The sequence below is a fragment of the Hamadaea tsunoensis DSM 44101 genome (assembly GCF_000428945.1).
Lineage (GTDB): Bacteria > Actinomycetota > Actinomycetes > Mycobacteriales > Micromonosporaceae > Hamadaea > Hamadaea tsunoensis.
In genome coordinates, this window is sequence record NZ_AUAX01000028.1 from 1 (window position 1) to 114722 (window position 114722).

Annotated in this window: 111 protein-coding genes and 2 pseudogenes (1 of these 113 running past the window's edge); 52 read left to right on the forward strand and 61 right to left on the reverse strand. The window is 70.5% G+C overall.

Annotated elements, in window-relative coordinates:
* Nucleotides 1–21 precede the first annotated feature (21 nt).
* From G401_RS0131675 to G401_RS0131690, 4 genes are all read right to left on the reverse strand, one after another.
* The gene (locus G401_RS0131675) at nt 22–1380 is read right to left on the reverse strand and encodes an IS701 family transposase (RefSeq protein WP_245601610.1); all 1359 of its coding nucleotides are present in this window, start codon (nt 1378–1380) and stop codon (nt 22–24) included.
* Nucleotides 1381–1408: 28 nt separating this feature from the next.
* Nucleotides 1409–3166: a leucine-rich repeat domain-containing protein gene (locus tag G401_RS49775; protein ID WP_157546628.1), complete on the reverse strand. Its 1758-nt coding sequence runs from the start codon at nt 3164–3166 to the stop codon at nt 1409–1411.
* 447 nt (nt 3167–3613) lie between these two features.
* Nucleotides 3614–4366: a class I SAM-dependent methyltransferase gene (locus G401_RS0131685; RefSeq protein WP_027345648.1), complete on the reverse strand. Its 753-nt coding sequence runs from the start codon at nt 4364–4366 to the stop codon at nt 3614–3616.
* Nucleotides 4367–4473: 107 nt separating this feature from the next.
* A complete protein-coding gene (locus G401_RS0131690; RefSeq protein WP_157546630.1) occupies nt 4474–5373 on the reverse strand; it encodes a hypothetical protein in 900 nt (299 codons plus the stop codon).
* A gap of 122 nt (nt 5374–5495) precedes the next feature.
* Between G401_RS0131690 and G401_RS49780 the strand changes: the two genes are divergently transcribed.
* Nucleotides 5496–6737, forward strand: coding sequence for an acyl-CoA dehydrogenase family protein (locus G401_RS49780; RefSeq protein WP_084557841.1), 1242 nt, complete (start codon nt 5496–5498; stop codon nt 6735–6737).
* A 57-nt stretch (nt 6738–6794) separates the two neighbouring features.
* On the opposite strand, the gene G401_RS0131700 is transcribed toward G401_RS49780, so the two are convergent.
* Together G401_RS0131700 and pdxR are read right to left on the reverse strand one after the other, a co-directional pair.
* A complete protein-coding gene (locus G401_RS0131700) occupies nt 6795–7712 on the reverse strand; it encodes a hypothetical protein (RefSeq protein ID WP_245601903.1) in 918 nt (305 codons plus the stop codon).
* A 201-nt stretch (nt 7713–7913) separates the two neighbouring features.
* Nucleotides 7914–9278 (reverse strand): MocR-like pyridoxine biosynthesis transcription factor PdxR, encoded by a 1365-nt coding sequence (gene pdxR / locus G401_RS49785; RefSeq protein WP_034593764.1) that lies wholly within the window; start codon nt 9276–9278, stop codon nt 7914–7916.
* A gap of 67 nt (nt 9279–9345) precedes the next feature.
* Here pdxR and G401_RS0131710 point away from each other — a divergent pair, with 67 nt between their 5' ends.
* The 3 genes from G401_RS0131710 (at nt 9346) to G401_RS0131720 (ending at nt 11623) form a co-directional block, all read left to right on the forward strand.
* Entirely contained in the window at nt 9346–10245 is a 900-nt protein-coding gene (locus G401_RS0131710) for a DMT family transporter (RefSeq protein WP_064741904.1), read from the forward strand.
* Between the two features lie 90 nt (nt 10246–10335).
* Entirely contained in the window at nt 10336–11001 is a 666-nt protein-coding gene (locus G401_RS0131715) for an SDR family NAD(P)-dependent oxidoreductase (protein ID WP_027345652.1), read from the forward strand.
* A 100-nt stretch (nt 11002–11101) separates the two neighbouring features.
* Nucleotides 11102–11623: a 2'-5' RNA ligase family protein gene (locus G401_RS0131720; RefSeq protein WP_027345653.1), complete on the forward strand. Its 522-nt coding sequence runs from the start codon at nt 11102–11104 to the stop codon at nt 11621–11623.
* Between the two features lie 827 nt (nt 11624–12450).
* On the opposite strand, the gene G401_RS0131725 is transcribed toward G401_RS0131720, so the two are convergent.
* From G401_RS0131725 to G401_RS49790, 4 genes are read right to left on the reverse strand one after another with little or no spacing between them, the layout of a single operon-like run.
* On the reverse strand, nt 12451–13059 hold the full coding sequence (locus tag G401_RS0131725; RefSeq protein ID WP_034593766.1) for a hypothetical protein: 609 nt from the start codon (nt 13057–13059) through the stop codon (nt 12451–12453).
* 37 nt (nt 13060–13096) lie between these two features.
* Nucleotides 13097–13972 (reverse strand): ABC transporter ATP-binding protein, encoded by an 876-nt coding sequence (locus tag G401_RS0131730; RefSeq protein WP_051367429.1) that lies wholly within the window; start codon nt 13970–13972, stop codon nt 13097–13099.
* Nucleotides 13962–15014, reverse strand: a complete 1053-nt coding sequence (locus tag G401_RS0131735; RefSeq protein WP_245601904.1) for a taurine ABC transporter substrate-binding protein — start codon at nt 15012–15014, stop codon at nt 13962–13964. The genes G401_RS0131730 and G401_RS0131735 overlap by 11 nt, the downstream gene beginning before the upstream one ends.
* A 39-nt stretch (nt 15015–15053) precedes the next feature.
* On the reverse strand, nt 15054–15860 hold the full coding sequence (locus G401_RS49790; RefSeq protein ID WP_051367430.1) for an ABC transporter permease: 807 nt from the start codon (nt 15858–15860) through the stop codon (nt 15054–15056).
* Between the two features lie 63 nt (nt 15861–15923).
* Here G401_RS49790 and G401_RS0131745 point away from each other — a divergent pair, with 63 nt between their 5' ends.
* Nucleotides 15924–17003 carry an LLM class flavin-dependent oxidoreductase gene (locus tag G401_RS0131745; RefSeq protein ID WP_034593768.1) on the forward strand — a complete coding sequence of 360 codons (1080 nt, stop codon included), beginning with the start codon at nt 15924–15926 and terminating at the stop codon, nt 17001–17003.
* A gap of 44 nt (nt 17004–17047) precedes the next feature.
* On the opposite strand, the gene G401_RS0131750 is transcribed toward G401_RS0131745, so the two are convergent.
* A complete protein-coding gene (locus tag G401_RS0131750) occupies nt 17048–18301 on the reverse strand; it encodes an NAD(P)-binding domain-containing protein (protein ID WP_211240901.1) in 1254 nt (417 codons plus the stop codon).
* A gap of 73 nt (nt 18302–18374) precedes the next feature.
* Nucleotides 18375–18941 (reverse strand): OsmC family protein, encoded by a 567-nt coding sequence (locus G401_RS0131755; protein ID WP_051367432.1) that lies wholly within the window; start codon nt 18939–18941, stop codon nt 18375–18377.
* 109 nt (nt 18942–19050) lie between these two features.
* Here G401_RS0131755 and metX point away from each other — a divergent pair, with 109 nt between their 5' ends.
* From metX to G401_RS0131775, 4 genes are read left to right on the forward strand one after another with little or no spacing between them, the layout of a single operon-like run.
* Complete coding sequence (gene metX, locus G401_RS0131760; protein WP_027345660.1) at nt 19051–20280, forward strand: homoserine O-acetyltransferase MetX; 1230 nt, start codon at nt 19051–19053, stop codon at nt 20278–20280.
* Complete coding sequence (locus tag G401_RS49795) at nt 20277–21641, forward strand: O-acetylhomoserine aminocarboxypropyltransferase/cysteine synthase family protein (RefSeq protein ID WP_051367433.1); 1365 nt, start codon at nt 20277–20279, stop codon at nt 21639–21641. The genes metX and G401_RS49795 overlap by 4 nt, the downstream gene beginning before the upstream one ends.
* Nucleotides 21638–22156 (forward strand): CoA-binding protein, encoded by a 519-nt coding sequence (locus G401_RS0131770; protein ID WP_084557843.1) that lies wholly within the window; start codon nt 21638–21640, stop codon nt 22154–22156. Before G401_RS49795 ends, G401_RS0131770 begins: the two co-directional genes overlap by 4 nt.
* Entirely contained in the window at nt 22156–23196 is a 1041-nt protein-coding gene (locus tag G401_RS0131775) for a quinone oxidoreductase family protein (protein ID WP_027345662.1), read from the forward strand. The genes G401_RS0131770 and G401_RS0131775 overlap by 1 nt, the downstream gene beginning before the upstream one ends.
* A gap of 528 nt (nt 23197–23724) precedes the next feature.
* Here G401_RS0131775 and G401_RS49800 read toward each other — a convergent pair.
* Nucleotides 23725–25197, reverse strand: a complete 1473-nt coding sequence (locus tag G401_RS49800) for an amino acid permease (protein ID WP_051367434.1) — start codon at nt 25195–25197, stop codon at nt 23725–23727.
* On the opposite strand from G401_RS49800, the gene G401_RS58700 reads away from it, so the two are divergent.
* A complete protein-coding gene (locus tag G401_RS58700) occupies nt 25196–25534 on the forward strand; it encodes a pentapeptide repeat-containing protein (protein ID WP_407636960.1) in 339 nt (112 codons plus the stop codon). The genes G401_RS49800 and G401_RS58700 overlap by 2 nt on opposite strands.
* On the opposite strand, the gene G401_RS58810 is transcribed toward G401_RS58700, so the two are convergent.
* Complete coding sequence (locus tag G401_RS58810; protein ID WP_034593770.1) at nt 25500–26516, reverse strand: LysR family transcriptional regulator; 1017 nt, start codon at nt 26514–26516, stop codon at nt 25500–25502. The genes G401_RS58700 and G401_RS58810 overlap by 35 nt on opposite strands.
* A gap of 529 nt (nt 26517–27045) precedes the next feature.
* On the opposite strand from G401_RS58810, the pseudogene G401_RS57990 reads away from it, so the two are divergent.
* A pseudogene (locus G401_RS57990) lies at nt 27046–27471 on the forward strand (EamA family transporter); the annotation flags it as partial.
* 107 nt (nt 27472–27578) lie between these two features.
* Here G401_RS57990 and G401_RS0131800 read toward each other — a convergent pair.
* Nucleotides 27579–28679, reverse strand: a complete 1101-nt coding sequence (locus G401_RS0131800; protein ID WP_051367435.1) for a YeiH family protein — start codon at nt 28677–28679, stop codon at nt 27579–27581.
* A gap of 8 nt (nt 28680–28687) precedes the next feature.
* Complete coding sequence (locus G401_RS0131805) at nt 28688–28870, reverse strand: hypothetical protein (protein ID WP_034593772.1); 183 nt, start codon at nt 28868–28870, stop codon at nt 28688–28690.
* 497 nt (nt 28871–29367) lie between these two features.
* Here G401_RS0131805 and G401_RS57300 point away from each other — a divergent pair, with 497 nt between their 5' ends.
* Together G401_RS57300 and G401_RS53600 are read left to right on the forward strand one after the other, a co-directional pair.
* The gene (locus G401_RS57300) at nt 29368–29826 is read left to right on the forward strand and encodes a hypothetical protein (protein WP_027345668.1); all 459 of its coding nucleotides are present in this window, start codon (nt 29368–29370) and stop codon (nt 29824–29826) included.
* Between the two features lie 107 nt (nt 29827–29933).
* Nucleotides 29934–31439: an HNH endonuclease signature motif containing protein gene (locus G401_RS53600; protein ID WP_169734276.1), complete on the forward strand. Its 1506-nt coding sequence runs from the start codon at nt 29934–29936 to the stop codon at nt 31437–31439.
* A gap of 163 nt (nt 31440–31602) precedes the next feature.
* Here G401_RS53600 and G401_RS55185 read toward each other — a convergent pair whose 3' ends face one another.
* Nucleotides 31603–33096 carry an FAD-dependent oxidoreductase gene (locus G401_RS55185; RefSeq protein WP_084557845.1) on the reverse strand — a complete coding sequence of 498 codons (1494 nt, stop codon included), beginning with the start codon at nt 33094–33096 and terminating at the stop codon, nt 31603–31605.
* 114 nt (nt 33097–33210) lie between these two features.
* On the opposite strand from G401_RS55185, the gene G401_RS57305 reads away from it, so the two are divergent.
* A complete protein-coding gene (locus G401_RS57305) occupies nt 33211–34056 on the forward strand; it encodes a TetR/AcrR family transcriptional regulator (protein WP_051367438.1) in 846 nt (281 codons plus the stop codon).
* Between the two features lie 72 nt (nt 34057–34128).
* Here G401_RS57305 and G401_RS0131835 read toward each other — a convergent pair whose 3' ends face one another.
* From G401_RS0131835 to G401_RS0131860, 6 genes are all read right to left on the reverse strand, one after another.
* On the reverse strand, nt 34129–34863 hold the full coding sequence (locus G401_RS0131835; protein ID WP_027345669.1) for a hypothetical protein: 735 nt from the start codon (nt 34861–34863) through the stop codon (nt 34129–34131).
* Entirely contained in the window at nt 34860–35168 is a 309-nt protein-coding gene (locus G401_RS0131840; protein ID WP_027345670.1) for a PadR family transcriptional regulator, read from the reverse strand. Before G401_RS0131840 ends, G401_RS0131835 begins: the two co-directional genes overlap by 4 nt.
* A gap of 168 nt (nt 35169–35336) precedes the next feature.
* Nucleotides 35337–36635: a phenylacetate--CoA ligase PaaK gene (paaK, locus tag G401_RS0131845; protein WP_027345671.1), complete on the reverse strand. Its 1299-nt coding sequence runs from the start codon at nt 36633–36635 to the stop codon at nt 35337–35339.
* A 119-nt stretch (nt 36636–36754) separates the two neighbouring features.
* A complete protein-coding gene (locus G401_RS49825) occupies nt 36755–37837 on the reverse strand; it encodes a polysaccharide deacetylase family protein (protein ID WP_084557846.1) in 1083 nt (360 codons plus the stop codon).
* 846 nt (nt 37838–38683) lie between these two features.
* Nucleotides 38684–41224: a glycoside hydrolase family 5 protein gene (locus G401_RS57310; RefSeq protein ID WP_211240898.1), complete on the reverse strand. Its 2541-nt coding sequence runs from the start codon at nt 41222–41224 to the stop codon at nt 38684–38686.
* 102 nt (nt 41225–41326) lie between these two features.
* Nucleotides 41327–41647 (reverse strand): hypothetical protein, encoded by a 321-nt coding sequence (locus G401_RS0131860; protein ID WP_027345672.1) that lies wholly within the window; start codon nt 41645–41647, stop codon nt 41327–41329.
* A gap of 71 nt (nt 41648–41718) precedes the next feature.
* Between G401_RS0131860 and G401_RS0131865 the strand changes: the two genes are divergently transcribed.
* The gene (locus G401_RS0131865; RefSeq protein WP_157546636.1) at nt 41719–42138 is read left to right on the forward strand and encodes a hypothetical protein; all 420 of its coding nucleotides are present in this window, start codon (nt 41719–41721) and stop codon (nt 42136–42138) included.
* Between the two features lie 103 nt (nt 42139–42241).
* Complete coding sequence (locus G401_RS0131870) at nt 42242–42886, forward strand: LysE family translocator (RefSeq protein WP_027345674.1); 645 nt, start codon at nt 42242–42244, stop codon at nt 42884–42886.
* Here G401_RS0131870 and G401_RS55195 read toward each other — a convergent pair.
* On the reverse strand, nt 42883–44064 hold the full coding sequence (locus tag G401_RS55195) for a sensor histidine kinase (RefSeq protein ID WP_027345675.1): 1182 nt from the start codon (nt 44062–44064) through the stop codon (nt 42883–42885). The two genes, G401_RS0131870 and G401_RS55195, sit on opposite strands and share 4 nt — an antisense overlap.
* On the reverse strand, nt 44061–44705 hold the full coding sequence (locus G401_RS0131880; RefSeq protein ID WP_027345676.1) for a response regulator transcription factor: 645 nt from the start codon (nt 44703–44705) through the stop codon (nt 44061–44063). The genes G401_RS55195 and G401_RS0131880 overlap by 4 nt, the downstream gene beginning before the upstream one ends.
* Nucleotides 44706–44892: 187 nt before the next feature.
* Here G401_RS0131880 and G401_RS0131885 point away from each other — a divergent pair, with 187 nt between their 5' ends.
* From G401_RS0131885 to G401_RS0131900, 4 genes are all read left to right on the forward strand, one after another.
* Nucleotides 44893–45435: a hypothetical protein gene (locus tag G401_RS0131885; protein ID WP_027345677.1), complete on the forward strand. Its 543-nt coding sequence runs from the start codon at nt 44893–44895 to the stop codon at nt 45433–45435.
* Nucleotides 45435–46472 carry a peptidoglycan-binding domain-containing protein gene (locus G401_RS0131890; protein ID WP_027345678.1) on the forward strand — a complete coding sequence of 346 codons (1038 nt, stop codon included), beginning with the start codon at nt 45435–45437 and terminating at the stop codon, nt 46470–46472. The genes G401_RS0131885 and G401_RS0131890 overlap by 1 nt, the downstream gene beginning before the upstream one ends.
* A gap of 122 nt (nt 46473–46594) precedes the next feature.
* Complete coding sequence (locus G401_RS0131895) at nt 46595–47248, forward strand: ABC transporter ATP-binding protein (protein ID WP_027345679.1); 654 nt, start codon at nt 46595–46597, stop codon at nt 47246–47248.
* Nucleotides 47245–48447 (forward strand): ABC transporter permease, encoded by a 1203-nt coding sequence (locus tag G401_RS0131900; protein ID WP_027345680.1) that lies wholly within the window; start codon nt 47245–47247, stop codon nt 48445–48447. The genes G401_RS0131895 and G401_RS0131900 overlap by 4 nt, the downstream gene beginning before the upstream one ends.
* Before the next feature lie 36 nt (nt 48448–48483).
* On the opposite strand, the gene G401_RS0131905 is transcribed toward G401_RS0131900, so the two are convergent.
* From G401_RS0131905 to G401_RS53610, 3 genes are all read right to left on the reverse strand, one after another.
* Entirely contained in the window at nt 48484–49260 is a 777-nt protein-coding gene (locus tag G401_RS0131905; RefSeq protein WP_034593775.1) for a class I SAM-dependent methyltransferase, read from the reverse strand.
* Between the two features lie 350 nt (nt 49261–49610).
* Nucleotides 49611–52838, reverse strand: a complete 3228-nt coding sequence (locus G401_RS0131915) for an ATP-binding protein (protein ID WP_027345682.1) — start codon at nt 52836–52838, stop codon at nt 49611–49613.
* Entirely contained in the window at nt 52835–53506 is a 672-nt protein-coding gene (locus G401_RS53610) for a hypothetical protein (RefSeq protein WP_027345683.1), read from the reverse strand. Before G401_RS53610 ends, G401_RS0131915 begins: the two co-directional genes overlap by 4 nt.
* Nucleotides 53507–54045: 539 nt before the next feature.
* Between G401_RS53610 and G401_RS54230 the strand changes: the two genes are divergently transcribed.
* Genes G401_RS54230 through G401_RS0131935 form a run of 3 tightly spaced genes read left to right on the forward strand, consistent with a single transcriptional unit; the run spans nt 54046 to nt 56899 of the window.
* Nucleotides 54046–54711 (forward strand): Abi family protein, encoded by a 666-nt coding sequence (locus G401_RS54230; protein WP_034593776.1) that lies wholly within the window; start codon nt 54046–54048, stop codon nt 54709–54711.
* A gap of 3 nt (nt 54712–54714) precedes the next feature.
* Nucleotides 54715–55989, forward strand: coding sequence for an AAA family ATPase (locus G401_RS0131930; RefSeq protein WP_027345684.1), 1275 nt, complete (start codon nt 54715–54717; stop codon nt 55987–55989).
* Nucleotides 55979–56899 (forward strand): hypothetical protein, encoded by a 921-nt coding sequence (locus tag G401_RS0131935; RefSeq protein WP_027345685.1) that lies wholly within the window; start codon nt 55979–55981, stop codon nt 56897–56899. Before G401_RS0131930 ends, G401_RS0131935 begins: the two co-directional genes overlap by 11 nt.
* Before the next feature lie 21 nt (nt 56900–56920).
* Here the strand turns inward: G401_RS0131935 and G401_RS0131940 are convergent, their stop codons facing one another.
* From G401_RS0131940 to G401_RS0131950, 3 genes are all read right to left on the reverse strand, one after another.
* Complete coding sequence (locus G401_RS0131940; protein ID WP_027345686.1) at nt 56921–57139, reverse strand: hypothetical protein; 219 nt, start codon at nt 57137–57139, stop codon at nt 56921–56923.
* Nucleotides 57140–57143: 4 nt separating this feature from the next.
* Entirely contained in the window at nt 57144–57884 is a 741-nt protein-coding gene (locus G401_RS0131945; protein WP_027345687.1) for a dienelactone hydrolase family protein, read from the reverse strand.
* Nucleotides 57885–57993: 109 nt separating this feature from the next.
* Nucleotides 57994–58566 (reverse strand): uridine kinase family protein, encoded by a 573-nt coding sequence (locus G401_RS0131950; RefSeq protein WP_027345688.1) that lies wholly within the window; start codon nt 58564–58566, stop codon nt 57994–57996.
* Nucleotides 58567–58616: 50 nt separating this feature from the next.
* Here G401_RS0131950 and G401_RS0131955 point away from each other — a divergent pair, with 50 nt between their 5' ends.
* Nucleotides 58617–59531: a sigma-70 family RNA polymerase sigma factor gene (locus G401_RS0131955; protein WP_034593777.1), complete on the forward strand. Its 915-nt coding sequence runs from the start codon at nt 58617–58619 to the stop codon at nt 59529–59531.
* Between the two features lie 2 nt (nt 59532–59533).
* Here the strand turns inward: G401_RS0131955 and G401_RS0131960 are convergent, their stop codons facing one another.
* Nucleotides 59534–59842: a hypothetical protein gene (locus G401_RS0131960; protein WP_027345690.1), complete on the reverse strand. Its 309-nt coding sequence runs from the start codon at nt 59840–59842 to the stop codon at nt 59534–59536.
* A 193-nt stretch (nt 59843–60035) separates the two neighbouring features.
* Between G401_RS0131960 and G401_RS0131965 the strand changes: the two genes are divergently transcribed.
* Nucleotides 60036–60392 (forward strand): hypothetical protein, encoded by a 357-nt coding sequence (locus tag G401_RS0131965; RefSeq protein WP_027345691.1) that lies wholly within the window; start codon nt 60036–60038, stop codon nt 60390–60392.
* Here the strand turns inward: G401_RS0131965 and G401_RS0131970 are convergent.
* Nucleotides 60371–61168 (reverse strand): hypothetical protein, encoded by a 798-nt coding sequence (locus G401_RS0131970; protein WP_027345692.1) that lies wholly within the window; start codon nt 61166–61168, stop codon nt 60371–60373. The two genes, G401_RS0131965 and G401_RS0131970, sit on opposite strands and share 22 nt — an antisense overlap.
* A 281-nt stretch (nt 61169–61449) precedes the next feature.
* Between G401_RS0131970 and G401_RS49845 the strand changes: the two genes are divergently transcribed.
* The 3 genes from G401_RS49845 to G401_RS0131985 all read left to right on the forward strand — a co-directional run bounded on the left by G401_RS49845 (nt 61450) and on the right by G401_RS0131985 (nt 63366).
* Nucleotides 61450–62328, forward strand: coding sequence for a hypothetical protein (locus G401_RS49845; protein ID WP_245601905.1), 879 nt, complete (start codon nt 61450–61452; stop codon nt 62326–62328).
* 90 nt (nt 62329–62418) lie between these two features.
* A complete protein-coding gene (locus G401_RS49850; RefSeq protein ID WP_051367444.1) occupies nt 62419–62817 on the forward strand; it encodes a hypothetical protein in 399 nt (132 codons plus the stop codon).
* A gap of 57 nt (nt 62818–62874) precedes the next feature.
* A complete protein-coding gene (locus tag G401_RS0131985) occupies nt 62875–63366 on the forward strand; it encodes a hypothetical protein (RefSeq protein ID WP_027345694.1) in 492 nt (163 codons plus the stop codon).
* Between the two features lie 248 nt (nt 63367–63614).
* Here G401_RS0131985 and G401_RS0131990 read toward each other — a convergent pair whose 3' ends face one another.
* The 9 genes from G401_RS0131990 to G401_RS0132030 all read right to left on the reverse strand — a co-directional run bounded on the left by G401_RS0131990 (nt 63615) and on the right by G401_RS0132030 (nt 71667).
* Complete coding sequence (locus tag G401_RS0131990; protein WP_027345695.1) at nt 63615–64241, reverse strand: YdeI/OmpD-associated family protein; 627 nt, start codon at nt 64239–64241, stop codon at nt 63615–63617.
* Nucleotides 64242–64303: 62 nt separating this feature from the next.
* Complete coding sequence (locus G401_RS0131995) at nt 64304–64840, reverse strand: dihydrofolate reductase family protein (RefSeq protein ID WP_027345696.1); 537 nt, start codon at nt 64838–64840, stop codon at nt 64304–64306.
* 49 nt (nt 64841–64889) lie between these two features.
* Nucleotides 64890–65624 carry an SRPBCC family protein gene (locus tag G401_RS0132000; protein WP_027345697.1) on the reverse strand — a complete coding sequence of 245 codons (735 nt, stop codon included), beginning with the start codon at nt 65622–65624 and terminating at the stop codon, nt 64890–64892.
* Nucleotide 65625: 1 nt separating this feature from the next.
* Entirely contained in the window at nt 65626–66273 is a 648-nt protein-coding gene (locus G401_RS49855; protein WP_051367445.1) for an ArsR/SmtB family transcription factor, read from the reverse strand.
* Nucleotides 66274–66451: 178 nt separating this feature from the next.
* Complete coding sequence (locus G401_RS53620; protein WP_051367446.1) at nt 66452–68911, reverse strand: putative bifunctional diguanylate cyclase/phosphodiesterase; 2460 nt, start codon at nt 68909–68911, stop codon at nt 66452–66454.
* Entirely contained in the window at nt 68908–70080 is a 1173-nt protein-coding gene (locus G401_RS0132015) for an FIST signal transduction protein (protein ID WP_027345698.1), read from the reverse strand. Before G401_RS0132015 ends, G401_RS53620 begins: the two co-directional genes overlap by 4 nt.
* A gap of 84 nt (nt 70081–70164) precedes the next feature.
* Nucleotides 70165–70749 (reverse strand): DUF6529 family protein, encoded by a 585-nt coding sequence (locus G401_RS0132020; protein ID WP_034593778.1) that lies wholly within the window; start codon nt 70747–70749, stop codon nt 70165–70167.
* Entirely contained in the window at nt 70746–70883 is a 138-nt protein-coding gene (locus tag G401_RS56305) for a hypothetical protein (RefSeq protein ID WP_157546638.1), read from the reverse strand. The genes G401_RS0132020 and G401_RS56305 overlap by 4 nt, the downstream gene beginning before the upstream one ends.
* 175 nt (nt 70884–71058) lie before the next feature.
* Nucleotides 71059–71667: an NADPH-dependent F420 reductase gene (locus G401_RS0132030; protein WP_027345700.1), complete on the reverse strand. Its 609-nt coding sequence runs from the start codon at nt 71665–71667 to the stop codon at nt 71059–71061.
* Nucleotides 71668–71778: 111 nt separating this feature from the next.
* Here G401_RS0132030 and G401_RS0132035 point away from each other — a divergent pair, with 111 nt between their 5' ends.
* Entirely contained in the window at nt 71779–72186 is a 408-nt protein-coding gene (locus tag G401_RS0132035) for a winged helix-turn-helix transcriptional regulator (RefSeq protein ID WP_084557848.1), read from the forward strand.
* Nucleotides 72187–72189: 3 nt separating this feature from the next.
* On the opposite strand, the gene G401_RS0132040 is transcribed toward G401_RS0132035, so the two are convergent.
* Complete coding sequence (locus G401_RS0132040) at nt 72190–73035, reverse strand: hypothetical protein (protein WP_027345702.1); 846 nt, start codon at nt 73033–73035, stop codon at nt 72190–72192.
* Nucleotides 73036–73223: 188 nt separating this feature from the next.
* Between G401_RS0132040 and G401_RS49865 the strand changes: the two genes are divergently transcribed.
* The 3 genes from G401_RS49865 to G401_RS0132055 all read left to right on the forward strand — a co-directional run bounded on the left by G401_RS49865 (nt 73224) and on the right by G401_RS0132055 (nt 76399).
* Nucleotides 73224–74306 carry a lysylphosphatidylglycerol synthase domain-containing protein gene (locus tag G401_RS49865; RefSeq protein ID WP_051367447.1) on the forward strand — a complete coding sequence of 361 codons (1083 nt, stop codon included), beginning with the start codon at nt 73224–73226 and terminating at the stop codon, nt 74304–74306.
* Between the two features lie 93 nt (nt 74307–74399).
* On the forward strand, nt 74400–75425 hold the full coding sequence (locus G401_RS0132050) for a glycosyltransferase family A protein (RefSeq protein ID WP_027345703.1): 1026 nt from the start codon (nt 74400–74402) through the stop codon (nt 75423–75425).
* A 56-nt stretch (nt 75426–75481) separates the two neighbouring features.
* Complete coding sequence (locus tag G401_RS0132055) at nt 75482–76399, forward strand: oxidoreductase (protein ID WP_027345704.1); 918 nt, start codon at nt 75482–75484, stop codon at nt 76397–76399.
* 45 nt (nt 76400–76444) lie between these two features.
* Here G401_RS0132055 and G401_RS49870 read toward each other — a convergent pair whose 3' ends face one another.
* The 3 genes from G401_RS49870 to G401_RS0132070 all read right to left on the reverse strand — a co-directional run bounded on the left by G401_RS49870 (nt 76445) and on the right by G401_RS0132070 (nt 80931).
* Entirely contained in the window at nt 76445–78331 is a 1887-nt protein-coding gene (locus tag G401_RS49870) for an AfsR/SARP family transcriptional regulator (protein ID WP_051367448.1), read from the reverse strand.
* 311 nt (nt 78332–78642) lie between these two features.
* Entirely contained in the window at nt 78643–79695 is a 1053-nt protein-coding gene (locus G401_RS49875; RefSeq protein ID WP_051367449.1) for a glycosyltransferase family 2 protein, read from the reverse strand.
* Nucleotides 79696–79803: 108 nt separating this feature from the next.
* On the reverse strand, nt 79804–80931 hold the full coding sequence (locus G401_RS0132070; RefSeq protein ID WP_169734277.1) for an endonuclease/exonuclease/phosphatase family protein: 1128 nt from the start codon (nt 80929–80931) through the stop codon (nt 79804–79806).
* A gap of 187 nt (nt 80932–81118) precedes the next feature.
* Here G401_RS0132070 and G401_RS0132075 point away from each other — a divergent pair, with 187 nt between their 5' ends.
* From G401_RS0132075 to G401_RS49885, 3 genes are read left to right on the forward strand one after another with little or no spacing between them, the layout of a single operon-like run.
* Complete coding sequence (locus G401_RS0132075) at nt 81119–82162, forward strand: NAD-dependent epimerase/dehydratase family protein (protein ID WP_027345706.1); 1044 nt, start codon at nt 81119–81121, stop codon at nt 82160–82162.
* Between the two features lie 45 nt (nt 82163–82207).
* Nucleotides 82208–83182 carry a UbiA prenyltransferase family protein gene (locus tag G401_RS49880; protein WP_051367451.1) on the forward strand — a complete coding sequence of 325 codons (975 nt, stop codon included), beginning with the start codon at nt 82208–82210 and terminating at the stop codon, nt 83180–83182.
* Nucleotides 83179–84450 carry a glycosyltransferase family 4 protein gene (locus G401_RS49885; RefSeq protein ID WP_245601907.1) on the forward strand — a complete coding sequence of 424 codons (1272 nt, stop codon included), beginning with the start codon at nt 83179–83181 and terminating at the stop codon, nt 84448–84450. Before G401_RS49880 ends, G401_RS49885 begins: the two co-directional genes overlap by 4 nt.
* Here G401_RS49885 and G401_RS49890 read toward each other — a convergent pair whose 3' ends face one another.
* On the reverse strand, nt 84451–84999 hold the full coding sequence (locus G401_RS49890) for an NADAR family protein (protein ID WP_051367452.1): 549 nt from the start codon (nt 84997–84999) through the stop codon (nt 84451–84453).
* Between the two features lie 1008 nt (nt 85000–86007).
* Between G401_RS49890 and G401_RS0132095 the strand changes: the two genes are divergently transcribed.
* Entirely contained in the window at nt 86008–86295 is a 288-nt protein-coding gene (locus G401_RS0132095) for a hypothetical protein (RefSeq protein WP_027345707.1), read from the forward strand.
* A gap of 86 nt (nt 86296–86381) precedes the next feature.
* On the opposite strand, the gene G401_RS0132100 is transcribed toward G401_RS0132095, so the two are convergent.
* Nucleotides 86382–86939 (reverse strand): DUF6939 family protein, encoded by a 558-nt coding sequence (locus G401_RS0132100; RefSeq protein ID WP_027345708.1) that lies wholly within the window; start codon nt 86937–86939, stop codon nt 86382–86384.
* Between the two features lie 149 nt (nt 86940–87088).
* On the opposite strand from G401_RS0132100, the gene G401_RS0132105 reads away from it, so the two are divergent.
* Both G401_RS0132105 and G401_RS0132110 read left to right on the forward strand, forming a co-directional pair.
* Nucleotides 87089–88054, forward strand: coding sequence for an NAD(P)H-dependent flavin oxidoreductase (locus tag G401_RS0132105; RefSeq protein ID WP_027345709.1), 966 nt, complete (start codon nt 87089–87091; stop codon nt 88052–88054).
* Nucleotides 88055–88075: 21 nt separating this feature from the next.
* The gene (locus G401_RS0132110; protein ID WP_027345710.1) at nt 88076–88954 is read left to right on the forward strand and encodes a hypothetical protein; all 879 of its coding nucleotides are present in this window, start codon (nt 88076–88078) and stop codon (nt 88952–88954) included.
* Nucleotides 88955–89103: 149 nt separating this feature from the next.
* Here the strand turns inward: G401_RS0132110 and G401_RS0132115 are convergent, their stop codons facing one another.
* The gene (locus tag G401_RS0132115; RefSeq protein ID WP_027345711.1) at nt 89104–90333 is read right to left on the reverse strand and encodes an MFS transporter; all 1230 of its coding nucleotides are present in this window, start codon (nt 90331–90333) and stop codon (nt 89104–89106) included.
* 100 nt (nt 90334–90433) lie between these two features.
* Here G401_RS0132115 and G401_RS0132120 point away from each other — a divergent pair, with 100 nt between their 5' ends.
* Together G401_RS0132120 and G401_RS0132125 are read left to right on the forward strand one after the other, a co-directional pair.
* Entirely contained in the window at nt 90434–91369 is a 936-nt protein-coding gene (locus G401_RS0132120) for a hypothetical protein (protein WP_027345712.1), read from the forward strand.
* Between the two features lie 201 nt (nt 91370–91570).
* On the forward strand, nt 91571–91864 hold the full coding sequence (locus G401_RS0132125; protein WP_027345713.1) for a hypothetical protein: 294 nt from the start codon (nt 91571–91573) through the stop codon (nt 91862–91864).
* Here the strand turns inward: G401_RS0132125 and G401_RS0132130 are convergent.
* The 5 genes and pseudogenes from G401_RS0132130 to G401_RS49910 all read right to left on the reverse strand — a co-directional run bounded on the left by G401_RS0132130 (nt 91851) and on the right by G401_RS49910 (nt 96779).
* Entirely contained in the window at nt 91851–92642 is a 792-nt protein-coding gene (locus G401_RS0132130) for a hypothetical protein (RefSeq protein ID WP_027345714.1), read from the reverse strand. The two genes, G401_RS0132125 and G401_RS0132130, sit on opposite strands and share 14 nt — an antisense overlap.
* Nucleotides 92639–93184: a SigE family RNA polymerase sigma factor gene (locus tag G401_RS49895; protein WP_034593781.1), complete on the reverse strand. Its 546-nt coding sequence runs from the start codon at nt 93182–93184 to the stop codon at nt 92639–92641. The genes G401_RS0132130 and G401_RS49895 overlap by 4 nt, the downstream gene beginning before the upstream one ends.
* Before the next feature lie 71 nt (nt 93185–93255).
* Entirely contained in the window at nt 93256–94608 is a 1353-nt protein-coding gene (locus G401_RS49900; RefSeq protein ID WP_211240899.1) for an alpha/beta hydrolase, read from the reverse strand.
* 301 nt (nt 94609–94909) lie between these two features.
* Complete coding sequence (locus G401_RS49905) at nt 94910–95641, reverse strand: DUF4184 family protein (protein ID WP_051367453.1); 732 nt, start codon at nt 95639–95641, stop codon at nt 94910–94912.
* Nucleotides 95642–95706: 65 nt separating this feature from the next.
* Nucleotides 95707–96779, reverse strand: a pseudogene (locus tag G401_RS49910) (DUF2332 domain-containing protein).
* Between the two features lie 37 nt (nt 96780–96816).
* On the opposite strand from G401_RS49910, the gene G401_RS0132155 reads away from it, so the two are divergent.
* The 8 genes from G401_RS0132155 to G401_RS0132190 all read left to right on the forward strand — a co-directional run bounded on the left by G401_RS0132155 (nt 96817) and on the right by G401_RS0132190 (nt 104954).
* Nucleotides 96817–98019 carry an outer membrane protein assembly factor BamB family protein gene (locus G401_RS0132155; protein WP_027345715.1) on the forward strand — a complete coding sequence of 401 codons (1203 nt, stop codon included), beginning with the start codon at nt 96817–96819 and terminating at the stop codon, nt 98017–98019.
* Nucleotides 98020–98115: 96 nt separating this feature from the next.
* Nucleotides 98116–98715 (forward strand): PadR family transcriptional regulator, encoded by a 600-nt coding sequence (locus G401_RS49915; protein WP_034593783.1) that lies wholly within the window; start codon nt 98116–98118, stop codon nt 98713–98715.
* Nucleotides 98712–99065, forward strand: a complete 354-nt coding sequence (locus G401_RS53625; protein WP_051367454.1) for a hypothetical protein — start codon at nt 98712–98714, stop codon at nt 99063–99065. Before G401_RS49915 ends, G401_RS53625 begins: the two co-directional genes overlap by 4 nt.
* Nucleotides 99066–99135: 70 nt before the next feature.
* Nucleotides 99136–99726 (forward strand): HAD family hydrolase, encoded by a 591-nt coding sequence (locus G401_RS0132170; RefSeq protein WP_281174218.1) that lies wholly within the window; start codon nt 99136–99138, stop codon nt 99724–99726.
* Between the two features lie 476 nt (nt 99727–100202).
* Nucleotides 100203–101174 carry an SCO2525 family SAM-dependent methyltransferase gene (locus tag G401_RS49925; protein ID WP_157546644.1) on the forward strand — a complete coding sequence of 324 codons (972 nt, stop codon included), beginning with the start codon at nt 100203–100205 and terminating at the stop codon, nt 101172–101174.
* A 56-nt stretch (nt 101175–101230) separates the two neighbouring features.
* Nucleotides 101231–103069 (forward strand): SCO2524 family protein, encoded by a 1839-nt coding sequence (locus tag G401_RS0132180; RefSeq protein ID WP_027345717.1) that lies wholly within the window; start codon nt 101231–101233, stop codon nt 103067–103069.
* Complete coding sequence (locus tag G401_RS0132185) at nt 103069–103986, forward strand: SCO2523 family variant P-loop protein (RefSeq protein WP_027345718.1); 918 nt, start codon at nt 103069–103071, stop codon at nt 103984–103986. Before G401_RS0132180 ends, G401_RS0132185 begins: the two co-directional genes overlap by 1 nt.
* The gene (locus G401_RS0132190) at nt 103971–104954 is read left to right on the forward strand and encodes an SCO2522 family protein (protein WP_245601908.1); all 984 of its coding nucleotides are present in this window, start codon (nt 103971–103973) and stop codon (nt 104952–104954) included. Before G401_RS0132185 ends, G401_RS0132190 begins: the two co-directional genes overlap by 16 nt.
* A 30-nt stretch (nt 104955–104984) precedes the next feature.
* On the opposite strand, the gene G401_RS0132195 is transcribed toward G401_RS0132190, so the two are convergent.
* On the reverse strand, nt 104985–105950 hold the full coding sequence (locus G401_RS0132195) for a hypothetical protein (RefSeq protein WP_027345720.1): 966 nt from the start codon (nt 105948–105950) through the stop codon (nt 104985–104987).
* Between the two features lie 83 nt (nt 105951–106033).
* A complete protein-coding gene (locus G401_RS49930) occupies nt 106034–106942 on the reverse strand; it encodes an SCO2521 family protein (RefSeq protein ID WP_034593785.1) in 909 nt (302 codons plus the stop codon).
* 143 nt (nt 106943–107085) lie between these two features.
* Here G401_RS49930 and G401_RS0132205 point away from each other — a divergent pair, with 143 nt between their 5' ends.
* Nucleotides 107086–108072, forward strand: a complete 987-nt coding sequence (locus G401_RS0132205; protein ID WP_027345721.1) for an FAD-dependent oxidoreductase — start codon at nt 107086–107088, stop codon at nt 108070–108072.
* 12 nt (nt 108073–108084) lie between these two features.
* Here the strand turns inward: G401_RS0132205 and G401_RS0132210 are convergent, their stop codons facing one another.
* Together G401_RS0132210 and G401_RS0132215 are read right to left on the reverse strand one after the other, a co-directional pair.
* Nucleotides 108085–109485 (reverse strand): MFS transporter, encoded by a 1401-nt coding sequence (locus G401_RS0132210; protein ID WP_027345722.1) that lies wholly within the window; start codon nt 109483–109485, stop codon nt 108085–108087.
* A gap of 134 nt (nt 109486–109619) precedes the next feature.
* Nucleotides 109620–110297 (reverse strand): TetR/AcrR family transcriptional regulator, encoded by a 678-nt coding sequence (locus G401_RS0132215; RefSeq protein WP_027345723.1) that lies wholly within the window; start codon nt 110295–110297, stop codon nt 109620–109622.
* A 66-nt stretch (nt 110298–110363) separates the two neighbouring features.
* On the opposite strand from G401_RS0132215, the gene G401_RS49935 reads away from it, so the two are divergent.
* Both G401_RS49935 and G401_RS49940 read left to right on the forward strand, forming a co-directional pair.
* A complete protein-coding gene (locus G401_RS49935; RefSeq protein ID WP_084557858.1) occupies nt 110364–111197 on the forward strand; it encodes an ABC transporter ATP-binding protein in 834 nt (277 codons plus the stop codon).
* A complete protein-coding gene (locus G401_RS49940; RefSeq protein WP_051367456.1) occupies nt 111194–111982 on the forward strand; it encodes an ABC transporter permease in 789 nt (262 codons plus the stop codon). The genes G401_RS49935 and G401_RS49940 overlap by 4 nt, the downstream gene beginning before the upstream one ends.
* A 103-nt stretch (nt 111983–112085) precedes the next feature.
* Here the strand turns inward: G401_RS49940 and G401_RS0132230 are convergent, their stop codons facing one another.
* Entirely contained in the window at nt 112086–112841 is a 756-nt protein-coding gene (locus tag G401_RS0132230; RefSeq protein WP_027345724.1) for a transglycosylase SLT domain-containing protein, read from the reverse strand.
* Nucleotides 112842–112978: 137 nt separating this feature from the next.
* Here G401_RS0132230 and G401_RS0132235 point away from each other — a divergent pair, with 137 nt between their 5' ends.
* The gene (locus tag G401_RS0132235; protein WP_027345725.1) at nt 112979–113803 is read left to right on the forward strand and encodes a nucleotidyltransferase domain-containing protein; all 825 of its coding nucleotides are present in this window, start codon (nt 112979–112981) and stop codon (nt 113801–113803) included.
* Here G401_RS0132235 and G401_RS56310 read toward each other — a convergent pair.
* Nucleotides 113790–114425, reverse strand: coding sequence for a hypothetical protein (locus tag G401_RS56310; RefSeq protein ID WP_027345726.1), 636 nt, complete (start codon nt 114423–114425; stop codon nt 113790–113792). The two genes, G401_RS0132235 and G401_RS56310, sit on opposite strands and share 14 nt — an antisense overlap.
* Nucleotides 114426–114507: 82 nt before the next feature.
* A protein-coding gene (locus tag G401_RS49945; RefSeq protein WP_157546646.1) for a hypothetical protein crosses the window boundary here: on the reverse strand, nt 114508–114722 show its 3' end. The gene runs 217 nt beyond the window's last position; only the last 215 of its 432 coding nucleotides appear in the window; its start codon lies off the right edge, out of view; the stop codon is at nt 114508–114510.

Below are 114722 nucleotides of genomic sequence, written 5' to 3' on the forward strand. Positions count from 1 at the left end.
TACGGCAGCCGAAGATTCTGATCATCGACTGATGTCGACGAGGGTTCGGCGTTTGTGGTGGTAGTGGCGGGCTCTGGCTTGGTGGACGAGGCGCCAGGCGAGCCAGGACAGCGCATGCCGCATCGTCATATCGGGCTTGGCGAATACGAAGGTGAGGAGGCGGCGGATCTCGGCCGCGCTCAGTGGTCCGATCTCGTCGGCGGGCGGGACGGCGGAGGGCTGGGGTCGGGGCTGTTGGGCGGCGAGCACGGCCAGGAACGCCGCGGCGAGTAGGACCAGGGTGGTGTAGCGATGCCAGGAGAGCCAGGTGCGGACCTGATGTTGGTCCAGGCCGGTCTGGCCTTTGGTGTCCTGGAAGCAGGACTCGATCGGCCAGCGCAGCCCGGCGGTCCAGGTCAGGGTGGGCAGGCTGACGGGGGTCGGTGACCAGCACCGGTAGTAGGCGGTTTCGCCGGTGGTTTCGTTGCGGCGCAGCAGTAGCCAGTGGTGGCCGTGGTGGGTTGCGTCGCTTTCGGTCTCGATGATGTTCACCCACGTCCACTGGTAGTAGCGGGGTCCTTTCGAGCCCCAGCCGGCCAGGTAGCGGCCCCACACTTCGGCGGGTAGTGAGGCGGCCAGCTGGGCGGCGGTGATGGTCAGGCTCGGATGGTCCCAGCGGGTCAGGGCGGTGTCGCAGCGGATCGCCAGGACGTAGCCGACCTGCCGGGCCCGTAGGTGGGCGCGCAGCTTCGTGTCGTTGCCGTAGACCTCGTCGCCGGTCACCCATCCGGCTTCGACACCGGCGTCGAGGGCGTCTTCGATCATCTGCCAAGCCAGCTGTGGCTTGGTCGAAAAGCCGATGTCGTCGGGCACGTTCGCGGCGGTGCACCGTTGCGGATCGTCGGTCCAGCCGGCGGGCAGGTAGAGCCGGAAGTCGACCAAGGCCCGGCCGCCGGCGCGGGTGGCGTAGGCCAGATGCACACTGACCTGCGCGTTGTCGACCTTCCCGAGGGTGCCGGTGTATTGCTGCTGCACGCCGACGGTCTTGATCCCCTTCTTGGCGTCGCCGGTCTCGTCCACGATCAGCACCCCGCCGGGGCCGAGCCCGGCCACCACGTAGTCACGGATCTGCGCCCGCACGAACGCGTCATCCCACGACGCCGACGCCAGGAGCCGTTGCATCCCACCGGGATCACTCTCACCGGCGTACTCCGCGATCTGCCAGCAGGTACGCACCTCGATCGGGCCGAGCAGGGCCTGGACGAACAGCCGGGCTCGACGGCGGGGCTCGACCCGGGCGAACGCCGGCGCCACGCGCGCGAACAGCGAGTCGAACTCCTCCCGCCACCCGGCAGGGTCTATCCTGGCGGCAACGGTCGCCGCGACCTCATGTATGTCCACAACAGACATGATCTAGCGGCGACCGTGCCTACTTCCCCTGCCACACACCGACTTTGCCAACCCGTGACCATCGACCGGGCGAACAAAAAACGATCTTCGGCTGCCGTACTAGTTCAGGATCGTCGGACCAATGAAGGATCTCGCCGAGATCGTGCAGCGCGCCCAGCAGAGCGTTCTGGGTTTCGGGCTCGGGGTTGCCGTGATCTGCGAGCAGGTCGCGAACCTGGGCCTGGGGCATATGAGTGTGAGAGTCTGCGCGGATGGCATCCTGGGCGGCTTTCCAAGTCGCGGGCCAAGGCCTGCCCATCAGGGGTAGGGCAGCGGCGTGCCGGGCGATCAACGTACGCAGCTCGTCGATGCCGTCGCGGGTGGCGTTGTCGACCTCGATGAAATCGCAGATCTTCGGATACGCCGCCCGTAGCTGTGGGCGAGGCAGATCAGGTCCCCGTTCTGCGGCGTGAGTGGCAACGACCAGGATAGGGGCCTTCGGCGCGCGGGCCGTGATCAGGTCCAGCCAGTAACGCAACCTGCCGTACTCGTAGCCAGCGCGAGCGTTCCACACAAGCACGAACAACGATTGGTCGGTAAGGAAAAACTGATGGGTGGCATGATAGATTTCCTGCCCACCGAAATCCCAGACCGCCAGCTGCATCATCACATTCGTACGGTCCGGATGCAGCTCATCGATGCCACGGCCCAGCTCCTGAGAATGGTCAGTGTGTGGTACAGAGAGCTCGGTGATCTGTAGCCCGTGTGTCGTGACCTCGCCGGCGTCATAAGGGAGGCCAAGGAGTGCCTTCACCAGCGAGGTCTTACCACCGCCGCCTTGGCCCACGAGAAGCAGCTTCGAACGCCATTGCAGCTGGCTTCGCGTGAGCAAGCCTCGCATGAACTCGATGACTGCCTGCGTGCCTTGGGCCGTGACCGCGGGAGGCGGCGTAACCAACGGATTGTCGCCGAGGCTCAGCTCGGTGAGCCGAGTCAGATCGCCACACTCTGGCGGCAGCCCGGTCAGCTGGTTGCCGTTTAGATGGAGGGTGGCGAGTCTGGAGAGTTCGCCGATCTCTGGTGGCAGCTTGGTCAGCTGGTTGCCGTTCAGATCGAGGGTGGCGAGTCTGGAGAGTTCGCCGATCTCTGGCGGCAGTCCGGTCAGCTGGTTTCCGCCGAGGTTCAGGTAGGTAAGTTGGGTGAGATTGCCGATCTCTGGCGGCAATCTGGTCAGCTGGTTCTCGCCGAGGTTCAGGTAGGTGAGTTGGGTGAGATTGCCGATCTCTGATCGCAATTGGATTAGTTGGTTGCCGTTAAGGCCCAAGTTGGTGAGCTGGGTAAGAATTCCGATCTCTGACGGCAGCTCGCTCAGCTGATTGCCGTGGAGGCCCAGGGCAATCAGCTGAGCGAGCGTGGCGATATCTGGCGGAAGCTCTGTTAGCTGGTTTACACCTAGCGTCAGGTAGGTCAGCCGGGTGAGGTTGCCGATCTCAGCCGGCAGCGTGGTCAGGCGGTTGGCGCCGAGATTTAGGTTGGTGATCCTGGTGAGATAGCCGATCTCTTGTGGCAGCACGGTCAGCTTGTTGACACGTAGGTTCAGGTGCGTGAGCTTGGTAAGGTTGCCGATCTCAGCCGGCAGCGTAGTCAACTGGTTGGCACCGAGGTCCAGGTAGGTCAGCTGTGTGAGATCAGCGATCTCTGGCGGGACAAACTCTAGGCTCAGATTAGACAAGTCAAGGGTGCTGTCCTGCACCTCTGCTGCCCGCCGGATTCGTTTGCGCGCCTTGTCGATGCTCACCAAAACTCTCCACGTCTGCGGCGTGCCAGATGGCCTGGTACAAGATCCTTCTTGGAGGAATACACAGCGATTATGAATGATGGTCGGCGGGTGTCGATTGGCGCAGCGTGGCAGGCGGTCGCCGAGATGGTCGAGGCCGGTCTACTGGATCGGTTGTGGCTCAGCACGCCGGCAGGAAGCCGATCTCGCCGGTCGGCGCCAGCCCATCAGCATCGAAGCGCCAGGGCCGTATCGGGGTCGACGAGTTGCCCCGCTGTTGTGGTCGTAGGCGTCGTCGGCAAGGCAGCTCAGTACCATATGCAGGGGCAGGCGTGCCAAATGGTCGGCGCTGGCGCCAGTTCGGTGGTGACTCAGCACCGCGAGGGGCCCCGGAACATCGAAGCCTGGCCCACGCCACAGAGTCCACACCGGACAGACCGCGGTACGCATGCCGAGACCGCCCACCGCCTACCGTTGGAATACCAGGATGTCGCTGGTCTCGTACTGGGGTTCGTCGGCGAGCGACGGCAGCTCCGCCTCGATCGTCGCGAAGCCGGCTTCGATCTGCTCCACCGTCAGCCGCTCGAACATCGACACCGAGCGCAGCCGCAGCCGCTCGTAGTCCTCGGTCAGGCTCGCGGACCGGCACCACGTGACCGCGTCGCGGGCCGCGAGCGTCCACCCCGCGCCGGTGAAGTCGCCGGTCACCTCCGACTCGGTGCGGAACTGCGACGTGTCGGCGTGCGCCCAGGCCGGTACGACGCGGAACCACCAGACGTCCGGCATGCGGTCGGCGAGGTTGGCCTGAACGAAGAGCTTGCCGCCCGGCTTGACGACGCGGAGCAGTTCGCGGGCTGCCGCCGCGCGGTCGACGACGTGGTGCCAGACGAAGAACAGCAGGGCCGCGTCGACCGAGGCGTCCGGCAGCGGAATGTGCTCGGCGGAGCCGGCTGCGTACGTGACGGTGGGGTGGGTCGCCTGCGCGATGGCCTGCGCCCGCATCTTGTCCGACGGCTCCACGCCGTGGGCGGCACCGAAGGCCGCCGCGAGCGCCGGCGTCATGCGGCCCGTGCCCGAGCCCAGGTCCAGCCACGTCAGCGGTCGCGTCGGCGGCAGGTGGCGGGCGAACGCGGCCATCCACGTCGCGCTCGAGTCGGCGGCCATCCGGCGCCCGGCCGCGTACACGGCGTGCAGCCGGTCGTCGTAGTCGATCTTCTCCATGATCGGTCTCCCCCGTGGTCGGATCAGACCACGGTACGTTTCCGCCCGCGGTGCCCCCGGCCCGCGATCGTAAGAAACCGCTCAGACCGAGGACACCGCGTACGCGTTCAGTTGGTCAGGGTCGCCGCCGCGGAGCCGCCGAAGTTGCTGCGAACGACGACCTGGACCGGGTTGGTGACCCAGCCGCGCTGGTCGGAGTACCGGCCGCCGCCGTTGTTGGTGAGGTTGAACATGAAGCCGCCGGAGGTGGTGTAGACACCGAGGATCGCGTTCGGGTTCGTGCTGGTCGCCTCGATCGTGAGGAGCCCGCTCTTCCAGCGCGCCTTGGTGATGCGGACGACGTCGGCGGCGGGCGGCGTCCCCGGCGTGACCGTGACCGTCGTCGTACGCGTGACCCCGAACCACCGGGCGGTGATGGTGACCGTGCCCGCGGCGGTGGTGCTGAGGTTGAACGTGCCCGAGGACCGGCCCGCCGAGACGACTGTCTCCGAGGGCACCTGGGCCACCGAGCTGTCGCTGCTGGACAGCTGGACGACGGCGCCCTGCGCCATCGTGCCGGTGAAGGTCACCGTACCGGTGGCGTTCTGTCCGGCCACGACGGTCGACGGGACGAACGAGACCGAGCTGAGCGAGGGACCGGGCGGCGTCGCCGCGTTGACCGACAGGTTCGCCGACCGCGGTGTGTTGCCGACCCAGGCGGTGATCTGCACGATCGTCGGCGGCGCGGCGGCGTTGGTCGCGATCGGGAAGGTCCCGGCGCTCGACCCGGCCGGAATGACGAAGGACGCCGGAACGGTGGCGACCCCGGTGTCGCCGCTGAACACCAGTACCGTCGTGTCGGCGGCGTCGGGGAAGGCGAGCGTTACCGTGCCCTGCGCGGTTTCACCGTCGCGGACGGTGGACGGGGCGATGGACAGCGAACCGATGATCCCCTCGGCCGCGGCGGCGCCCGGCACGAGCAGCATCGCACCCAACACGGCCACCACGAGCATCGTCAAGCGGCGCATTCATGATCTCCCATCGAAGACACGACCGCCGCGTCGGCGGCCCGTCTTAAGTACGGCGCGCGTACGCCCCGGGGATTCATGGCAACGGTGTCCGCCAACGGCGGCCTTCTATCCTGTCGACCATGTCCCTTCCGACCGAGCACCCAGAGACCGAGCACCCAGAGACCGAGCACCCAAAGACCGAGCCGTCCACTGTGCTCGATGGCCTTGACGCCCTGCTGCCACTCGTGCGGGCCGCCGCCGACGACATCGAACGCGACCGAATCCTTCCCGAACCCCTCGTCGTACGCCTCGCCGAGCTGAACGTCTTCCGGTTGGCCGCGCCCCGGGCCGCGGGCGGGCTGGGAGCGGACGCGGTGACCGCGTTCGACGTCTTCGAGCGGCTCGGCTTCGCGGACGGCTCCACCGGCTGGTGCGCGATGATCGGGGGCGCGACCAGCGTCGTCCTCGGCTATCTGCCCGGGTCCGTCGCGGCCGAGTTGCTCGCCGATCCGCGCTGCGTCGTCGCTGGAGTGGCGGCTCCGGCGGGCCGGGCGCGGGTGGTCGAGGGCGGCTACCGGGTCACCGGGCGGTGGCCGTTCGCGAGCGCGTCACCCCTGGCGACCTGGCTGGTCGTCGGCTGCGTCGTGGTACCCGGCGACGGTGCCCCCACCGGTGGGGGAGCTGTGAACGGCGGGGGCACTGCGACTGTGGCCCAGGGGGCGCCGCAGGTGGTGATGGCCGTGCTGCCCCGGACGGAGATGTCCATTCACGACACTTGGGACGCCGTGGGGCTCTGCGGATCGAGCAGCCACGACATCAGCGCCGAGGAGGTGTTCGTGCCGGCGGCGCGTACGTTCTCCCTGACGCAGCCGCCGGCCACGACGCATGGCCGGTTTCCGCTGCTGGGCTTCCTGTCGCTGGACATCGGCGCGGTCTCGCTCGGCATCGCCCGCGCCGCCCTCGACGAGTTCGCCCGCCTGGCCGCCGCGAAGGTCAACCCGCTGACCGGGCAACAGCTCGCAGCGAAAGGCTCGGCCCGGATCGCGTACGCCGAATCCACCGCGCAGTACGCGGCCGCCCGTACCTTCCTGCGCGGCGAACTGGCCCGGGTCTGGGATCTGGCGGCGGCGCAACGGCCGGTCGAGACGGCGGACCGGGCCCGGCTGCGGTTGGCGGTCACGACCGCGACCACCGCGGCGGCCGAAGCGGTCGGGCGGCTGTACCGGGCAGCCGGGGGAACGGCGGTCTACCGGTCCAGCCCGATGCAGCGGCACTTCCGTGACGTCAACACCGCCGCGCAGCACGCGCTCGTGCACGCCGACTCGCTGGAACTGGCCGGCGGGGCGCTGCTCGGCCAGGACGTCAACGTCGCGCGGCTGTGACGGCGACCGGCAACGGGAAGGCCCCGCCGCCGAGGGGCGGCGGGACCGTGGCTCGGGTCAGGCCGTCGGCGGGATGGCGCCGTTCTTGGCCACCGGGACCGCCAGCTGCTCGCTGGTCTGGATGACCGCGGTCTCGACCGGCAGGCCGGTCAGGGCCGGGTTGATGTGCGTCAGGGTGAGCGTCACCGGCGAGGTCAGCGCCGGGGTGACGATGTCGAACTTCTCCAGGTCCACCCAGCGCACGACGTTGAGGACGTCGTCCGGGATCACCTGGTTGTTCTTCTGCACCGGTACGCACAGCTGCCGGTTGAAGGTGACCGAGGCGGTGTGCACGGCGAGGCCGGCCAGCACGGGATTGAGGTGGCTGAGGCGCAGGCTGATGCCGAGGCTGGTCTGCGGCTGCTCCAGGTAGCACTTCAGATCGATGTACTGCACGAGCCGCAGCACGTCGGCCGGCGGGAAGGCGTTGTTCTTGACCACCGGTACGCACAGCTGCTGCGGCGTGACCATCGTGATCGTACGCACCGGCAGCGCCTTGAGCACGGGGTTGAGATGGGTGAGCGTCAGCGTCTTGTTGACGGTGATGCCGCTGATCGCGTAGCAGGACAGGTCGACGAACCGGATGAACCCGAGCACGTCGGCCGGCGGCGTCACCCCGTTCTTCGCCACCGGTACGCACAGCTGCTGCCGCGCGCCGAGGGTGACGTTCTCCGCCGGCAGCCCGGCCAGCACGGGGTTGAGGTGGCGGGTGAGCACGGTGGTGACCGGCGGCGTGTACGGGCTCGTCTTGAAGCATTCGAGATCGAGGTACGACACGAAGTTGAACGGGCTCACACCGGCCGCGGCGACACCCGCGCCGGTACGCCCGGCCGAGGCCGAGGTGTCGACCAGGCCCAGGGTGGCGACGACCGCCAGCGCCAGCGGGACGGCCGTCGTCCACACCCGAGCCCACGTCCGCCGGCCAGTACTCGTCATCGGTTTCATGCTCGTCCGCCTCTCGTCACGTGGCACTGATGCCTGTCTATGCGGAGGTTAGCGAGCAAGGCACCGCCGGTTGAGCGGCAAAATGTGCCTGCGCAGTGGCACGGCACTCCACGAGCAATTACCGTCGGTAACAGACCCGCTTCGTGCCGTACCTACTGAATCAACGCGCCTGATCAGTTGTCATTCATCGCCCTATGGCAGCTCTCTGTTGATCCGGGCCAGAACCGCGACCGCCTCCGCCAGCTCGTCGGCCGTGTGCGCGGCGTACCCGAGGACGAGGCCGGGCGGGCCTTCGGTCAGGCGGCAGGCCGACAGGGCCACCGGGCCGAGTCCCCGGGCGGCGGCCGCGGCGGCCAGCGCGGCGTCGTCCGCCCCCGGCGGCAGGGCGAGCACGAGGTGCAGCCCGGCGGCCACCCCGTGGACCGGGCGGCCGGGGAAGTGCCTGTCCAATGCAGACACCAGAGCGTCCCGCCGGGTCCGGTACGCGCGCCGGGCCCGCCGCAGGTGCCGGTCGTAGCCGCCGGTCGCGAGCAGGTCGGCGAAGGCGTACTGCTCCAGGATCGGGCCGCCGAGGTCGATCGACCGCTTGTGGACGCGTACCCGGGAAAGATGCCGGGGTGGCGCGGACAGCCAGCCGAGGCGCAGAGCGGGAGCCAGCGCCTTGCTCGCTGATCCTATGTAGACGGTGACGTCGGGCGCGACGCCCTGGACGCAGCCGACGGGCTCGCGGTCGTAGCGGAACTCGGCGTCGTAGTCGTCCTCGATGATCAGGCCGCCGGTGCGGCGCGCCCAGGCGATGAGCGCGGCCCGGCGCGCCGGCGCGAGGACTACGCCGGTGGGGAACTGGTGCGCGGGCGTGACGACGACGGCGCGGGCGCGGGTACGTTCGAGCGCGCCGACGTCGAGGCCGTCGTCGTCGACCGGCACAGGGAGCACGTCGAGCGCGTGCGCGAGCTGCTCGCGCACGCCCCGGCTGCCCGGTTCCTCCATCGCCACCGTGCGGTGGCCGTCCGCGCTCAGCACCCGGCCGAGCAGGGCGAACGCCTGGGCGGCGCCCGCGGTCACGGTCAAGTCCGCGGCCGTCAGCCGGGCCGCGCGCACCCGGCCGAGGTAGGCCGCGAGCTGCTCGCGCACCGCCATCGGCCCGGCGGGATCGCCGTAGTCCAGGTCCGCGTCGCGCACGGTCGTCACCATCCGGTCGTACGCGCGGCGCCACGCCGCCCGCGGAAACAGCCCGAGGTCGGGGATGCCAGGCCGCAGCGGGCGCAGTCCCGCCGCCACGAACGGGTCCGCCGCGGCCGCCTGTCGTGTGTGGACGGACGCGGCGACGATCGTGCCGGACCCGCGCCGGGCGACCAGCCGGCCCTCGGCGATGAGCTGCTCGTACGCCTCGACGACGACACCCCGCGACAGCCCGAGGTCGGCGGCCAGCTCGCGGCTGGACGGCAGCCGCGCCCCGGCCGCCAGCCGCTCCTGCTCGATCGCCGTACGCAGCGCGGCCGTCAGCCGCCCGGCGACTCCGCGGCCGGTCCGGTCGAACGGGACGAGCGCCTCCAAGTGGTCCTCCAATCGTCGCGCCGAGTGGCCCTTATTGGCAGTCCAATCACAGCCTACCGTGAAGATCATGACGCTCTCCACCCGCGCGGCGTACGCGCTGTGCACGCTCGGCATGCTCATCGTGGGCAGTTCCGTGGCGGTCAGCCGCCTCGTGACCGGCTATCCCCTGCTGACCGGCCAGGCCCTCCGGTACGCGGCCGCCGCCGTGCTCCTGCTCGGGCTGGCCCGGTTCTTCCCGGCCCCGACGCGTACGCGGCCGACACGGCGGGAACTCGCCCTGCTCGCGGCGCTCGGCGCGACCGGCCTGGCCCTGTTCAACGCCTGCATCCTCATCGGGCTCCGGCACGCCGAGCCGGCCGTCATCGGCACGGCGATCGGGGCGGCCCCGCTGACCCTGGCCCTGCTCGGCCCGCTGCTGTCCGGCCGCCGGCCCGCGACCCTGCTCGTCGCCGCGGCCGGTGTGGTGCTGGCCGGCACCGCGCTCGTCGAGGGCCTCGGCCGGACCGACGCGATCGGCCTGGCCGCCGCGGCCGGAGCGCTCGCCTGCGAGACCGCGTTCTCCCTCCTCGCCGCTCCCCTGCTGCCCGCCCTCGGCGCGGTACGCGTCTCGGCGTACGCCTGCCTGCTCGCGGTCCCGCTGCTCGGGCTCGCCGCGGTCGTCACCGGTGAACCCGCCGCCTGGCGCCTGCCGACGGTAGTCGAAACGGCCGGACTGGCGTACCTGGCGGTGCTCATGACGGTGGTGGCGTTCGTCGCGTGGTTCCTCGGGCTGCAACGGCTGGGCGTCGAGCAGGCCGGCATCATCGTCGGTGTGCTGCCGCTGGCGACACTGGCCGCGACGTCCATCATGGACGGACACCTGCCGGGGCTCGGCACGACGGCCGGCGTGCTGGTGGTCGCGGCCGGACTGGCCCTGCCGCACCTTCCTCTCCGGCCGCGTACCGCCGAGGCCCGCGCGGCGGCCTGAGACCGGTAGGGCATGCTGACATTCCGTGCCGCGCAACGGCATCAGACACACCGACAGCGCGCTGACACACCCGAAGGGCGGTTTGAGGACATGGCGACGATCCTTGTCACCGGCGGGAACCGGGGCCTCGGCCGCGAGGTCTGCCGGCAGCTGGCCGAGCAGGGCCACGACGTCATCCTCACCGCCCGCGACGCCGAGGCCGCCGCACAGGCCGGGCGCGACCTCGGCGTCCGGCACCTCCGGCTCGACGTGGCCGACCCCGCGAGCATCGGCGCGGCGGCCGCCCAGGTCGACGCGCTCGACGTCCTCGTCAACAGCGCGGCGATCCTCTACGACACGTGGCAGCACGCCGTCGACGCCGACCTCGACGTCGTACGCCAGGCGGCCGAGACGAACCTCTACGGCCCCTGGCGGCTGGCGCAGGCGCTCCTGCCGGCCCTGCGGCGCAGCGCGCATCCCCGGATCGTCAACGTGTCCAGCGAAGGCGGCTCACTGACGTCGATGGGCGGCGGCACACCGGCGTACTCGGCTTCGAAAGCGGGCCTGAACGCGTTGACGAGAATGCTGGCGGCCGAACTGCGCCCGGCCGGCTTCCTCGTCAACGCGGTCTGCCCCGGCTGGGTCGCGACCGACATGGGCGGCCCCGGCGGCCGGCCCGTACGCGACGGCGCGGCCGGCATCGTCTGGGCCGCGACCCTGCCCGACAACGGCCCGACGGGCGGCTTCTTCCGCGACGGCCGGCCGCTGCCCTGGTGAACGGCTGCCGCGGCATTCTGCCGTCCCGGGATGCGGGACGCGGGCGGGCACGGCAGAATGACGCCCGGACCAGAAAATCGGCCAGGAATCGGGGCGCCGCATGCCGTACGCGATCGAGCTCTTCCTCGACGACGCGGCCGACCGCCAGATCCGGCAGATGTGGGCCGCGCTCGACGACCACGGCATCCTCTCGCCGGGCGGTGTACCGGACGCCGACTACCATCCGCACATCAGCCTGACGGTGTTCGACCAGGGCGACCCCGATCAGATAGTGCACGCGCTGCGACCGGTGCTCGCCCAGTCCGTCGGCCTGCCGCTCCCGCTCGCGCCGCTCGGCTTCTTCCTCACGGCGGAGGCGCCGGTCTTCCTCGGCGTGATCCCGTCCGCCCGGTTCCTGGCGCTGCACCACGTCGTGCACGCGGTGGTCGAGACGATGGCGGAGGGGATCTGGCCCTACTACCGGCCGGACGCGCTCCTGCCGCACTGCACGCTGGCGACCGGGGTCACGGAACCGGCCAGGGTGGCCGAGATCGTCCGCGGCTTCACGATCCCGGTCGCGGCGCGTACGGCCAGCGCCCATCTGGTCACCGTCCCCGGTGGACAGTCGATCCCGCTCACCTGAAAATCCTCATCATAAGATCAAGATCATTTCAAGATCCGGTTTGGATCAGGGAAATCACCCGAATCATGGGCCAAGATTACGTGCGAAAACCTGATCCAAACCGGATTTTGAGTGGAGCGAAGCATCGTTCACCGCGGTTCGGTCGCGGTTCGCCCCAACCCCGCCCGGCTTGTGTCCGCCCGACCTTGTCCCGACCGTCCGACTTGTCCATCCGGCCGGCAGCCGACGGAGTGATCGTTTACGGCTGAGGCGCGAAAAGAGCCACCCGACGCATGATCGTTTACGGTTCCGGAGCGCATTGACCGGCTTCCGCTACACCTGACGCGTAAACGATCATGCAGATCGGGCCGGATTTACACCTGAACCGTAAACGATCATGAAAACAGGACTCGGCGTCCGCATAGCGGAAGATCGTTCCCGCATCCTGGAGCACAACGGATGACGGCCCGCATGGACGTGATCCACAGCGATTGAGATGTAAACGCACCCCTCACCCAAGATCCACAGCGGTGGAGATGCGGAAACCGGCCCATAGCAACATCTCAGCCGCAATGGATCGAGGGAACAGACTCCGAAACTACATCGGAACCGCGAACGATCACCGCCGGACCCGACCGCCCGAACCTCACATCGGACAGTCGGGACAAAGTTCGGACGAGGGGGTAGACCGTGACCGGACCGCGGTGGAGGAGGCTTCGCCCCACTCACCTGGCAGCGGAGGCGCCCCGCGCCGGAGCGGTCTCCCGCGTGAGGAGCGGACGTGAGATCGACGAACCCGGGACATGAAACTGATCTTGACCCTAGAGGATCGTGACTTGTGCTCGCCGCTATGAGGTGGGGCGGTGGCCGCCGTGGGAGGCGATGAGCGCGTCCACCACCGTTTCCGCGTCCGCGTCGGCCAGGTCCGCCGGGTACTCGGGGAGCAGGTCGTCCCAGATCACCAGCCAGGAGCCGAAGAGCTGGCCCTGTCCCTCGGGCCGGGCGAAGAACCAGACGTGCAGGTGCGCGCCGCCGTCGCTGATCCGGTACACGTGGGAGCGGGTGATGCCCGGCAGCGCCTTGACGTGCCGGGCGATCCGCGCGCTCAGGAGGCCGAATTCCGCCGCCAGCTCGTCGGGCAGATCCTCGAAGTCGTAGTGGTCGCGCGAGTGCAGCATGAGCACCAGCGGTACGCCGACCCCGCCGACCCGGGTCAGCCGCCAGTTCTCGTTGAGCCAGAGGCCGGCGTCACGGTTCCGGCAGGAGCTGCAGTCGGCCGGGTCCTCGCCGTGCCGCGCCGGTTCGGGCAGGACCGGCGGGCGCAGCGGATTCGTGCGCAGCCCGTCCTGCTCGAACGGGCTGATGTCCCAGCCGGTCATCCGGGCGAGCGGCAACCGGCCGTCGGGGTCGGCGGCGGCGAGGGCGTACGCGTGGAATTCCTCGGGAGTCATGGCCATCCGCGGAGTTTACCTAGATGATCTCAGTCCGCCGGGGTCAGTGGACGGCCGCCTGCACCGCTTCGAGGATCCGCGTACGCGTCGCCGTGAACTCCGCCTCGGCGCGGGGCTGGTCGGCGTACGGGAGGGTCGAGTCCTCCTGGTGGATGATGCGGCCGGGCCGGGCGCTGAGCACGACGATGCGCGTACCCAGGAAGGCAGCCTCGTCGACCGAGTGCGTGACCAGCAGGATCGTCGTCCCGGTACGCCGCCACAGCGCGCGCAGTTCGTCCTGCAGCCGTTCCCTGGTGAGCGCGTCGAGCGCGGCGAACGGCTCGTCGAGGAGCAGCAGCCGCGGGCCGGGGGCGAGCGCGCGGGCGATCGCGGCGCGCTGCTGCATCCCGCCCGACAGCTCGTAGGGCTTGAGCCGCGCGACGTCCGCGAGCCCGACCAGGTCGAGCAGCTCGGCGACGCGGGCCTCCCGTTCGGCGCGCGGGCGACCGCCCAGCCCGAAGGCCCCGCGCAGCCCGGAAGCCCCGCGCAGCCCGGAAGCTCGGGCACCGCCGGAAGTATTGCGCAGCCCGAAGGCCCCGCTCAGGCCGAAGGCGATGTTCCCGCGGACGGACAGCCAGGGGAACAGGCGCGGTTGCTGGAAGACGACCCCGCGGTCCGGGCCGGGCGCGGTGACCTCGGCGCCGTGGACGAGCACCCGCCCGGCCGACGGGCGCAGGAAGCCGGCGACCATGCGCAGCAGCGTGCTCTTGCCGCAGCCGGACGGGCCGACGATGGCCAGCGCGCCGCCGGCCGGCACGCTCAGGTCGATGCCGTCGAGCGCGATGATGTCGCGCCCGGCGGCCCGGTAGGTGTGACCGACGCCCGTGAGGGCGACCGCGTCGGCGGCCGCCCTCACGGGAGTGTCGAGCTCAGGCGGCATCGGCCAGGGCCTGCACGGCGAGGGCGCTCTGGTAGACCGCGAGGTCCGGCGCGCCGGTGAGCTTCTTCTGCGCGGTGAGGAACTCGGCCGCGCTGTGCAGGTTCTCGGCGAGCTTGCCCGGCGCGCCCGGCTTGCCGAGGTAGTCGGCCCCGGCCTGCTCGGACAGGTCCAGCAGGACCAGCTCGGCCAGCTGCGCGGCCGCCTCGTCCGGGGACAGGTTGAGCTGCTTGCCGATGCTCGCCGCGGCGGCGGCCTTGTCCGACCTGGTCAGCTTCACCGCGCGGTCCTGCTGCCGCAGCCACGTCTTCACGGCCGCCGGGTACTGCGCGAGGAAGTCCTTGCGTACCACGGCGAGGTCGGCGGTCAGCTTGCCCTGCCCGGCCAGGTCGCGGCTCGTGACGAGGACCTTGCCCTGCTTGCGCAGCTCGGCCAGCACCGGCGTCCAGACGTAGGCGCCGTCGATGTCGCCGCGCTGCCACGCCGCCTGGATCTCCGGCGGCTCCAGGTCGATGATCTTCAAACCGCTTTCGGGTACGCCGGCCGCGGCCAGCGCCGCCAGCAGGCTGTAGTGCGAGGTGGACGCGAACGGCGTGGCGACCTTCTTGCCGGCCAGTGCCGCCACGGAGTCGATGCCGGGCTTGACGACGAGCGCCTCGTTGTCGCCGATGACGTCGAAGATCCACGGGACCGCGTACGGGATGTTCAGCGGAGCGGCCAGCCCGCGCGCGACCGGGCTGCTGCCGGCGAGGCCGATGTCGATGGCCCCGGCGATGATCGCGGTGTTGACGTCGCCGCCCGAGTCGAACTTGCTCCACACGACCTTCGTGCCCGGCAGGGCCGCCTCCAGCCAGCCCTGGTCCTTGACGATCAGGTCGCCGTTCGGGATGAGCTGGTAGCCGATGCGCAGCTGCTTCGGCCCGGCGGCACCCGAGGCACCGGGCGCGGCCGCGGGCTCGTCGTCGGCGCAGGCCGCGAGCAGGGGTGCGGCGGCGAGACCGAGCGCGCCGAGCAGCAGTCCGCGTCGGTGGATGGCAGGACTCACAGGGATGCCTTTCTCTATCTTCATGGGGGTGATGCGGCTTCAGGCGCGTCCGCGCCAGGGGGTGAGGCGCCGCTGGGCGTACCGCAGGAGGGCGTCGAAGAACAGGCCGGACAGTCCGATGAGGATGATCCCTAGGACGACGACGTCCGTCTGGTTGTAGCGCTGGGCGTCCCGGATCATGCCGCCGATCCCCGGTACGCCGTTCACCGTCTCGGCCGCCACGACCGTCGTGTACGCGACCCCGACCGCGACCCGGATCCCGGTGAGGATCTCCGGTGCGGCGGCGGGAAGCACGATGCGCCAAGGGATCTGGGCCCGGCCGGCACCGAGGGAGCGGGCGGCGTACACGTAGTCGGCGGGGACCGCCCGGACCGCGTCGGCCGTGGCGACCGCGACCGGCGGCAGCGCGGCCAGCAGCAGCAGCCACACCTTCGGCGACTCGTCGATGCCGAACCAGATCACCAGCAGGCTGAGGTACGCCAGCGGCGGCAGGGTCCGCACGAACGTCACGACCGGCCCGAGCACGGTGTCCAGCACCGGAACCAGCCCGATCAGCAATCCGAGGACGATCCCGCCCCCGACCCCGTACGCGCACCCGATCGCCATCCGCCGCAGGCTCGCCAGCAGGTGCTCGCCGAGCGTGTAGCCGGCCCAGCCGTCCCCGTCGCCGGTGAGGCCGGACGTAGCGAGGAACTGGTGCCAGACCGAGCCCGGCGACGGGACGAAGACCGGCGGCCAGATCTGCGCGCGGGCCACGGCCCACCACACGGCGACCGCCCCGGCGACCGCGGCGAACCGCAGTCCGGCGGCCCGCAGGCGGTCCCGGAACGGGAGGGGATCATGCACAGGGAGAGTGTTAGTCTACAAACCCGATCAGTCAAGTAGGATATTGGTCAGGAGATTGATGCCGTGAGCGCGTTCCACTGGTTCCTCCCGACCGGGGGCGACGACCGCACCCTGCACCCCGGCGGCCACGGTGGCGGCATCGGCGCGGACGGGAGCGCGGCTCCGGCCGGGCGGCCGGCGACGCTCGCGTACCTGACGCGGATCGCGCAGGCCGCCGACGACCTCGGCTTCGACGGCGTCCTGACCCCGACCGGCGCGCACTGCCAGGACGCCTGGCTCACCACCGCCGCCCTCATCGCCGCGACCCGGCGGCTGCGCTTCCTGGTCGCGCTGCGGCCCGGCCTCGTCGCCCCGGTCCTCGCCGCCCAGATGGCCGGCACCTTCCAGCGCCTGTCCGGCGGCCGCCTCATGCTCAACGTCGTCGCCGGGTCCAGCGCCGCGGAACAGCGCGGCTACGGCGATTTCCTGGACCACGACCAGCGGTACGCGCGCGCGGCCGAATTCCTCGACGTCGTGCGGGCCGCCGCCCGGGGCGTGCCGTTCGACCACGCCGGCGAGCACTATACAGTGGACGGTGGCGCCCTGCGCGAGCCGGTCGACCCGTTCCCGCCCGTCTATCTCGGCGGCTCCTCGGAGGCCGCGATCGAGGTGGCGGCCCGGCACGCGGACGCGTACCTGACGTGGGGCGAACCGGTCGAGGCCGTGGCCACCAAGATCGAACGGGTCCGGCAGGCGACCGACGCCGGTCGCAAGCTCCGCTTCGGCCTGCGGGTCCACGTGATCACCCGGGACGACTCCGGGCGGGCCTGGGCCGACGCCGAGCGGCTGATCGCCGGCCTCGACCCGGCGACCGTCCGCCTGCGCCAGCAGCAGCTGTCCACTCTGGACTCCGAAGGTCAGCGGCGGATGCTGGCCCTGCACGGCGGCGACCCCGCCCGGCTGATCGTCGGGCCCAACCTGTGGGCGGGCATCGGCCTGATCCGGGGCGGCGCGGGCACGGCCCTCGTCGGCGGCCACGACGAGGTCGCCGCCCGGCTGCGCGAATACCAGCAGGCCGGTATCGACGAGTTCATCCTGTCCGGCTACCCGCATCTCGAAGAGGCGTACGCCTTCGCCGAGGGCGTGCTGCCGCTCCTCCGGTGAATCACAGTCTTCGTTGAATCACAGTCTTCAGTGAACCGCCGTCTTCACCAGCCGGCCACGTGGCCCGCGAGGTGGCCCGCGAGGTGGCCCACGATCTCGCGGGCGTCGTCCTCGATGCCGTAGAGGAACGTCGACTTGCGGCGGCGCAGCACGGGCAGGCCGAGCGCGTACAGGCCGGGGCTGGCCGCGCTGTCGACGACACCGCCCTCGTGGCGCAGCCGGCCCCGGCCGTCGAGCACGGGCACGTCGAGCCACGCGTAGTCGGGCCGGTAGCCGGTCGCCCAGACGATCGTGCGGATCTCGCCGGAGCCGAGGTCGAGCTGCAGCCGCGCCGATTCCGGTACGCCGGTCGGCGCGTACGGGTCGGGCGCGTCCGCCGCGGCGCCGGTCCGCTCCGCCCATTCGTCGAATGTGGACAGCAGTCGCCGCATCTTGAGATCCGCCAGGGAGAACACGTTGCGCAGCCCGCCGGAGAACAGCGCCCGGCCGTCGCGCAGGGCGGCCCAGCGGCCGACGAGCTCGACCCCGTCCGCGACCAGCGCGTTGAGGTCGAGCGTACGCCGTTCGGGCGTACCGGCCAGCTGCGGCGAGGGCAGCCGGCGGGCCCGGTCGAGGTCGTCGAGCTCGTCGAAGCGCTGGTCCCACACGCCCGACGCCGCCATCCACCACAGGACGTCCCGGCCGCGGTAGAGGCGCGGCAGGCGTACGTGCTCCCCCACCGACAGCACGACCGGCCGCCCCGACCGCCGGATCTCGTCCGCCAGCTGTACGCCGGTCGCCGAGGCGCCGACGACCAGCACCCCGCCGTCGGCCAGCTGATCGGGCGCGCGGTAGTCGAACGGCGTCAGCTGGTCGACCTTCGCGGGCACCGCCGCCTGCCAGTCCGGCACCGACGGCAGGTTGCAGGCGCCGGACGCGAGGACGACCGTGCGGCAGCGGAACTCGCCGGCGGTCGTCACGACCGCGTAGCCGTCCTCCGTCCGGCGCAGCGAGGTGACGGCGGTACCGGTGCGGACCGGCGCGGCCGAGGCGGCGGCGTACCCCGCGATGAGGTCGGCCACCTCGACCGCGGTCAGATAGCCGTCCGGGTCCGGCCCCGCGTACGCGTACCCCGGCAGGTCGGTCTGCCAGTTGGGGGTGAGCAGGCGCAGGGAGTCCCAGCGCTCGTGCCGCCAGGAGTTGGCCACCTCGCCGCGTTCGAGGACGACATGGTCGATGCCGCGGGCGGTGAGGAAGTGGCTGGCCGCCAGGCCGGCGTGGCCGGCCCCGACGACGACGGTGGTGACGTGCTCGATGATCGGGCCTCTCTCAGGCGGCTTCGATTGTCAGGCGGTTTCGATCTCAGGCGATGCCGATTCAGGCGATGCCGATTCAGGCGACTTCGACCGTGACGTTGGTCGGGTTGGTGAGCGCGTCGAAGACCGCCGAGCGCTTCTGCGACTGGGCGACGAGCGCCTCGATCTCCTCCGGCGTGGCGTCGGCGTCGATCGTGAAGGTGACCTTGATGTCGTTGTAGCCGTTGCGGACGTCCGGGTCGCCGAGGATGCCGCGGATGTCGTGCTGGCCCTCGACGGTGGACTCCACCGAGCGCAGCTGGATGCCGCGGTTCTGGGCGACCGACGCGACGCCCGCGGTCAGGCAGGAGGCCAGGCCGACCAGGAGGTACTCGATCGGCGTGATGCCGTTGTCCTCGGCGGCGAACACGGCCGGGTGGTCGGCGTCGAAGACCGTCTCGGTCTTGTGGCTCTGCTCCTGGCCGAGGCCGTAGAAGTTCTGCACGCGGGTCGTGCTGTGCACGCCGTTCTGCCACTTCGACGACGCGCGCCAGGTGAACTGGGCGGCCTCGGGCGCGCTCTTGAGCGCCTCGCGCGCGTCGAGCAGCGCCTGGACGTTCACACCGTTCTCGGCTGTGCCACTGCTGGTGCTGACCTCGGTCATGCGATGCCCCTCTCGCCTGCCGTGCCCGGCAGGCTATCCTAGATTTCCTATCGGATTGCAGGACTTTACACCGGCACCCACTCCGAGGACCAGGTCTATGATCGCGCCCATGCCTTCCGCAACATCGCCTGCCGGCTCGGTCGGTGTGGTCGAGACGCGGTACCTGGACCTGCCACGACCTGTGCCCCTCGACTGCGGCCGGGAGCTGTCCGGCGTCCGGGTCGCGTACGAGACCTATGGCGAGCTGTCCCCCGAACGGGACAACGTCATCCTGGTCTGCCACGCCCTCAGCGGCGACGCGCACGCCGCCGGGACCGCCGCGCACGCCCCCGCCGCGAGTACGCGCGACGGCTTCGCGGCCGAGCACCGCGACGGGTCGGCCGGCAAGGCGCTCGGCTGGTGGGACGGGATGATCGGGCCGGGCAAGGCGTTCGACACCGACCGGTTCTTCGTCGTGTCGACCAACGTGCTCGGCGGCTGCCGGGGCACGACCGGCCCGTCGTCGGTCGACCCGGCGACCGGTACGCCGTACGGGCCGGACTTCCCGGTCGTCACCGTCGCCGACATGGTCCGCGCCCAGCGCGCGTTCCTCGACGAGCTCGGCATCGAGCGGCTCGCCGCGGTCGCCGGCGGCTCGCTGGGCGGCATGCAGGCGCTGGAATGGGCGGTCCGCCATCCCGATCAGGTCGACGCGATCGTGGTCATCGCCAGTACGCACGCCCTGCACACCCAGGGTGTCGCCTGGAACGCGATCGCCCGCGAGGCGATCATGCGCGACCCGGACTGGCAGGGCGGCCGCTACTACGGCACCGGCCGCAAACCGGACGCCGGCATGGGCGTGGCCCGGATGGTCGGCCACGTCACCTACCTGTCCGCGCCCGCGCTGGCCGACAAGTTCGGTCGGCGGCTGCAGTCCGCCGACGACGTCCGCTACACCTTCACCGAGCCCGAGTACGAGGTGGAGAGCTACCTGCGCCATCAGGCGGAGGTCTTCGTCCAGCGGTTCGACGCCAACACCTACCTGCACACCTCACGGGCGCTGACGTACTTCGACCTGGCCCGCGACCACGGGGACGGCTCGCTGCTGAAGGCACTGTCCGGCATCGGGGCGCGTACGCTGCTGATCGCGTTCAGCTCCGACTGGCTGTATCCGCCGTCGGCCTCCGAGGAGATCGAGACGGCGCTGCGGGCGGCCGGCAAGCCGGTCGAGTACCACCTGATCGAGGCCCCCTACGGCCACGACTGCTTCCTGCTGGAGGAAGCTCGACAGACGCCGCTCGTCCGCCGGTTCCTGGCGGGCGGGACGACCGACCGACCATCCGGGGAGGATGCCGAGTGACCGAGTCACCGACCGCAGGGCCACCGCTTGGCAGTGGGCCGCGTACGGAGGAGGCCCGCGAGTTCGGGTTCGAGACCCGGCAGCTGCACGCCGGGCAGCGGCCCGACCCGAACACCGGCGCCCGGGCGGTGCCGATCTTCCAGACCACGAGCTACGTGTTCGAGGACCCGGAATCCGCGGCGGCCTACTTCAACCTGCAGGAGTACGGCAACACGTACTCGCGCATCATGAACCCGACCGTCGCGGTGTTCGAGGAGCGCGTGGCGAGCCTCGAAGGCGGCTGCGGCGCGGTCGCCTTCGCCAGCGGCATCGCCGCCCAGGCCGCCGCGCTGTTCACCCTGCTGCAGCCGGGCGACCACGTGGTCTCGTCGTCGGCCCTGTACGGCGGAACCGTGAACCAGCTCAAGCACCTGCTGCGCAAGATGAGCGTGGAACTGTCCTGGGTGGACCCCGACGACCCGGACGCCTGGCGCGCCGCGGTACGCCCGAACACCAAGGCCTTCTTCGCCGAGACGATCGGCAACCCGGCCGGCAACGTGCTCGACATCGAGACGGTCGCGGCCATCGCGCACGAGCACGGGCTGCCGCTGATCGTCGACAACACGTTCGCCACGCCGTACCTGTGCCGGCCGATCGAGTGGGGCGCCGACATCGTCGTGCACTCGGCGACCAAGTTCATCGGCGGACACGGCACCAGCATCGGCGGCGTGGTCGTCGAGGCGGGCACCTTCGACTGGTCCAACGGGCGCTTCCCGGTCATCGCCGAGCCGTCCCCGGCGTACCACGGGTTGCAGTTCCACGAGACCTTCGGCGCGTACGGCTATCTCATGAAACTGCGCGCGGAGACGCTGCGCGACCTGGGCGCGGCGCTGTCGCCGTTCAACGCCTTCCTGTTCCTGCAAGGGTTGGAGACGCTGTCGCTGCGGATGCAGCGGCACGTCGAGAACGCGCGGGCGGTGGCGGAGTTCCTCGCGGGCCACGACCTCGTCTCGAACGTCAGCTACGCGGGCCTGCCCGACAGCCGGTACGCGGACCTCGTGGCGAAGTACCTGCCGCTCGGGGCGGGCGCGGTGTTCTCGTTCGACTGCGCCGGCGGGCGGGACGGCGGCCAGGATCTGATCCGCGGCGTGACCCTGTGGTCGCATCTGGCCAACGTCGGCGACGCGAAGAGCCTGATCATCCACCCGGCCAGCACCACACACCGGCAGCTGGGCGACGACGAGCTGCGCGCGGCGGGCGTCTCCCCCGGCACCGTACGCCTGTCGGTCGGCACCGAGTCGGTCGCCGACCTGATCTGGGACCTGGAGCGGGCTTTCGCGAAGGTGGCGGCGAACATCGGCGGACGGGAGGCGGCGGCGTGAGCGGCGGAGAGCACAGCGGAGAGCACGGCGGAGAGCACAAGATCGGCGACTACCAGGACCCGGCCACGATCCAGCGGGTGATCCACACGGCACGGACGATCGCGATCGTCGGCCTGTCCGGCAACGAGCTGCGGGCCAGCAACTTCGTCGGCTACTACCTGCAGCGGCACGGCTACCAGGTCATCCCGGTGAACCCGCGGGAGTCGGAGATCCTCGGCCAGCGCAGCTATCCCGCCCTGACCGACATCCCCGTACCCGTCGACGTGGTGAACGTGTTCCGCGCGCCGGACGCGGTCCCCGGCATCGCCGCCGACGCCGTACGCATCGGCGCCCGCGCGCTGTGGTGCCAGTTCGGGGTCGTCAACGAGGAAGGTTCGCGGATCGCGGCCGACGCCGGGCTGGACGTGGTCGTGGACCGGTGCCTGAAGATCGAGCACGCGCGCTACGCCGGCCGGATGCACTGGCTCGGCTTCAACACGCACCGCATCACCTCGGTCCGCACCGGCCTGCAGTGATGCGCGCGGTACGCGTCGACCGGTTCGGCGGGCCGGAGGTCCTGACCGTCGTCGACGTCCCCGAACCGGCGGTGACCGACGGCGGGCTGCTCGTCGCGGTGCGGGCCGCCGGGGTCAACTTCGCCGACACCAGCCGGATCGCGGGCACCTACCGCCCCACGCCGGAGCTGCCGTTCATCCCCGGCACCGAGGTCGTCGGCCGGACCGCGGACGGGCGGCGCGTCCTGGCGACCCTCTTCGGAGGCGGCGCGTCTGACGGCGGCGGGCCTGAGGGCAGCGGGTCCGAAGCCAGCGGTTCTGAGGACAGCAGGTCTGGGGGCAGCCGCTCCGAGGGCGGCGGGTTCGCCGAGTGGGCCGTGGTCGATCCGCGCTCCACGGTGGAGGTTCCGGCGGCGGTGCCGGACGCCGAGGCGCTCGCGCTTCTCGTGCAGGGCCTCACCGCCTGGCACATCCTGCGCAGCTGCGCCCGGATCGGTCCCGGCGAGACGGTCGTGGTCAACGCGGCGGCCGGCGGCGTCGGATCGCTGGCCGTGCAGCTGGCCCGCCATTTCGGCGCGCGACGGGTCATCGCCGTCGCGTCGACGCCCGCCAAGCGCGCCCTGGCCGCATCGCTCGGCGCGCATGCCGCCGTCGCCGCCGAACCCGACGGGTACGCCGAACGCGTCCTGGCCGCCAACGACGGCCGACCGGTGGACATCGTGCTCGACTCGGTCGGTGGGCCGACGTTCACCGCCGCCCTGGACACGCTGGCGGATTTCGGCCGGCTGGTGACCTTCGGCAACGCCTCCCGGGCCGGGCGGCCGCCGGTCGACGCGGGCCGGCTCGCCGACCGCAACCATGCGGTCGCCGGATTCTGGCTGCGGCCCGCCCTCGCCGTCCCGGGCGCCTTCCGCGAACCCCTGTCGGCCATGTTCGACCTCGTCGCCGCCGGTACGCTGCGACCGCAGACCGGCGCGGCGTACCCGCTCGCGCAGGTGCGCCCGGCGTTCGAGGATCTGCTGGCCCGGCGGACGACGGGGAAGATCACGCTACGGCTGTGATCCTGGCTCTCCGGTCCGATGTGTGGGTTGCGCACGTCGGGGACAGGGCAAGATCCTTCATCATCAGGATTCTTTGTCCCGGGTTCGTCGATCTCGCCTCCGCTCCTCACGCGGGAGACCGCTCCGGCCTCTCCGCTTCGCTCCGAGGCCTCCACTGCCAGGTGAGTGGGGCGACGCATCGTCCGCCGTCGCCCGGTCGCCGTTTCACCTCAACCTGCGTGGTCCCGTCCCTGCCGGGCTTTGTCGCGACTGTCCGCTGTGCGCGATGGGCATATCTGCGACATGATCAAGGCCGGGGTGGCGCGAGACCGGCGGGGGTGGGGGTGAAACGGCGACCGGACCGCGGTGGATGATGCTTCGCCCCAGAAACCTGGCAGTGGAGTCCCCGGAGCGCAGCGATAGGGGCGCAACGGTCTCCCGCGCGAGGAGCGGAAGTGAGATCGACGAACCCGGGACAAAATGACCTTGATCTTGGTCCAGCCACACACACATGCAGGTGAAGAGCCATGATTCGGGTTGTGATCCTGCCTATGACCGGTCGGTGCTGTAGTTGGGGTCGGTGACGAGCCGGCTCTTGCGCACGCCGTAGGCGAAGTAGACGACGAGTCCGATGAGCATCCAGATCCCGAACCGCAACCAGGTCAGCGCCGGCAGGTTGAGCATCAGGTAGAACGATGCGAGGACGGCCAGGACCGGCACGACCGGTACGCCCGGCGTACGGAACGCCCGTCGCAGGTCCGGCCGCTTGCGGCGCAGCACCAGCACGCCGATCGCCACCAGGATGAAGGCGAACAGCGTACCGATGTTGACCAGTTCGGCGAGTTCGCTCAACGGGATGAAGACCGACAGCAGCGCCACGACGGCTCCGGTGATGAGAGTCGTGCGGATCGGCGTACCGAAGCGCGGGTTGACCTTCGAGAACTGGCGCGGCAGCAGACGGTCGCGGCTCATGGCGAAGAAGACGCGGCTCTGGCCCAGCATGAGGATCATCATGACCGTGGTGAGGCCGAGGATGGCGCCGATGGAGATGATGGTCGCGAACCCGGGGCGGCCGACCGAGCGGAACGCCTCGGCCAGCGGGGCGTCGACGCTGAGCTCGTTGTACTTCACCATGCCGGTGACCACCAGGGAGACCGCCACGTAGAGCGCCGTGCAGACGGCGAGCGAGCCCAGGATGCCGATCGGCACGTCGCGCTGCGGGCGCTTGGTCTCCTCCGCGGCGGTGGCCACGATGTCGAACCCGATGAAGGCGAAGAAGACCAGCGCGGCGGCGGTGAAGATGCCGCTCACCCCGAACGAGCCGGGCGCGAAACCGAGATCCTGCAGCAGGCTGGGCGTGCTCGTGGCGCCGCCGGCGCCCGTCGAGCCCGCGGGCGGGATGAACGGCGAGTAGTTCGACGCCTTGACGTAGAACAGGCCGGCGATGATGACGAACAGGACGATGCCCACCTTGATCACGACCATCGTGATGTTGACCCGCGAGGAGAGCTTGATGCCGAGGCACAGCACGAGGGTCAGGATCGCGATGATCACCGCCGCGACGAGATTGTGCCCGCCCCCGTACGCCCACGCCGGAATCGTCACGCCGGCGGACTTCATCAGGTCCGCGAAGTAGGTCGACCACCCGACCGCGACCGTGCTGGCGCCGAGCGCGAGCTCCAGGATCAGGTCCCAGCCGATGATCCACGCGATGATCTCACCCAGGCTCGCGTAGGAGAACGTGTACGCCGACCCCGCGACCGGGACGGTGCTGGCGAACTCGGCGTAGCACAGGGCCGCCAGGGCACACGCGATGCCGGCGAAGACGAACGACAGCGCGACCGCCGGACCGGCCTGGACACCGGCGGCCTTGCCGGTGAGGACGAAGATGCCGGTGCCGATGATCACCCCGACGCCGAACACGGTCAGGTCGACCGGGCCGAGCCGCTTGCGCAGCCGGTGTTCCGGCTCCTCGGTGTCCGCGATCGACTGCTCGATGCTCTTGGTACGCCAGACGTTCATGGCGCCCTCCTCACGTCAATCCCCACATCGGTTCCCGTGCCGCATCAGCTCCGGTGCCGCGGCCGTACCCGGGTGCCGATACCCCGCGCTTCTACCCCGCACCTCGGTCGGAAAACTCCATTCTGGAGGTGATCATCGCGAACGTCCCGATATCGGGCGTATTCATCATGGGCGTGTTCCTCTCGGGCGTGTTCACCTCAGGCGTGTTCACCTCAGGCATGTTCGGCTCAGGCATGCTCACCTCAGGACTGCTCGGCTCAGGCGTGTTCGGCTCAGGCATGCTCACCTCAGGCATGTTCGGCTCAGGCATGTTCGCCTCGGGCGTGCTCGCCGATGAGCCGCTGGACGAGCGCGGTGGCCGGCCAGGTCTCCTCCCCCGCCCGCGTGGCGGCGATCATCCGGCGGGCCAGCGGCACGAGCGTGATCGGCACCAGCCGCGTACCCGGATGCGGCCGCACGACCGCGGGCACGAGCGCGATGCCGAGGCCGGCCGCCACCAGCCGCTGGACCACGTCGAGGCTGTCCACCCCGTGGGTCACGTCGGGCGCGAACCCGGCGAGCGCGGTGAACCGGCGTACGAGTTCCTCGTCGTCGTCCGCGCGGCTGTTGACGATCCACGACGCGCCGGCCAGGACTCGCAGGTCCTCGGCCCGCGCTATACCCGTCGGCAGGCCCGTCGGCACAGGATGGGCCGAGGCGTCATCGTGACCGGAGGAGCTGTGACCTGAGGCGCTGTGACCTGAGGACCTGTGACCTGAGGCGCTGTGACCTGAGGACCTGTGACCTGAAGCGCTGCCGGCCGGCAGCGCGAGGAGCATCGGCACCTCGCAGAGCATCTCGGTGACGATCATCGGCGGCGGCGTACGCGGAACCAGCGAGTACTCGTAGACGAGACCCAGTTCGGCGCGGCCGGCCCGCAGCAGCCGTATCGTCTCCGGCGGTTCCCGCTCGTAGAGCTCGATCCGCAGACCGGGATGCGTCTCACGCAGCCGCACGGCGACCTCGACCACGTCGGCTTCGAGCGCGCTGCTGTACGCCGCGACGCGTACCGTCCCCTGTGGATGGTCGGCGGCCAGGGCCGTCCGGGCGGCGCCCATCTCGGTCAGGATGCGCCGCGCATGCGGCAGGAACGCCCGGCCGGCCGCGGTCAGCCGCAGCCGCCGGCCGTCGGGTTCGGCCAGCGCCGAGCCGACCGTCTTCTCCAGCCCGGCCAACTGCTGGGAGACGGCCGACGTGCCGTAGCCGGTGGCCGCCGCCACCGCCCGCAGGGTGCCCCGGTCGGCCAGTTCGACCAGCACGCGCAGCTGACGAAGATCCATCCCTTCATTGTGCGCCCGTCGGCCGGGCGATCATCCGCGATTCGCGGATGGTCCGTCCACGTACCCGCGCTGGACGCGGCCGTCCGGGCGCGGTTGAGTGGAGATCATGACCACCCCTGCCCACCCGGCCACCGGCACCGCAGTACCTGGCACAGCCGTGCCCGGCACCGTCCTCGTGCTGGGCTCGATGCTGTCGGTGCAACTGGGCACGGCCCTGGCCACGCCGATCTTCCCGGAACTCGGCGCGGCCGGCACCGCCTGGATGCGGCTGGCCTGGGCGGCGGTCTTCCTGCTGATCGTGGTCCGCCCGCGCCTGCGGGGCCGTTCCGTGCGGGATTTCGCGGCCGCGGCCGCCCTCGGCGCCACCTCGGCCGCGCTGACCGTCCTCTTCTTCGCCGCCGTCGCCCGGATCCCGATCGGCGTCGCGGCCACCATCGAGTTCCTCGGCCCGCTCGCCGTCGCCCTCGCCGCCTCCCGGCGCCGCGCCGACCTGCTCTGGTCGCTCCTGGCCGCCGCCGGCGTCGCCCTGATGAGCAGCGGCGCGTTCACCGGATCACCCGGCGACTGGCCGGCCGGGCTCGGCTTCGCCCTCGCGGCCGCGGGCTGCTGGGCGGCGTACATCCTGCTCACCCGGAAGGTCGGCGCGCGCTGGTCCGGCTTCGAAGGCCTGTCGATGTCCATCGCCGTCGCCGCGATCGTCGCCGCGCCGCTCGGGGCCACCCAGGCCGCGCCAGGCATCAGCGTACGCACGGTCGCGATCACGGCCGGCCTCGCGCTGCTCCTGCCCGTTCTCCCGTACGCGCTGGAGATGCTGGCCCTGCGCCGCATGCCGGTACGCGATTTCAGCATCATGATGAGCGTCGAGCCCGCGATCGGGGCGATGATCGGGCTGGCCCTGCTGCACCAGGTGCTGACGGCCGCCCAGTATCTCGGCATCGCCCTGGTCATCGTCACGAACATCGTCGTGACCCGGCGGTCCGCCGGCGGGCGTCCACCGGAGAGCCGTGAGCGAGGCGCACGGCGTACGCCTCGCTCAGAAGATCAACCGAGGTCCGAGACGGGTCAGCCGAGGTCGAAGACGGCGGTGGCCCCGAGGACCAGCAGCAGCGAGGTGACCGCCACGACGGCGAGCGAGAGCGCGCCGACGAGGAAGGGCCGCCAGCCGCTCTTCGCGAAGGCCCGCAGGTCGGTGTTGAGCCCGACGCCCGCGAAGGTCAGCAGGAACGCCCACTTGGAGACGTTGCCCAGGCTCGCGATGTCACCCTTGGTGAACACTCCCCAGGTGGCGAGCGCCGAGACCGCGATGAACCCGAGCACGAACTTGGGAAACTTCTCCCACACGAACCTCGCCCGGTTGCCGAAGCCGGAGGCGACCCCGGCCGCCTGCCCGCGCGAGGCCCAGTAGAGCGCGAAACCGAGCACCACGAACCCGATGAGCGCGTTGCGGGTGCTCTTGACGAGAACGGCGATGTTCTGCGCCTCCGGCCCGTAGATCGCGCCGGTGGCCGTGGTTTCGGCGGTGTTGTCGACCGCCAGGCCCGCCCACAGCCCGAACGCGTGCTGGCTCAGGTGCAGCGCGTGCCCGATCGCCGGGAACGAGAACAGCGCAACAGCGCCCAGCGCGAGAATCGCCGCGATGGAGTAGCCCGACTCCTCGTCGTCCGCCTCGATGGCGCCCTTCCCCGCGATGATCGCCGAGACGCCGCAGATGGCCGTGCCGATCGCCAGCAGAGAGCCCAGCTTCCCCTTGAGCCCGAACGCCTTGCTCAGCAGCAGCACGGTCGTGACCGCGATCGTGCCGTCGATCAGGATCAGGCCGAGGCTCACCCCGCCGACCTTCGCGAGGTCACCCAGAATGAACCGGGCCCCCAGCAGCACGATGCCGATCTTCAACCAGAACTCGTACGTGCCGACGCCCGGCCGGAAGATCGGATGTACGCCGATCGTGTTCGCGATGATCAGCCCGAGCACGATCGCCCACAGGACATACTCGATGTCGGGCAGATGCGTACCGGTCTTCGCGGCGACGACCTTCAACTCGGCCTGGGCCCACTTGCCCGCGAGACCGATGACGATCAGCAGCAGAATCCCCGGAACATAGCGGAGAACCGGTACGCCGGTGAACCGGTCGGCCCAGGGGCGAGGTGCGGTCGCGGTGGACATGCGCTCCCCTACTTGATCAGCGGAATGGTGACGGTGTCCCACGGAATCGCGGGCAGGACCCTAACGGCCGCGAGCACGGCGAACACCGCGCCGACCGCGACGGCGATCCAGTCGACCGGAACGCCGCGCCGCGGCCCGGCCGGGTCGGTCGCCGGGGTTTCGGCGGCGGCCGGCTGAACGTCTTGGGACATGAGGACTCCCGACAGGGCGTACGCCACCGGCACCCGGACTGCCCGGATGCCGTTGGGGCACAAGGGTTGTGTACGGCGGTTGGCGCAAACGGTAGACAGCGGGCGAGGCGCGGGTCAATACCCTACCAACCAGATAGATTTTAAATGTTTTGAAACCATCTATGGCACTCAGGAGCAGACGACCTGGATACTGAAGCCGCACCGATGGCATCTACCGGAATACATGCGGTACGGTCCAATCGCACGGCGGCGGGCCGAATGGAGCACTCCGGCGGCGTACACGTCCAGGATGAGCCGGTCGACTTGATCGCTGGCCAGCCCAGCCATAGTCTCGATCCGCGACTGCCGGTCGACGAAGATCACTTGAGTTGCCACAGACCAGTTGATCTACCCGCGATTGGTCATCGCGTCCACGTGCGACACGTCACAAGCCGATCAACCTCTGGACGGTACAGGTGCCGCAGTCACGACCCCTCCCGGACGCACAGGACTGGACGGTGCGGGGCCTGTCCCTGCCTGCTGCGCTGATCTCACTGCTCGAAACCAGAGGCTGGCTGCCCCCAGGGCCACGAGTACTGCATGACGTCATACCGTGGTTCGCCGACCCGCTCATGTTCATGGCAGACCTGCATGACATGCGGCTACAGAACAAGGCGCTGGACTCCATCGCCGACAACTCCTCGCTCAGCTCCCTGTTCCGCATCACTCGCGCCAGTCAGACCGGACGAGACCTCGACCTCCCCTGGCTCGACGCCGACCAGGCCGTACTGATCGCCGTCAACGAGCATGCCGGCGACGATGTCGCGCTCGCTCTGGACTACCGCACCGACGCGGCCAATCCACGAGTCGTCGCATCAGACATCTGGTCAGACGCCACCCAGCACTCCTGGCGGATCGTCACGCCCACCTTCACCGATCTTCTCGCGGCATTCAATCGATCAGCATCAACTGAATAACCCTACGCCTCGGAGTGTTGATCGTGTCCGTCCGTTATAGACACTGAACTGCTCGTAACTGGGGCTTGGCCTGCGGTTTGTCATACGTGGCGCCTAGTCTTCGTCGTGTGGGTGAGGCGTTGGCCGGGCAGTTGTCGGAGGCGGTGCGGGGGCTGCTGGACGCGCCGTTGTCCTCGCTGCCCGACGACGCCCTCCTTGCCGAGCTCTCCCTGCTGTTCACCGCGACCCAGCAGCTGACCGCCCGGGTCGTGGCGGAGGTCGGCGAGGCCGCATCCCGTGGCATTCCTGCCGCGCACGGCGCCTCCGGTACGCGCGCCTGGCTGGCTGAGCTGCTCAGCATCTCGGTACGCTCCGCCGCCGGGCTGACGAAGCTGGCCGAGCGGCTGCCGCGCCAGCCTGTCGTGGCGCAGGCATGGGCCCGCGGGGCGCTGAACACCGAGCAGGCGCAAGCAATCTCGGCACTGGTCGCAGACCTGCCCCCGGAGGTCGGATCGGCCGGGAAGGCCCGGGCCGAACAGGCGCTCACCGACCTGGCCGTGGGCCAGAAGTTGCGGCCGGAGACCCTGGCAGCGCACCGACGCTCCATCCTGGAGACAGTTTCGCCGGAGATCGCCGAGGACCGCCTACGGCGCGAACTCGAACGAGCCAACCGGTCGGCGTACCTACGACGGGCGTTCACCCTCACACCCAACGGCGAAGGCGAATACCGGATCACGGGCGTACTCGACAGCGCGGCCGCCGCCTATGTGCGGGCAGCACTGGATCCGATCAGCGCCCCCGGCGCACTGGGTTCGCTGCTCGGGCAGCCACCATCCGCAGACGGTGCCGGACCTTCGGGCAGAGGTGCGCCCGGGTCTGGTTCCGCTGGCGCCATAGATGCGGACGGCGATGCAGCGACATCCGGTGGCGGCGGGCCGGACTTGGATGGCGACGCGCCGGGTTTGGCTGATGGCGGGCCGGGCTTGCCTGATGGCGTGTCGGGCTTCGCCGGCGGCTTGTCGGCGCGGTTCGCCGACGCGCTGGACGACGCCGGCCGTGATACCCGGAGTGCCGCCGCCCGGCGCGCGGACGCTCTGACCTTCCTGTGCGCCCAGGCCCTCGCCGACGGTGAACTCCCGAGGTCCGGCGGCGAGCGACCGCAGCTCGTCGTCACTCTGTCCTGGGAGCAGCTGCGTGAGCAGCTCGGCCACGGCCTGCTCGACACCGGCGACCTGCTCACCCCGGAAACCGTGCGGCGCCTCGCCTGCGACGCGCAGATCATCCCCGCCGTCCTCGGCGGCGACGGCCGGGTCCTCGACGTCGGCCGCGCCCGGCGGCTGATCGACGGTTCACTGCGGCGGGCCCTCGTGCTGCGCGACCGAGGCTGCGCCTGGCCGGGTTGCGACCGCCCGCCGCGCTGGTGCGAGGGACACCATGTCGTGTCATGGTCCGACGGCGGCCCGACCAGCCTCGACAACTCGGTCCTGCTCTGCGGCCACCACCACCGTGAGATCCATCGTGGCGCCTGGCAGGTCCGCATCAACCTCAGCGACGGGCGGCCGGACTTCCTGCCGCCGAGGCACCTCGACCCGCTGCAACGCCCGCGCCGCAACATGATCCACCGGCGGACATGAGCCGGCAGCGACTGAGCTACTTCCGGAGGTGGGCTACCGACGCACATGGGCTGCCTGCGGGAAAGGGCTGCCTGCGGGAAGGGGCTGCCTGCGGACCTGAGTTACCTGCGGGCGTGAGCTACCGCGGACGTGAGCTGCGTTGCCTGGCTCTCGCTTCAGCCGATCATGAGCCGAAGGACGCCGCCATCCGCCGCCGCAACGCGGGCACACGGTTCACCATACGCAGCACTGTCTTGAACATCGCCGTACGCGCCCGGTTGGGCGTACCGGCCTGGCGGGTGTTGCGCAGGGACAGCTTGACCGCGCGGAAACCGTAATCGAGCATCTCCCGCTCGTAGCGACCGAGCGAGTCGAGCACGCCGAGCTCCCCGCGGGCCGCCGCGATCAGGTTGCGGCGCAACAGATCCGCGTCCCGCAGGGCGGTGTTGGCACCGATACCGCCCATCGGCGTCATGTTGTGAATCGCATCGCCGAGCAACGTCACCGGACCTGTACGCCACGGCGACACGGGTGCGGCGCTCTTGAGCGGGACGGCGTTGACCGTCTGCGGGTCGCTTCCGGCGAACAGGTCACGCAGCGCGGGCGACCACGTCCGGGTGCGGTCCAGCACGAACCGGATCAACTCGTCCCCCGGCATCTCCGCGGCGCCGGGCGGGAACTGGTCGGCCGCATCCGCGTACGCCCAGAAGGTGTAGTCGGCGGTGTTGTCGAGTAGGAAGTTGTCGAGAAGGAAGTTGTCGACAAGCAGGCCGGCGGGCAGGTCGGGGCGAGTCGCGACGGTCTTGCGGTCGTGTTTCCAGACTGCGGTGAACAGGAACCCGCGATCAGCGGGGATCACCATGTTGGCGTCCTCGGCCAGCGCGCGCGGCAATGCGGCCGAACCGTCGTGGCGGTACTTGCCGGCGACGGCGAGGACGCCGGTGTCGTCACGACGCGCGTGCGGCAGCAACTGGTGTCGTACGCGCGAGTTGGCGCCGTCGGCCCCGACGAGGATGTCGGCGTTGGCTGTGGTTCCGTCCTCGAAGTACGCGGTGACCCCACCGGGACCGACCTCGTAGCGCACGAATCTCTTCCCCAGCCGCAGAACCCCCTCCGAGCCAGGGCTGTCCGAACCAGCACCACCCGAACCAGCACCACCCGAAACGGCACCACCCGAAACGGCACCACTCGAAGCAGCACCAACCGAAGCGGCGCCACTCGAAGCAGTGCCAACCGAAGCAGCGCCAACCGGAACAGCGCCAACCGGAACAGCGCCATTCGTGGCAGCGCCCATCGGAGCAGCGCCAACCGGAGCAGCACCGTCCAACCCAGACAGTAGGACCTCGCGCAGGCTGATCCGGCTGACGCCGTAGTGGCGGGCGGTCGGGTCCTGGTGGCCGGCGATCTCGGCGCCGGTGAAGCGCAGCAGGTCGGACAGCTGGTCGGTGGTGAAGCCGAAGCCGCCGTCGGTGGACGAGACGGTGGCGAGGAACTCTTCCCAATTGGACCGGGGCAAGCATGCATGCAGGGCGCTGCTGCCGTGCGGATTGATGTGGATGCGGTAGCCCTGCAACCAGTCGGTACGCGCCTGCGCCCGCTCGTAGACGGCCACACCGATGCCGGCCTGCCGGAGCCCGTGCGCGAGCGCCAGCCCGCCGATACCGCCACCGATGATCATCACTCGCAAGTCCTTCACGTCTTCAGTCTTCACGCGTACATCTGTTTTTGTCAACCATACGTTTGATTAGCTCACGTGCATAGATGACTCTGCTTGATCCGCTATCGTGTGCCCATGAGCCAGCCACGCCGGTCACCCCGCGCCGAAGAGCGCAAACGGGACCCCGAGCGGACCCGGGAGAAGATCCTCGACGCGGCCGTCGTCGAGTTCGGCGAGCACGGGTACGCCGGTGCGCGCATCAGCGCCATCGCGAGCCGGGCCGGAGTGAACCAGCAGCTGATCTCGTACTACTTCGACGGCAAGGAAGGCCTCTACCGGGCGCTCATGGAGCAGTGGCGGTCGGTCAGCGGCGAGATCAACCGTCCTGACGTCCCGCTGCACGCGGTCGTCGGCGGCTTCGTCCGCGCGTCGGTCGAGCAGCGGTCGTGGTCACGCTTGCTCGCCTGGCAGGGTCTGACCGAAACGGAATCCGGCTCAGGAAGCGAGTCCGGGCCAGCAAGCAACTCCGGAGCCAAGCGCGAGTCCGGGGCCGAGCACGAGTCCGAGGCTGAGCACGAGTCCGAGGCTGAGCACGAGTCCGAGGCTGAGCACGGGTCCGGGCCAAAGAGCGAGTCCGAGGCCGGGAACAGATCCACGGCGCAGGCAGGGACCGGTACGCCCGACCCCTACTTCGACGCGATGGTCGCCGACGTACGCCGGCGCCAGGCCCACGGCGAGATCGCCGCCGATCTCGATCCGGCGTACGTGCTGCTGGTGATGTTCACGGCGGCCCTGGCTCCGACGGTGATCCCGCACATCGTCCGGCGCATCACGGGCCGGGCGGCGGACTCACCGGAATTCCTCGACGAGTACGCCGACCAACTCCGCCGGATCACGGCACACCTGGCAGCGGACAGCCCTGCCGCGGAAAGCCCTGCCACAAAGAGCCCTGCCGCAGAGAACTCAGCCACGGAAGGCTGAGCCGCAGACAGCCCCGCCACGGAAGACCTCAGTCACAGAAGGCTCAGCCCCGGAAGACCCAGCCGCCGAGGGTTAGACCGACGGGGACCGGCCGCGCAGGCCGATCGCGCCGCCGATCACCGAGAAGACCGTGCCGAAGGCGCCCAGCAGGATCGGCATGCCCACGAGCGCGCCGAGCAGGCCGCGGTTGATGGACGCGCGCATCGATCCGCCGCCGCTGTCGGCGAGTGCCTGGATCTTCTGCGGCTGGCGGCTGACGATGTCGAGCCAGATGTTGTCGACGGCCAGGAACGTGCCGATGGTGAGCAGGCCGATCACCGCACCGGCGATCGCTCCGCACAGCGCGGCGGTCTTCAGCGCGCCGCCTCGGCGTACGGCGAGGTAGCCGATCCCGGCCAGGACCGCGAACACGGCGATGTACGCGCCTAGCACGCTGACGGTGTCGTCGTCCGTGGTGCTGGGGAACACCACGTTGGTGAGCACGATGTCGAGCGACAGTGCGGCCCACACGACGAGGGCCGGGATCAGCACGAGACCGACCGTGCGCTTCGCCGGAACAGCCGTGCTCTTCGCGGGGACAGCCGAGCCATTCGATGGGACGGTCATACCAGTCTCCACTTCGGACGCTTCAGGCTCGGGGGCGAGGGCGATCCGGGCGTCGAGCGCGCCGCGGATCAGATCGGCGGCCAGGCGTACGCGGCGGCGGGCCGATCGTCCTTCGAGCGGCAGCTCTTCGAGCAGTGCGCTCATCTCGGCCGCGTAGCGCTCGCGCCACCAGGCCGGGTAGAGGCCGAGGATCCACTTCATGCGTACGCCGCCAGCCGCCGCAGCCCCGCGCCGGTGACCTGCCGGGCATGTTCGAGGTACGCCCGAAGCGCGGTGGCGCCGGCCGGCGTGATCTCGTACGGGCGGCGGCGCGCCTCTTCGGGCAAGGCGCGGATGAGTTTGCGGTTCTCCAGCCGGGCCAGGGCGCCGTAGAGCGTTCCCGGTCCGATGGTCGTGCCGGCGAGGGACTCGATGTCCTGGATGAGCGCGTAGCCGTGCTTCGGGCCGCCGGCCAGGCTGGTCAGGATGAGAACGCTGGGGTCGGCGAACCGGCCGAGATCATCCATCGAAGCCTCCACGTACCGACAACCGAACCGTCAAGGATCTACCTAGGGCCACCGAGCTCAGAACACCGAGCTCAGAACACCGAGCTCAGAACACCGAGCTCAGAACACCGAACTATATCGTCGCACGATATAACGTACCACGTACGAAGGATCGCACGGGAGACCGGATTATCGGTGGTCGACGACCCGGCGCATCTTGCCCGCCGAACGCTCCACCGAGCCCGCCGGGACGATCTCGACCGCGACGGTGACACCGATCGTGTTCTTGATCCGGTCGGCGAGTTCGCGGCCGGCGTCCGCCGCGGTCTCGGGCGACACTCCGGCCGCCGGTTCTGTGGTCACCGTGAGCGTGTCGAGCGGGCCGTCCTTTCCGCGTACGCATTGGAAATGAGGGGCGAGCGCGGGCTGGCGCAGCAGGAGTTCCTCGATCTGGGTGGGGAAGATGTTGACGCCGCGCAGGATGATCATGTCGTCGGTGCGGCCGGTGATCTTCTCCATGCGGCGCATCGGGCGGGCGGTGCCGGGCAGCAGGCGGGTCAGGTCGCCGGTGCGGTAGCGCAGGACCGGCATGGCCTGCTTGGTGAGGCTGGTGAAGACGAGCTCACCGAACTGTCCATCCGGGACGGTCGCGCCGGACGCGGGGTCGACGATCTCCGGGTAGAAGTGGTCCTCCCAGATGTGCAGGCCGTCCTTGGTCTCCAGGCACTCCTGCGCCACGCCCGGCCCGATGACCTCCGACAGGCCGTAGATGTCGACGGCGTGCAGGGCGAGCCGCTCCTCGAGCGTCCGGCGCAGCTCGTCGGTCCACGGCTCGGCGCCGAACACCCCGACCTTCAGCGACGTGCCCGCCGGGTCGATGCCCTGCCGCTCCATCTCGTCGGCGATGGCCAGCATGTAGGTCGGCGTCGCCGTGATGATGTCGGGCCGGAAGTCGGCGATCAGGCGTACCTGGCGCTCGGTCATGCCGCCGGACACCGGCACCACCGTGCACCCGAGCTCCTCCGCCCCCGCGTGCACGCCCAGGCCGCCCGTGAACAACCCATAGCCGTACGCGTTGTGCAGCAACTGGCCCGGCCGCGCTCCGGCTGCCCGCAGGCTTCGAGCCATCAACTTCGCCCAGGTACGCAGATCGCCCGCGGTGTAGCCGACGACGGTGGACTGTCCCGTGGTACCCGAGGAGGCGTGGATGCGGGCGACCTGCTCCCGGGGAACGGCGAACATGCCGAACGGGTACCCGCGCCGCAGGTCTTCCTTCGTGGTGAACGGCAGCGACCCGAGATCGTCCAGCCCGCCGATGTCCGCCGGGCGTACGCCGATCTCGTCGAACGCCGCCCGGTAGTGGGGGCTGTTCGCGTACGCGTGCCGCACCGTGTCGCGCAGGCGCTCCTCCTGCAGCGCGCGCAGCTCCCCGGCGGACGCGGTCTCGATCGGGTCGAGCGTGATCGGTACAGGCTGGTAATCGGGCATGATCGGCTCCCCCGGATGCGGTCGGACCTCTCGATCATCGCCACATCCGGGACCGTCCGCCAGCGCTACCGTGAAGTCCGGGCCGGCACGAGTCCGCGCCGGCCCGGCGTACACGGAAATCAGCTGCAGGCGACGCCGTTGAGCGCGAAGCCGGTGGGGGCCGCGGTGTTGCCGGTGTGCGTGGCCTGATAGCCGATGCCCACCGAACCGCCGGCGGCGATGGTCGAGTTGTAGCCCGCGTTGGTCGCGGTGACCGCGCCGCTGGACGGGCTGTAGGTGGCGTTCCACCCGGAGGTGATCGTCTGTCCACTGGGGAGAGTGAACGTCAGGCGCCAGTTGGTGACCGCCGAGGTGCTGTTGTTGGTGATGGTGAGGTTGTTCGTCAGGCCGTTGTTCCAGGCGTTGACCGCCGAGGTGACGCGGCAGGCGCCGCCGCCGGTGGGCGGCGGGCTGGACTGGCGGGGCGACGGGGACGCGGCCGGCGAGGACGGCGGCGGCTGGGTACCGTCAGGCGCGACGGCGCGGCCGGTGGCCGGCGAGATCATGCCCGCGCAGAGGTTGCGGCTGGCCAGACCGGCGGCGATCTGCGGGATGGCCGCGACGGTGTTGGCCGGCCAGTCGTGCATGAGGATGATCTGGCCGTTGGTGAGCCGGGCGTTGGCCGCCACGATCGAGGCGACGCTGGCACTGTTCCAGTCCTGCGAGTCGACGTCCCAGATGATCTCGGTGAGGCCGTACTGCGCCTCGACCGACTTCAGCGCGCTGCTGGTCTCACCATAGGGCGGGCGGAACAGCTTCGGCGCGCTGCCGGTGATCTGCTGCAGCGCGGACTGGGTGTTGCCGATCTCGGTGTTCATCTGGGCCGTCGTGAGCCCGGTCATGTGCGGGTGGTCCCAGCTGTGGTTGCCGATCCACATGCCGGCGTTCTTCGTCGCCTGGACCAGCGAGGGATTGGGCTGCGCGTTCTGGCCCTCGTCGAAGAACGTCGCCCGCAGGCCGTTCGAGGTGAGCGCGTTCAGCAGATTCTGGGTGTTGCCCGGGGTGGGGCCGTCGTCGAACGTCAGGCCGACGTACCCGTTGCAGGTGGCAGCCTGCGACGGGGTGGCGGCGAGCGTCAGGGCGGCGACGGTGCCGACGGCGGCCGCGGCCATCGTGGCGGCGATGGCGAGGATCCTGCGGGCCGGGCGAGGTGTGGAAACCATGGCCTCTCCTTGCGTACGGCGGCCGGGTGGAGACCGGCGGCCGCGTGGGAACGGAACGGGAGCGGTCATTGAAACATCGCTATCTTTGTTTCGGCAAGTTCCGGACATCGGAGTCGATGACGTGCGGTGATGTTTAGGCTGTATGCGCACGTTGGAGGAGATACTGACGCTCCGAAACTTCCGGAGCTGCCGGGGCACTCCGGCAGGAGGGGGCGCGCACCGTCGGCCTCCTCCTTCCCATCCAGTAATACGCGTTGCGGCGCCGACCGCATCCGAGGACGCCTCCGGGATCGATCGGCCGACGGCAGCCTCGTCGTTGACCCATCTCGACGCGCCCGGCCCGACTCATCGAGGGCGCGCTCCTTCTCATGATCAGAGCGCTGATCAGCGTCGCTGCCTGCGTGTCTCCCACGCCCGTCCGGAGACCGTGAACAGCCGGTTGATCATGAAGGCGAGCAGCAGTCGAAGTTTCGACAAAGCGGGCAAGGCGCATCCACCCGCATGATCGAGGTGGATTTCTGGTCGTGCCGCGAAGATCGAGGTGGATGCCTGGCTGTCCCGACGACCAGAAAAATGCCTTGATCTTCGGAGCGCGACCGGAAATCCACCTCGATCATGCAATCGGTTGTGTCTTTCCCGGTTTGTCGGCCCCTGGAGGGCGTCGACGGAAGAGCGAGATCTTGACGGATGTGGCGAAACCAACGCTTCCCGGCCGACCGTAGGGGCAGTTTCGCCACATCGATCAAGGTCATGCTGCCAGCGGCCGGCACCTTTCCGTATTCGTCCAGATTGGGTGCGGGCCACGGCTGGCGAAGTCGACGACCAGATCGGCGTGGGCTCGGCGGCCTATCCGGTCGTCACGGAGTACGCCCCCCGCGCGCACCCCGTCACCCACCATCCCCCGTCGACCTGCCGATAGGTGAGCCCCGAGACCCCGGTCGTCGACAGCCGAGGCTGTTGCCCACCACCGGAAGCACCGCCGGAGCCATCGCTGGAGCCGCTGGGGAACCACAGCTCGATCGTGCAGTCCGCTGGAGCATCCTCAGCCGTGGCGGACAGCGTAAACCGTCCGTCCGGTGTGGACGACAGCGACGAGAGCAACCCCGGCAGTGCCCGCGGATACGCTCGCGACAGCGGCTTCGCGAAGCCGGCGGGCGGCGCCGTCGACTCTCCGGTACGGCAGTCGACGCGTACCAGGTTGCCGGAGCCGGTCGCGTCGGCGCCGGTCTCGGGCGAGCCGCAACCCTGCCGCCACACCCAGAAGGCGCCGCCGATGCCGAGGCGATCCTGGGCGGCCGCGAACCTGGTGACCTTGACTCCGTCGACGTCCGGATCGCCGAACCATCCCCACTCCCCTGCCCACAGCCCGGCCCCGTACGCGGCCGCGGCCCGGGCCGACATGGCCAGGTTCCGTTCGATCGAGGCGATGGTCAGGCCGAGGCTCTGGTCCATCGTGATCGACTCGCTGTACGGGTGCGGCGCGAACACGATCTGCCGGTCGGCGGTGAACCCCGGCGGCGGGGTCACGTCGAAGCCGAGACCGGACCACAGCACGCTCGGTTCGAAGAACGCCAGGTGCGCCGGGCCGCCCGCCGTGCGCTCGGCGGCCCGGATCGCGGTGATCGCCGCGTCGTAGTAGCGGCCGAGCAGCAGACCCGAGCTGACCGGCGGGTTCGCCCCGATGCCAGGTTCGTTGAGCAGGTCGTACCCGGCCACCGCCGGCTCCGTCGCGAACGCCGATGCCAGGCGCGCCCAGGTGCGTACGAGTTCGGTCTGGATGCCGTCGCGGTCGGTGTAGAAGTTGCCGAACGCCGTCGCCACGGCCGGGGCCAGGTCGCGGGCCATGAACTGGCAGTACGCCGTACCGTCGGTGATCGTCGCCCAGGCCGGCGCGCCGTCCCAGCCCGTCGTCGGCGACGTGCCGCCGCCGCACCGCTCGTCCGGCTTGGCCAGGGCGTTGCCCCACGCGTCCTCGTGCATGTCGAGCACGGTGTAGATGTCGTGCGCCTTGGCCATGTACACGGCCGACCGAATCTGGTCCACATAGGAATCTTCGAAGACGCCGCGCTGCGGCTCCAGGCGCGACCAGGACACTCCGAGGCGTACGACATTGAAGCCCAGGGCGGCCATCTGCGCGAAGTCGGCGTCGGTCAGCGCCTGCGTCGCGGGCACCGCGGGGTCGCGCAGGTAGTAGTCGATCAGCTGGTTCACGTCCACGCCGCGCAGCAGCACCTGCCGGCCGGTGCCGTCGGCGATCACGGCGGGGTCGTCCGGCGTACGGCCGGGAATCAGGTGCAGCGCCGAGGAGACGACCGCGGGCTTCGGCGGCGCGGGCCGCGTGCCCACCGCCACCACCAGCGGCACCACCACCAGCACCGCGAGCGGCACGGCCACCCACCGCCGGCGCACGCCCGCCGTGGCGGCCGGGCTCCCAGACATGCCCGCAGCCGGACTCACAGCCGGGCTCCCTATCAGGCTCACAGCAGGGCTCACAGCCGCCGCGAGCACCGCGCCGACCAGGCCGACCAGCGCGCCGTAGCCCGTCCCGGTCGCGAGGCAGATCAACGTCGTCGCGATCCACCAACTGTCCGCGGCGCCCGCCGGGATCCGGTCGGGCACCGCCGCGGCCAGCCCGGCGTCGACCACGCCGAGCACGACCCCCGCGCCGACCGCCGCGAGCCACACCGCCACACCCGTCCCGAGCCGCCCGGCGCCGCGCGGCGTCACCCGCCAGACCAGCGCGAAAGCGCCCAGGAACACGAGCATTCCCAGCACCATCAGGAGTACGCCGTGCGCCGCCGACGGAACCGGGACGAACTGGGGGAACGCGTACCCGACGGGCCCGCCCCGCCACCAGCGGGCCGCGGGACCGGCCGCGGCGAGCGCCACCACCACTGCCATGAGCAAGGCCGCCTTGAGCAGGACGGGCGCGGGGCGATCGGTGGGCGTACCCGGGGAACTGCGGGCGGCGAGCTTGACGGCTGCGGCGACGAGCGGCCCCACGAGCAGGTACTTGACCGCCGCGAAGCCGTTCGTGTCGACGGCGAAGCTCAGCGCGGACCCGGTCGGCAGATGTTCGCCCACCAGCGGCGCTGCGGCGGTCAGCGCGGTGGCGGCGGTGGCCGCGGCGCCCGCTCCCACCACGGCGGTCCAGGTACCGAAGAAGATCCTGTTGCCCGACCGGGCAGCCACCCAGACCGGCAGCGCCGTCCCGGCGAGCAGGATCGGCAGGCCGACGACCAGCGGCGCCCACCGGTACGCGCCACCGGCCCCCGCCCACGGCAGGCCGCTGCCGCCGACCGGTGCCAGCAGACCCGAGGGATCCCAGACCGCACCGGCCAGGACCAGCAGGACCAGGGCGAACAAGGCAACGGCGACGGCACGCACCGGCGCGGTGCCATGACTGCGGCGGGGCCCTGCCGGAGCGGGGGACGCTGCCGGAAGGGGGGAGGCTGCCGGGAGGGCGGAGGCTGTCATAGTGAACGCGAATCATACTCGCGATCGCTCTTCTGTCAGCCCCTCCTTTCCGGCGCGGTTGAGCAGCCCCTGGACACGCTGACGTGTCTGCAGGCCGGTCACGGACGCGATGTCCGGCACGGTACGCCCCGCGGCGACCAGATCGGCGAGCGCGCGACCCCGGGCGGACCGGATCTGGTCGACGAGTGCCTCGTACAGGGCCTGGGCATGGGTGAGGTCGAGGTACCGGCGCAGCGGATCGCTCTCGGCCAGGTGATAGCCGCACTGGCTTTGCAGCAGGGCGGCCACGGCGGCCGGATCGACGGCGACGCCTTCGGTGGTCTTGTCAGGCACGGGCGCCCCTTACCCCTCGGCGGCCGATTCCGCACTTGGTACCGTTCGCTCATGACCCGCCGTACACGCTCATGAACAGCCCCACTCCCATGAACAGCGGTACGCCGACGAACAGCAGTACGCCGACGATCAGTGGACCGCCCGGCGGGACCGTCCGGCAAGCCGCCGCGATCGGCTACCTCGTGGCGGTCGCCACCTGCGCGGTTCTCGGGGCATGGCGGGAGAACCCGGCCTTCTACCTCGCGGCGGTCATCCTGGCCCTGCCGACCGGCATCGTCGCCTTCGCCTGCATCTACCTGGGATACGCGATCCTGTCCGGCGTGGGCGGCCTGTTCACCGAGACCTCGCTGCCCGACGGGAGCACGCCGGCCTGGCTGCTCGTCTCCAGCGCCACCCTCAACGTGCTCCTCATCGTCGGCGCGGCCGCCGTCAACCTGCTGCTCCTGCGCTGGTGGCGCCGCGCCCGCCCGCGTACGCGGACCCAGCGGTAGCCGACCAGGGCACCCGGCCATCCGGGTAGATCGCCGGAGATGCGGGCCAGGTCACGCCGATTGGCCTTGGACAGACCGGTCGTCCTCCTGACAGGGTGATTCCATGATCAGTTTCGGCGCGTTGCTCGGGGTGGCCGCGGTCGCCCTCGGCATGGTCCTCACCCCCGGCCCCAACATGATGTACGTCGTCTCGCGCAGTATCGGGCAGGGCCGCCGCGCCGGGCTGATCTCGCTCGGCGGTGTGGCCGTCGGCTTCATCGTCTACATCGTCGCCACCGCGCTGGGCCTGTCCGCGCTGTTCGCCGCCGTGCCGGAGCTGTACCTGGCGGTCAAGATCGCCGGCGCGCTGTACATCGCGTGGCTCGCGTGGAAGGCGCTGCGGCCCGGCGGCCTGTCGGTGTTCACGCCGGTCGAGATGCCCGAGCACTCGCCGCTGCGGCTGTTCGGGATGGGCCTGGTGACGAACCTGCTCAACCCCAAGGCAGCCGTCATGTACGCCTCGATGCTGCCGCAGTTCCTCGACGTCCGTGCCGGCCACGTGTTCTGGCAGAGCATGCAGCTGGGCGGCGTACAGCTGGTGGTGAGTCTGACGGTCAACGCGATCCTGGTGCTGGCGGCCGGGACGATCGCGGTGTTCCTCACGCGCCGTCCGAGCTGGCTGCGCATGCAGCGGTACGTCACGGGCACGATGCTCGGGGCGATCGCGATCAAGCTCGCCACCGACACGAGCCGCCCAGTCCCGGCCTAAGATCCTTCGGATCCGCGCGGGAGGGTGACCGTCACCGACAGGCCGCCCTCCTCGCGGGCGGTCGCGCGTACCGATCCGTTGTGGATGGTGGCGATCGACCGGACCAGGGCCAGGCCGAGGCCGTAGCCGGTGCCGCTGCGCTCATGCAGGCGCCGGAACGGCTCGAACAGGCCGTCGACCGCCTCCGGAGGTACGCGCGGTCCCGTGTTCGCCACCGTCAGCCGCACCGTGTCGTCCACACTGGAGGACGAGATCCAGACCGAGCCGCCGGGATCGTTGTAGCGTACGGCGTTGTCGACCAGGTTGGCGACGAGCCGCTCCAGGAGGACGGGGTCGCCGACGACCGTGGCCGGCTGCAGGGCCGTGGCGAGCCGCCGGTCGCGCGGATCGACCGATTCGACGGCGTTCTCGGCCACCGCGTCGAAGTCCACGACGGCCCGGGTCATCAGGCCGTTCTCGTTGCGGGCCAACGTCAGCAGCGCGTCGATGAGCCGTTCGGCGTGGGCGGCCGCGGCGCGTACCTCGTGGCCCATGTCGATCAGTTCGGCCCGGGTCGGCGCCGTCTTCGCCAGCACCACGTCGACCGACGTCCCCACCACCGCCAGCGGCGTACGCAGTTCGTGCGACGCGTTCGCGATGAACCGCCGCTGGCTGTCGAACGCCGCCTGCAACCTGGTCAGCATGTCGTCGAACGTGTCGGCCAGGTCGCGCAGCTCGTCCCGCGGTCCCGTCAGTGCGACGCGGGCCGACAGGTCGTGGCGGGACGCAGCCCGGGCGGCGGACGCGATGCGGTGCACGGGGCGTACCGCGCGGGTGGCGACGATCCAGCCGATCAGGGCGGCCAGGGCGGTGACCACGACGAGGGTCAGGATCGAGTACTGGAGCAGGCTCGACAGCGTGGTCTCCCGCTGGTCCTGCCGGCCCATGACGACGCCCTCGGTGAACGCGACCTGGCACTTCTGCAGCGTCCGCGGATCGGGGATGTTCTCGCCGAGCGTCGCCCGGCACACCTCGAGGAAGCTGGCCGCGTTGTCCACGTGGATCGAGTCCGCGTCGGCTATCGGCACGGCGGCGACCAGCAGGTACGTAATCACGATGACGATCGAGCCGCAGACCGCGAACAGGCCGGTGTAGAGCAGCATCAGCCGGGCCCGGATCGTCAGCCGGGGGGCGCTCACAGCCGGTACCCCCGACCGACGACGGTCTCGATCAGCGGCGGGTCGCCCAGCTTGCGGCGCAGCCGGGCCATGGTCACCGAGACGATGTTGCTGAACGGGTCCGCGTACGCGTCCCAGACGTGTTCGAGGAGGTCCTCCGCGCTCACCACGGCACCGTCCGCGGCGGCCAGCATCTCCAGAATCCCGAACTCCTTGCGGGTCAGGGCGAGCGCGCGCGTACCCCGGCTGGCCCGGTGGCGGGCCCGGTCGACGGTCAGGTCGGCCACGCGTACCAGCGGAGGGGCGGACGGGGCGCGGCGGCCGAGCGCGCGGATGCGGGCGACCAGCTCGTGGAAGGCGAAGGGTTTGCCCAGGTAGTCGTCGGCGCCGAGCTCCAGGCCGTCGACGCGGTCGTCGACCTCGGCCGCCGCGGTGAGCATCATGATCCGCGGGCCGCGCCCCGCGAGCTCGCGGCACACCTGGTCGCCGTGCACGCCCGGCAGGTCGCGGTCCAGCACGATCACGTCGTACGCGGACTGCCGCGCCGCGGTGAGCGCGGCCGACCCGTCGTAGGCGACGTCGACGGCCAGGCCGGCGTCGCGCAGCCCCTCGGCGATCCGGTCGGCCATCGTCCGGTGGTCCTCGGCCACGAGCACTCGCATGGCGGCCATTGTGCCCCTGCCCGCATGACATCCGTACGACAGCGCAGGACGACAGGGCATGACGACAGGGCATGACGACAGGGCATGACGACAGGGCATGACGACAGGGCATGACGACAGCGCATGACATCCGTACGACAGGGACGGTAGCGCTGGTGTCACCGGATCCGGCGTAGACCTCGAAGCCATGAGACTCATCCGCGCGGCCTTCGCGCTCTCCGCCGCCCTGCTTCTCGTCGCCTGCACCCACACGAGCGGCCCCGGCGTCGCCACGGCCGTCAGCGCGACGGCGCAGCCGACCGCCGACCGTTCCCTGAGCCGCGAGGCCGAGGAGCAGGCGGTCCAGCAGTACGGCCAGTGCATGCGGCAGCACGGCATCACGGTGTCGAACCCGCACGCCGTCCATCCGCCGGAGGGCGGCCGCAACGATCCGGCGGTGCTGAAGTGGCAGGCGGCCCACACCGCCTGCCAGTCCCTGCTGCCCGGCGGCGACCTGGAGCAGGCGCCCAGCCAGCAGGAGATCGAGCAGCTGCGCACGTTCGCCGTCTGCATGCGCGCCCACGACATCCCGATGACCGACCCGCTGCCCGACGGCAACATGCAGATCAACGGCCGGTTCGAGCACGTCACGCGTACGCAGCTGGAAGCCGATCCGGTCTACATCGCGGCGATGGCCGCCTGCAAGGACAAGCTGCCCGACCCGCAGGCGGGCAAGAAGGCGGGGCACTGATGCGGCGAGGTGTGATAGTTCTCGGCTCGGCCGTCCTCACGGCGGGTGCCGTCACCGCCGCGGCGCTGGGACTCGGGGGGCGGGGAAACCCGAACACCGGGCCGTCGGCGGCCGCGCCGGCGACGGAGGCGGTCACGCGTACCACGCTGACGCAGTCGCAGGACGTCAACGGCGTCCTCGGCTACGGTGCGCAGACCACGATCTCCTCCTCGGGCGCCGGCACGCTGACCTGGCTGCCGAAGCCGGGTTCGGCACTGACCCGGGGATCGGTCGTCTACCGCGTGGACGACCTGCCCGTCGTCCTGTTCTTCGGTTCGCTCCCGCTGTACCGGCCGCTGCGCTCCGGCGACACCGGCGAGGACGTACGCGAGCTCGAACGCAATCTCGCCGCGCTGGGCTACCACGGCTTCACGGTCGACGCGACGTTCAACGCGGCCACCGCGACGGCCGTGCGGCGGTTCCAGAAGGACCACGGGTACGCGCAGTCCGGCGTCCTCGACCCCGCGACGATCGTCCTCACGGCGGGCCGGGTCCGGGTGATCTCGACCGCCGCCCGCCCCGGCGACCACACCGGCGGTCCCGTGCTTGCGTACGCGGGGACGACGCGGGTCGTCACGGTGGCGCTGGAGGTCGCCTTGCAGGGACTCGTCCACACGGGACTGCGGGCGGTCGTCACGCTGCCCGACGGATCCACTGTGGATGGAACGGTGGCCGACGTCGGCCGCGTCGCGACGCAGGGGGACGTGCAGCACCCGCCGACCATCGACGTCACGATCACGGTCGCGGACCAGTCGAAGTTCGGCGACCTCGACCAGGCCCCGGTCGTCGTCTCCATCGTCTCCGCCCACGCGGACAACGTGCTCACCATCCCGGTCGTCGCGCTGGTGGCGCTGGCCGAGGGCGGGTACGGCGTACAGGTGGCCGACAACGGCGGCACCCGCTTCACGGCCGTCACGCTGGGCATGTTCGGGCAGGGCCGGGTCGAGGTCACCGGCCCGGGCCTCGCCGAGGGCACCCTCGTGGTGGTGCCGTCATGATCCGTGACGCCGCGATGGCCGGAGATGCCGTGGCCGGTGACGCTGTGGCCGGAGATGCTGTGACCGGTGATGCTGTGACCGGAGATGCTGTGACCGGTGACGCTGTGGCCGCCGGTGCCGTCATGGTCGCGTTGGACGGGGTGGGCAAGTCCTACCCGGGCGGCATCGACGCGCTGCGCGACGTGACCCTCACCATCCACAGCGGCGAGGCCGTCGCCGTGGTCGGCCCGTCCGGCTCGGGCAAGTCGACGATGCTGCACATCATCGGCGCGCTGGACCGGCCCGGCACCGGCACGGTCGAGATCGCCGGGCAGCGCCTCGCCGGCCTGTCCGACCGGCGCCTGTCGGCGCTGCGCGGGCGCGCCATCGGCTTCGTCTTCCAGCAGTTCCACCTCGCCGCCGGGGTCGACGCCGTCGACAACGTCGCCGACGGGCTGCTCTACGCCGGCGTACGCCTGAAGGAACGGCGGCGGCGTGCCACCTCGGCTCTGGAGCGGGTGGGCCTCGGCCACCGGCTGGGGCATCGCCCGCACGAGTTGTCCGGCGGCGAACGCCAGCGGGTCGCCATCGCCCGGGCCGTCGTCGGCGACCCGCCGCTGCTGCTCGCCGACGAGCCGACCGGCAACCTCGACAGCGCGGCCGGGGCCGCCGTCCTCGACCTGCTCGGCGAGCTGCACGAGGGCGGCACGACCGTCGTCGTCATCACCCACGACCATCTCGTCGCCGACCGCATGCCGCGCCGGATCGAGCTGCGCGACGGCCGGGTGGTCGCATGAGTTCCCTGAGTACGCCCTCCCGCCTCCTCTCCGCCGATGTGCTGCGGGTGGGCACCGCCGGTCTGCGTACGCGGCCGCTGCGGGTGTTCCTGTCGGCGCTCGGGATCGCCATCGGCATCGCCGCGATGGTGTGCGTGGTCGGCGTCGCCGGTTCCAGCCAGGCAGGCCTCGACCGGCAGCTCGCCGCGCTCGGCACCAACCTGCTGCGGGTCGCGCCCGGCCACGACATCCAGGGGCAGGCGGCGTTCCTGCCGCCCGAGGCGATCCCGATGATCGGCCGGATCGGCCCGGTCACCGCTGTCTCCGCCACCGCCGAACTGACCGCCAGCCACGTGTACGCGACCGACAAGGTGCCCGCCGACCAGACCGGCAACCTCCGGGTGCTCGCCGCGGACCTCCGTCTACTGTCGACGGTCCGGGCGGGCGTCGCCCAGGGTGCCTGGCTCAACGAGGCGACCGCGAAGTTCCCCGTCACGGTCCTCGGCGCGACGGCCGCCCAGCGGTTGAACGTCGTGACCGTCTCGTCGCGTACGCAGGTGTGGCTGGGCGGCCGCTGGTTCACCGTCGCGGGAGTCCTGGAGCCGGCCGCGCTCGCCCCGGAACTCGACTACGCCGCGCTCGTCGGCTGGCCGATGGCCCGCACCGGGATGGGATTCGACGGCCACCCGGGAGTCGTGTACGCGCGTACCGAACCGGACGCGGTCCGCGACGTCCAGGCGGTACTGGCCCGGACCGCCAACCCGGCCGCCCCCAGCGAAGTCGAGGTGTCCCGCCCGTCCGAGGCGCTCACCGCTCAGGAGGCGACCGACACGACCCTCGACGCGCTGCTGCTCGGCCTCGGCGGCATCGCCCTGCTCGTCGGCGGCGTCGGCGTGGCCAACACGATGGTCATCTCGGTACTGGAACGGCGCTCCGAGGTCGGCCTGCGCCGGGCCCTCGGCGCCACCCGGGGACACATCCGCCTGCAGTTCCTCGCCGAATCGCTGCTGCTGTCCTGTCTCGGCGGCGTCGGCGGGGCGGTCCTCGGCATCGCCGTCACCACCGCGTACGCGACAAGTCAAGGCTGGCCGATCGCGGTGCCGGTGTGGGCGACGGCGGGCGGGGTGGGGATCACCCTGGTGGTGGGGGTGATCGCGGGAGCGTATCCGGCGTGGCGGGCGGCGCGGCTGTCACCGACGGAGGCGCTCACCGCGCCGTAGTTATCCTTTATGGACGGTGAGCGGGCGGCGGCCCGCTCACCGCACCCCGCGTACCGCCCACGCCCGCGCGGTCAGCTCGAACGCGCCGTCCGGCAGCCGATGCCGCAACTCCTCCCGCAGCGCCTCCCGGTGCGACGCGCTCAGCGTCGCGACATAGGCGGGCGCGGACCCCTGCCCGCCGAGGAACGGCAGCCAGTAGTCGTCGAACGACGCGAACGGCGTCGGAACGTCGACCGGCGCCACCGTCACGCCCAGCAGCCCCGCGTCCTCCCACGCCGCCCGCAGCGCACCGGGCCGGCACAGCGGGAACCGCAGCCCTTCGTCGAGCCCCGCGATCGCCGGGTCGAGCAGCAGCGCGGCATCCCAGAAGTACCGCATCAGCTCCATGCCCTCGGCGTAGTCCCACACGTAGGCGGCCACCACCGCGCCCGGCGCCGCGACCCGCGCGGACTCCGCGATCGCCCGGGCGGTTCCCGGCACGAAGTTCAGGGCCAGCCCGCTCACCACAGCGCCGAACGTCCCGTCCGCGAACGGCAGGTGCCGCGCGTCGGCGACCGCGTACCCGACACCGGGCACCGCGACCCGGGCGCTGCTCAGAAAACCCCGGGACGGGTCGATGCCCGTCACCCGCGCGGGCTCCGCGAGGGCCAGCACGGCGGCGCTCAGCACGCCCGTCCCGCACCCGACGTCCAGCCAGCCCACCTTCGCGGGTACGCCGAGCGACGGCACGAAACGCGCGGCCACCCGACGGCTCCACCGGCCGACATAGGCCTCGTACGCGTCGCCGGCCTCCCACACTTCGCCCACCACCATCACGCGAGGATAAGGGTCTGTCGCGGAATTGCGGTCGAGGCTCGGCGTGGTCCAGGCGGTGATCCGGCCAGGCTTGATCCCCGTCGGGATGCCGGTGTCGTCTCTCGGCGGAGATCAAACGCCGCCGGGCGCCGTCTGGACCCGGCGAGACCGGGCGGAATTCTGTGACAGACCAAGGCCGGGGTGCGCCGGTTGACGGGATGGTGGACCATGGACACATGGTTTGCCTCGCCCGCCCTGTCCGCACCGCGCTGCTCCTGGCGGCGGCGGCCCTGTTCGCCCTCGCCGCGCTCCGCGTCGCGTTCGGCGGGCTCTCGGCCGCGTGACCTGCACGTTCCTGCAACGGCCGGCTAACCCCGCGACCGCGACAGCACCTCCTCGGGCGTGAGCGCGCTGCTCGGATGGTGGCTCAGGCACAGCGGTGCCGTGATCCGCCGGAAAGCATGCGACTCCCCCGACACCGACTCCCCCGACACGTAGAACTCCCCCGTACGCAGCTGCGCGATGTCGATCCGCGCGCTTCCCCGGGCCTGCGCGACTTCCTGGGCGGCGCTGATCTGCACCGGGCTGTTGAGAAAGCCGTAGAAGTGGGTCGCCGCGTTGCCCACGATCCGGTTGTGTATGCCCCGCGGCGCCTGTGTCGCGAAGACCAGCCCCAAACCGTACTTGCGGGCCTGGCTCGCCAGCGCCAGCGTGCTCTCCGTGCAGGCGGTGGTCGCCCCCGACGGCGCCAGCGTCTGCGCCTCGTCCATCACGAACAGCCCGCCGAGTGCCCGGTCGTTGGCGGGATGCTGCTTGATCCAGCCGAACAGTGCCATCTGCAGCTGGTTGACGAAGCTCTGCCGCTGCTCGTCCGTGGGCAGGCCGATCAGGCTGATCAGTGAGACCCGGGCGCGCTTTCCCGGCGGCGGCGTCAGCAGCACCCCCGGATCCAGCGGCTGCCCCGCCCCGCCGAACAGCGGATCGTTGATCATCGCCGCCTTGAGCGTCTGCGCCATCTCGTAGCCCAGATCACTCGCCTTGCCCAGCGACGTCACCCCGTCGGGCAGATCCTCCAGCAGCTCGACGAAGCCGGCGAGCCGCGTACCGCCCCCGCGGGCGAAGGCGGCCAGAGCCTCGCGGAGTACCGCCCGGCCCCGATCCATCTTCGCCGTGTTCCCCCCGACCCGCGCCCGCGGCGCCAGGGCGGCGACCGCGCTGTCCAACGCGAGCCCGAATTCGTCCGCATCATCGACGACCGCCCGGAAATCCGGCAACGGCTGCATACTGAGCGGCCGGCCGGCCTCACGCCGCGGCGTCCAGACCACGACATCGGTCTGTTCCAGGTACGCCGCGGCGCGCCCCCCGTCCCCCGGCCCCCACCCGGCGGGCGCGCTCGGCCACGCGTCACCCAGCCGGGCGAGGTCGTTGTTGGGATCGAGCGCGATCGCGGACACGCCCCGCAGCGCGCACTCCTCGACGATCCGCCGGATGAGAACGGTCTTACCCGAACCGGACCCGGCGAAGATGGCCACGTGCTTGCGAAGGTCACTCAATCGCAGGGTGATGGACTCGCCGCCGTCCCGGGCCGTCCCGAGCGGAATCTCCTCCCCACTGTCGTTCTGTTCGGCATCGGTCTGTTCGGCATCGTTCTGTTCGGCGCGGGCGGTCTGGCCGTCCGGTGCGGCATCGCCGTCCAGCGGGAAAGGCGTCGCCGGACCGCCATCGTCGGGCTGGTCCGCGTCTGTCGCCGCGCCGACCTCGGGAGCGCCGAAGACCTCGGTGAAGATACGCGTACGGCTCGCGGGCCGGCGATCGGCGAGCCAGGCGTCGAGGCCGGGCTCATCCGCGTCGAGCAGCTTGCGCAGTGCCGCGAAGGTACGCAGATCGTCGTCGGCGATCTCCTTGATCATCCCGCCGAGCGACTCGAACTTCTCCCGCTTGTCCTTGCACGTCGGCCCGTTCGGCCAGGAGATGTTGCGGAGCAGCACAGCCCGTCGATGCGGAATACGCGGATCGAGCGCGGCCCGCCGCATGACCCGTTCCAGCCGCGGCAGCAGGGCCGCATGGTGCTGCCGGGCCAGACCGCGGAAATACCAGACACCGTAATCCTCCAGGTTGTCGTCGAAGGACTCGCGCAGCTCGGCGTGCACAGTGGTCCCGCCCGAGGCTTCGACGACGGCAAACCGCTTCTGCTCCTGTTCGTCCTTCTCCCGAATCCAGCCGGTCAGGCCCGCGTGCAGCAGGCCGGGCATCAGCTCGTCCTCCCGCGTCTGCTGCGTGGCACCGTCCACGGAGGCCTGCTTGCGGTACGCCTCGAACTCCTCGTCGAACCGCTCGAACCGCCCCCGTTCCGGCGGAACGGCCGGCCGGTGGTCCACGACCCGAGCGGCCTGGCCGAGGTCGAAGTTGGTGAGTGGGATGACCTCGTCCCGGCGCAGGCAGAGGCGAATGTGGGTGTCGACGTTCTGCAGCAGGGATCGCGGCGTGTAATCGAGCACGTCGTCGAAGGCCACGCGTTCGATCGGCCAGGTCGGATGCGGCGGAGTGAACCCCGCTGCCGCGAATCCCGCCGCGAACCGGGCACCGAGAAGCTCGATCCCGACCTCCGGCGTGGGTATCCGGCTGAGCCGCATCTCCTGCCGGAACCGACCGGCGATGGACGCCGTCGCGTACTCGCAGATGAGCTGCCACGTCGTGGTCAGGCACGAGACGACCAGCACGGTGCGATGCAACTGTTCGCGCGCGGCCATCAGGCCGTGGCCGAACTCTTCGAGCAGCTGGATGGCGTCCGCCGATTCGCCCCTATCGGAGACGGGCACGTGCATGCGGGTGCTGGCCCGTCGCACCTGCGCGAGCGCCAGGTCAATCTGGTCGACTGCCACCACCGTCGGGCCCGTCACCGCCAGCAGGCGTGACAGCTCCGTCACGACGTCCTTGGGCGATTTGGGGAACGACAGCAGATTCCAGCGACCGCGCTCCTCCGTGTCCGCGATCTCCATCGCGGAACGCAGGTAGCCTTCGCCGAGATCCTGCAGGTGGCTGTCCACGGCGCCGAGGAGCACCAGCGCTCGCAGGGTGTACTGGCAGGACGCACCGACAACGCGCTCGACCATCCTGAAGTCGCGGACGAAATCCTCCAGGGCATCCCGCGTCAGCGGCTTCTTGCCCAGGATCTCGGCGCGCTGCTCGCCGTTGAACATCGCGTGATCGCACAGCCCCGCGAGGAGCTTCGTCAGCTGGTCACGATGGCCCACGGTGTCGCGGAACAGCCCGTCCAGGAAGGCCTGCACGAGGCACTCCCAGAAGTTCTGCTGGGGAATGCCCAGCAGGAAGAAGTAGCCGCCTTCGTTCTGCACCTGAGCGCGGACCCAGCTCAGCAGGTGCGTCTTCCCCGCACCGGCCTGGCCTTCGAGGACGATGCCCAACGGAATCGGCAGCGGCCTCGCGCTCATGTCACGAAACGCCGTCATGACACCGTCGGCGGCCTCGCCGTTCATTCCCTCGACGTGGTACGCGGGACTCCGCCAGACGTCCTCCGGCGCCGGGGCCCAGCTCAAACGCAGTTCCTGGAGCGCTCGCCGCTCGTCGTCCTTCATCGATGCCCCACGGAGATGAAGTGCTTATCCTCACCGCCAATGCGGATAGCGGCATCGTGCGCGTCGTCCGACAGCACCTTGCGGTTGGGCTCCGGTTCCAGCTGGATCGCGCGGCTGCGGTCCATCGCCTTGAGCACTCGGTCGAGCTCCGCCCGGTCGACCGAGGCGAGTTCCCGGCGGAGGCGTACGAGGCTGACGAGATCGCCCGACCGCTTGGTCAGCGCCGCGTACGCGCTCAGGATCTGACCTTCCAGGCCCTGCTCCGGTTCACCGACTGAATGGCGTCGGGGCCCGGGAACCGGCGGTTGAGTGATGTCGCCTTGCATGATCTTCTCCACGTCCAGCCCGTACTGCTGCATGACGCTGTTGAGCACGTTCGCGACCGCGTACAGCAGGCGGACGCCGTAGCCGGTGCCGTCCGGCGCCGACGCGGCCAACTCCGCGCCCGCCCGGGCGCGGCCCTTCTCCGTCAGCCGGAAGACCATCGCCCGGCTGATCTTCTCGCCGGTCAGCTCGACGAGACCGGCCTTGATCAGGCCGTCCCGGGTGGACTTCTTGAGGTCCAGGTGGAATCGCTTGATCAGCATGGGATTGGTGACTTCCTGACCGCTCAGCAGCAGGGCGATCAGGGCTTGGCGCGCGGGGGCGGAAAGCTCGGCGGAGGGCATGAATTCTCTCCTGAAGGGGGTCGGCGTCGGGGGCCAATCGGGGGAAGAGTTCGGATGTGACGTTACGTGACTTCGACTCCGGCGGGACTGGCCGTCTGTACGCCGAATCATCACCGACCGTCGGCCGCAATGGCCTTCCGGGCAGCTTTTCGATGTTCCGTCCACGAAGGATCGACTAGGTCGCCGAATAGCGTTGATCTTCCATTCGGCGCACGTATTGATCCTTCGCCGGGGATGACGGCAGGACAACAGAACTCCTTGGAGGGGCCGGCAGCAAAGCCCTCCAGGATACGACTACCGACCCGATAGGCAAAGTGTCAGATCTTGAACAGTGTCCATGATCGACAAAAGATGACCTTCAACGCGTGGTTGACGCGGGGTACGCGGCGGGTGCAGATTGATGACTCCGCACCGTACGCGGCGTGACGGAGGACGGGACGGACCCGGAAAAGATGGAGGCCCCGGGGACATAACCGCAAGGGCCATCGGTCACTCCGGGGCTTTCACGGCCACTCTAACGCACTCCCAGGAAGGTTGCAATGGCGCTCGATGACGGTTGGTACGAGCCCTATTTGGGAAACGAGCGCTTCGCTCGCTTTCTGTCGGCGGCCCACAACGATCGGTCCCGCGCCGTCGCGCTGGTTGATTGGGACAGGGAAATGCGCGGGGAATTGCAGAAGATCCTCGGCGAATGGGAGATAGCGCTACGCAATGCGTACGACGCCGTGATGAGTCGTTGGTGGATCGGTCCGGAGCATTGGCTGCTCGATCCGATGAGCCCTGTGCGGCGGCCTATCATGCACGGCGCCGAGGACGTCAACAAACGATCGCGAGAGGCCATTGTGCGTGCGGTCCGGCGCATGCGCCCGGACGAGCCGATCGGGCAGCTGATCTCGCATCTCAATCTCGACTTCTGGCGGTACCTGTCGGTGAAGGCCCGCGAGAAGAGCCTCTGGGTTCCGGCACTGCATCGCGCCTTTCCCCGGGGGACCGAGCGCTTCGACGTCGACCGGCAGATCGACATGCTGTACCGGTTGCGCAACCGTGTCGCGCACCACGAGCCGATCTTCCACAAACCCATCAAGACCTACGTGACGAGCCTCGTCTTCAGCTGCGAGCGCATCCGGCCCGAACTGGGGTCCGACATCGCGGCCCGGGACTCGATCGCACGCCTCTGGCGCGACCGACCGATCGATCTGCGGTGAACGATGCTGACCGCCTTGTCGTTCGCCCACTATCGCTGCTTCCGCGATCGCCAGAGACTCGACATCCGGCCGGTGACGGTCGTCCTCGGTAAGAACAACTCCGGCAAGAGCGCGTTCACCCGGGCGGCCATCGTGCTGCAGACGGGATTCCCCGCCGGAGGCGCCGAGGCACCTCGTGCGCCGCTGGACCTCGACCGGCTGGGCGGCGAGTCGGTGGCGGCGTTCGCGGACCTGGTGCACGGCCACGACCCGGCCGGTGGGATCCACATCGGACTGGCGTTCTCCGACAACCGGCTCCGGGCGGTCGAGGCCCGTATCGACAACATCGACGCCGAGCGGCGCCAGGTGGTCTCCCAGGTCACGGCGACGCTGGGGCACGGTGTCTGGCAGCTCGCCCGCACGACCGACGACCTCTACGAGCAGATGTGGACGGCGAACGACGGCCGGCGCCGGGTCGTCACCGGTCCGGTCGAGTTCCACGGTCTGCTGCCGAGATACCTGCCCCGCGAGATCCTCCCCCGCGACGACGAATTCGAACTCGCGGCCCACAGCGCCACCGCGTTCGGCCGGATCCGCTATCTGTCCCCGTTCCGGGACACCGTCCGGCGCGAGCATGCCGTACCGACGGGTGAACCCGACGGGGTGGGTGACCGGGGCCAGAACCTCGCCGCCGTCCTGGCCCACGACCAGGTACGCGGAGCCGGCCGCATGCGCCGCCGCGTGAACGAGATGCTGCGCGAGGTGCTGCCCGACTGGACACTCGACGAGGTGCCCGACGGCCGCCAGTTCGCTACCGTGCTGAGGTCGAATTCCGAGCCCGGCCTGGCGATCAACATCGCGGACGCTGGCTCGGGTGTGATGCAGATCCTGCCGATGCTGGTGCAGCAGGCCTGGGACGAACTCGCCGGGCATCGCGATCCGACGCTGTACATCGTGGAGGAACCGGAGCTGCACCTGCACCCGGCCGCCCACGCGCAGCTCGCGGACTTGTACCTCAAGGCCGCGAAGCTCACCGGCAACCGCTTCCTCATCGAGACGCACAGCGAGGCGCTGCTGCTGCGCCTGCGCCGCCGCGTCGCCGAGGAGGCCTGCTCCCCCGACGACGTGGGGATCTACTTCGTCCACCACGACGGCCGCGCCGCGACCGCCCAGCACATCACCGTCGACGCGCTGGGCCAGCTGAGCTCGTGGCCCGAGGGCATCTTCACCGAGGACTTCGAGGAAGTACGCGCGCTCGCCGCGGCCCAGATGCGGAAGGCGGGCCTCAGTGTTGCTTGAACTCGACGAGGAGGTCTTCGCCGACGCCGACGGCCATAACGCCTTTCTCGTCCTCACGCTGCTCAGCTTCACGATCGACGGACGGCACGACTGGTACCCGCCGCCGGCCGTCCTCGACTCGGCGATCCGCTACCTGGAGGAAAACGCGCCGAAATTGCTGCATACGTGGCGGGAACTGCTGCGCAACGCCGCCACGGCCGGGGTCTGGCAGGCGGCACGCCCCCGGCCGCCGGTGACGGTGACCGCCGCGAATCTCGACGCCCTCGCCCACGACCTGGGCAGGCCGGCAGTGGTCGTCGTCGAGAACAGTCGCAACGACGGCAGCTTCCTTCGGGCGCTCTTTCAGGCGTACGCGCCGGAGCTCGCGACCGCGCTCGACCGGCATTGGCTCCGGTTCGGGCATACGGGCGGCGGGGGCGAACAGGTCCACGTCACCGACGAGGCCGCGACGGAGTTCAAGGCGATCTGCCGCGTGATCGTCATCAAGGACAACGATCGCAAGTACCTGGAACCGATCGACCGGTCGGTGCCGGAGGCGTGGCCGCCCGAGCAGCCGCACGTCCACATCTGGCAGCGGCTGGAAGTGGAGAACTACCTGCCCGACGCGGTGTTGCACGCGACCAGCCACCCCGACGCGGAAACGATGATCTACCACCTGCGGATGATGACTCCCGAGCAGCAGCGCTGGATCGACATGAAGCACGGCCTGCCGAAGAGCAAACCGGCCGAGCTGTATCGCGAGGTCGATCCGGAAGCACGTCGCCACTGGCGGACCGGCTTCAAGCACCAGTTCCAGAATCCGCTGGTACCGGTGAGCGTCGTCCTGCGCGTCGAGGACTTCCGGCAGCTGGGCGACGACGTGCACGACGAACTCACCCAGCTGGTCCAGCGGATCAGGAGCGTGGCCTGACCCCGGACGCCGGCGCCCCGGTCAGGCCGCCGAACGCTTGTCCGGAGTGGGCGTGGTAGGGGCGATCTCCGCCTGAATCCGGATCTCCATCCGCTGGCGGTGGGCCGCCGGGTTCCACGCCTCCTCGAGCGGCCCGACGAGCGCGAGCCCCGCGCCGCTCGTCCGCATGCGCTTGGCCACCAGCACACACCCACCGAGAACCGCCGAGAAACCCAGCACCAGAACCAGAATCAGCCCCACGGCGTCAGGGTACCGCGAGGAACTCCGTGATCCGCTCCCACGCTTCGGCCGCGGCCTCCGCGTGGCCCTCGCGCCCGAAGTAGTCCCACTCGATGAAGCCGTGCGGCTGGCCCGGGAAGACGAGGATCTCATGGCGTACGCCGGTGGCGGCCAGATGGCGTCCGAGCGCCTCGTGCACGGCGGACGGGACCTCCTTGTCGGCGCCGCCGAAGATTCCGAGTACCGGCACCTCGATGGCGGCGGAGAAGTCCTCGGGCAGTGCGGCGGAGACGCCCGCCTCCCCGATGTAGGGGCAGATGCCGATCACGCCGGCGAGACCGAGGCCGGCTGTCCCGGCGTGGAGCGCGTTGGCGCCGCCGATGCAGAACCCGGCCGCGTACACAGGACCGTCGCCGAGACCGCGCAGGTACGCGATCGCCGCCGTCACGTCCGCCACCATCAGCTCGCGGTCGAACGTCTCCCGGATGGCCGGGTCGTATTCCTCACCGCGGGCGGCCGGGCCGAGCGTACGCCCGTAGTAGTCGATGACCAGCACGTCCGCCCCGGTACGCGCGAACCGCCGGGCCAGTTCCCGGAAGGGCGACCGCATGCCGCCCACGTCCGGCAGCAGGACGACCCGGGCTCCCGTGGGCGCCTCGGCCCGGGCCAGGTACGCGCCGAACTGCGATCCGTCGGCCGACGTCAACGTGATCGTGGGATCGGTGTCCGGGGTGTGAGCTGCGGTCGCGTCGTCATCGAGGCACATGCCTTGACCGTAGCGTTCAGGTCAACGCGATTTCCGCGGTCGTCCCTGCACCACGCAGCCGTCCCAGCACCACGCGGCAGCCGTCCCCAGCGCCACGCGGCAGCGGTCCTCAGTAGCCGGGCACCACCAGATCGAACGTCTCCTGTGGACGGATGTGCCGGTAGTAGTGCTCCTCGGCGGCGTCCCAGTGCGGCCACCAGTCGTCGTTGCCGTGCCCGCGTTCGTGCAGCCGCCGCAGGCGCTCCTCGGCCGGGGTCTCGACGAAGACGGTGAGGCCGAGCAGGTCCGCGTACTCGGGGCGGGCCGCGTAGACGCCTTCGAAGATCACGATCGGGGTGGCCTTCAGCTCGACCGTCTCGTCGGCCAGGCCGCCCTCGGGCCGCCAGCTGTACGGCTGGTAGGCCGCGGTCCGCCCCTCCTTCAGGGGTTCGAGGACCTCGCGCCGCAGCCGCTGCCAGTCGAAGAACAGGTCGACGCCCTCGGCAGCGTTCCACGCGCGGCGTACGCCGTCCGGCGCCTCGCGGTAGAAGTCGTCGCCCTGCACGAGGGTCACCCCGAGCCGGTCGGCGAGCAGCCGTCCGAGAGTCGACGTCCCCGCCGCGCTGTGCCCGTCCACCGCGACGATCAGCGGGCGGTCGGTACGGGCGGCGAGGTGCTCCAGCACACTGTCAGCGGCGGTCATCGGGACACCTTACGTCCGGCTCCTGGTACCGTTCGATCAGGGGTGATCTTGTGCAGGCGACGGAGGCGTTCGAGGCGCAGCGGCCGCGGTTGCGCGCGGTCGCGTACCGGATGCTCGGCTCGCTCGCCGAGGCGGACGACGCCGTCCAGGAGACATGGCTGCGGCTGCACCGGACGCAGGAGAGCGAGTCCGGCGAGCCGATCGAGAACCTCGGCGGCTGGCTCACCACGGTCACCGCCCGGGTCTGCCTGAACGTCCTGCGCTCGCGAGGCCACCGCCGCGAGGAGCCCTACGATCCCTACAGCTCCGATGTGGACGGTTCCACCCCGCACATCCCCGACCCGATCGTCAGCCCGGACACCGGCCTCGACCCGGAGCACGAGGCGCTGCTCGCCGACTCGGTCGGCCTCGCGCTCCTCGTCGTGCTCGACACGCTCACCCCCGCCGAGCGCGTCGCCTTCGTCCTGCACGACCTCTTCGCCGTCTCCTTCGACGAGATCGCCCCGCTCCTCGACCGCACCCCGGCGACCACGCGGCAACTGGCCAGCCGGGCGCGGCGACGCGTACAGGGACAGGATCCGATGCCCGACCCGGACCTCGCCCGCCAGCGCGCGGTCGTCGACGCCTTCTTCGCCGCGTCCCGCGAAGGCGACCTCGACGGCCTCATCGCCGTCCTCGACCCCGACGTCGTGCTGCGCTCCGACGGCGGCACGTCCCGGCCCCGCCTCAACATCGTCCTGCGCGGTCCGCAGGCAGTCTCCCAGCAGGCGTACGCGTCGGGCCGGCTGTCGGCGTACATGCACCGGGCACTCATCAACGGCACGCCGGGGGCGGTCGTCATCGCCAACGGCAAACCGATGTTCGTCATGGCGTTCACGGTGCGCGGGGGAAGGATCGTCGCGATGGACATCCTCGCCGACGTCGACCGCCTCGAAGCCCTCGACCTCTCCGCCGTGGCGGGATAGCTCTAGGCGGCACAAGGACCCGGTTTGTCGTTACGCAGCACCGTGAATGTCGCAACTGTGCTGCCGGGAAGCGTGTCGACCTTCGCTGCCAATCCGCTGCTGGTTCCTCGGCTCATCACCATCACATGCAGCGTGTACGGAACGCCGACATTGATCTTCGGGTCATCGCCGAACTGCGCGAGTGCCTGCCACGTCGTGGAGTCGTTGAACACGGCTTCGCCCTGCGGCCAATACGGCCCGTCGCCGATCATCAGGCGGATGACCTTGTCTGATGCCAATCCCGTCGCGTCGCCCCACACGTACTGCTTCACGCAGACATACTGACGTTCCTCAAGATTGACACCGACCTGCGCGGACGTCGTCCTGGCCGAAGGTGAAGGCCGCGCGGACTTTGATCCGGTGGGGCTCGCCGGTCGGAACGAGCGGCCTGAGGCTGTTCGACTGATGGTCGGCGAGACCTGAAGAGCGGTATCCATGAGGATGTCTCAGCGAGGGAGGCCTTCCGTGGACCCACTGCATGCGTTGACTATGCGCTACCACGCCGAACTCGTCGAAGGGGTCAAGGCCCTCACGAAGGACATCGGCTACCGTGCACCGCTTTTCACCCGAATGCTCGGACAGTACGGCGGAGTGGAGACCACACGGCGCCTGCTACGCGGCGCGAAGACGCACGAAGGCTTCCTGATCCTGTTCGTACACCAGCGCCTCGACCGAAGCGTCGAGGCCTGGATGCTCCGCCCCGAGTTCACACCGCTGTTCGACGACGAGGAACGAAGGATCTCGCGCGAGAGGCTCGAAGCGCACGGCTTCGACGTCGATCGCTATCTCCGCGAAGTTGATCAAACAGCGTACTTGCCGTAGCCGTGGCGCATGCGGAACTTCATCGGCTCTGTGCCCGTCGCGACGACGTGCGCGATGAGCTCCATCCGCAGTGACTCCGGAATCGCCGAACGCGGCGGCCGCGTCCACTCCAGCGACGTGAACAGGTCGGCGGCGCCGTCGAGCTGGGAGGGAGTCAGCGGGCCGCCGGTCACGACCGCCAGGAGAGCCTCGTCCGATTCCGCCAAGAGCATGCGCCGCGGGATCAACTCGTGCCAGGGTGTGCCGTCGGTCGACCGGGCGGCAAGGCTGGCCCAGGCAAGGAGCATCGCGATGCGCTCAGCCCGGTCAGGATGATGTTCCCGGAGAAGCGTGATGAGCTTGTCCTCCGCACCGGGTTCACGGCGCGACGCCGCTTCGACCGCCCACATCAGCACCTTCGGCCCGGCCGCGACCCAGCGGACGCGGCGCTCCTCGTCCCTGGCGCGCTCCGCCGCGATCGCCTGCCTTGCGCGCACGGAGCCGGAAAGGCCACGCTCGGCCAGCCAGCCGATGAGCGCCGACGCGTCGAGCAAGGGCGCATCGAACCCGCCGTCACGGATCCACTCCTGGTGGTGCAGGGTCCAGCGGCGTATCTCCTTTCCCTGCGCGTTGATCGCCAGGAACGTCGGCGAGCCGAGGCAACGGCACAGGTGGCGGGCGCCACCGTCGACTACGTCCAGGAGCGCGGCCAGCTCGTGGATCTCCGTACCGGTCAGGATGGTTCGCGCCGCGCCGGGACGGTCGAGCTCGTCCGGCGGCGACTCGATGATCACCACCGTGGTGGCGCGGCGGAGTATGCCCCGGATTCTCACTGTCGTCGGCTGGGCGTGTGTCACGGACTGGAGGCTACCTCGGCGTGGGTGACAGGCTTGTTGTCGGCGTACGCGGGAAGATGCTCAAGTACGTACGCGTGAACGTGCTCAGCGCTCGTTGCGGAAGGGTTGCCGGCTTAGCGCCCGGGAATCGGGACGGCAAGCAGTGATGTAGCTCCTCGTGAGGAGCGAGCACCCGATGACAGATCTGATACCTGGGAACAGAGTCATGCATCATGGGGGCCATGCGTAGCGAGAAACTCACCTTCTACATCGAGTCAGTCTCGGCAGTATCTGAAGGCTGGCGGTTGGAGGGCGAGCCTGGATATCACCCGAGGCATTGGGCTCGTCCTGGTGAACGCTTTGTCCATGCTTGCCATGAGAACGGGCGAGGCGAGCGGGCTGTAGACCTAGTAGTGCTGGAGCTGTCGAGTTCCCACACCGTCGTCACCGGTTCAGGTGGCGACCAGCTCTGCCCGAACGACATCGTCTCCGGCGAGCGCATGGTCATGGACACCAGTTCGGTTGCCGACCGGCTTTCGTCTCCTGATGACGCTGCAGCACACCTTGCTCGGTTACTGGCCTTACCGGAACTCGGCATCGGGAGCGGGTCGGACTGGTCGCCGGTTGAGGCTGAGCTGGGTTTTGCTCTCCCTGGCGACTACAAGCTTTTCATCGATGCCTACGGTGCCGGTATGGTCGACGACCATCTCATGGTTTGCGGTCCTGGTGGCATTGCGGACTGGGCGGATCTTTTGCGACACAATGCCTACGCCCGCGAGTGCGTCCGTTCAGAATTCGCCGGTCCTGACGGCGACTCGGGAGTTTGGAGCTTGGGCGACGCGTCCCGCTGGGCACCGGATCGCGCGGAGGTTCCGTCATGGTTCGGGCCTGGCGACGACCTGATCTCGTGGGGACACACTGGCAATGGCGACTTCCTCTTCTGGCATGTCAAGCCTGACATCACACCGAATGAATGGCCGGTGGCGTTCAAGGAACGAGGACCCTTCTGGGAGTATTACGGGGCAGGCTTCGGCGCTTCTCTTGCGGGCTTACTCACCGGCGATATCCAGTCTGAGTACCTCAGCCGATGGTTCGGCGGCCCGCACACGTACGCATTCTAGTAACTCAGACATTCCTCGCTTATCCAACAAAGTACGCTCGCCATCGCGCTCACGTCGACTTTGTTGCCGCCGGGGGCGAACCGACCATTGATGCTCAGGCAGCCCTTTCGAGTCAGCTCTTACTTCGACCGCTTCAGCGTGTTTGATAAGACCACCCTGCTGTCGGTATACCTGTTCACCCGGGTGCTGTTCGTCTACGCCGACGCCGGGTCCGCAAGGCTCCGGGTCGAGCGATGCCAGCGTATCCTGCCCACCACCCTGCACATCGTGCGCAAAGCCCGGGCCAGAAAGGATTCGCGGCAATCGCCGGCGGGTGGGCGTCGAGAGATCCCTGGCCTGTTCCACCCCTACCGCCGGCTAGCTCACGACTACAAACGTCACCCCGCCACCGCCGAAGCGATGATCCGCTGGGCCGCGATCAGCGGCATGGTCCGCCGCCTCACCCGCGGCATGCCTGCGATCCACCGGCAGGCGTACGCCATCAACTGACCCGTCCCGCACCGTTACTCGACGACCGCGGCTCCAGCCGGCTGCTAACCTCCCGAGCTGATGAGACGATTCGGTGATCGGGCCACATTCGCCGTTGAGCTCGGCGAGACCATCTCGCCAGTACTTCGCGTAATTGATCTCTGGGCAGCGGGCAAACACATGACGACCGACGACAACGTCGCCTTCATCCCCTCCTTTCTCCGCCTTATCCGGCCTACCGCTACACAGGTTCGCCAACGCGACATTCCGTCCTGCCCCTTTCCTGGACGTTCGCCAGAAGAGAACTACCGGCTCCTTCATGCCGACGAGACAGAGTTCCGGGAACGATTCTGGTTCATGCACTGGGGCGAGACCGTCGACAACCTGTCGTGTTATGCCTACCTCGACGAAGTCCTGGTGATCGTCTTCGCGTTCTGGCGGACAACGCATCCCGACCTGGACGATCTTGGCAAGATTTTCGTCACCAAGATCGAACCGGAAGAGTTCGCAGTGATCCTGCAGGGCGCGGCCGACGCGATCGAGGCCGACTCAATCCGAGAAACAACCTGACGCTCGACTTCTCAAACGCTTAGAGGCGACTGCTCGGCCACGAGCTTCGGGGCCATGCGGGTGGCAGCTTCAGCCGTTCGGCCTGCGGAGCGTACGGTAGTCGCGCCCTGATCCCGGCTTCCGGGTTGAGGATGGCCGTCGGCGAGGGGGCGCACCGCGGCGCTGCAGCACGGCCTGATCTCCGTAAGCTTGTATCGGCGCAGCTAGTAGGGGGTTCGGGCGCGCTCATCGCTTCGATCCCCGCTGCTTCACTTCTGGTACTTCCAGAACCGCCCCTTGCCTTCGGCGATCCACTCCAGCGCTTCCGCCATTCGCTTCTGCCGCGTCGCGTCGGTCTTCGCGCTCTCGAGCCACTCGACATAGCCCGTACGGAACGACGGTGCCGCCTTCTCGAAGACCTGCCTGGCGGCTTCGTTGGCCGACAGTGCTTCGAGGAGGTAGTCCGGGGTCGGCGGCTCCGGCTTGCTGCCCGGTGCGGCCTTGGCCGTCTTGTCGAGCTTGACCCCCCGGTCGTTCAGGTCCATCGCTTCCTTGATGAAACCGGCCAGTTCCTCGTCGGAGGGCAGGTCGGCCAGGCTCTTGAGCCTGCCCATGAAGCGCTGGTCCGGCTTCACCTTCTTGCCCCCAGCGAATCGGGGGTCGGTCATGAACTCCGACTTGATGAAGGTCAGGGAGCAATGGTCACGGGCCGAGGAGATGACGCACAGGAGGTCGCCTGCGTACTCGAAATGCGGCAGCCCCCACTTGATCGACTCGACCACATCAGGGCAGTTCCCGTGCACCACTTCTCTGATATGCCCGAGAATCGGCTTGGCGAACTCCGCGGAACCCTCGATGTACCTGGTGACATTTTCATTGGCATTCTTGACTGACATTTCCGTACTTTCTTTCAGGGTTTAGTCTCATCGAGCGGCGTGGACAGAACGGGCATCCGTGCTCAGCTGACGGGGCCGTAGACCAGGTGCATGACACCCGTGCTGAAGGTGGTCGCCTCGATCAGGCGGAGCGGGATCTTCTCGCCGGGCGTGAACAGGATCTTGCCTGCGCCCACCGCCACCGGGTGGACGAGGAGGTGCAGCTCGTCGATCAGCTGCTGCTCCAGCAGCCAGCGGACGAGGGTCGGGCTGCCGGTCACGCCGAGTTGCTTGTCCTGCTTCAACTTCAGCAGTTCCGCCTTGACGTCGCCGCCGATGACCGTGGAGTTCTCCCATTCGGCCTTGTCCAGCGTCGTGGAGACGACGTACTTCTGGGCGCCGTTCATCTGGGCGGTGAACGGGTCGGCCGGGTCGGCGGCGGGCCAGAAGGCGGCGAACTCGTCGTAGGTATGCCGGCCGAGCAGCATCGCGTCGTTGCCGGCCATCATCGCGCCGACGGCGGCGCCCATCTCGTCGTCGAAGTACTCGAAGTGCCAGGTCTCAGGCGCCTCCACCACGCCGTCCAGCGCGATGAACAGTCCTGCGTTGATCGATCCCATGATGGTTTCTCCTAGTGTTCTGTCGAACGATGTTTCAGTCGGAAGGTGTTCAGATTCCGGCGAGCCAGGACGTCCACGCCTGGTGGACTTTGTGCTCGTCGATGTCGGTGAAGGCGTGTACGCCGAGCACGAAGCTGCCGACGAAGCCTTGGATGAAGCGGTAGAGGCCGTCGGCGGTGCGGATGCCCAGGGCCTGCGCGTTGACGAAGTCGACCTGCCCGTCCAGGGCGGCGACGCCCGGCACGGTCAGCCGCACCGGATCACCGACCGCCGGCCGGTCGCTGAGGCCGAGCCTGGTACGCAGCGCGTCCCACGCGGGCGGCCAGTCCGTGACCGGCGGGCCCATGACGTCCACCGAGGTGGCGAACCGGCCGGCGAAGTGGTCCAGGTACGCGACCAGCGTCCGGAAGTACATCTCGCCACCGAAGGTCATCGCCTCGAACTCCTCGTCCCAGTCGTCGCCGGGAAGGAATCCGCTCGCCACCATCCGCAGCACCGTGCTGCTCCGATCCCGGCCCTCGATCAGATATTCGAAGGCGACGAATCGTTCGCCGGGCCCGTCGCCGCGGTAGGCGAAGTGGTTCGGCGGGTCCCATGCGGTGACCGCACTGGTCATCGCGTAGCCGCCGACCTCGGTCGTCACCGAGCCCTCCGGACCCGGGTCCACCTGGCTGCGGCCCATGAACCAGGAGTCGATGCCCGGACCGGTGGCGATGGCGTCCCAGACCTCCTCGACCGAGGCGGCGACGACGACCTCTTCAGGCTTCTCCCAAGCACGGCCCATGTCAGGACTCCTCGTTCTTGTCGGCCTTGTCGGCGCTGTCCGCAGCGGCCTCGGCACTGTCCGCCGGCCGGCTGTCCAGCGCGGGATGGACGGCAACCACGACCCGGTACTTCCGCCCGTCCAGGGCTTCCTCGACGTGGTACTTGCCGACCAGCCCGGTCACGGCGGCCGTGAGCTCCTCGGCGAAGGCGGCCCTGGCCGCGACGGACGCGAACCGCACCTCGCCGTCGAGCGCGAACGTGGCCACCGGCTTGCCGGCCCGTGCGGCCCCGGCGATCAGCGAGCCCATGTCGCTGACCAGCCGGGACGCGAGGGCGAGCAGCCATCGCGCGGAGAGCCGGTCGGGCGAGTGACGCGGATCGGGCGCGACCGCGGCCAGCAGGATCGGCGAGATGACGTACGACTTGGCGGTCGCCTGCAGGACCCGCTCGATCATGCTGCCCTTGCGCCTTTCCTCGACCAACTCGATCAGGCCGTACCGCTCCAGCTCGTGCAGGTGGTAGTTGACTTTCTGCCGAGGCTGGCCGACCCGCGCCGCCAGCGAGCTGGCCGTCCCCGGCTCGGCCAGCTCCGCCAGCAGTCGGGCGCGCAGGGGAACCAGCGTGGCCTCCGCCACCGCCGCATCCTCGATTACCGCTACCTCCAGCACGCGACCAGCCTCGCACCGACAACATCATTTGTCAAGACAAGACTATTTGTCGGTGAAGCTTGGAAGCCGGGTAGACCCGGGAGTTGGGAAGACCCAGAGGCGACAAGTGCGGCCGGAGATGCCATGACCACGACGTCAGGGCGTGAGGAGCCACGAGGAGGTGTCAGGAGAGGCAGGGTCAAGAGGGCTGCGGTAGCCGTCCGTCCGACTCCGTGAGCAGCCGCGTTCCCTGCTCGACGGAGAGCGCCGGCGCGAACAGGTACCCCTGCCCGAGCCGGCAGCCCAACTCCAGCAGCGCAGCGCGCTGGTCCTCGCGCTCGACCCCTTCGGCGATCACCCGCAGGCCGAGCGCGTCGGACATCGCGATGATCGCCCGGACGATGCTGCGGTCCACGCCCTCGCGCGCCACGCCGCTGATGAAGCTCTTGTCGATTTTGAGGCGCTCGGCCGGGAACTGCTTGAGGTACGCGAGGTTCGAGTACGAGCTGCCGAAGTCGTCGAGGGCGAAGTGGAAGCCGGCCGCGCGGAGTTCGGCGGTGGCGGTCTCGACGTCGGCGCCGACGTGGCTGCGCTCGGTGACCTCCAGCCACACGTCGTCCGGGTCGACGCGTACGGAGTCGAGCAGCGCTGGCAGAAACGTGGCCACATCGGACTGTCGCAACTGGACGGGCGACAGGTTCACGCTCATGTTCAACGTACGCCAGCCCGGCAGCCGCTGCCAGGTGGTGAGCGTACGCGCGGCCTCGTGCAGGACCCAGCGGTCGATGGGCACGATCGCGCCGGTCTCCTCGGCGATGGGGATGAAGACGTCGGGCGGGATCATGCCGCGGTCCGCGTGCGACCAGCGCAGCAGCGCCTCGAACCCCGCCACCCGGCCGGTACGCAGATCCACGATCGGCTGGTACCGCACCTCGAACTCGTTGCCGTCCAAGGCTCGCAGCAATGCCGAGCGCAGTCCGAGCCGGTCGAGCGACCGGTGGGAGGCGGCGTCGTCGAACACTTCGACCACACCCGGACCGCGGGCCTTGGCGACGTACATGGCCGCGTCGGCGTCGCGCAGCATCGCGCTGGCCTTGGCCTGCCCGCGTACGCCGAGCACGCCGCCGATGCTGGCGGAGACGGTGACCTCCTCGCCGTCGAGGGCGAACGGTTCGGTGAGGGCGGCGACGAGCCGGCGGCCGACGTCGGTCACGTCGGTCAGGCTGTCGATGTCGCTGAGGACCGCCACGAACTCGTCGCCGCCGAAGCGGGCCAGCAGGTCCGTGGAGCGCAGGCCCTGCTGCAACCGCAGGGCGACCTGCTGCAGCAGCGCGTCGCCGGCCTCGTGGCCGAGCCGGTCGTTGACCGCCTTGAACCCGTCGAGGTCGCAGAAGAGCAGGCCGACGAAGGGCGGCGCGCCCGGGCTGACGAGGTTGGCGGCCAGCACCTCGTCGAGCCGGTCGCGGGCGAGTTCCCGGTTGGCCAGGCCGGTCAGCGAGTCGCGGGTGGCCTGGCGGCGCAGCTCCTCGTAGAGGCCGGAGTTCTCCAGGGCGGTCGCGAAGTACCGGGAGAAGATCGTGGCGATCTCCACGACCTCGCCGGCGAACGGGCGCGGCCGGTCGCGGGAGGCGTACAGGAGGATGAAAGGTCTGCCGTCGTGCAGGACCGGGATGCACAGCGCGGTCCTCGGCGCCGTCCCGTGCCACGGTTGCGCGGTGGCGGTCCATGCCTGCCCGCGCAGCGCGGCCGGCCACGCCTCCAGTTCCGTCACCGGCCGGGCGATCATCGAGCCCGCGTGGGCGGGGGCGGTCCCGTCATGCGCCCGCTGGTACGCCGTCCCGTCGGTGATCGCGACGATCCACGCGTCGTCGGACATGGTCAGCTGCCGCATGACCTTCACCGCCACGGCCATCAGCTCGTCCGCTTCCAGGTTCGGCGCGAGCAGGGCGCCCGCCTTCGCCAGGTACTCGATCGCGACCGCCCGTTCACGGTCCTCGGCGGCGATGCGCAGGCGTACCGCGACGGAGGCGAGCACGTGCAGATCGGTACCGCTGAACGGCTCGGCGGTGCTGCGGTACAGGACCAGCAGCTCGGCGTCGGACATGGGCACGAACGCGGCGGTCACCAGTCCCAGCCCGGCCAGGGTGGGCGGCACGTCGGCGCCGTCCGGCCCGACCGGCGCGGTCACCGGCCGGCCGGTCTCCATGGCCTTCGCGGCGAGCTCGCCGAGCGCCCAGCTGTCGGCGTACGAGGGGTCGCCCTCGGGCAGGCCGACGGCGAAGGTGACGAGGAAACCCTCCTTGAGGGCGCTCATCACGGCGACCACGTCGGCGTTGAACACCTCGGACAGTACGGTGAGGGCCCGGCGCAGCAGCTCGTCCGGCGAGGACGGATCCGACAGCACGGTCAGCAGCCGGATCAGCCGCGCCGCGTCCCGGTAGGCGTTGCGCGCGGCCGCGGTCGCCTCGTCCAGCTGCGCGGTGAGCTGCTCGACGTCATCCGGCCCGAACCCTCCCTCGGAGCCGAAGTCGCGGCCGGACCCGAAACCGCCGCCGGCCCCGAAGCCGTCCGACCCGTAGCCCCCGTCCGGGGTGTCACGACCGTCGGACCCGAAGCCCCGGTCGCCGGCGCCCCAGCCGAACCTGTCGTCGGAGGTCATAGCGCGACCGCGGCCACGGTGGCGTTGTGGTAGCCCGCGACGCTGCTCGTCCGGGCGAACTCGCCGTACGTGTAGACGCCGAACACGGGCACGGCGCCGGCGGCCGCCTGCAGCAGGTCCGCCTCCTCGGCGCCCTGGTCGCCGAGGATGTCCAGGCGCGCGATGCAGCTGAACACCAGCAGCAGCGACGCGTCCCGGCCGCGCAGCGCGTCCTCCGCCACCCGCCGGCTCATCACCAGCAGGTCCTCCCGGTTGCAGCCCATGATCTGGATCGCCGAGTACGCCGGCAGCGGCGAGAACGTGTGGATCAGCTCGTCGGTCATGAACACGCCGCGGATCAGATGCGTACCGTCGGGTTCGATGAGGCCGAAGGCGTGCGTCGAGTAGTAGCCGCCGGGACGGATCCGGTCGAGGTCGTTGGTGTTGCCGCGCCGGATGTTCTCCTCGAACACCGCCCGCGCCGGCCGCCCGCCGATCTCGTCGACGACCAGCCCGTCGGTCTTCGTCACCAGCAGCGGCAACCCGATCGGGTGCCAGCCGTGCCCCACCGTCACCGGCAGCGGGTGGTCGGCCCCGATCCACACCCCGACGGCCGCGTCGGTCAGTACCCGATCGTCATGGAAGACGTAGGTGCGCTCCAGGGCCCGGTCGTCGCCGGCGGCCCCGCCGATCACCGGCACCGCCGCGCCGGTCACCTGGTGCAGGCCCGTGATCAGGTCCTGCTGCGCGTCGGCCAGGCCGTCCACGAAGACCATCATCGTCGCGTACGCCGTGTGCCGCGGGACCGCGCCGCGGGCGGTCCGGGCCAGGTGGCGGCCGGCGTCGATGCCGTCGGCGGCCAGGTTCTCGGCGACCGCGATGCCGAACGCGTACGGGCCGGCGGTCATGGCCAGCACGGCGACTCCGGTACCCGGTGGGGTCAGGTCGCCGCCGGCCATGTGCCCGGCGCTGGACTCGCCGACGAGCGGCGTGTCCCCGGTGACCGCCCGGATCGCGGAGATGAGTACGGGCAGGTCGTAGCGGACCGTCGCGTACACGATGATCATGGCTGGCGGCTCGCCGCCGAGGCCGTCGAGGGCCTCGCGGGTGGCCGCGGTGCCCGCCTCGACCGGATCCGGCGCGTGGCTGGACCCGCTCGAGGCCCGCACTCGCACGGACGTCGAGGTCACGCAACCGAGTATATGGGGTAATCCGGATTTGACGGGAATTGCTGATCAATCGTCCGGTTTGTTGGTCTTTAGGCTTGTTGGTCTTCAGACGGTGGTGAAGTACCACAGGGCAGAGGTGAGCACGACGCCCGCCAGGATCGCGAAGACCGTCCCGCCGAGCACTGGCAGCACCCAGCCGGCCAGCCCCGGTTTCGTCAGCGCCAGCATCTTGATCACGAATACGCCGAAGAACAGGCACCCCAACAGCGAGTGCAGCAGCACCCGCGTGCTGTACGACTGGAAGCCGATCCCGTACAGGCAGAAGACGCCGACCGGCACCGCGATCCAGAAGGCGAGCCGCCCCGACCACCGGTGCAGGGTGCCGATCCACGACGGCGAGCCCAGGAACCGGATCCGGCCGTAGAGGATCAGCGCCGAGACCAGCTGCACGAGCAGGAACACGAAGACGATCACGGCCAGCCAGCTCTTGGCCCGGATCAGGTCCTCGAAGCCGCTGACCCGGAACACGATGCTCTTGCCCTTGTGCGTGGCCCCGTAGACGCCCAGCGCCACGGCGACGAGCGCTCCGATGAGGATCGGCCACAGCATCCGCGACGACCGCGCCGGCGCCTGCGGCGTACTCATCGGACCGCCGCTCATCGGATCACCGCTCATAGGAGAACCGCTCATCGGATCACCCCAGCGACCGGTCGCAGTCCATACTCGCCGTGGGCGTCGTTGTGCGCACGCACGCTCAGGATCGCCACGACCACGGCGATCAGGATGCCCACGATCAGGGTCACGATCGGTGTGGGGATCTTCATCCGGCCGACCTCGCCTCCGCGTACGGACACCCGGGATGGGCGCCCGTCGATTGTCCCATCAGTATCCAACCAGCTCCGCGACCGCACCGCGCCCATTCGGTCCGCAATCCGCCAGGCGTGTCGGGCCGCCGCGGGACGCCCGGTCCGGCCGGGCCGGGCGTCCCGGGCGAAGCCGTCAACCCACCGACGGGAGGGCGTGGATCGGGTTGAGGCCGTTGCGGACCAGGCTCACCGCGAACCCCGCCACCTCCTCCAGCTGGCGCCCCTTCGCCAGGCCGCCGACCACCGCCGGGGTGCCGCCGAGGTCGGTCACGAGCCGGCCGGCGATCTCCAGCGCTTCCGCGTCGTCGCCGCACATCGCCACGATCTTCGGTGCCGCGCCCGCGGCCTGCGGTGCCGGCCAGCTCGTTCCCGCGTACAGGTGCAGTGCCTTGACGACGCGCGCGGACGGCTGCAGGGCGGCGACCTGTTCCACGGCGGACCCGGTGGACGGCAGGAGGGTGCCGGTGGCCCAGTCGACGGGGTTGGTGGCGTCGATGATCACGCCGGTGAGCGACCCGGCGGAGGCGACGGCCTCGGCGAGGCCGTCCCAGGGGATGGCGACCAGGACGACTTCGTTCGCGTCGAGGTCGGCCGGGGCGGCGGCGCGTACGCCGAGCCGCGCGGCCAGGGCGGCGGTCTTCTCCGCGGACCGGCCCGCGACCGTGACGTCGTGCCCCGTACGCGACCACGCCTCGGCCAGCGCCGCGGCCAGGTTGCCGGTGCCCAGGATGCCGATTTTCATGGATGTTCTCCTTGTGCCGGAACGGAATGGATGCCGCTGGGAAACGGCGCTTCCGACGTTAGGAGGGGGGTTCCGGCCGATCGGCCGGAAAGCGCGTGGCACTCTCGGAGCATGACTTCTCTGGACGCAGGTCCTCTGGGTGCGAATCCTCTGGGTGCGGGTCCCCTGGGTGCGGCGGCCGCGGACTGCTACGGATTCGTCGCGGACTGCCGGGTGCGGCAGGTCACCGAGCTGCTCGCGCACAGCTGGGACCCGGTGGTCCTGGTCGCCCTGCGGCCGGGCGCGCTGCGGCGGCGCGACCTGATCACGGCGATCGGCGGGGTCAGCGACAAGGCGCTGGCCGAGTCGCTCACCCGGCTGACCGGCAGCGGCCTCGTGACCCGGACCGCGGAGTCGGCCCCGCGCAACGTCGCGTACGCGCTGACGGAGCTGGGCGACTCCCTCGTGCACGGGCCGATCGCGGCGATCGGCCAGTGGGCGGTGGAACACGGCAACCGGCTGACGGTCGCCGCGGACTGACCTTCACCTCGGGCTGATCGTGCTCTCGACCGTGTCGATGAGCCGGCCGGCCTCGGCGACCGTCGTGGCGGGCAGCCGCCGCCCCATCCGGCCCAGGGCCGCCCGCATCGTCGCGGTGCGGGTGCCCCCGTCGGGCGTACCGGGGCGGGTGATCGCGAGCAGGTCGCGGGCGGGCAACTGCGCGACGGCCACCCCGACGAGGGCAACGAGGCTGCTCAGGGCCTGCACCGAATCGGCGTACCGGGCCTGGAAGTAGCCCGCCGCGTTGCCGTGCAGCACCGACGCGAACGAGGCGATGAACCGCGGCAGGTCCTCGTCGTCGGTCGCCTGCTGGCCCGCCGCGTCGAGCACCATGGTCAGCATGTCGCCGTCGAGCAGCCGGATCGAGGTCGCGGTCAGGTCCTGCGCGATCAGGCGCAGCAGTTCCCCGCTCTCCCCCAGCACCGCCAGCTCGCCGCTCAGCCGCCGGCTCGCCGTCGCCATCCGCGCGGTCGCCTCTTCCAGGGCCCGCGCCTGATCGGACTCGCCCCAGCCGACGACCGCCAGGGACAGGCCCATTCCCTGCGTACGCGCGAGCGCGCGGGCGTCCCGCACGGTGGCCCCGTCGGGCAGGCTCGCCCGCAGCAGGGACGCGCTCTGCCAGGAGGCGGCGATCATCGGCGAGCCGTCGAGCAGCAGCCGGATCAGGTGGTGCGCCGCGTCGACGAAGCCGCGGACGTCCTGGCGGATCTCGGCGGCCCGGGCCTCGTTCTGCTGGCGCAGGTAGAGGGCCACGCTGAGGGCGAGACCGCCGAGGGCGAGGACGGTGGCGGCGGCGGAGCTCACCGACGAGACGACGTTCCAGTCCACCTTGGATCTCCTCTGGACGGTCACGGCACGGGACCGGCCGAGCGTACGAGGAGAGGCGGGGGAAGGGGATCCGCCGCCGCGCCCGGTCAACCATGACGATCGGCTGGCGCGAAGGACCGGGACGGCACCATCGCCGGGAGATTTTCCGACAAGGCTTCGCCAAGCGGTCGCTGACTAGCGTCACCTGCGTGTCGGCGACCGAACTTCCGCGTCCGGCCCCCGCGTGGGCGGTGCCCGTACGCCGTGCTCTGACTCTGCTTCTCGCGCTGGCCACCGCCGGTGCGATCGTCTTCGTGCTGCGCGATCAGGACTGGTCGGTGCTGCGGCAGACCTTCGAGCACCGGCGGCCGGGCGTGTTCGCGCTCGGCGCCGTGCTCGCCATCCTCGCGAACGTGGGCGCCCTCGTGACGGCCATGCTCGCCTGGCAGGCCACCCTCGCCGGGGTGGGCAGCCCGATCCCGGCCGCCGCGGCGGCCCGCATCTTCTTCGTCGGGCAGTTCGCGAAATACATGCCCGGCAAGGTGTTCAGCGCGCTCGTGAGCGTCCGGATGGGACGGACGATCGGCGTACCGGCGGTGCGGATGATGTCGGCGTGGCTGCTGACGCTCGTCATCGGGGTGCTCACCGGCGCGACCGTGGGGCTGCTCGCGGCGCCCGAGATCCTCGGCGGGTCGGCGGCCTGGGTCGCGGTGGCGGCGCTGCCCGTCCTCGTCGTCCTCGTCCGGCCGGGGCTGGTCAACACCGCGGTGGTGCTGGCCGCCCGCGTACGCCGGAAGGAGCCGCCCGACGACGGCGTGCCGGACCGGATCATCCGCCGGGTGCTGGTGACCCAGCTGGCCTCGTGGTTGTTCGGCGGGCTGCAGCTGTGGTTCGTCGCGGTGGCGCTGGGGGCGCCGATGCTGCGCTCGCTGGCGTTGTGCGTGGGCGCGTTCGGCCTGAGCACGGTCGCGGGGATGTTCGCCGTGTTCGCCCCGGAGGGCCTCGGCGTACGCGAGGTGGTGCTGATGGCGGCGCTCGGCGCGGTGCTGCCACTGCCGGTCGCGGGCGTCGTGGCGCTGGCCAGCCGGCTCGCGGTGATCGTGAGCGAGCTGGCGACGGCGGCGGGCGGGCTCGCTGCGGCGGAGGTCCTCAGACGCCGCACCGCCGCAGCGGCACGACCGGATGATGAGCCGGACGGCGAGCCGGACGACCCGCACAGCACGGCACCGGCGCGACCGGACCTCGCGCCGGACGATGCGCACGGCGAGGAAGTGCCCGTACAGCAGGTCTGAGCCGTGGCCGGACGGCACCGGCCGGCCGGCGACAAGATTCCGCCAAGACCGCCCCGCGACGGCGCGGTTAGGTTCCAACCGTTAGGAGGCGCCATGCGCGAGCTGCCGCTGGTCTCGGTGATCGTTCCCAACTACAACTACGCGAGCACGCTCGGTGCGTGCATCGAGTCCGCTCAGCGCCAGACCTACCCGTCCGTCGAGGTGATCGTGGCCGACGACGCGAGCACCGACGACTCCGTCGCCGTGGCACGGGCCCGCGGGGTGACGGTGCTGGAGACCGACGTCAACGCGGGCGTCTCGACCGCGCGCAACCGCGGCGCCGCGGCCGCGGCCGGCGACATCCTGTTCTTCGTGGACTCCGACGTCGCGCTGGAACCCGACGCCATCGCCCAGGCCGTGACCATGCTGCGCGACAAGCCCGAGGTGGGCGCGGTGTGCGGCATGTACCTGGCCGAGCCGATGTTCCCGGACACCCTGGTCAAGCGGTACCGCGCGATCCAGCAGTTCGTCTGGTTCACCGAGATCGACGGACCGATCCCGGGCCTGCACTCCGCGCTGTTCGCCATCCGCCGCGCCACGTTCGAGGAGATCGGCCCGTTCAACACCAACCTGCGCTGGACCGAGGAGCAGGACTACGGCTTCCGGCTCAACGCCCGCTACCAGGTGCTCGCGGCCTCCGCGATCCGCGGCCGGCACGACCACGACGGCACGCTCCGGGTCATGATCACCAAGGTCTTCCAGCGTACGCGGCTGGGCGCGCCCAACTGGCTGCGGCTGGGCTCGATGCCGGGCGGCGCCGGGACCCCCTATCGCGCTCTGGGCAGCGGTTTCGTGCTGCTGGCCCTGCTGGGCCTGCTCGTCTCGCCGTTCCTGGGCGCGTGGGGGCTCGGCGGCTGGGGGTTCGCCGCCACCGCCCTCGCGCTGATCATCGGGATCGCCCTCGACGGCCGGACGTACGCGTACGCCTTCCGGCACCACGGCGTCCTTTTCGGACTACAGTTCACGGTGCTGCACCTGCTCGTGATGCTGACCTCCGCGGTGGCCGGCGGCCTCGGCATCCTTTCGGGCCTGCTGTTCCCGAGCAAGACCCGGCGGCTGTACGGCGTACGCAACGCCTGAGTGCGCAGCGCCTGACGCCGGACGTACCGTTCACCATCCACATCGGAGAGTAAGAGATGACGACACCGCGCTCGTTCACCGTCGACAGCACCACCGGCGACGTGCTCGCCGGCATCGATCTACAGGGTCAGGTGGCCGTCGTCACCGGCGGATACTCGGGGCTGGGGCTCGCCACCACGCGGGCCCTGGCCGCGGCCGGCGCCACCGTCGTCGTGCCCGCCCGGCGGCCCGACGCCGCCAAGGAAGCGCTGGCCGACGTGGCCGGCACCGAGGTCGACGAGCTGGAACTGAGCGACCTCGACAGCGTGAGCGCGTTCGCGGAGCGGTTCGTCGGCACCGGCCGGTCGATCGACATCCTGATCAACAATGCCGGGGTCATGGCGCTGCCGGAGACCCGGATCGGGGACGGCTGGGAGGCGCACTTCGCGATCAACCACCTCGGCCACTACGCGCTCACCAACCAGCTCTGGCCGGCGCTGGCCGCCGACGGGGGCGCCCGCGTCGTCGAGGTCTCCTCCGGCGTGAGCCCGGACAGCGCGATCAACTGGGCCGACGTGCACTTCACCGAGGGCTACAACAAGTGGGCCGCGTACGCGCAGTCGAAGTTCGCCAACGCCCTGTTCGCCGCCCAGCTGGACGTGCTCGGCCGGGACCTCGGGGTCCGGGCGTTCTCGGCGAACCCCGGCTACATCCTCACTCCCCTGCAGCGCCACCTGGACAAGCAGGAGATGATCGACGCGGGCTGGATCGACGAGGCCGGTACGCCGCTGCTGCCCGAGTTCCGGGCACCCGAGCAGGGCGCCGCCACGTTCGTCTGGGCGGCCACCGCACCGGAGCTCTCCGGTCAGGGCGGCGGCTACTGCCTGCACTGCGCGGTCGCCCGGCCGTTCGACACCCCGGCCGACCTCGAACAGGCCGCGAAGCTGTGGGCCTACTCGGCCGAGCTGACCGGCGTCGACGCGTTCGCCGCCTGACGCCGGTTCCGCCCGTTCCACTGCTCTGTCAGTTCCACTGCTCTGTCAGTTCTGCAGGGACCGCTCCCGGGCGTACAGCCGGACCAGATCGCCCATCCGGTAGGTGCCCGGGGCGGACGTCTCCAGCAGCTGCGCGTCCACGAGACGTTCCAGGGCCCGCTCCGCGTACGCCTCGGAGCGGGCCAGCACCCGCGCCGCCGACGAGCTGCTCAGCTCGTCCCCGCCGGCCGTGCTGAGCAGGATGAACGCCTCCGCGGCGGCGCGGGCCGACGGGTCGGCGCTGCCGAACAGCCGCTCGTAGGTGCCGGCGATGCTGGACCTCAGCCCGATCCCGTCGAACTCCAGGTTGTCGAGCCGGCGATGCTCGTCGGCGAGCCGGTCGCGCAGCTCCGCCAGCGGCCAGCCGGGCCGCGCCACCAGCCGGGCGGCCGCGATCCGCAATGCGAGCGGCAGCCCTTCGCACCAGCGCGCGATCGCGGCGGCCGCCTCCGGCTCGGCACCGACCCGGTCCCGCCCGGCCAGCCGGGCGAGCAGCGCGACCGCCTCGTCCACCGGCAGCGGGCCGATCGGCACCGCCCACACGTCGCCCCACCCCGCCAGCGGCTGGCGTCCCGTCACGACGAGACCGCAGCCCGTGCCGCCCGGCCGCAGCGGCCGGACCTGGACGGCGTCAGCCGCGTTGTCCAGCACCAGCAGCATCCGCCGCTCGGCCATCGCCGAGCGGAACAGCGCCGCCGCCTCGTCCACCGGGATCGAGGGCGCGGCCGCGACGCCGAGCGTACGCAGCAGGCGCGCCAGCGACTCGCCCGGGCTCAGCGGCGCCGCGCCGGTGCTGTAGCCGCTCAGATCCAGGTACAGCTGCCCGTCGGGGTAGCGGTCGGCAAGCTGATGGGCGGCGTGGATCGCCACCGTCGACTTCCCGACCCCGGCGGCGCCGTAGATCATCACGACCGGCGGCGAGCCCCCGTCCCGCGTCGGGGCCAGGGCCGCGTGGATGCGGTTCAGTTCACGCGTACGCCCGACGAAGCTGGCCACGTCCGGCGGCAGCTGCCTCGGCACCGGCGACCCGGCGACCCGGACGGCTCCGCCGCCGGACGGCGTACCGATGGGATAGGCGCGGATGGGATAGGTGTCCTCCAGTTCGCCCCGCAGCACCGCCACGTGCAGATTCCGCAGCTCCGGACCGGGCTCGACGCCGAGCTGCTCGGCGATCTGCGTACGCGCGACCGCGTACGACTGCAACGCCTCGGAGGTCCGGCCGAGCGCGCACAGCGCCCACATGCGTACGGCGACAAGGGGTTCGGCCAGCGGATGGGCCTCGACGATGCCGGCCAGCCGGTCGGCGACGGCGGCCGCGTTGCCGAGCCGCAGCTCCTCGGCCGCCCAGGCGCCGGCGAGACCGATGAGCTGAGATTCGGCGCTGCGCCGCACCTTCATCGCCCAGTAGCCGGTCAGGCTCGACAACGGCTCGCCACGCCAGAGATCCATGGCCGCCCGCAGCGCCGCGACCTGACGCGGATCCCCCGGCGCGCCCGTCCGGCTGGCCGCCAGCAGCTGGCCGACCCGGTGCAGGTCCACATCGCAGCGGTCGATCTCCAGCACGTATCCGTCGGCGTGCCGGATGAGCCGTACCGGCCCGCGGCCGCCTTCCTCCTTGCCCGCGGCGCCCCGGTGGTCGGCGGGCGCCTCCGGCGTTCCACGCTCCGCGGAGCCGAGGAACCGGCGCAGCCGGGCGACGTGCGCGTACAGGGCGCTCCGGGGCGCGTCGGGCGTCTGGACACCCCAGACGCGTTCGGTCAACACGTCGATGGAGACCGGCGTGCCGGCGTCCACGGCCAGCGCGGCGAGTACCGCGCGGCGTTGCAGCGGGCCGGCGTCGAGACTGTGTCCCCCCGCCTCGACGTCGACCGGTCCCAGCAGACGAACCTTCATGCATCCCCCTTGCATGCCGTGCCGTCCCAACGCGCGTCACGGATGATGCTCCTATATGGAACAATCCTGATGGGAGCGTTCCCACGCCCTCATACATCGCGACCCTAGTTGGCTGATCCGACGAACGGAAGCGTTTATGACGACACTGATGTAAATACGTGCTCTCGAACGGCGAATGCCGGACACGACTACGGCCTGCGGAGACGTCTCCGCAGGCCGTAGCGGTTGTCAATGTCCACGGTCGGCTATACCGGCGGTCGATGCCCGCGGCAATGCACGCCCGTGGTGGTCGCGTATGTGAGTGATGGTCGTCACTGCGCGGCGGGCGCGGTTCCCGGCGCACCCGCGTTCGCGTAGCGCCGGCGGAACCGCGGATCGACGGCGTAGCGCAACGCGCCGCTCAGGCCGCCCAGCCCGACCGCGAACCCGTAGGCGTAGCTGAGCGCCGCCGTGGCCGCGGCCGTCCGCCAGCCCGCGGTGCGGCGCACGTACGCCAGCAGCGGCAGGTTCAGCGCGACGAACCAGCCCAGCAGCCCGGCCGGCACCACCACCAGGTACGCCGACAGCAGCGGCAGCGGCACGGTGGCGAACGCCAGCCCGATCGCGAGGATCTCCGGCGGCCGGTGCAGCGCCTCCTGCTCGGGCTTGAGGTCCCGGCGGCGCAGGATCAGCGGCACGAGCGACACCGCCCGGCCGAACCGCTTGCGCAGCACGGTCGCCACGCGGTCGTCGTCATCGTGGTAGCCCACCACGTCCAGCGCCCGCGCCACGGGGAAGTTCCCGGCGATGCGCAGCCCGAACTCGTGGTCCTCGTTGGTCCACTGGCCGTGCAGGCGCTCGTCGAAGCCGCCGATCCGCTCGATCACCGAGCGGCGTACGGCGCCCACGGCGAAGTGTCCGGTGTGGACCGGCGACGGCTGGATCTGCCGGTAGTGGCCGAACAGCACCTGGACGCGTTCCACCACTCCGTCGTCGATGAGCGGCCGGTCGCCGTAGACCCCCCAGGCGGCCCCGCACTCCGGATCCTCGGTGAGGACGCGTACCGCGTTGGCGACCGCGTCCGGCGCGAGCGCCACGTCGGAGTCGAGGAAGAACACGATCTCCCCGCGGCTCGCGGCCACCCCCCGGTTGCGGGCGATGCCGGCGCCGCCATTGCGCTCCAGGCGTACGACGGTGCAGGGATAGCGGCCCGCGATGGCCGCGGTGTCGTCGGTGCCGGCGTCGTCCACGACGATGAGTTCGACGGCCGGATGGGTCTGCGCGAGCACGGACTCGACGCACAGCGCGATGGTCTTGGCGCTGTTGTGGCACGGAACGATCACCGAGACCAGCACGCCGTCCCCCTTCGCGCCGCCTGCCTTCACACCGCCTGCCTTCACGCCGTTTCCCCGCACGCCGGGTTCCGTGCTGGCGCCTGCTGTACTGCCACTGGTCGTCATCGAGCCTCCACGGTGGAGTTGTGCCGCCGCCGCTCAGCGGGGCGCGAGCCGGATCCGCTGGACCTTGTGGTCGGAGAAGCCCGCCGGGGAGAGCTGGTCGTAGCTCGACACCGTGACGTCGGGCGTGGTGAACAGCCAGTCCAGCCGCCACCAGTAGCGGCCGGCCTGCCAGGTGGTCGGATAGAACGACGACAGCGCCCGCGACTGGTCGACCAGCCGGTCCGGCACCATGCGCAGGACGCCCATCGCCGGCGAGGTGTTGAAGTCGCCGCCCAGCACGACCCGGTTCGGGTTGTGGCCGATGTCCTCCTGGAGCGCCTCCAGGCTCGCCTTGCGCATCTCGAAGTTGAACCGGTCGATGGCGAACATGCTCTGGCCCGGGTCGCCGCGCAGCCGGAAGATCCGCTGCGGCGGCTGGTAGAGGTGCGAGTCGTAGAAGGAGACGACCTGCCCGTCGACCCGGATGTCGGTCCGCAGGGTCTGCGACTGGTAGAACAGCGGCCGGGTCGCCAGGCCGTGCGGCACCGCCTTCAGGTCGTCCGGCAGGTACTTCGTCGTATCGAGCCAGCTGTGCCCGACGACCGGCAGCCGCGACAGCGTGATGTCCCGGCCGGCGATCACGATCTCGTAGCCGGGGAACTCCGCCCGCAGCCGGTCGGTCTGGTCGATCGCGAGCGCCTGCGACGCCGTGTCCGCGAGCGTCAGGTCGACGTGCGCGTACTCCTGGAGCATGTAGACGTCCGCGTTCATCGCCTTGAGGAACGCGTAGAACTGGTCTGTCGTGTGTGGACCGCCTGGTTCCCAGTCCTGGTCCCAGTATTCGGTGTTCCAGGTGACGACGGTGATCGCCCCGGCCGGCTCCGCGGGTGGCGAATACCACAGCGTCGCGAAGTTGAACCCGCTGAACGGCAGGCCCACCGCCAGAGCCAGCAGCGGTACGCCGACCAGCTTCCAGCGTACGCGGACCGCCAGCGCGATCCCGAGCAGCAGCACGGGAACCAGGGCGAACACGAACGGCGGCAGGAGATCGGCCGGCCCCCACCAGTACGCCCGGCCGCTCAGCAACCAGTGCAGCGCGACGAGGAGAAGCCAGCCGGAGCAGGCGGCCACGGCCAGTCGGGTCGGCCAGCGGCGGTGTCGTTTGAGGACTGTCGGAGGCACCGGCGGCTGCGCGCTACCCGGTAGAACGTCGATGACTTCGGCCACGATCACACTCTCGCCACCGGCTCCTTGTCGGATTCTTGGCGCCGGCCGGCCGCCGCGACAAGAGAACGGCAATCGCCGATCGGCGACGCTCGTGCTGCCCGGGACCGCACATCAGCCGACAGCACAGACGACGGGAGGGAACGTGCACATCGTTCTCACGGGAGCGGCCGGCATGCTGGGCACCGCCCTGCTGGACCGGGAATGGCCCGGGTTCACCTGGACGGGCGTCGACCTGCGGCCGCCCAGACACGCGCACGACAACGCACAGGACGGCGCGCAGGACTTCGTGACCGCCGACGTCCGCGACACCGACCGGCTCGCCAAGGTGTTCGCCGGCGCCGACGTGGTGGTGCACGCGGCCGCCGCGCTGCCGAGCCACCGGTCCGCCGAGATCCGGTCCGTCGACGTGGACGGCACCCGTTCGGTGGTCGAGGCGGTACGCCGGGCGGGCGTACCCCGGTTGGTGCACATCTCCTCGACGGCCGTGTACGGGCTGCCCCGCTACTGCCCGACGCCGGAGGACTATCCGCGGGTGCCCGTGGACGCGTACTCGGGCGCGAAGGTGGCGGCGGAGTCCATAGTGGAGCAGGCCCGCCGGGACGGCCTCTGCGCGCCCATCCTGCGCCCCAAGACCTTCCTCGGCCGGGAGCGGCTGGGCATCTTCGCGATGCTCTTCGAGTGGGCCGACGAGGGCCGGCACTTCCCGCTCATCGGCGGCGGGCGGGCCGTCACGCAGATGCTCGACGTCGGCGACCTGTGCGACGCCGTCCGGCTCGTCTGCGAAGGCCCGGACGAGGCCGTCAACGACACGTTCAACATCGGCGCCGCCGAGTACGGGCCGCTGCGCGACGACTTCCAGGCCGTGCTGGACGCGGCCGGGTACGGCCGGCGGATCATCTCGGTCCCCGTCGGGCCGGCCGTCGCCGGTCTGCGTACGCTCGCCGCCCTGCGGTTGTCGCCGGTGTACGCGCGGCTGGTGCACAAGCTCGTCCGCGACTCCTACGTCTCGATCGACAAGGCCGTCGACCGGCTCGGCTACGCCCCGAAGGTCAGCGGCCGCGACTCGCTGCTGGCGACCTACGACTGGTGGCGGCGGGAGGCCGCCCCGCTGCGGCGTACGACCGGCCGCACGCACCGCGACCCGTGGCGCCAGGGTGCCCTGCGACTCGCCAAGGCGCTCTTCTGACCGACCCGCAACAGCCGAGCACTCTCCTGAACGGGAGGTTCCGCCGTGGATCAGACCCTGACCGAGGCCCTGGACACCCTGCCCGCCGTGCCGACCACCGCCATCTCGACCACCGCCACTGCGACCACCGCCGTCACCACCTGGGGACGGCTGTCCGCCTACGTCGCGCTGCTGCGCCCCCGCCACTGGGTCAAGGGCAGTCTCGTACTCGTCGGACCGCTCGTCACCGGTCCGGTGCGCAGCTGGCCGCACCTGGCCACCCTGCTGCTCACGCTGGCCGCCTTCCTGCTCGCCGCGTCCACCGTCTACGTCCTGAACGACCTGCGCGACCGCGAATCCGACCGGCTGCATCCGCTCAAACGCCTGCGCCCGATCGCCAGCGGCCGGGTCAGCCCGGCGGGCGCGGTCTGGCTGCTCGCGGCGATGGGCACGGGCATGGCCGGGGTGCTGGTCCTGCTGCCTCGGCTGGTCGCCGTGATCGTGGTCGCGTACCTGCTGATGAACGTGTGGTACAGCTTCGCGCTCAAACGCCAGCCCCTCGTCGACGTCTCCGTCGTCGCCACCGGCTTCGTCCTGCGCGTGCTGGCCGGCACCGTCGCGGCCGGGCTCGCGCCGCAGCCGTTCCTGCTCATCGCGGTCTACGGCGCGTGCATGGCGCTCTCCCTGGGCAAGCGCCGGCATGAGCTGTCCGCCACCACCGATGCCGCCGTACGCCACCGGCCGGCCCTGTCGGCGTACTCGGTGTCCTTTCTGGACCACGTGGTCGTGGTGAACCTCGTGGCCGCCCTGGTCGGCTACGTCGCCTTCCTCTGGCCGATGCGCCCGCCCTACGGTCCGGTGACGGCGGTGCTGACCTTTCCGTTCGCGACCTACACGATCTTCCGGTACCTGCAGATGCTCATGGTCGAGCGGTCCGGCGGCGACCCCGTCGAGGACCTGATCCGCGACCGGCCGCTGCTGGTCAACGTCGGCATCTGGGGCGTCATCCTGCTCCCCGTCCTGGTGGTGAGCGCCCTGTGACTTCCGAACTCGCCGTGACCCCCGAACCCGCAGTGACCAGTGCCGCGGCGCAGCCTTACGACGTCTGCTTCGCCGTCACCTACTACGCGCCCTACGTGAGCGGCCTGACCGAGGTCGTCCGCGTGGTCGCCGAGGGCCTCGCCGCCCGCGGCCGCCGGGTCGCCGTCGTCGCCGCGCGCCACGACCCGGACCTTCCCCTCCACGAGGTACGCGAGGGCGTGGAGGTCTTCCGCACCCCCGTCGCCGCCGCCGTCAACCGCGGTCTCGTCAGCCCTTCGTTCGTCCCGACGGTACGCCGGATCGCCCGCCGGTCCCGCGTACTCAACCTGCACCTGCCGCTGCTCGAAGCCGGGGCGATCGCGCTGGGCATGCGTACGCCGATCGTCTCGACCTATCACATCGACCTGTGGCTGCCGCCGAGCCTGGTCGCCCGGCTGGCCACGGCGGCGGTGCGGGTCTCCTCGCGGCTGGCCCTGCGCCGCTCGGCGGCCGTCGTGGTCAACAGCGACGACCAGGCCGAACACTCCGAGCTGTGGCCGGTCCTGCGGGACAGGGACCGGGAGCCGATCGCGGCGCCCTGCCTCGACCGGCGCGGCGGGCGACCGTCCTACCGGGAGACCGGCGGCCCGCACATCGGCTTCCTCGGCCGCATCGTGCCGGACAAGGGCCTGCACTACCTGACTGCGGCGTTCTCCGGCATCGAGGCGTTCGCCGGTATCGAGGATCCCGACGCCCGGCTGCTCATCGGCGGCGACTACCTGACCGTGGCGGGCGGCAGCGGGAGCGTCATCGAACACCTGCGGGCAGCCGCCGAACGCGATCCCCGTATCCGCATCCTCGGCCTGCTGCGCGGTCGGCAGATCGACGACTTCTACGCCTCGATCGACGCGTTCGCGCTACCGTCGGTCGCCGAGTCCTTCGGCATCGTCCAGGTCGAGGCGATGATGTGCGGCGTACCGTCGGTGACCACCGACCTGCCGGGCGGGCGCTATCCCGTCGCCGCCACCGGAATGGGCGCGATCGTCCCGCCCCGCGACCCCGAACGCCTGCGCGCCGCCCTGCTCGACGTCCTCTCCTGGGACACCGGTACGCGCGACAAGGGCGCCGCCCGAGCCCGCGAACTGTTCGGTGTGGACAGTTGCCTGGACCGGTACGACGCCCTGTTCCAGCGGCACGGTGCCACCGGTTCGGCCGCGCCGGTCTCGGCTGCGGGAGTCGCGGCGGTGTCGGCGTCGGCTGCGTCGCCTGGGCTCAGCGCGGAAGGTTGATCACAGCGGCTCGCGGAGCCGTTCCCGCGTCTCGCCCAGCGCGAATCCCAGCAGGTTCAGCCCTCTCCACCGGGCCGGATCCTGCGCCCGCGGATCGGTCGCCGCGAGTCCGATCCCCCACACCCGGTCGACCGGACTCGCCTCGACCAGCACCCGGTCCTTCGTACCGAGCAGGAACCGGCGCAGGTCGTCGTGCCGGCCGAACTTGGCCAGGCTGCCCGCGAGGACGATCGCGTACCGGTGCTCGTCCCAGGTCCGCTGGTCGAATCCGCGTACCTCCCGGCCGAGCACCTTGGCCTCCTGCGGATGGCGTACGGCGAGGACCCGGTCCGCGATCTCCCGATCACCGAACAGGGTCGCCTTCGACCACATCATCCAGTGCTCGGCCGTCGCGTACTCGACGTCGTCGACGCTGAAGCGCGCCGGCCACCACTGGCTCAGGCAGCCGGCGCCGATGCTGCCGTCACGCTGCGGCTGGTGCCCCCAGAAGAACAGGTACTTGACCTTGGTCCCGGCGGCGACCGCACGCGCCAGGTCGTCCTTCGTCACCTGCGGAGTTTATGCCAGACCGATTGGAAGCCGCCTCGCATTTCGTTTCCTCACACGCCGCTTCGCCCATATCGGAGGGTCACGGAGAGGTGCTCGGAACTCCGGTCAGGTGCCGGTCCGTCACCGGCAGATGATCTCCTGATGTAGAAGCATGGCGCTTCGACTGCTTGCGTGGGGCACCCTGGCGAGCGGTCGGATTTCCCCCCTCTCGGCTGCCGTGGATCACGCCCGAGCCGCTCCACTGCCGCCGATGGTCCGCGATGCGGGAAAGATCTCCCGGAAACTGGACCGCGGTCACCGGCTTCTTGATCGTTTACGGATGAGGCGTCATTTTCAGCCCACAATGCATGATCGTTTACGGTTCTGGAGTGCATATCGGGCCTCTGGCAACACCTGACGCGTAAATGATCATGCAGTCAGGCGCCGAAATCACACCTCAGCCGTAAACGATCAGGGCGTCAGTGATCGCGTCTCATGGGCCGGATAGTCGTTCCCGCACCGCGGGCAACAGGGGGCGATGGCGCGGGTCGCGCGTGATCGACTGCGGCGGGGACGTCGAAATCCTCCCAGACCCAAGATCGAAAGCGCCTCGGATGCAGATGGCGGGCCGAGGCTGCACCTCCGCCGCAATCGATCTAGGGCGAGAGTGCGAAATGACATCCCAGCCGTTGTCGATCATCAGCCGGCGAGCGTCCGAAGCGTCCATATCGGACAGTTGTGATAAAGGCCAGGGGCGCAGGGGAGAGTTGATATCGACGAACCCGAGCCACGTCCGGGATGTCCCCGCACCAATACGGCGACTGTGATCAATGCGCTGATCCCTGAAACGCGTACCGGACAACAGCCACGAACGATCATGACAGCCGTGACAGTTCCCCGCGCATGCGGCCGGAGAACCATACATGGCCAGGATCGCGTCAGCCGGAGCCGCAACGCGTGTCACCGCCGGAAAGGAAGGAGACCGACCAAGGGGTGTCAGGTGGAACCTGGATGGCACCATGGCTGCCTATGGAGGGCAACGTAGGCCACTGGCACGCCATCGTCGAGGACAACGCCGGCAGCGGCCAATACGCCCGTTGGCGGATCGCGAGGACCGTCGACCTCGGCCCCGACCGTGCACCGGCCCTGGCCGGCGCGCAGCAGATCGCCGCGACGTACAACCCGCCGCATCCGTGGCGGCCGCAGTGGCGCCAGGTCTACGAGCACGGCGAGGACGGCTGGCTGGTCGTCGTCGTGGGTTCGATGAGCACCTCCCACTTCCGCGTCTCGCTGGTACGCCTAATCTCCCAGCACTGAGCGGTGTCTCCCAGCACTGAGCAACGTCTCCCAGCACTGAGCAGCGCCTTCCAGCACCGAGCAACGTCTCCCAGCACCGAGCGGCGTCACGTCCCGTCCGGCCACCTGTCGTCGAGGTAGGCGGCCACCAGCGCGGCGTGCGACAGCGGCGTACGCGGATCGGCCGGGTCGCCGTTCGTCGTGTAGTCGAGCAGCACGAGGTCGCCGTCCCGGCCACGCGACCGGAGCAGTTCGACGACGTCGTGCGCCGGACCGTCGAGAACCTGGCGGTACACCGGCAGGTAGATCAGCCGCCGGGCGTCGAGATAGTCGAGAACGTCCTCGCCGTGCAGGCCTCGGCGGTGGCCGACGATCGGGCCGAGGGTACGCGCGGATCGCTTGATCCCGGTCATACGCGTCTGCGTCAGCTTGGCCGGATCGACGTCGGCGTCCCGGAACACCTTCAGCCCCTGCCAGATGCCCTCGACCGAGGTGCCGGTGACGCCCGGCGTGAACGGCACCGGGATGCCGCCGTGCGGGAAGAACGGGCTCAGGCGCACCCAGGGCTCGGCGGCGCGCGACGTCACGTCGATCACCGCCGCGCCCGGATACGCCGCCGCGAGCGACTTCTCACCACGCCGCCGATGGGCGACGAATACCGTCATGAAAACTCCCCCCGGAGTCGCGAGCATCGTCGCAGAGGCGTATGACATTTCCGGTCGGCCCCGGTAACAGGCCTGCAACGGGGTGGCGGGACGCAGCCGACCGTCCCTGTTCGACGTCGCCGGGACCGGCGTCGGGGACAATGGGCGGCATGGCGTTGTCCACCGCGTTCACCGATCTGCTCGGCGTCCCGCATCCGATCGTCCTCGCGCCGATGGGCGGTTCCGCCGGCGGGGCGCTGGCGGCGGCCGTCTCGCGCGGCGGCGGGCTCGGTCTCGTCGGTGCGGGCACCGGTGATCCGGGCTGGCTCGACCGCGAACTGACGATCGTCGCGTCCAACACCGATCAGCCGTGGGGCGTCGGCTTCCTCACCTGGGGTGTCACGCTGGACGCGGTCGAGCGCGCGCTCGCGTACCGGCCGCGGGCCGTGCTCTTCTCGTTCGGCGACCCGTCCCCGTTCCTCGCCCCCGTACGCCGGTCCGGCGCGACCGTCATCGTCCAGGTCACGACCATCGACGAGGCACGGCTGGCGGTCGGGATCGGCGCCGACGTCATCGTCGCGCAGGGTACCGAGGCCGGCGGTCACGGTGCTCGCCACGGCCGCTCGACACTGCCGTTCGTCCCGGCCGTCGTGGACCTCGCCGGGCCCGTGCCCGTGCTGGCGGCCGGTGGCATCGCGGACGGCCGGGGAGTGGCGGCCGCCCTGGCTCTCGGTGCCGCCGGCGCCCTCATCGGTACGCGTTTCCAAGCCACCGTCGAATCCCTCGTCGATCCGCGGGCCGCCCAGGCGATCGTCGACGGCCGGGGCGAGGACACCGTGCGCAACGGCGTCCTGGACATCGTGCGCGGATCGGCGTGGCCGTCCCGCTACACGTCGCGTACGCTCGGCCATCCGCATCTCGACCGGTGGCGCGGCCGCGAGGACGAACTGCCGGGCAACACCGAGGCCCGTCAGTCCTATGAGGACGACAAGGCGGCCGGCGTCATCCCCGCCCTGCCGATCTGGGCCGGTGAGGCGGTGGATCTCGTCACCGACCGGCCGTCGGCGGCGGAACTGGTCGCCCGCATCGCCCACGACGCGGAGTCCGTGCTGCACCGGCTGGTCCAGCCCCGCTGAGCGTACAAGGGCAGGGGTTGAATGAGTGCCTTCTCGGTCGACAGCGTGGGGCTGGAGCGTGCGCCGTTCCCGCTGAGCTTCAGCGTCCGTGAGGACGCGGGCTGTCACGTGGTCCACGCCACGGCGGCGCAGGCGGAGGAGCTCGCGGACATCCTGGCCCGCGCAGCCGGGGGCCCGGCCGGGGGCACGATCGTGGTCACCGAGGTCGCGACCAACAGCTTCCTGGACGAGCGGTACGAGCAGTGGCCGGTGTCGCGGATCGCCGCGGAGCAGGGAGTCACCTGCACGGTGCACGAGTTCGGGGCGCTCTCCACCGGAGTCTTCGGACTCGGCACCGAGGCCCTTATCCTGCGGCCTGACGATCTCGGCGCCTTCCTCGCCGGCTGGTCGCCGTACGAACTGACGCTCGTGGGCCTGCCCGGTACGCCGACCACGGAAGACCTGGACGAAATGGGACTGGCCATCGGCATCGCGGATCACAGCCTCGCCAATCACGGCCGGGCGATCCTGCCGACCCTGCCCGGCTGCCGCCTCTGGTACTCCGGCCACGACGACTGCTACGTCTGGCTGGAATGCGTCGATCCGGCGGTCCCGCCGGCGATCCTCAGCCGTCTCCTGGCCCTGATGGCAGGCTCCGCCCTCACCGACGACACCAACGAAAGCACCAACAGCACCGACGGCACGGAGACGCACATCCCGGACGCGGACCACGCGATCGCCACGGCGCTGATCGAGGAGAACCCCCGCTGGGTCGGCTCGCTCGCCGCCGCGACCGGAAACGAGGTGACCATCCAGCTGTCCGCGACCGCGGCACCCTGGCGGCTCGGCGACAAGTTGCCGGCCCGCGTCGATCGCACCGTCCGATACGACCGCACGACCACCAGCTGGCGCGCTCATTGACCGGGCGGTGACCCCGCCGACGTCGGTGGGCACCCCTCCGGAGCTGTCCTCGTATCCGGTCGGCGCCGCGACGCGTATTCCCGCATGACGGAAAAACCACGACGGCGCGCAAGCGGAGAAGGGGGTGAAGCTCCTCAAAGGGGGAAGCTCTACGCGGGAAGCGGTTCCGCATGCGCGATATGAGTGAGCTCTCCCCAGAGGAGGACCACGAAGCAGGCCGATCCCGCGAACGCGAACCAGAACGGCGCCGTCACCCCGAAGTGCGTGGCCAGCACACCGCCGAGCGCCGAGCCCACCACGAGACCTCCGTAGACGCTGATGGTGTTGACGCTGTTGACCCGCCCCTGGAGTTCGCTGGGCACCGCGCGCTGCCGGACCGTGATCGACGTCGTCCCCCAGATGAACGCGTGCGCGCCGAACACGAACATGATGACGCACGCGGCCCAGGGCGAGGTGGTCACCGCGAGCGCGCCGTGGGTGAGCGTCTCGATGATGAGGCCGACGCGCATGATGTTGCCGAGGCTGACCCGGCGGGTGATCCAGCCGTACGAGACCGTGCCGAGCAGGCCGCCGACGGCGCTGACGGTGGTGAGCAGGCCGAATCCGACGGCGCCGAGGCCGAGCCGGCGTTCGGCGTAGATGACCAGGACCGACCAGGCGGCGCCGAAGGTCACGTTGAAGATGAGGATCGTCAGGGCCAGCGTACGCACGGCCGCGTGGTGCAGCACCCACCGGAAGCCCTCGGCGATGTCCTGGCGCAGCGGCGTACGCCGTTCCCGCTCGTGCGGCGGCAGCACCACGCGGGTGACCATGAGCAGCCCGGCCAGGACGAGCACGGTCTCCCCCGCGAACGGCCACGTGCGCCCGACCGCGAACAGCGCGGCCCCGATGGGCGGCCCGAGGAGCTGGTTGAGCGTGATGAAGCCGGTCTGCAGGCGGGCGTTGGCGGTCGCGAGGTCGTCGCGGTGCACGAGCATCGGCGTCAGCGTCGAGGAGGTGCTGTCGGCGAAGACCTCGGTCGTCGCGAGCAGTCCCAGCCCCAGCAGCACCAGGACCGGCGTGGCCGCCCCGGTGACGAGCAATGCGACGAGGCCGGCGAGGACCACGACGCGTACGAGGTTGGCCGACAGGACGATCCGCCTGCGGTTCAGCCGGTCGGACAGCGCGCCCGCGTACAGGCCGAAGACCAGGGGCGGCGCCCAGCGCAGCAGCGCGGCCATCGAGATCAGCGCCGGGCTCGTCGTCACCGACGCCATCAGCAGCGGCCCCGCGGCCACCGCGATGCCGTCACCCAGGTTGGTCGACCAGGAAGACCCCAGCAGCCAGCGGAAGTCGCGCCCCAGCCGGGCCGGCAGGATCGCCTCGGTCACCCTCGTCACAAGATCGAGACCCTATGCCTGTACGCGTCCCGGCCGCAACGCATTACCATCGCGGTCGCCCCCCTCGCCCGCCCCTCGCCCGCACTTCCAGGAGACTCCATTGACGACGGAACAGATGGTCGAGGCTCATTCCCCGTCTGCGGATCCCCTGCGTACTGATCCCCTGCGTACGGATCCCCCGCGTACCGACGCCGACGGCGAGCTGCGGGCGGTCGGCGACTACCGGCTGATCGCGCTGCTCGTCGGGGCCTGCGCGACCGGCGTCGTGGCCTGGTACAACCCCGACCGGCTGGCGTCGGACACCGATCAGCACAACCGCTGGGTGATCTACGCCATGATCGCCGTGGTGCTCGGGGCGGCCGCCGGTGAGGCGTTCGGCTTCGGCATCGCCCGGTGGCGCGAGCTGCGGGCGATCCGCCGCGTACGCCTGATCGAGGTGCTGCCGATGGTCACCGCCGTGATCGGGGCGGCCGCGGTGCTGCTCTGGGTGGCGCCGCAGTTCGTCGGGGACAACGTGGTCACCTCCCGGGGCTGGCTGATGACCCTGGTCGCGGTCGTCGGCGTGCTGCCGACCGCCGCCGCCCTGGCCACGATCCAGCGGGTCGCCCGGCGGCCGCTGCCCGGCTCGATCGGTGCGCAACTGGCGATGCTGATGCACCTGCGGCGTACGCTCGCCCGCCTGCTCAACCAGCTCGGCCTGATCGTCATCCTGGTGATGGCGGTCAACGGGGCCGCCTGGGCCGACAATCAGGCCCACAACGCCGCCCTGTTCTCCGGTGCGGTGGGTTCCCTGGTCGTCGGCGTCATGTACGTGCCGGCCGCGACGACGCTGCGCCGCCGGGCCGCCACGTTCGTCGCCCGCAACTTCTCCCTCGACGCCGCCGAGCCGGCCGGGCTGCTGGCGGCCGCCGAGGATCAGGCCAAGCTGGAGAAGCTGCTCGGCCTGGACCAGACGACGTTCAGTGAGATGAAGGCCGGCCTGGTGATCCTCACGCCGTTCGTCGCGAGCGCCCTGTCGACCTTCATCGACCTCTGATCGGCGTCGCCGGCACCGGAACCGGTCACGGCAGCGTCCGCCGATCCGGGTCCGGCCGCCCAGCCGCCGGATCTCGGTGAACGGCTCGCCCAGACTAATCATCATCACGGCCCTGGGCGTCGGCACCAGCCGTACGCGATACCGTGCCGCGACCGCCTCCCAGAACCTGGCGTAGACGCGAACGTATGGGCGAAGGCCCGGGTGCACCGGCCGGGTGACCCGCCACAGTCCGCCGACCCGGTCGACGGCGACACCGTGGCGGAAACTCTGGCCGACACCCTGGCCGACATTCCGGCCGCCGCCCTCGATGACGTCCACGCGACCCCCCGGTCACCAGGATCCCGCACCGGCGGCGGTGTGTCCACATGCGACTGGCTGCCCACCTGCGACTGGCTGCCCACCTGCGACTGGATGCTCACCTGCGACCAGGTGGCTTGTGCGGGGGCCGGCAGCCGGCCCCCGCATCCGATCAGGGAGCCGCTCAGGGAGCGGTGACGACGACCGGCTTGCCGTAGTCGTGATAGGACACCGTGGTGAGGCTGGTGACCGTCTCGCCCGGGATCGACTCCGTGAACTCGACCGAGAGGACCCGGCTCGTCGCCACGTCGACCTTCACCGTGCCGGCGTAGTGCAGGGTGGCGAGCTCACGACGGTCCTCCGAGGTGAACTTCCAGCTGTCTACGCCGTTCGAGCGGCCCGCGTACGTGGTGTCGCCGGCCGCCTTCAGCTCGTCGAGCAGCCCCTTGGGGTCCCGGACGAAACCCACCTTCCCGCCGACCCCGCCGGAGAAGCACAGTCCCTTCTCCCGCCGCCACGAACCGCCGCTGTCGACCCAGCAGTAGCCGCCGACCTGCCGTTCCTCGCTGAACTTCAGGTTGGCGGCGTCGCGGATGAACGCGTTGCCCGTCGCCGGGTCGTAGCCGCCCTCGAAGGTGACCGGCCGCGCGTCCGTGCCCTGGTAGCCGATGTGCATCGTCAACCGGTACGGGACCTGCTCCGACGTCTGCGCGGCCAGCGCCAGCGAGACCGGCGCGGCGACCGCCGCGGGCCCCTGCTGCGTACCGGGCTGAGGAGAGGGCTGATGAGAGGGCTGATGACCGGTCAGTGCCCAGCCGGTGGCCACCACCGCGACGGTCAGCACGGCACCGGCCGCCGATACGCGACGCGTACGCAGCTTGTGCCGGCCCCGGCGGATCAGATCATCGGTGGGCGGCGGCGAATCCTCGCCGGCTTCGCCGAGCGTACGCAGGCGGGTGGAAAGATCAGGAGTCATCGGGGGGACACCCCTTCCGGGTCGGAGACGGGCAGAAGTTGACGCAGCCGGGCGAGCGCCCGGGCGTGCTGGCTCTTCACGGTGCCGACGGAGCAGCCGAGCGCGTCGGCCACCGCCTTCTCGCTGAGGTCCTCGCAGTGCCGCAGCACCACCACCGCCCGCTGATGCCAGGGCAGCGCGAGGAGGGCCGCGCGCAGCTCCGGATCGGGGAAGGCGGAATCGCCGGGGCCGGCCTGCCCCGCGACGGCGGAGTCAGGCACGGCGTAGTCGGGCACGGCGTCGACCAGCCGTTCCCGCCGCCGTCGCCGCCATCCGCTGACGTTCCCGTTGACCAGCGTCCGCCGCAGGTACGCGGACGGATCGCCGGTCGCGGAGACGCGCCGCCAGTGGGTGTACAGCGAGACGAGACTGTCCTGCAGGAGTTCCTCGGCGAGATGCCGGTCACCGGTCAGCAGCCGGGCGAGCCGCAGATACGGCGCCCAGACCGCGGCCACGAAGTCGGCGTACTCGCGGTCGCGCCGGGAGCGGTCATCCGTTGTCATGCCAGCCACACGAACCTGACCCCGAAAAGGTTGTCAGCCGGCCGCGACCGCGTCCGGCAGGCGTACGAAGATCACCAGGGCACCGGCCGCCCGGCATCGGCTGACGTCATGTGCTCGGGGCTCGCCGGCATCTGTCCATCGCGCCCGGCCGTTGCGGGCGAAGCCGGGCAGCGTACGTCTTTCGCGGGGCGCACGCCGTAGGCGAGGAACGCGGTGACGCGTGCGTCACCGCAGGCGTTGCCGTTGTCGAGGTACGAGCCGTGGCCACCGGCGTCGACGCTGACCAGCCGGGCCCGGTCACCCAACGCCGCCCGCAGGTTCAGCGCCTTGCTGTACGGGGTGGCCGGGTCACGCAGGTTCTGAATCAGCAGCACGTTCGACGGCCCATGCGGGGTCACACGCACCGGCGGCTCCTTCGGCGCCGGCCAGAACGCGCACGTGTAGATGTTGACCGGCATGCCCGCCGTGAGCGGATAGGCGTGCCGGTTCGCCGCGACACCGGCCGCGTACGACTGGATGTCGCGCGGCCACGCCACGTCCTGGCAGATGGTCGCGGTCACGACCGCGAAAGTGTTCTGCAGCGCCGCCTCGGGGGCGGCGGCTGTCGACGGCATCGGTCCCCCGGCGATCGCCGCGCGCATCAGGGCGGCGACCTGCGGGAAACCGGTATCGGAGTACAGCCCGTTGAGCAGCGTCGCGCGCAGCGCGTTGCCATCGAACACCGGCGGGTCGGCGCCGGGCCAGGCCAGCGGGGCCGTGTCGAGCCGGGCGGCCAGACCGAGGTACGTGGAGCGCACGCTCGCCTCATCGGCGCCCAGGTGGTATTCGGCGTCGCGAGGGCCGGCCCAGGCCGCGAAATCGGGGAACCGGTCCTCGACACCGATCGCGTAGTTGGCCGCCCAACCGCGCTCGACCAGGGCGGGATCCGGGTCGTCGTTGCTGTCGAGCACGACCCGGTCGGTGCGGTCGGGATACATCGTGGCGTACACCGCGCCGACGTACGTGCCATAGGACACGCCCCAGTACGAGAGCCGCTGTTCGCCCAGAGCCGCCCGGATCGCGTCGAGGTCGCGAGCCTCATCGCGCGTGGAGATGCTCCGCAGGACCGATCCGCCGTTGGCCCTACAGGCGGCGGCGGCGCGCTGCGCCCAGGCCACGTTGGCGGAGATGTCGCCGTTGGGAGCCGGCCACGGCATGAACTTGTTCTGCTCGACGTCCTCAGGTGCGAGCCGGCACGAGACCGGGGTGCTCGATCCGACCCCCCGCGGGTCGAACGATACGAGGTCGTAGCGGTCGAGGACGGGTCGTGGGAGCTTGCCGATGTAGGCGCTGGGCCGGTTGAGCCCGGAGCTGCCCGGGCCGCCGGGAATGAGGACCAGCACGCCACGGCGTTGAGCCGGCTTCGCGGTGGCGATGCGCGACACCGCGAGGTTGATGCGCCGACCGTCGGGCTGGGCATAGTCGAGGGGTACCGAGAGTGTTGCGCACTCCTGTCGCGGGTCGACGTTGGTCCCCGCCGGACAAGCCGACCAGGTGGGCGGGGTTCGTGTCTCGGCGTCGGCGGCTGGTACTACGCCGGCCGTAACGCCGGCCGTAACACCGGCTGTAACGCCGGTCATGACGCCGGCCACGAGGATGCCGCCGCCTACCAGGAGGGCAGCCATGGTTCGTCTCATACGCACCAGCCTCACAGCATGATCAGCGGCATACGACCGTGCCGGCCACCTAAGTGGGGGTATGGCCAACCCGAACACCCGAGAACGCGGACGCCGCCAGCAGCCCGGCCGCGAAGACCGCGAGCAGGCGTACGAAGATCACCTGAGGGGCGGTCGCCATCGCCAGGAACGGCTGCACCGCCACGCCCACAGTCCAGACCACCCCCGCGACCACCCAGAATCTCCCGGACCATGGCGCGGCGGCGGGCAGCGGCACCTCCCCCTCCAGCAACCATCCTGTACGCCGGATCCGCAGCGCCAGCACCGCCACGACGACCGCACCCACCACAGTCGATCCATAGTGGAGTACGCGCCACCAGGGCTGCCCCGCGAACGCCTCCGCGCCCAGCCAAGGGAAGTAGACCGTGCCGTGATCCATCGACGCGTGGGTGACCAGGTCCCACAGCCGGTGCGACAGCGCCCCCAGGTACGCGCTCGTCAGCACGATGTACCAGCGGTGCCGGTGCCGGCCGAGGACCGCGTACTCGGCGAGGACCGGGACGTGGGCGGCGACGGCCGGGGCGGCCCGGCGTACCAGCCAGGACAGCACCACCGTCACCGGTACGCAGTACAGCGCCAGCGCCGCCCAGGAGTGCGCGTCGAAGTGGATGTACGGCTCGGTCGCGTACGGCAGGTCCGGTGCGGTCGAGCCGACGACCAGGGCCACACCGTCGAACCAGCGCGGTCGCCAGAGCTTCAGCGGCAGCACGGCGGCCGCGTGCGACGGAAAGGTCAACGGCATCCGCACAACGTACGCGATCACCGTATTTCCGACGGGGACCGAGCCTCCCGCCGCGCTCCGACGGGTCAGCCCGCCAGCCATTCGAGCATGCGGCCGCGCAGCCAGCAGCGGCCCAGGGCAACGGGCACAGCCCTGGACGGCTCAGCCTCGGACAGTACCGCCCCGGGCAGCGTCAGGCCGATGATGCTGTGGCCCGAGGCCGGCCGGTCCCCCAGAGTCGGTACGCCCGGCGCGACGCCGACCCCTTCGACCGACACCCACGCCACCGCCCGCTCCGAGGCCGCTTCGCCGAGCCGGTCGGCGAAGCGGGCGCGCTCGCCGACCGGGTACCGCGCCAGCGCCCACGTGGTGAGGACGACGGGCAGGGCATCGGCCGGCACCCGGGCGACGGCCGCGGGCAGCAGGTCGATCGGGTCGCCCCGCAGCAGCTCGGGCGGGTCGGCGGCGGCCAGCGCCAGCTCCGCGGCCAGCCTGGTTGCCTCCTCCGGCCGGTCCGGCGGCACGCAGGCGCGCGCCACCGCGCGTCGTCCACATCGGTGACGTCGAGCGGGTCGCGGTCGACGCCGATCCGGGCCACGACCGCCGGTATCGCAGTGGTCGCGACGGCTCCGCGCCCCACCGGCTTCGCCGACATGCGTACGGGCGACGCCGGATCGCCGAGGACATCATGGCCGTCGTAGGTGACGGCGACCCGGTCGACGCTCAGGTTGAGCCCGGCCGAGCAGCCGAGGTCGATCAGGCCGACCGCGCCGGCACCCAGCCGCCGGGCCGCTTCGGCGATGGCTGGATACAGCACGGCACAGCGCCCGGTCTCGCCGTCCTTCACCGTCCGCCGGGCGGCGAGGGCGGCGACCGCGCCGGCGTCGCGTACCAGGGTGTCGATCGCCGCGGCGGCCGCCGCGTCGCCGTCGCCGGAGGTGTAGGCCGCGGCCAGCGCCGGGGCCCGGCCGTTCAGCGCGAGATCGTGCAGCGCCGCGAGGATCAGCGCCGGTTGCCGCCTGCGCGCGGGCGCCGCCTCGATCGCCCGCAGCGCCGCCGGCGACCCGCCCAGCGCCACGGCGACCCGCTCATACAGCGGTGAGGTCCCGGCCGCGTCCACACCGAAGCGCCGGTACGCGTCCGCGAGCGTACAAGCCATGGTCGAAGTGTAGGGATCGAACCGGCACACTGGGACAGTGATCGACCTGGGTGTTCCCGTTGACCATGAGCCCGGCGCTCCCCCGGCTCCCCCTTGGGTACGCGGCTTCGGCCGCCGCCGGACCTTCGCGCTGCTCGGCGTGCTGGTGATCTGCGGCGGGCTGCTCGGCGCCGCCACACCGGCCGGCCCGGGCGCGGAGATCGTCACGGTCGGCGGCCTGGGCGACACCAGCGCGTACGAGGTGGCGGGGGACGCGCTCGTGCTGATCACGAGCGCCCGGATCGCGGCCTACGACCTGGGCTCGGGCCGGCCGCGCTGGGAGCTGAGGCTCGACTCCCCACCGGACAGTGCCCAGGTCTACGGCGACGCCCTGCTGATCACCCGGCGCCCCCGCGGTACGCGCCCCGCGGACACCGAACTGCCCGAGGGCACCGAACTGGTCGCGTACGACGTGCGGACGGGGGCGGTCCGGTGGACCCGGCACGCCGAGGTCTTCGGCGAGTTCGGGGAGACGGGACTGCTCGTCACGGAGCCGGGGACGCCGCCGGAACTCGTGTCCATCGACGTCCCCCGCGGAACCGAGCTGTGGCGTCGCCCGGCGCCCGACGGCGTCGACCGCGACTTCGACTGGCGGCCCGCGTACATCGGGGACGGCGGGCATTCCGACAACCTCGTCGAGCTGGCGGCGGACGGCACGGTCACGGCCGTCGACCTGCGCAGCGGGCGGGCCGTGTCGACCGGCGCGGTCCCCGCCGGCGGCGGTGAACGCATCGTGTGGCAGGGCGTCCTCGGCGTCTCCTACGCGGCCGAGCACCGGATCAGGTTCTACGACCTCGACGACCGGCTCCGTCCCCTGTGGAGCTTCGCGTACACGGGTCAGGAGCCGAATCCCTGCGGGCCCGAGGTCGTCTGCGACTACGCCGACCAGACCCGGTGGCTGGATCTGCGTACAGGCGAGGATGTGACGGCGCGCGAGGCGGACCGCGACGCCCGCGAAGGCCGGGAACTCACGGCGGCGGGGTGGGCTCGCATCGGCCCGGCCACGGGCGGCCTGGACCTCGTCACGACCGCGCACGCGTCCGGTTGGATCGGCCGGTACGCGCCCGGCAAGCCGGTGTCCGTCCTGGTCCGGCTGCCGCAGCCGGTCGACCGGTGCACGGCGACGGCGGCCTGGCTGGTGTGCTCACGGACCGGCGAGGACGCGGTGTACGCGGTCCGCCTCGCGCAACTGCCCCTGTAGGAGACGCCTCTCCCCGGCCTGATTTCCCCTTGTCTCCCCTGGCCTGATCTCTCCTGGCCGCGGTATAGTGCAGACTGCACTAATGAAAGGAGCACCATGCAGCGCCCCGACCTCGTCGCGCTCACCGTGCTCGCCCTGCTGAACCTGCGGCCGGCGCACGCCTACGAGCTGCAGCGGCAGATCGCGGACACGCACAAGGACTACGTGACCGGCCTGCCGCGCAGCCTCTACCACGCCGTCGAGCGGCTGGCCGGCGACGAGCTGATCGTGCCGGTCGAGACCACACGGGAGGGCCGGCGGCCCGAGCGGACCGTCTACGAGATCACCGACGAGGGCCGGCGGGACCTCGCCAGCCGCCTGCGCCGCCTGCTGGAACAGCCCGACGGCGATCGGACCGGCCTGGTCGCGGCCGTCTCCCTCATCGGCGCCCTGCCCGTACGCGAAGCCGCCCGCGCCCTGCGCCACCGCACGGCGGACCTGGAGAGCCGCATCTCCGGATGGACGGCGCACATGCGGGCCCTGACCGACAACGGCCTGCCCGAGGTGTTGCTGCTGAAGCTCGATTACCAGCGCGCGCTCGACACCGCCGAGCTCGACTGGGTCCGCGGCGTCCTCCAGCGGCTCGACGCCGGCACCCTCGACTGGACCGACGACCTCCGCCGGGCCGCCCACCTCCCCACCGAAGGATCATCATGACCAGGAAACTGCTCGCGGAAGTGTCGGCGGTCGTCGCGGCGTCCCCCGACAGGGTGCTGCCCCTCGTGCACCGAAACGTCACGGCGATGGGCCACGGCACGGTCGCCGTGACCGCGGACACGGTCTCGCTGCAGGGCGGCTGGTGGTACCGCGGCGAATGGACCGTCGCCGAGCATCCCGAGGGAACCCTGCTGGTACACCGCGTCTACAACGTCGCCGACAGTCCCTACTGGACGGTCGCCCTGGCCAACAAGCTGTTCGTCGGGTACGCCGAGCAGACCCGCCGCGCGGCGGCCGGCACGATCGCGAAACTGGGCGGCGAACTGCACTGCGCCACCCGCCTGATCTAGCCGCCCGCCTGATCTAGCCGCCCGCCTCATCCGACCGGCCGGTACGCTGACCCCCGGTACGCTGTTCGATGTGCTCACGCTGCCTCCGGGGGACTTCGCCGCGTACCTGTTCGACTGCGACGGGACCATCGCCGACTCGATGCCGCTGCACTACCGGGCATGGACGCGGGCTCTCGGCGAATACGGCTGCGCCTTCCCCGAAGACCTCTTCTACGCGTGGGGTGGGCGTACGGTCGCCGACATCATCGCCGACCTCGGCCGGGACCAGGGCCTCGACCTGCCGGTCGCGGTAATCGCAGCACACCGCGAGGCGTACTTCCGCGAACTGCTGCCCCAGGTCGACGCGGTCTCCGAGGTGGTCGAGCACATCGAGTCGGGACACGGCCGCCTGCCGATGGCCGTCGTCTCCGGCAGCACCCGCGACTCGGTGACCGCGTCCCTGACCGCCCTGGACCTGCTCGACCGCTTCGACGTCCTGGTCTGCGCCGGGGAGTACGCCCGCCCGAAACCCGACCCGGAGGCGTGGCTGACGGCGGCCCGGCTGCTCGGCGTACCGGCGGCGGAGTGTCTGGTGTTCGAGGACGCGGAGACCGGAATCCAGGCGGCTCGGGCGGCAGGGATGGCCGTGGTACGCGTACCGCCGCCATGGGAACGCGCCTGACGGACAGGCGGATCGTCATCCCCGCGATGGACGCGTCCGCGTGTCGGACGCCGAGTCCGTCGCACCGCCACCCGGACCGCGCACGTTGTCGTGATGGAATACGCTACTGCACGGCCGAAATTCCACTAGAGTCTGCAATGGATCTCGCTTTTCGCTGGTGGCGGGGCACCTCCCAGCAGCGGCGAGATCATCGTGCGAACTCGACCGACTTGTGTTTCCGAGGTGTTTCACACGGCCATGCCCGGAATAACCCATTCGAATGATATCGTCGCCTCGGCGACGGTCGTTGGTCTGTCCGTCGGGCCCCGGCCCGGCGACGACGGTACCCATTCGTTCGGCGTCGATTCGCGCGAGCTGGATTCACCGCCTGGGCTGGATTCACCGCGTGGGCCGGATTCACCGCGTGGGCCGGAATCACCGCGTGAGCCGGTTTCATCGCATGGTCTTGATTCAAGGGTGTGAGCACGATCGTGGCCATGGTCGGCGAGAAGATGCGCGGAGGCGAGCTGTCCGCGGGCGCGATCCGGGTCACTCCGACGGCCGTCTCTCCTGTGTCGAGGGCTTCGCGTGAGATCGCCATTGCCCGCTGGGGCTGGCGCGACTGGGTCGCGGACCTGGTCGTCTCGCTGATCCGGTACGCCACGCGACTCGGCTACCGGGCCGCCAGCCGCAGGAACGTCAATCGGGCCTGGGCCTGGGACAGGTTCAATCCGGTCCCGTACTTCAAGCACAACTACGCGACGCTGCGCAAGGACGACCGCCAGATCCTCATGCACGTCCGCGACTTCTTCACCGCACACTTCGACGGCGAGTCCATCCAGGACATCAAGCGGCGCCGCCTGCACGGCCTGGACATCGGCAGCGGGTCGAACCTGTATCCGGCGCTGACGATGCTGCCGTTCTGCGACAAGATCACGCTGCGCGACTATTCTCCGCGCAACGTGCGCTGGATGCGCAACGAGGTCCGCCAGCCGCACCGGTCGTGGAAGAGCTTCTGGCGGGTGCTGGCCAAGAGCGAGCCCTATGGACGGCTGCCGGGTGGATTCGCGCAGGCCCTCAGGACGCGGGCGGTCACACAGCACGGATCCATATTCGAGCTGCACAAGAATCACTGGGACATCGGCACGATGTTCTTCGTCGCCGAATCGCTGACCATGGAACGCCGGGAATTCGACGTCGCGGTCACCAGGTTCGTGGAGTCCTTGCGCGACGGTGCCCCATTCGCGTGCGCCTTCATGCGCAACTCCAGCGGCTATCGGGTCGACGTACGCGACTTTCCGGCGGTTGCGATCGACGAACTCGACGTGCAAACCTGTTTGGACAAGGTTGCCGACAAGGTGCACGTCCACTTGATCGAGTTGAAGAATTCGGGAACGCCGCTGCGCGACGGCTATGGCGGAATGATCGTCGCCACCGGCCTTCGCCGGAAGTTCTCGCCACTGAAATGAGGTGGCGCTCTCTCGATCGAGATCGGTGGGGATCGGGAGAGGGTGGCCGGCCGCTCATGAGGATTCAACCCCGGCAGCAGCTTCTGGACATCTGGCGCGCCACCGCCGCCGCCTCGCTCGCCGACGACGGCACGTGGAAGGTCGGCGGCCGCGACGACTCGAATTCCATCAGCGACGCCGAGCAGCTGCTGTGTCTGATGACGCCGGCCAACGAGATCGCCAACTTCCGGCTGGCCCGGCCGAACGAGATCGACGACGAGGTGCTCGACGCGCTGGCGAGGCTGGGCGACCAGGTGACCCTGCCGACCCTGCTGGTACGCGTACTGACGGACTATCTGCAGAAGTACCGGGACGAGAAGGGGGTGCCGACCTTTCCCGGCGGGACGTTCTTCACCCCGCCGGCGGGTGTGGAGCTCTCCGAGGAGCAGCGGCGGCTGGAGGTGGTCGAGTCGTTCTCGTCGTCGGTGACGCTGACCCTCGCGACGCTGGCCTTCGCGCGTACCTTCCGGGGCCAGGTGACCCGGCAGGATCTGGTGAAGTCCCTTCTCGAACTGGAGGCGCTGGCGAGCGACCGGTTGACGGCGGCGCTCGTCGGGCTGCTGCGCAGCTTCGCCATCCTGGTCTATCCGGCGAACTCCGACGAGTGGCGCAACCTGATCACCTCGATCAACCAGGCGGGCCAGCCTGAGCACCGGGTCGCCGAGGCGCTCTCGCAGGACCTGCGGGAGATCCGGGCCAGCCTGCTCGACCTGTCGACCGGATCGGGTACCGGCCAGCGGACCAAGGACGATCTCCGGGAGACCAACAGCCTGTTCCAGTGCGGCTGGTCGTGGGGTGTCGTCGAGGACGCGCCCCAGGTCGACGTCAACGTGCCCGGCCAGTCCGAGGGCGTCGCGTTCGACGGGCCCTACCTGTACTTCACCGTGGTGGCCCTCGACGGCATCGCCGACCTGTTCAGCACCCGCACGCGTACGCTGAACCTGCTGAACGAGGAGCAGCAGCGGCTGGCGCAGGCGCTGCAGATCCGCTGGGACCTGACGCAGGCCTACTGGGCGGTGCTGGCGAGCTTCGACCCGACGAACCGCAACCGGTGGCCGCTGGAGGACATCCCCTGGTTCACCAGCGACGGCGCGGAGTCGGACTACTTCACCCTCATGGTGACCGCGATCTCGATGACCGACATCGTGACCCGGCGGGCCGACACCGACCTCGGCCGGCTGGGCCGGATCCTGTCGGAACTGGCGAGCCGGGCCCGCATCACCCGGCGGCCGCTGCCCGGCGATCCGGCGCTCGCGCTGCACCAGCCCGGGGTCGCGATCGCGCTGGAAGGCACCGAGAAGGCCAACGGCGAGCGGCTCAGCTGGGTCGCGCAGGACTTCGCGGCGCTGCTGCTGAAGCGGACGATCCGCGTCGCCGACCTGCTGAAGGACATCCAGCTGCGCAGTGATCTGCTGGAGCTGGCCGACGACATCTGGGCGCACCTGGTGCTCCGGCGGCAGGCCGGCGGGCTGTGGGACGAGCCGGCCGGCGCCTTCGACGACCTGCGCCACCGCGACGACAAGCCGTCCTGGCACTACACGATCCGGGTCGTCGAGAGCCTGGTCCAGGCGGCCAAGCTCGTCGGCAGCTCGCCACTGACCAGCGGCCGGCTGCTGTACGTGGCCAACGACCTGATCAGCGAGGCGGACCACCTGTTCGACCGGCAGCTGCTGACGGGCTCGGCGACCGGCGGTCCCGCGCTGCAGACCAAGCTCGGCGTGCTGCGGGCCGACCTGGAACGGGCACGGACCATTGTGGACACGCAGCCGGGCACCGCGCTGGCCCTCGTCCAGCAGGTCCTGCTCTCCCTGGATCGCCTGGCCCTGGCCGGGCAGGACGCGACAAGGGGCAGCTGATGCTGGTCTTCGCGACGTCGGACAAGGGCGGCACCGGCCGCTCCGTCACCTCCTGCAACATCGCGTACCGGGCCGCGCTGCAGGGGCTGGACGCGTCCTATCTGGACTTCGACTTCGGGTCGCCGACCGCCGGTGCGATCTTCGGCATCGAATCCGCGCTGCGCGGGGTCCCCCGGGACGGGCTGCACAGCTACCTGCGGGGCAGCGCCGCAGAACCGGCCGTGCTGGACGTCTGGACGCTGTCGGACCGCGAGGCGCTGCACAGCCGCCCCGACACCGCCGGCCGGCTCGCCCTGCTGCCCGGCGACGAGGGCGGCAGCGAGTTCGCGCCCGGCCCCGAGGTCGTCGAACGGTGCGCCCGGCTGCTCATGCGTCAGGAGGAGGCGTACGACGTCTCGCTCGTCGATCTGAGCGCGGGCCGCTCCCACGCGCTGCAGATCGTGCTGGCCGCGCTGCGCTCGCCGAAACTGGCCGGGGTCACGGCCCGGTGGCTGGTGTTCCACCGCTGGACACGCCAGCACATCATCGCGGCGCACGGTCTCGTCTACGGTGCGAAGGGGCTGCTGTCGGCCGCGGAGGCGGCCGGACACACCGCCGAGCGGTTCAAGGCGAGCGTGCGGTTCGTGCGCACGGCCGTCGTCGACCCGAAGTCGCCCGAGCTGGCCGGCCTGCGCGCAGAGCAGGTCACGTGGCTGGTCGGGCTGAATAAGGGGCTGCGCAGCCTCGCCAACGGCCTCGGCGTCGGGCACACGTCGGCGCTGGGCCAGGTTCCGCTCGATCCCGTGCTGCAATGGCGCGAGCAGATCATCTCCGACGACGACACGATGCGCCGCGAGATCGCCAACCAGGCCACCGTGGACGCCTTCGTCGCCCTCGCCAAGCACCTGCGCGAGGACGATCGGTGGCAGCCGCTGTGACCGCGGGAGCGTTCGTCGAGGAGAGCGCGACCACGCGTACGGTCGGCGTACCGATGGCACACTTGTCCGTCGAGCTGGGCCACCTGTACATGGACGACTTCGCCCGCGGCGAGGGACACCTGCGCGAGCACTTCCGGCGCGTCGCCCCCTGGGTCGCCGCCGCCCGCGCGCACGCCACCGACGCCCTCGGCCGCCGCGCCCGGATCAGCACCTGCTTCCTCATCGACGACTACTTCACCCAGTTCAGCTCGCCCGCCGTCGTGCTGCCGCAGATCATCGCCGCCGCCGGCGCCGCCGGTCTGTCCATCGACTATCTGGTACGCGAGTCCGCCTGCGCCGAGGCCGACGGCGTACCGCTGGCGTCGCTGGTGCACAGCCGCATCGTGGACGACCCGCCGCCGCGCACGACGGGCGAGCGGCCGCCCGCCACCGAGAGCGGCTGGCTGTGCAACGGCGAGCGCAGTCCCGGCTGGCAGGTCATGGCCGCCCTGGAGGACGCGCCGGCGTGGCGGCCGCCCAGCCAGAACGCGGCGGTCAACCACTCGATCTTCATCGACGTCGAGATGTGGCGGGACGAGAAGGAGGGGCGGCTCTGGTCCTGCCCGTTCCTCGCGGCCGTCTGGCAGCTGCTGCGGCTGGGCCTGCTGCGCGACGACGGCCGCCCGGTCGCCGTGCCCGCCGACCGGCCGCCGAGCTGGCCGGCGGCGTGGTCGGAACTGCCCGCCGCCACGCGGCTGACCGAGCGGCCGGCGCCGTTCGCCGCGTACCGGACGTTCTCGGTGCTGGCTCCGCGGTTCGCCGCCGTGGAGACGGCCGTGCGGACCATTCTGAGCCAGGTGCTGCCCGACGCCGGGGTGCTGGCGGAGATCCGCTCGCGGGCGGACGGCGAGAACCTGTACCTGCCGGCCGAATTCGTCGATCGCATCGAGTACTCGTTCACCGGTGCGTCCTGGTCGACACCTCAGTAGTCTTTCCCGGCCTCAGTAGTCTTCCCGGCCTCAGTAGTCCTTTCCCAGGTTCCAGAGGTCCTCGAACTTCTGCCGGCGCTCGCGTACGCGGTCCTCCTGCAGCACCAGCCGCGTGCTCACGATGATCGGCCGGCTGTTCGGCTGGATCCGGGACGCCACCTGCGCCTCGTAACTGACCACGCCGTCGAACACGATGAAGTCGATCAGGGAGCTGAGCGGCGTACCGACGACCGAGGTCGGGTCGAGGACGCGTACCTTGACCTTCAGGTCCTTGTGGTAGCCGATCACCTGCTGGAAGTCCGGGTCGGCGAGCAGGTCGGGCCGGTCCATGATGAAGATCCGCCGGATGACGACGTCGGCCTTGTCGATCCGCTCGCGCTGGATGTCGAGGTAGCGCTGGCCCAGGTCGGACGTCCACAGACCGCCGTCGACGAATCCCCGGCCGCCCGCGTCGACCGTGCTGAGGCTGGTCGCGTCGATCGTCTTCTGCGCGGTCCGGGCGAGGCCGAGCATCCAGTCGCGGTCCTCCCCCTCGTAGACGACGTCGCCGCCCTTGCTCACCTCCATGAGGAACCGGGACATCCGCGAGATCTCCATCTGGACGAACTTCGTGACCAGGTCGGGCTGCTCGGGAATGCGGGTCGCGTGGCGTACGAGCTGGGTGACCTCGTCGCTCTTGACCGCCGACGCCTCGACGGCGCCGTAGAGCTCGGTGGCCTCGTTGATCCGGTTGATGCCGGCGGTGATCTTCTCGTGGGTGGCGCGGGCGTGCGCCTCCTGGCTCACCTCCAGCCGGTCCATCCGCTGCTCGACCTCGATGAGGAACTCCACGACGACCACGACGCCGGAGATGAACACCGACAGGCCGACCGAGACGATCTGGCTGTTCTGGACCAGGTTGGAAACGGTGTAGGTGATCGTGCCGAAGCTGAGACCGATGAAGATCTTCCATGCGAGTCTCGACCCGAGCGTGCCGCGATGAGGGATGGTTGTCACGCTTGCTCCTTTGCTCCGGAGGGCTCGATGCTCCGGAAGGCTCGGCTCCGGACGGCTCGATGCACCGGGACTTCTGCGACGGCTTACGGCGCGGGTACGGCGCCCAGCGCCAGCTGGTCGCGCACCCGGTGGACGCCGGCCCGCCACTGGCGGCTGAAGCCGGGCTGCTGTTCGAGGACCTGCCACAGGCGGCGCCCGGTCTCGTCCGAGCGCGCCGCCGGCATCCAGAGGTGCACGAGCTCGTCGATCGCCGGGCGCAGCCGCTCGACGACCTCGCGGGTGGGCCGCAGTCCGATGTGGGCGCCGTCCAGGACCCGGATCAGCGTCGTCAGCAACCAGTCGTGCAGCGCCACATCCTCGGCGAACGCCGCGGCCGTGGCCGCGTCGAGGCCCCGCCCGCGCAGCTGAAGGTGGCGCAGCTCGCCACCGAGCACGAAGATCACCGACGGCGGCTCGTCGGCCGGGACGGCGGTCCAGCGCAGCCGAACCCGGTCGCCGCGGATGGGCGGCCGGCGGTCGAGGTCGGCGCAGCGCTCCTGGGTCAGGTCGAGCGCGCGCCCGCCGATCCCGCCGAGGCTGAGCGCGTCGCCGGCCGGCCCGGGAGCCGCGAATCCCGCCACGAGCTGTTCCGGCGTCGCCTTGCCGATCAGTTCCACGACGCCGGGATCGGCGAGGTAATGCGACCACGGCCACCGGCGCTGCTCGGCCGGCGCCGTCACCGCCGTGTACGCCGACCCCTGCACCACCCGCCCGCCGGTGACCGCCGACCGGTGGGCGACCGTGCCGATGACGCGTACGCGGGCCCGTTGCGGAGTCGCGAGACCGCAGTCGACCCCGGCGTACCGCTCGGCGGAGACGGCGTACCGGTTGGGGCGTTCCGATACGCGCGGCCGGGCCCCCGGGACGACATCCAGCGCCGCGTGCACCCGCTCGGCATTGAGCGCGTGCGAATGCATGAGCAATGCGGTGTGGACCTCGCCCATGATCAGCATTTGTCCTCCCCGGACATTCACAGAGCGGTTTCCCGGCCGCACCGGCTATCGCTCCATCGTGGAGGAACGTGGCCACGGCGCTCTTGACTCAGCCGGGTATGAGACACTGTCCGTTCTTCGGTATATCGGCATACTGTAATGGGATGGTGACTGACAGACGTACCGTCCTCGTGGTCGGCGCCGGCGTCTCCGGCCTCACCACGGCCTGGGAGCTGGTCGCCCGCGGTCACCCGGTGCGGATGATCGCCGAACTCCCACCCGAATGGACGACGTCCGCCAAGGCCGGTGCGAGCTGGGGGCCGTACGCCCTCGCCCATCCCCGCGCCGTGGAATGGTGCAAGATCTCTTATCTCCGGCTCGCCGCGATGGCGGCTCGGAATGATCCGCGCTACGGCATCAGAATGGTGGACGGCATGGAGGCCGCCAAATCCATCGTGACCCCGCCGGACTGGGCACAATGGGTGCCAAGCTTTCGCCTTTGCGCACCCGGCACCGTCCCGAGCGGATACGCGATGGCGTGGAAGTACCGGCTCCCCCTGGTGGACATGAGCCGCTACCTGCTCCACCTCGCCGAGAAGCTGCGTACCCGCGGCGTCGAGACCGCCTCGCACCGGGTGTCGACGTTCACGGAGCTGGCCGGGCAGGCCGACGTGATCGTCAACTGCACCGGCCTCGGCGCCCGCGACCTGCTCGACGATCATGAGGTCGCCCCCGTGCGCGGCCAGCTCGTGGTCGTCAAGAATCCCGGCATCTCGGAGTTCTTCCAGGAGTACGAGGACGGCGAGGACGACGGCGGCCACGGCTACCCGGGCGAGATGACGTACTACCTGCCGCACGGACCGGTCGCCGTCCTCGGCGGGTACGCCAGCCGCGACGGCGAGAGCCTCGTCCCCTCCCCCGAGCTGCGGGCCGGGATCGTCGAGCGCTGTGTCGCCGTCGAGCCGCTGCTGGCCGGGGCGGAGTTCCTCGCCGACAAGGTGGGCCTGCGGCCGACACGTACGCTCACGCGGGTCGAGCACGAGAGGATCGGCGGGCAGCACATCGTGCACAACTACGGCCACGGCGGCGTGGGGCTCACCCTGTCGTGGGGTTGTGCCGCCGAGGTCGCCCGGCTGATCAAGGAACTCTAGTCGGCAGGAAATTCAGGCGCGCACGGTCTCGGCGGCGCGCTCGCGCAGGGTGCTGCTGACGTCCGCGATGTCCTTGGGCGACGTACGCGACGCCAGGTAGTACATGACGCCGGTCGGGATGAAGAACAGCTGGAAGATCGCCAGCCCGGCCGCGTAGTTGGACGGGACGGCCAGGGCCCGGCCGAGCGCGCTGAACACCACGCCGACGACCCCGTTGCCCACCGCGCGGCCGACGCCGTTGGCGAGGTTGCCGACGCTGTAGACCGTGCCGCGGTGCTCGGGCAGGTTGACGTCGACGATCAGGGCGAACCAGTTCGGCGAGTTGGCCGAGGTCAGCGCGAGCGCGATGAGGGCCATCAGGGCGCTGAGGGCCACCGTGGGCTCGGTGACGATGCTGCGCAGGACGGCCACCGTCGCGCTGCCCGCGCCCGCGTCGGCCGCCATGTCCAGCCGGAGCGGCAGGAAGAAGAGGATCACGTAGAACGGGATGCCGGCCAGGACGCCGAACGCCGCGACCAGTGCCCGGCCGCGGGGCGTACGCCGTTGCAGCCGGTCGCCGAGCAGGCCGCCGACGATCGAGAGCACCCCGCCGAGCTGGAAGATCGTGGCGAAGATCGTGCCGATGACGATCGCGGTCGGCTGCGCGTACCCCTGGGATTCGGCCTTGGCCTGGAGCAGGCGGGGCAGCCACACGAGCGAGCCGAACGTGAGCTGGGCCGTGACCCCCTGCAGGACGAGCCAGACGTTGGTACGCCGTGCGGCGATCTTGGGCAGGTCGGCCCGGCTGATCTTGTAGTCGTACTCGTCGCCGGCGGCGAAGACCCCGGCGAGGTCGGGTTCGCTCTGGCCGCGGCGGATGTTGGCCGTCGGCAGGTACGCGATCGTCGCGCCGACGCCGATGAAGGCCAGCAGGACGAACGGGCGGCGCCAGTCGCCGGCGCCGAGGATGCCGCCCATGAGGGTGCCGAGCAGCGTGCCGGCCCCCTGCGAGAGGCCGAACAGGCTCATGATCAGGCCGCGCCGCCGGGGCGAGATGAGGTCGCTGACGACCGAGAAGCCGACCGAGCCGACGGCGCCGAGGCCGACCGCCGCGAACATCTGTGCCAGGAGGAAGACCGCGTAGGAGTCCGCGTACGCCGTGGCGCCGGTCCCGATCGCCCAGATCGTCGTGCCCGCCATGAGCAGCCAGCGCCGGTTGTAGTGATCGCCCGCGTACGCCCAGCCGACCGCGACCACGGCCGAGACCAGGAACCCGATCGCCGTGACGAGGCTGACAGCCGCCTCCGGTACGCCGAACGCGTGGCTGATCGGGCTGTACAGCGGCGGTACCAGGCCGATCGCCACGTTGTCGAGCGACGCGAGCACGACGAACACCGCCACGGTGTAGAGGCGGCGCAGCGATCCGGAGGCCATCGGCGTCCAATCAGCCCAGCATGCAGGTCAGCCCGGCGTGCAGGCGGGAGTGACGGGTGAACAGCGAAGACGATAGCGCGCGAACCGCTGCGGCGGCCCGGTAAGGAAACCTTCCCTTTGCCGCCCTCGACCCGTCAGCGAGCCGTGTCCGGCGGCGGATCCGCGGCGTCGATCCCGCACAGGCGCCGCGCGCTGCGCTGGATGACCGTGGCCGCCGCCGCGCTCGACAGCCGTCCCGCCGCCACCTGTTCCGCCGCCGTACGCGCGAGCCCCACGACCGCGTCGGCGAGCCACTCCGCGGGCAGAGCCGCGTCGAAATCCCCGGACCCCTGCCCGCGCCGGATGATCCGTTCGAGCCGGTCGGTTCCGGCCCGGTGCGCCGCCTCCGAGCCGGTCGGCGTACGCGCGAGGGCCGCGACGAGGAGCACGGTGTTGTGCCGGACGAGGTTCCAGCTGATGTCGAGGAACCTGCGCAGCGCCTCGGCGGGCGGGAGGGTGTCGAGCCCGGCGGCGTCGAGGGCCGCGACGGTGTCGGCGCCCGCGGCGTCGATGAGTGCGGTGAACAGCGCGTCGCGCGAGGGGAAGTGCGCGTAAACGGTCTGGCGGGTGACTCCGGCGGCAGCCGCGATCTCTTCCATGCTCGCCTCGGGCCGCTCCGCCAGCACGGTACGCGCCGCGCCCAGGATCGCGTCGATGCTGCGCCGGGCGTCGGACCGCCGGCGCCGAGCGGGAGCAGGCGGCTCGTGCTCGGCCCCGGCGTCCTGCGCAGCCGGGCCGCGTGTGCGGGTGTGGTCTGTATCGGTGTCGGCCATCCAGGGCAAACTACCCCGCCGAATAGAACCTTGACAAGCTGTCAGAGTTCCGCAAGCCTTGACATCATGTCAAAGTTAATCGGCCGCACCGGCTCGGACGAGTGGGCGGTGCAAGCGCACGGCCTGGTCAAGCTCTACGGCAAGGCCCAGGCCCTGGACGGGATCGACCTCGCGATCCCGCGCGGCCAGGTGTTCGGGTTCCTCGGCCCCAACGGCGCCGGCAAGACCACCACGATCCGGATCCTCGCCACCCTCACCCGGCCGGACGGCGGCAGCGCCCGCGTCCTCGGCTTCGACCTCGCACACGAACGTGACGCCATTCGCGCCCGGATAGCGGTGACCGGGCAGTTCGCGTCGCTCGACGAGGACCTCACCGGCTACGAGAACCTCATCGTCTTCGGCCGGCTGCGCGGGCTGTCGCGGGCGGCCAGCCGGCGCCGGGCCGGCGAGCTGCTCGACGCCTTCGACCTGACGGCCGCCGCCGGTCGGCCCGTCGGCGGCTACTCCGGCGGGATGCGGCGCCGGCTGGACATCGGCGCGAGCCTCATCGTGACCCCGGACCTGCTGTTCCTCGACGAGCCGACGACCGGCATGGACCCGCGCAGCCAGCTGGGGGTCTGGCAGCTCGTCCGGGACATCGCCGCGGCCGGCACCACGGTCCTGCTCACCACCCAGTACCTGGCCGAGGCCGAGGAGCTGGCCGAAGGCATCGCGGTCATCGACCACGGCCGGATCGTGGCCGAGGGCACCAGCGCCGAACTGCGGGCGCGCACCGGAGCCGGGACGCTCCAGGAGGCGTTCCTCACCCTGACCGGCGGCCCCACCGACAGCAGCCCCACAGACGGCCCCACTGATGGCAGTCCCGCGGATCTCGTACTCGCCACCTCGGAGGATTCATGAGCGTCATCTCGCGCGGCCCCGTGTCCCGGGCCGGCGTACTGGCCGCCACGGGCGCTTTCACCTGGCGCGCCCTGCTCAAGATCAAACACGAGCCCAAGCAGCTCGTCGACGTCATCGCCATCCCGGTCGTGTTCACCGTGCTGTTCACCTACATCTTCGGCGGCGCCCTCGGCGGCTCGCCCGCCCGGTACCTCACCACCCTGCTGCCGGGCACCCTCGTCATGGGCATCACCTCCTGCACCATGTACGGCGGCGCCCGCCTCGCCCAGGACGTGACCACCGGCGTCTTCGACCGCTTCCGTACGCTGCCGGTCTGGCGGGGCGCCCTGGTCCTGGGGCACCTGCTCGCGGACGCCGGTCGCTACCTGCTCGCCGCCACCATCGTGATGGCCCTCGGCATCGCCATCGGCTACCGGCCCGCGGGCGGCGTACCCGGGGTGGTCGGCGGGGTGGCATTGGTCGTCGGGTTCGGACTCGCCCTGTCCTGGCTGTGGGCCGCGGTCGCGCTGCTCGTCCGCGACCCGGCCACCGTGATGAGCCTCGGCCTCGCCGTCCTGATGCCGCCCTCGTTCGCCAGCGACATCTTCGTGCAGCCCAGCACCATGCCCGGCTGGCTGCAGACGTTCGTGCGGGTCAACCCCATCAGCCACGTCGCCGACGCGGCCCGCGACCTCATGAACCACACCGGCGGCACCGCCGCCGTCACCTGGTCGCTGCTGGCCGTCGCGGCGATCACCCTCGTGTTCGGACCGCTCACCGTCGGCCTCTACAACCGGCAGAGCTGAGCCGTGCTCAGTGCTCCCAGGACTCAGTGTTCCCAGGACTCAGTGCTCCCAGGACTCAGTGTTCCCAGGACTCAGTGCTCCCAGGACTCAGTGCTCCCAGGACTCAGTGCTCCCAGGGGCGGGCGACCATCATCGCGCGGACCGCCGTCACGTAGTCGGGGTTGTTCAGCACGATCTTCCCGTTCACCAGCACGGCCTCCGGCCCCTGCTGGAAGGACGCGATCACCGCGTCCATGAACTTCGAGTTCTTCGTCAGGTCGAAGTTCGTCCCGAAATGCTGCAGCCCGAGCCGCGCCATGATCCATTCAAGGTACGCGACGCCCAGCGCCGCGTTCCCGGACGGCGTCATGCGGTCGAAGTTCTCGCCGAAGCGCTGGTTCATCGCGGCCTGGGTGTCGGCGGAGATCTGGAACAGCCCGAACCCGATCCCGTCGCGGGCCTTGCACGCCGTACGCCAGCCGCTCTCCATGTACGCGATGGCCTTCAGCATGGTGAGCGGCACGGTGATCCGGGGAACGGGCCACATCTTCGGGTCCACCCGGGACTGACCGAGGCCCTTCCACTCCTCCACCTTCTGCGCGCCGGCGAGGAGGCTGCTCACCTTGGTACGCGACAGGTTCGTCCCCTTGAACCCGGCACAGCCCGGCGGCTGCGGCGGCGCGGGCGGCGACGGGATCTCGGCATCCGGCGAGGGTTCCTCCGACGGCGACTCGGACGGGGACGGCTCCGGTGACGGCGAGGACTCCACCGGCGACGGAGACGGGGACGGCGACGTGGCCGTCGGCCGCTGCTGGGCACAGGCGGCCAGCCCAGCGAGCAGAATGCCCAGCAGGACGGCCAGGAAACGGTGACGCCGCATGCATCTCACCCCCGTGAGTCGTCGCGCGAACCTTACAACGCGTCGTAGCCGTCCGCTGCCCCTGTCTTTCGCACATCGTGCCTTCCCAGCTGTGCTTTCATAGGCTGTGCTTTCATAGGCTGTGCTTTCATAAGGTCATGGATGATCAACTCCTCCTCGGCCTCGCGGACCGGCTCCGGCACGTGGACGGCGTGGCGGCCGTGGCCCTCGGCGGGAGCCGGGCCCGCGGCACCCACCGGCCGGACTCCGATGTGGACATCGGCCTCTACTACCGGGGCAGGCTCGACGTTCCCGCGCTGCGCCGGCTCGCCGAAGAGGTCACCGGCGTCGCGACGGATGTCACCGAGCCGGGCGGCTGGGGTCCCTGGGTCGACGGCGGGGGCTGGCTCACCGTCGACTCGTGGCGGGTCGACTGGATCCTGCGCGATCTCGACCGGGTCACCCGCATCGTCGGCGACTGCTCGGCCGGCCGTTACGAGATCGGCTTCCAGCCCGGCCATCCCCTCGGGTTCTACTCCCACGCGTACGCGGGCGAGGTCGCGCTCGGCCGGACGCTGGCCGACCCCGACGGCGTCCTCGCGGCGCTGAAGGAGCAGCTGGCCGAGTACCCGGCCGCGCTGCGTACCGCGCTGGTGGAAGGATTGTGGGAGGCCGGTTTCAGCCTGTCCGGCGCACGTTACGGCGTCGCCGGCGCCGATCCCGCGTACGCGGCCGGGTGCCTGTTCCGGGCGGTCGGCGTGATGTGCCACGCGGTGCACGCCGCTGCCGGGGCCTGGCTGATCAACGAGAAGGGCATGGTCGCCGCGGCCGGGCGGCTGCCCACGGCACCCGCCGACTTCGCCCGGCGGGCCCAGGCGATCCTGGCCCGCGTCGGCGGCACACCGCAGGAGATGGCACGGACGGTCGACGAGTGCGCGGATCTCCTCGACGCCGTCCGGGCCGGCTGCGTCAGCGTACGCTGAAACGCTTGCGCGCCTTGGGTTTCTGAGGGTCGACCTGTTTCTCGATCGCGCGCGGGGCCGGACCGCCGACCTCCAGGCCGAGGGCGCGGCGCTCCTCGACGGTGAGCATGCGCTTGCCGGTCGCCTCGGCCCGGTGGGCGCGGGGCGGCTCGGGGCGCGGGTCCGGAGCGGCGTGCCTGCCCTTGCCGTCCCCTGCGCCCTTGCCGTCTCCAGCGCCCTTGCCGTCCCCAGCGCCCTTGCCGTCGCCGGCGTCCTTGCCCTGCTTGGCGGCTTCCTTCGCCTTGGCGGCACGCGACGGCTTGCGGGCCGCCAAGGCCTCCTTGACGCGGTCGGTCTCGTCGGCCGCCTTGACGAGCTTCGTGACGTCGGCCGGCTTGGTCAGGTTGGTCTTCTCCACGATGTCGGCCACCGGCGCGCCCGAGATGAGCAGCTGGGCCAGGGCCTTGCCGCGTTCGCGCTGGATCGCCGCGACCAGCCCGTCGAAGAGCACCTGCTGGTGGGTCAGGTCGACGTAGCGCTGGAGCGGATCCGGTTCACCCAGCGCGTACGCGCACAGGTTGCGCAGCATTCCCTCGACGTCGACGTCCCTGGCCTCGAACCCCTCGGTGGTCGGATCCTTCACGCGCGCTCCTTTCCGCGCCGAGGATTCTATCCGAGTTGAGCGATCAACAGTCGGGTCGGCGACTCCCCGTCCGGCGCCGTGATCAGCAACGGACGTCGGTCTGTGCGGTCACCTTGTCGGGGAATGCGCCGACGGCCCGCGTACAGACGGAGAGGGTGTTCGTGCCGTAGGACCACTGTTCCGCCTTGCGGGTGTTGTACGAACAGTTGAGACCTTCCAGCGCGTACGGCGGGCTGCCTTCGATGACTCCGACGGCCGCGCACATGTCCCAGTTGGTGTGGGCGTTGCGCCACGACT

Coding starts and splice junctions, on each gene's coding strand:
- G401_RS0131755 (WP_051367432.1), bottom strand. CDS start 18,941: ATGACCGAGGTCAGCACCAGCAGTGGCACAGCCGAGAACGGTGTGAAC.
- G401_RS49915 (WP_034593783.1), top strand. CDS start 98,116: ATGCAGCGCCCCGACCTCGTCGCGCTCACCGTGCTCGCCCTGCTGAAC.
- G401_RS0131915 (WP_027345682.1), bottom strand. CDS start 52,838: ATGAAGGACGACGAGCGGCGAGCGCTCCAGGAACTGCGTTTGAGCTGG.
- G401_RS0131865 (WP_157546636.1), top strand. CDS start 41,719: ATGAACAGCCCCACTCCCATGAACAGCGGTACGCCGACGAACAGCAGT.
- paaK (WP_027345671.1), bottom strand. CDS start 36,635: ATGCCCGATTACCAGCCTGTACCGATCACGCTCGACCCGATCGAGACC.
- G401_RS55185 (WP_084557845.1), bottom strand. CDS start 33,096: ATGATCATCGGTGGCGGTATCGGCGGGCTGGCGCTCGCGCACGGGCTC.
- G401_RS0132205 (WP_027345721.1), top strand. CDS start 107,086: ATGGTGACTGACAGACGTACCGTCCTCGTGGTCGGCGCCGGCGTCTCC.
- G401_RS0131890 (WP_027345678.1), top strand. CDS start 45,435: ATGCGGCGAGGTGTGATAGTTCTCGGCTCGGCCGTCCTCACGGCGGGT.
- metX (WP_027345660.1), top strand. CDS start 19,051: ATGCCTTCCGCAACATCGCCTGCCGGCTCGGTCGGTGTGGTCGAGACG.
- G401_RS0132020 (WP_034593778.1), bottom strand. CDS start 70,749: ATGAGCGGTTCTCCTATGAGCGGTGATCCGATGAGCGGCGGTCCGATG.
- G401_RS0131710 (WP_064741904.1), top strand. CDS start 9,346: ATGACGCTCTCCACCCGCGCGGCGTACGCGCTGTGCACGCTCGGCATG.
- G401_RS0132230 (WP_027345724.1), bottom strand. CDS start 112,841: ATGCGGCGTCACCGTTTCCTGGCCGTCCTGCTGGGCATTCTGCTCGCT.
- G401_RS57305 (WP_051367438.1), top strand. CDS start 33,211: ATGAGCCAGCCACGCCGGTCACCCCGCGCCGAAGAGCGCAAACGGGAC.
- G401_RS0132100 (WP_027345708.1), bottom strand. CDS start 86,939: ATGACGGTATTCGTCGCCCATCGGCGGCGTGGTGAGAAGTCGCTCGCG.
- G401_RS0131945 (WP_027345687.1), bottom strand. CDS start 57,884: ATGTGCCTCGATGACGACGCGACCGCAGCTCACACCCCGGACACCGAT.
- G401_RS49800 (WP_051367434.1), bottom strand. CDS start 25,197: ATGAACGTCTGGCGTACCAAGAGCATCGAGCAGTCGATCGCGGACACC.
- G401_RS56305 (WP_157546638.1), bottom strand. CDS start 70,883: ATGAAGATCCCCACACCGATCGTGACCCTGATCGTGGGCATCCTGATC.
- G401_RS0131835 (WP_027345669.1), bottom strand. CDS start 34,863: ATGAAGTGGATCCTCGGCCTCTACCCGGCCTGGTGGCGCGAGCGCTAC.
- G401_RS0132235 (WP_027345725.1), top strand. CDS start 112,979: ATGGATGATCAACTCCTCCTCGGCCTCGCGGACCGGCTCCGGCACGTG.
- G401_RS49925 (WP_157546644.1), top strand. CDS start 100,203: ATGGTCGGCGAGAAGATGCGCGGAGGCGAGCTGTCCGCGGGCGCGATC.
- G401_RS0131805 (WP_034593772.1), bottom strand. CDS start 28,870: ATGTCCCAAGACGTTCAGCCGGCCGCCGCCGAAACCCCGGCGACCGAC.
- G401_RS0132030 (WP_027345700.1), bottom strand. CDS start 71,667: ATGAAAATCGGCATCCTGGGCACCGGCAACCTGGCCGCGGCGCTGGCC.
- G401_RS0132210 (WP_027345722.1), bottom strand. CDS start 109,485: ATGGCCTCCGGATCGCTGCGCCGCCTCTACACCGTGGCGGTGTTCGTC.
- G401_RS0131775 (WP_027345662.1), top strand. CDS start 22,156: ATGCGCGCGGTACGCGTCGACCGGTTCGGCGGGCCGGAGGTCCTGACC.
- G401_RS49935 (WP_084557858.1), top strand. CDS start 110,364: ATGTCAAAGTTAATCGGCCGCACCGGCTCGGACGAGTGGGCGGTGCAA.
- G401_RS0132000 (WP_027345697.1), bottom strand. CDS start 65,624: ATGGGCCGTGCTTGGGAGAAGCCTGAAGAGGTCGTCGTCGCCGCCTCG.
- G401_RS0131730 (WP_051367429.1), bottom strand. CDS start 13,972: ATGCCGCCTGAGCTCGACACTCCCGTGAGGGCGGCCGCCGACGCGGTC.
- G401_RS0131880 (WP_027345676.1), bottom strand. CDS start 44,705: ATGCGAGTGCTCGTGGCCGAGGACCACCGGACGATGGCCGACCGGATC.
- G401_RS58700 (WP_407636960.1), top strand. CDS start 25,196: ATGGCGCCCTCCTCACGTCAATCCCCACATCGGTTCCCGTGCCGCATC.
- G401_RS0132180 (WP_027345717.1), top strand. CDS start 101,231: ATGAGGATTCAACCCCGGCAGCAGCTTCTGGACATCTGGCGCGCCACC.
- G401_RS53610 (WP_027345683.1), bottom strand. CDS start 53,506: ATGCCCTCCGCCGAGCTTTCCGCCCCCGCGCGCCAAGCCCTGATCGCC.
- G401_RS0132105 (WP_027345709.1), top strand. CDS start 87,089: ATGGCGTTGTCCACCGCGTTCACCGATCTGCTCGGCGTCCCGCATCCG.
- G401_RS0132055 (WP_027345704.1), top strand. CDS start 75,482: ATGACGACACCGCGCTCGTTCACCGTCGACAGCACCACCGGCGACGTG.
- G401_RS0131990 (WP_027345695.1), bottom strand. CDS start 64,241: ATGTCAGTCAAGAATGCCAATGAAAATGTCACCAGGTACATCGAGGGT.
- G401_RS49850 (WP_051367444.1), top strand. CDS start 62,419: ATGCTCAGGCAGCCCTTTCGAGTCAGCTCTTACTTCGACCGCTTCAGC.
- G401_RS49895 (WP_034593781.1), bottom strand. CDS start 93,184: ATGACAACGGATGACCGCTCCCGGCGCGACCGCGAGTACGCCGACTTC.
- G401_RS0131870 (WP_027345674.1), top strand. CDS start 42,242: ATGATCAGTTTCGGCGCGTTGCTCGGGGTGGCCGCGGTCGCCCTCGGC.
- G401_RS49870 (WP_051367448.1), bottom strand. CDS start 78,331: ATGAAGGTTCGTCTGCTGGGACCGGTCGACGTCGAGGCGGGGGGACAC.
- G401_RS0132050 (WP_027345703.1), top strand. CDS start 74,400: ATGCGCGAGCTGCCGCTGGTCTCGGTGATCGTTCCCAACTACAACTAC.
- G401_RS0131715 (WP_027345652.1), top strand. CDS start 10,336: ATGGCGACGATCCTTGTCACCGGCGGGAACCGGGGCCTCGGCCGCGAG.
- G401_RS0131900 (WP_027345680.1), top strand. CDS start 47,245: ATGAGTTCCCTGAGTACGCCCTCCCGCCTCCTCTCCGCCGATGTGCTG.
- G401_RS0131995 (WP_027345696.1), bottom strand. CDS start 64,840: ATGGGATCGATCAACGCAGGACTGTTCATCGCGCTGGACGGCGTGGTG.
- G401_RS0131685 (WP_027345648.1), bottom strand. CDS start 4,366: ATGGAGAAGATCGACTACGACGACCGGCTGCACGCCGTGTACGCGGCC.
- G401_RS49780 (WP_084557841.1), top strand. CDS start 5,496: ATGTCCCTTCCGACCGAGCACCCAGAGACCGAGCACCCAGAGACCGAG.
- G401_RS54230 (WP_034593776.1), top strand. CDS start 54,046: ATGGCGCTCGATGACGGTTGGTACGAGCCCTATTTGGGAAACGAGCGC.
- G401_RS0131725 (WP_034593766.1), bottom strand. CDS start 13,059: ATGGCCATGACTCCCGAGGAATTCCACGCGTACGCCCTCGCCGCCGCC.
- G401_RS0131700 (WP_245601903.1), bottom strand. CDS start 7,712: ATGACGAGTACTGGCCGGCGGACGTGGGCTCGGGTGTGGACGACGGCC.
- G401_RS0132095 (WP_027345707.1), top strand. CDS start 86,008: ATGGAGGGCAACGTAGGCCACTGGCACGCCATCGTCGAGGACAACGCC.
- G401_RS0131840 (WP_027345670.1), bottom strand. CDS start 35,168: ATGGATGATCTCGGCCGGTTCGCCGACCCCAGCGTTCTCATCCTGACC.
- G401_RS49845 (WP_245601905.1), top strand. CDS start 61,450: ATGCGTAGCGAGAAACTCACCTTCTACATCGAGTCAGTCTCGGCAGTA.
- G401_RS0131720 (WP_027345653.1), top strand. CDS start 11,102: ATGCCGTACGCGATCGAGCTCTTCCTCGACGACGCGGCCGACCGCCAG.
- G401_RS58810 (WP_034593770.1), bottom strand. CDS start 26,516: ATGGATCTTCGTCAGCTGCGCGTGCTGGTCGAACTGGCCGACCGGGGC.
- G401_RS53620 (WP_051367446.1), bottom strand. CDS start 68,911: ATGACCTCCGACGACAGGTTCGGCTGGGGCGCCGGCGACCGGGGCTTC.
- G401_RS0131950 (WP_027345688.1), bottom strand. CDS start 58,566: ATGACCGCCGCTGACAGTGTGCTGGAGCACCTCGCCGCCCGTACCGAC.
- G401_RS0132110 (WP_027345710.1), top strand. CDS start 88,076: ATGAGTGCCTTCTCGGTCGACAGCGTGGGGCTGGAGCGTGCGCCGTTC.
- G401_RS0131930 (WP_027345684.1), top strand. CDS start 54,715: ATGCTGACCGCCTTGTCGTTCGCCCACTATCGCTGCTTCCGCGATCGC.
- G401_RS0132130 (WP_027345714.1), bottom strand. CDS start 92,642: ATGACTCCTGATCTTTCCACCCGCCTGCGTACGCTCGGCGAAGCCGGC.
- G401_RS53625 (WP_051367454.1), top strand. CDS start 98,712: ATGACCAGGAAACTGCTCGCGGAAGTGTCGGCGGTCGTCGCGGCGTCC.
- G401_RS0131800 (WP_051367435.1), bottom strand. CDS start 28,679: ATGTCCACCGCGACCGCACCTCGCCCCTGGGCCGACCGGTTCACCGGC.
- G401_RS0131905 (WP_034593775.1), bottom strand. CDS start 49,260: ATGGTGGTGGGCGAAGTGTGGGAGGCCGGCGACGCGTACGAGGCCTAT.
- G401_RS0132035 (WP_084557848.1), top strand. CDS start 71,779: ATGACTTCTCTGGACGCAGGTCCTCTGGGTGCGAATCCTCTGGGTGCG.
- G401_RS49940 (WP_051367456.1), top strand. CDS start 111,194: ATGAGCGTCATCTCGCGCGGCCCCGTGTCCCGGGCCGGCGTACTGGCC.
- G401_RS0131885 (WP_027345677.1), top strand. CDS start 44,893: ATGAGACTCATCCGCGCGGCCTTCGCGCTCTCCGCCGCCCTGCTTCTC.
- G401_RS0131895 (WP_027345679.1), top strand. CDS start 46,595: ATGGTCGCGTTGGACGGGGTGGGCAAGTCCTACCCGGGCGGCATCGAC.
- G401_RS0132215 (WP_027345723.1), bottom strand. CDS start 110,297: ATGGCCGACACCGATACAGACCACACCCGCACACGCGGCCCGGCTGCG.
- G401_RS49825 (WP_084557846.1), bottom strand. CDS start 37,837: ATGGTTTCCACACCTCGCCCGGCCCGCAGGATCCTCGCCATCGCCGCC.
- G401_RS0131690 (WP_157546630.1), bottom strand. CDS start 5,373: ATGCGCCGCTTGACGATGCTCGTGGTGGCCGTGTTGGGTGCGATGCTG.
- G401_RS49905 (WP_051367453.1), bottom strand. CDS start 95,641: ATGCCGTTGACCTTTCCGTCGCACGCGGCCGCCGTGCTGCCGCTGAAG.
- G401_RS0132185 (WP_027345718.1), top strand. CDS start 103,069: ATGCTGGTCTTCGCGACGTCGGACAAGGGCGGCACCGGCCGCTCCGTC.
- G401_RS49930 (WP_034593785.1), bottom strand. CDS start 106,942: ATGCTGATCATGGGCGAGGTCCACACCGCATTGCTCATGCATTCGCAC.